At 70.2% G+C, this 115,343-nt stretch carries 95 protein-coding genes and 4 pseudogenes (2 of these 99 cut by a window edge); 35 read left to right on the plus strand and 64 right to left on the minus strand.

Annotated features, from left to right (window positions below):
* The 3 genes from FEF34_RS12845 to FEF34_RS12855 form a co-directional block, all read right to left on the minus strand.
* Positions 1-6, minus strand: the beginning of a protein-coding gene (locus FEF34_RS12845) for a DUF3492 domain-containing protein (protein ID WP_138053313.1). It extends 1,656 nt beyond the left edge of the window; 6 of the gene's 1,662 nt are visible here — the first part of the coding sequence; the start codon lies at positions 4-6; the stop codon falls past the left edge of the window.
* A gap of 547 nt (positions 7-553) precedes the next feature.
* Positions 554-1,894 carry a DUF3152 domain-containing protein gene (locus FEF34_RS12850; protein WP_138053314.1) on the minus strand — a complete coding sequence of 447 codons (1,341 nt, stop codon included), beginning with the start codon at positions 1,892-1,894 and terminating at the stop codon, positions 554-556.
* A gap of 8 nt (positions 1,895-1,902) precedes the next feature.
* Complete coding sequence (locus FEF34_RS12855; RefSeq protein WP_138053315.1) at positions 1,903-2,862, minus strand: alpha/beta fold hydrolase; 960 nt, start codon at positions 2,860-2,862, stop codon at positions 1,903-1,905.
* A gap of 139 nt (positions 2,863-3,001) precedes the next feature.
* Between FEF34_RS12855 and FEF34_RS12860 the strand changes: the two genes are divergently transcribed.
* The 4 genes from FEF34_RS12860 to FEF34_RS12875 all read left to right on the plus strand — a co-directional run bounded on the left by FEF34_RS12860 (position 3,002) and on the right by FEF34_RS12875 (position 4,877).
* Positions 3,002-3,244 carry a hypothetical protein gene (locus FEF34_RS12860; protein WP_138053316.1) on the plus strand — a complete coding sequence of 81 codons (243 nt, stop codon included), beginning with the start codon at positions 3,002-3,004 and terminating at the stop codon, positions 3,242-3,244.
* A gap of 164 nt (positions 3,245-3,408) precedes the next feature.
* On the plus strand, positions 3,409-4,065 hold the full coding sequence (locus tag FEF34_RS12865; RefSeq protein ID WP_138053317.1) for a TetR/AcrR family transcriptional regulator: 657 nt from the start codon (positions 3,409-3,411) through the stop codon (positions 4,063-4,065).
* Between the two features lie 128 nt (positions 4,066-4,193).
* Positions 4,194-4,421, plus strand: a complete 228-nt coding sequence (locus FEF34_RS12870; RefSeq protein ID WP_199800664.1) for a DUF3107 domain-containing protein — start codon at positions 4,194-4,196, stop codon at positions 4,419-4,421.
* Positions 4,422-4,607: 186 nt separating this feature from the next.
* Positions 4,608-4,877 (plus strand): hypothetical protein, encoded by a 270-nt coding sequence (locus FEF34_RS12875; RefSeq protein WP_138057446.1) that lies wholly within the window; start codon positions 4,608-4,610, stop codon positions 4,875-4,877.
* Positions 4,878-4,955: 78 nt separating this feature from the next.
* Here FEF34_RS12875 and FEF34_RS12880 read toward each other — a convergent pair whose 3' ends face one another.
* A complete protein-coding gene (locus FEF34_RS12880) occupies positions 4,956-5,705 on the minus strand; it encodes a ferritin-like fold-containing protein (RefSeq protein ID WP_138053319.1) in 750 nt (249 codons plus the stop codon).
* Positions 5,706-6,163: 458 nt separating this feature from the next.
* Between FEF34_RS12880 and FEF34_RS12890 the strand changes: the two genes are divergently transcribed.
* Both FEF34_RS12890 and FEF34_RS12895 read left to right on the plus strand, forming a co-directional pair.
* Entirely contained in the window at positions 6,164-7,777 is a 1,614-nt protein-coding gene (locus FEF34_RS12890) for a DEAD/DEAH box helicase (protein WP_138053321.1), read from the plus strand.
* A gap of 110 nt (positions 7,778-7,887) precedes the next feature.
* Positions 7,888-8,739, plus strand: a complete 852-nt coding sequence (locus FEF34_RS12895) for an alpha/beta fold hydrolase (protein ID WP_138053322.1) — start codon at positions 7,888-7,890, stop codon at positions 8,737-8,739.
* A gap of 146 nt (positions 8,740-8,885) precedes the next feature.
* Here FEF34_RS12895 and FEF34_RS12900 read toward each other — a convergent pair whose 3' ends face one another.
* Positions 8,886-9,758 carry an NYN domain-containing protein gene (locus FEF34_RS12900; RefSeq protein WP_138057447.1) on the minus strand — a complete coding sequence of 291 codons (873 nt, stop codon included), beginning with the start codon at positions 9,756-9,758 and terminating at the stop codon, positions 8,886-8,888.
* Between the two features lie 159 nt (positions 9,759-9,917).
* Between FEF34_RS12900 and FEF34_RS41215 the strand changes: the two genes are divergently transcribed.
* A complete protein-coding gene (locus FEF34_RS41215) occupies positions 9,918-10,070 on the plus strand; it encodes a hypothetical protein (RefSeq protein ID WP_171052934.1) in 153 nt (50 codons plus the stop codon).
* A gap of 88 nt (positions 10,071-10,158) precedes the next feature.
* Here the strand turns inward: FEF34_RS41215 and FEF34_RS12905 are convergent, their stop codons facing one another.
* The 4 genes from FEF34_RS12905 to FEF34_RS12920 all read right to left on the minus strand — a co-directional run bounded on the left by FEF34_RS12905 (position 10,159) and on the right by FEF34_RS12920 (position 14,187).
* The gene (locus FEF34_RS12905; RefSeq protein ID WP_138057448.1) at positions 10,159-10,764 is read right to left on the minus strand and encodes a MarC family protein; all 606 of its coding nucleotides are present in this window, start codon (positions 10,762-10,764) and stop codon (positions 10,159-10,161) included.
* 183 nt (positions 10,765-10,947) lie between these two features.
* The gene (locus FEF34_RS12910) at positions 10,948-11,799 is read right to left on the minus strand and encodes a PHP domain-containing protein (RefSeq protein WP_138053323.1); all 852 of its coding nucleotides are present in this window, start codon (positions 11,797-11,799) and stop codon (positions 10,948-10,950) included.
* A gap of 383 nt (positions 11,800-12,182) precedes the next feature.
* A complete protein-coding gene (locus FEF34_RS12915) occupies positions 12,183-12,821 on the minus strand; it encodes a DUF6758 family protein (RefSeq protein WP_138053324.1) in 639 nt (212 codons plus the stop codon).
* A 781-nt stretch (positions 12,822-13,602) separates the two neighbouring features.
* Positions 13,603-14,187 carry a suppressor of fused domain protein gene (locus FEF34_RS12920; RefSeq protein WP_138053325.1) on the minus strand — a complete coding sequence of 195 codons (585 nt, stop codon included), beginning with the start codon at positions 14,185-14,187 and terminating at the stop codon, positions 13,603-13,605.
* Between the two features lie 421 nt (positions 14,188-14,608).
* On the opposite strand from FEF34_RS12920, the gene FEF34_RS12925 reads away from it, so the two are divergent.
* Together FEF34_RS12925 and FEF34_RS12930 are read left to right on the plus strand one after the other, a co-directional pair.
* Positions 14,609-15,724, plus strand: a complete 1,116-nt coding sequence (locus FEF34_RS12925; RefSeq protein ID WP_138053326.1) for a magnesium and cobalt transport protein CorA — start codon at positions 14,609-14,611, stop codon at positions 15,722-15,724.
* A 19-nt stretch (positions 15,725-15,743) separates the two neighbouring features.
* Entirely contained in the window at positions 15,744-16,277 is a 534-nt protein-coding gene (locus tag FEF34_RS12930) for a hypothetical protein (protein WP_138053327.1), read from the plus strand.
* 389 nt (positions 16,278-16,666) lie between these two features.
* On the opposite strand, the gene FEF34_RS43645 is transcribed toward FEF34_RS12930, so the two are convergent.
* A complete protein-coding gene (locus FEF34_RS43645; protein ID WP_171052935.1) occupies positions 16,667-17,923 on the minus strand; it encodes a calcium-binding protein in 1,257 nt (418 codons plus the stop codon).
* 654 nt (positions 17,924-18,577) lie between these two features.
* A complete protein-coding gene (locus FEF34_RS12950) occupies positions 18,578-19,357 on the minus strand; it encodes a hypothetical protein (protein WP_138053331.1) in 780 nt (259 codons plus the stop codon).
* Positions 19,358-19,585: 228 nt separating this feature from the next.
* Here FEF34_RS12950 and FEF34_RS12955 point away from each other — a divergent pair, with 228 nt between their 5' ends.
* Together FEF34_RS12955 and FEF34_RS12960 are read left to right on the plus strand one after the other, a co-directional pair.
* Positions 19,586-20,680 carry a CBS domain-containing protein gene (locus FEF34_RS12955; RefSeq protein WP_138053332.1) on the plus strand — a complete coding sequence of 365 codons (1,095 nt, stop codon included), beginning with the start codon at positions 19,586-19,588 and terminating at the stop codon, positions 20,678-20,680.
* A gap of 43 nt (positions 20,681-20,723) precedes the next feature.
* The gene (locus FEF34_RS12960) at positions 20,724-21,857 is read left to right on the plus strand and encodes an Mrp/NBP35 family ATP-binding protein (protein ID WP_138053333.1); all 1,134 of its coding nucleotides are present in this window, start codon (positions 20,724-20,726) and stop codon (positions 21,855-21,857) included.
* Between the two features lie 98 nt (positions 21,858-21,955).
* Here FEF34_RS12960 and FEF34_RS12965 read toward each other — a convergent pair whose 3' ends face one another.
* From FEF34_RS12965 to sigE, 5 genes are all read right to left on the minus strand, one after another.
* Complete coding sequence (locus FEF34_RS12965) at positions 21,956-22,618, minus strand: hypothetical protein (RefSeq protein ID WP_138053334.1); 663 nt, start codon at positions 22,616-22,618, stop codon at positions 21,956-21,958.
* Between the two features lie 127 nt (positions 22,619-22,745).
* Positions 22,746-23,189, minus strand: a complete 444-nt coding sequence (locus tag FEF34_RS12970) for a sec-independent translocase (RefSeq protein WP_138053335.1) — start codon at positions 23,187-23,189, stop codon at positions 22,746-22,748.
* A 108-nt stretch (positions 23,190-23,297) separates the two neighbouring features.
* Positions 23,298-25,283 (minus strand): S1C family serine protease, encoded by a 1,986-nt coding sequence (locus tag FEF34_RS12975; RefSeq protein ID WP_138053336.1) that lies wholly within the window; start codon positions 25,281-25,283, stop codon positions 23,298-23,300.
* Positions 25,284-25,397: 114 nt separating this feature from the next.
* Positions 25,398-26,249 carry an anti-sigma factor family protein gene (locus tag FEF34_RS12980; RefSeq protein WP_138053337.1) on the minus strand — a complete coding sequence of 284 codons (852 nt, stop codon included), beginning with the start codon at positions 26,247-26,249 and terminating at the stop codon, positions 25,398-25,400.
* The gene (sigE, locus tag FEF34_RS12985; RefSeq protein WP_171052936.1) at positions 26,246-27,007 is read right to left on the minus strand and encodes an RNA polymerase sigma factor SigE; all 762 of its coding nucleotides are present in this window, start codon (positions 27,005-27,007) and stop codon (positions 26,246-26,248) included. Before sigE ends, FEF34_RS12980 begins: the two co-directional genes overlap by 4 nt.
* Positions 27,008-27,148: 141 nt before the next feature.
* On the opposite strand from sigE, the gene FEF34_RS12990 reads away from it, so the two are divergent.
* On the plus strand, positions 27,149-27,814 hold the full coding sequence (locus FEF34_RS12990) for an O-methyltransferase (protein ID WP_093652493.1): 666 nt from the start codon (positions 27,149-27,151) through the stop codon (positions 27,812-27,814).
* A gap of 199 nt (positions 27,815-28,013) precedes the next feature.
* Here FEF34_RS12990 and FEF34_RS12995 read toward each other — a convergent pair whose 3' ends face one another.
* The gene (locus FEF34_RS12995; RefSeq protein WP_003966491.1) at positions 28,014-28,181 is read right to left on the minus strand and encodes a DUF3117 domain-containing protein; all 168 of its coding nucleotides are present in this window, start codon (positions 28,179-28,181) and stop codon (positions 28,014-28,016) included.
* Between the two features lie 335 nt (positions 28,182-28,516).
* On the opposite strand from FEF34_RS12995, the gene chcB reads away from it, so the two are divergent.
* A complete protein-coding gene (gene chcB, locus FEF34_RS13000; protein WP_138053339.1) occupies positions 28,517-29,317 on the plus strand; it encodes a 2-cyclohexenylcarbonyl CoA isomerase in 801 nt (266 codons plus the stop codon).
* Positions 29,318-29,387: 70 nt separating this feature from the next.
* Here chcB and FEF34_RS13005 read toward each other — a convergent pair whose 3' ends face one another.
* Together FEF34_RS13005 and FEF34_RS13010 are read right to left on the minus strand one after the other, a co-directional pair.
* Positions 29,388-29,981 (minus strand): DNA-3-methyladenine glycosylase I, encoded by a 594-nt coding sequence (locus tag FEF34_RS13005; protein WP_138053340.1) that lies wholly within the window; start codon positions 29,979-29,981, stop codon positions 29,388-29,390.
* Entirely contained in the window at positions 29,978-30,478 is a 501-nt protein-coding gene (locus tag FEF34_RS13010; RefSeq protein WP_138053341.1) for a hypothetical protein, read from the minus strand. Before FEF34_RS13010 ends, FEF34_RS13005 begins: the two co-directional genes overlap by 4 nt.
* A 111-nt stretch (positions 30,479-30,589) precedes the next feature.
* On the opposite strand from FEF34_RS13010, the gene folP reads away from it, so the two are divergent.
* The gene (gene folP / locus FEF34_RS13015; protein ID WP_138057449.1) at positions 30,590-31,462 is read left to right on the plus strand and encodes a dihydropteroate synthase; all 873 of its coding nucleotides are present in this window, start codon (positions 30,590-30,592) and stop codon (positions 31,460-31,462) included.
* Positions 31,463-31,643: 181 nt separating this feature from the next.
* Here folP and FEF34_RS13020 read toward each other — a convergent pair whose 3' ends face one another.
* Entirely contained in the window at positions 31,644-32,423 is a 780-nt protein-coding gene (locus FEF34_RS13020; protein ID WP_138053342.1) for an LOG family protein, read from the minus strand.
* Between the two features lie 292 nt (positions 32,424-32,715).
* Positions 32,716-33,795 carry a succinyl-diaminopimelate desuccinylase gene (gene dapE, locus FEF34_RS13025; RefSeq protein WP_138053343.1) on the minus strand — a complete coding sequence of 360 codons (1,080 nt, stop codon included), beginning with the start codon at positions 33,793-33,795 and terminating at the stop codon, positions 32,716-32,718.
* A 333-nt stretch (positions 33,796-34,128) separates the two neighbouring features.
* On the opposite strand from dapE, the gene FEF34_RS13030 reads away from it, so the two are divergent.
* Together FEF34_RS13030 and FEF34_RS13035 are read left to right on the plus strand one after the other, a co-directional pair.
* The gene (locus FEF34_RS13030) at positions 34,129-35,070 is read left to right on the plus strand and encodes a hypothetical protein (RefSeq protein WP_234042374.1); all 942 of its coding nucleotides are present in this window, start codon (positions 34,129-34,131) and stop codon (positions 35,068-35,070) included.
* Between the two features lie 541 nt (positions 35,071-35,611).
* Positions 35,612-36,079, plus strand: coding sequence for an ATP-binding protein (locus tag FEF34_RS13035; RefSeq protein ID WP_138053345.1), 468 nt, complete (start codon positions 35,612-35,614; stop codon positions 36,077-36,079).
* 232 nt (positions 36,080-36,311) lie between these two features.
* On the opposite strand, the gene dapC is transcribed toward FEF34_RS13035, so the two are convergent.
* Positions 36,312-37,409, minus strand: a complete 1,098-nt coding sequence (gene dapC, locus FEF34_RS13040) for a succinyldiaminopimelate transaminase (protein ID WP_138053346.1) — start codon at positions 37,407-37,409, stop codon at positions 36,312-36,314.
* Positions 37,410-37,572: 163 nt separating this feature from the next.
* Entirely contained in the window at positions 37,573-37,893 is a 321-nt protein-coding gene (gene fdxA, locus FEF34_RS13045; RefSeq protein WP_010474859.1) for a ferredoxin, read from the minus strand.
* Between the two features lie 139 nt (positions 37,894-38,032).
* On the opposite strand from fdxA, the gene FEF34_RS13050 reads away from it, so the two are divergent.
* Positions 38,033-39,040: a GNAT family N-acetyltransferase gene (locus FEF34_RS13050; RefSeq protein WP_138053347.1), complete on the plus strand. Its 1,008-nt coding sequence runs from the start codon at positions 38,033-38,035 to the stop codon at positions 39,038-39,040.
* Positions 39,041-39,057: 17 nt separating this feature from the next.
* On the plus strand, positions 39,058-39,897 hold the full coding sequence (locus FEF34_RS13055) for a transglutaminase family protein (RefSeq protein WP_138053348.1): 840 nt from the start codon (positions 39,058-39,060) through the stop codon (positions 39,895-39,897).
* Between the two features lie 319 nt (positions 39,898-40,216).
* Here FEF34_RS13055 and FEF34_RS13060 read toward each other — a convergent pair whose 3' ends face one another.
* The 4 genes from FEF34_RS13060 to FEF34_RS13080 form a co-directional block, all read right to left on the minus strand.
* On the minus strand, positions 40,217-42,328 hold the full coding sequence (locus tag FEF34_RS13060; protein WP_171052937.1) for a hypothetical protein: 2,112 nt from the start codon (positions 42,326-42,328) through the stop codon (positions 40,217-40,219).
* A 176-nt stretch (positions 42,329-42,504) separates the two neighbouring features.
* Positions 42,505-42,906: a DUF6113 family protein gene (locus FEF34_RS13070; RefSeq protein ID WP_138053349.1), complete on the minus strand. Its 402-nt coding sequence runs from the start codon at positions 42,904-42,906 to the stop codon at positions 42,505-42,507.
* Positions 42,903-43,841 (minus strand): N-acetyl-1-D-myo-inositol-2-amino-2-deoxy-alpha-D-glucopyranoside deacetylase, encoded by a 939-nt coding sequence (gene mshB / locus FEF34_RS13075; RefSeq protein ID WP_138053350.1) that lies wholly within the window; start codon positions 43,839-43,841, stop codon positions 42,903-42,905. The genes FEF34_RS13070 and mshB overlap by 4 nt, the downstream gene beginning before the upstream one ends.
* A 101-nt stretch (positions 43,842-43,942) precedes the next feature.
* On the minus strand, positions 43,943-44,137 hold the full coding sequence (locus FEF34_RS13080) for a DUF2304 family protein (protein ID WP_093652482.1): 195 nt from the start codon (positions 44,135-44,137) through the stop codon (positions 43,943-43,945).
* Between the two features lie 201 nt (positions 44,138-44,338).
* Between FEF34_RS13080 and FEF34_RS13085 the strand changes: the two genes are divergently transcribed.
* Complete coding sequence (locus FEF34_RS13085) at positions 44,339-46,468, plus strand: S9 family peptidase (protein WP_138053351.1); 2,130 nt, start codon at positions 44,339-44,341, stop codon at positions 46,466-46,468.
* A 448-nt stretch (positions 46,469-46,916) separates the two neighbouring features.
* On the opposite strand, the gene FEF34_RS13090 is transcribed toward FEF34_RS13085, so the two are convergent.
* Positions 46,917-47,660: a siderophore-interacting protein gene (locus FEF34_RS13090; protein WP_138053352.1), complete on the minus strand. Its 744-nt coding sequence runs from the start codon at positions 47,658-47,660 to the stop codon at positions 46,917-46,919.
* 79 nt (positions 47,661-47,739) lie between these two features.
* Between FEF34_RS13090 and FEF34_RS13095 the strand changes: the two genes are divergently transcribed.
* The gene (locus FEF34_RS13095; RefSeq protein WP_138053353.1) at positions 47,740-49,833 is read left to right on the plus strand and encodes a penicillin acylase family protein; all 2,094 of its coding nucleotides are present in this window, start codon (positions 47,740-47,742) and stop codon (positions 49,831-49,833) included.
* Positions 49,823-50,443 (plus strand): GNAT family N-acetyltransferase, encoded by a 621-nt coding sequence (locus FEF34_RS13100; protein ID WP_138053354.1) that lies wholly within the window; start codon positions 49,823-49,825, stop codon positions 50,441-50,443. The genes FEF34_RS13095 and FEF34_RS13100 overlap by 11 nt, the downstream gene beginning before the upstream one ends.
* A gap of 35 nt (positions 50,444-50,478) precedes the next feature.
* Here the strand turns inward: FEF34_RS13100 and FEF34_RS13105 are convergent, their stop codons facing one another.
* From FEF34_RS13105 to FEF34_RS13165, 13 genes are all read right to left on the minus strand, one after another.
* Positions 50,479-51,567 (minus strand): ABC transporter ATP-binding protein, encoded by a 1,089-nt coding sequence (locus FEF34_RS13105; protein ID WP_138053355.1) that lies wholly within the window; start codon positions 51,565-51,567, stop codon positions 50,479-50,481.
* Positions 51,560-52,609: an ABC transporter ATP-binding protein gene (locus FEF34_RS13110; protein ID WP_234042375.1), complete on the minus strand. Its 1,050-nt coding sequence runs from the start codon at positions 52,607-52,609 to the stop codon at positions 51,560-51,562. The genes FEF34_RS13105 and FEF34_RS13110 overlap by 8 nt, the downstream gene beginning before the upstream one ends.
* An 11-nt stretch (positions 52,610-52,620) precedes the next feature.
* Positions 52,621-53,601, minus strand: a complete 981-nt coding sequence (locus FEF34_RS13115; RefSeq protein ID WP_138053356.1) for an ABC transporter permease — start codon at positions 53,599-53,601, stop codon at positions 52,621-52,623.
* Positions 53,594-54,517, minus strand: a complete 924-nt coding sequence (locus FEF34_RS13120) for an ABC transporter permease (RefSeq protein WP_138053357.1) — start codon at positions 54,515-54,517, stop codon at positions 53,594-53,596. The genes FEF34_RS13115 and FEF34_RS13120 overlap by 8 nt, the downstream gene beginning before the upstream one ends.
* 30 nt (positions 54,518-54,547) lie before the next feature.
* Positions 54,548-56,173: a peptide ABC transporter substrate-binding protein gene (locus FEF34_RS13125; RefSeq protein WP_138053358.1), complete on the minus strand. Its 1,626-nt coding sequence runs from the start codon at positions 56,171-56,173 to the stop codon at positions 54,548-54,550.
* A gap of 190 nt (positions 56,174-56,363) precedes the next feature.
* Entirely contained in the window at positions 56,364-56,993 is a 630-nt protein-coding gene (locus FEF34_RS13130; protein ID WP_171052938.1) for a tetratricopeptide repeat protein, read from the minus strand.
* Between the two features lie 271 nt (positions 56,994-57,264).
* The gene (locus FEF34_RS13135; protein WP_138053360.1) at positions 57,265-58,410 is read right to left on the minus strand and encodes an ABC transporter ATP-binding protein; all 1,146 of its coding nucleotides are present in this window, start codon (positions 58,408-58,410) and stop codon (positions 57,265-57,267) included.
* Positions 58,403-59,458 (minus strand): ABC transporter ATP-binding protein, encoded by a 1,056-nt coding sequence (locus tag FEF34_RS13140; protein WP_138053361.1) that lies wholly within the window; start codon positions 59,456-59,458, stop codon positions 58,403-58,405. Before FEF34_RS13140 ends, FEF34_RS13135 begins: the two co-directional genes overlap by 8 nt.
* An 11-nt stretch (positions 59,459-59,469) precedes the next feature.
* Complete coding sequence (locus tag FEF34_RS13145; RefSeq protein WP_138053362.1) at positions 59,470-60,423, minus strand: ABC transporter permease; 954 nt, start codon at positions 60,421-60,423, stop codon at positions 59,470-59,472.
* The gene (locus tag FEF34_RS13150; protein ID WP_171053290.1) at positions 60,416-61,348 is read right to left on the minus strand and encodes an ABC transporter permease; all 933 of its coding nucleotides are present in this window, start codon (positions 61,346-61,348) and stop codon (positions 60,416-60,418) included. The genes FEF34_RS13145 and FEF34_RS13150 overlap by 8 nt, the downstream gene beginning before the upstream one ends.
* Before the next feature lie 171 nt (positions 61,349-61,519).
* Positions 61,520-63,160, minus strand: coding sequence for a peptide ABC transporter substrate-binding protein (locus FEF34_RS13155; RefSeq protein ID WP_138053364.1), 1,641 nt, complete (start codon positions 63,158-63,160; stop codon positions 61,520-61,522).
* Between the two features lie 638 nt (positions 63,161-63,798).
* Entirely contained in the window at positions 63,799-65,706 is a 1,908-nt protein-coding gene (gene typA, locus FEF34_RS13160; RefSeq protein ID WP_138053365.1) for a translational GTPase TypA, read from the minus strand.
* A 439-nt stretch (positions 65,707-66,145) separates the two neighbouring features.
* Complete coding sequence (locus FEF34_RS13165; protein WP_138053366.1) at positions 66,146-68,527, minus strand: ABC transporter family substrate-binding protein; 2,382 nt, start codon at positions 68,525-68,527, stop codon at positions 66,146-66,148.
* Between the two features lie 303 nt (positions 68,528-68,830).
* Here FEF34_RS13165 and FEF34_RS13170 point away from each other — a divergent pair, with 303 nt between their 5' ends.
* Genes FEF34_RS13170 through FEF34_RS13185 form a run of 4 tightly spaced genes read left to right on the plus strand, consistent with a single transcriptional unit; the run spans position 68,831 to position 72,637 of the window.
* A complete protein-coding gene (locus tag FEF34_RS13170) occupies positions 68,831-69,061 on the plus strand; it encodes a hypothetical protein (protein WP_138053367.1) in 231 nt (76 codons plus the stop codon).
* Between the two features lie 8 nt (positions 69,062-69,069).
* Positions 69,070-69,888: a hypothetical protein gene (locus FEF34_RS13175; protein WP_138053368.1), complete on the plus strand. Its 819-nt coding sequence runs from the start codon at positions 69,070-69,072 to the stop codon at positions 69,886-69,888.
* A gap of 17 nt (positions 69,889-69,905) precedes the next feature.
* The gene (locus FEF34_RS13180) at positions 69,906-71,861 is read left to right on the plus strand and encodes a fumarate reductase/succinate dehydrogenase flavoprotein subunit (protein ID WP_138053369.1); all 1,956 of its coding nucleotides are present in this window, start codon (positions 69,906-69,908) and stop codon (positions 71,859-71,861) included.
* On the plus strand, positions 71,858-72,637 hold the full coding sequence (locus FEF34_RS13185; RefSeq protein ID WP_138053370.1) for a succinate dehydrogenase/fumarate reductase iron-sulfur subunit: 780 nt from the start codon (positions 71,858-71,860) through the stop codon (positions 72,635-72,637). Before FEF34_RS13180 ends, FEF34_RS13185 begins: the two co-directional genes overlap by 4 nt.
* 129 nt (positions 72,638-72,766) lie before the next feature.
* On the opposite strand, the gene FEF34_RS13190 is transcribed toward FEF34_RS13185, so the two are convergent.
* The 7 genes and pseudogenes from FEF34_RS13190 to FEF34_RS13220 form a co-directional block, all read right to left on the minus strand.
* Positions 72,767-75,409, minus strand: a complete 2,643-nt coding sequence (locus tag FEF34_RS13190) for a SpoIIE family protein phosphatase (RefSeq protein ID WP_138053371.1) — start codon at positions 75,407-75,409, stop codon at positions 72,767-72,769.
* 147 nt (positions 75,410-75,556) lie between these two features.
* Entirely contained in the window at positions 75,557-75,985 is a 429-nt protein-coding gene (locus tag FEF34_RS13195) for an ATP-binding protein (RefSeq protein WP_138057452.1), read from the minus strand.
* Positions 75,986-76,100: 115 nt separating this feature from the next.
* Positions 76,101-76,529: a (deoxy)nucleoside triphosphate pyrophosphohydrolase gene (locus FEF34_RS13200; protein ID WP_171052939.1), complete on the minus strand. Its 429-nt coding sequence runs from the start codon at positions 76,527-76,529 to the stop codon at positions 76,101-76,103.
* Positions 76,530-76,600: 71 nt separating this feature from the next.
* A pseudogene (locus FEF34_RS42815) lies at positions 76,601-76,785 on the minus strand (SPOR domain-containing protein).
* Between the two features lie 675 nt (positions 76,786-77,460).
* Entirely contained in the window at positions 77,461-78,213 is a 753-nt protein-coding gene (locus tag FEF34_RS13210) for a GntR family transcriptional regulator (protein ID WP_138053372.1), read from the minus strand.
* Positions 78,214-78,652: 439 nt separating this feature from the next.
* Positions 78,653-79,867, minus strand: a complete 1,215-nt coding sequence (locus FEF34_RS13215; RefSeq protein WP_138053373.1) for a DUF4190 domain-containing protein — start codon at positions 79,865-79,867, stop codon at positions 78,653-78,655.
* Positions 79,868-80,039: 172 nt separating this feature from the next.
* A complete protein-coding gene (locus FEF34_RS13220; RefSeq protein WP_138053374.1) occupies positions 80,040-81,614 on the minus strand; it encodes a S8 family peptidase in 1,575 nt (524 codons plus the stop codon).
* Positions 81,615-81,805: 191 nt separating this feature from the next.
* Here FEF34_RS13220 and FEF34_RS13225 point away from each other — a divergent pair, with 191 nt between their 5' ends.
* A complete protein-coding gene (locus FEF34_RS13225; protein ID WP_138053375.1) occupies positions 81,806-82,927 on the plus strand; it encodes a pyridoxal-phosphate dependent enzyme in 1,122 nt (373 codons plus the stop codon).
* Entirely contained in the window at positions 82,924-83,421 is a 498-nt protein-coding gene (locus tag FEF34_RS13230; RefSeq protein ID WP_234042376.1) for a hypothetical protein, read from the plus strand. The genes FEF34_RS13225 and FEF34_RS13230 overlap by 4 nt, the downstream gene beginning before the upstream one ends.
* Before the next feature lie 293 nt (positions 83,422-83,714).
* On the opposite strand, the gene FEF34_RS13235 is transcribed toward FEF34_RS13230, so the two are convergent.
* Entirely contained in the window at positions 83,715-84,887 is a 1,173-nt protein-coding gene (locus FEF34_RS13235) for an IS701 family transposase (protein WP_138057454.1), read from the minus strand.
* A gap of 171 nt (positions 84,888-85,058) precedes the next feature.
* Here FEF34_RS13235 and FEF34_RS13240 point away from each other — a divergent pair.
* Positions 85,059-86,056 (plus strand): annotated as a pseudogene (locus FEF34_RS13240) (IS5 family transposase).
* A gap of 2 nt (positions 86,057-86,058) precedes the next feature.
* Here FEF34_RS13240 and FEF34_RS44205 read toward each other — a convergent pair.
* Complete coding sequence (locus FEF34_RS44205; RefSeq protein WP_407698273.1) at positions 86,059-86,334, minus strand: DUF397 domain-containing protein; 276 nt, start codon at positions 86,332-86,334, stop codon at positions 86,059-86,061.
* 334 nt (positions 86,335-86,668) lie between these two features.
* Positions 86,669-88,093: a hypothetical protein gene (locus FEF34_RS13250; RefSeq protein ID WP_138053376.1), complete on the minus strand. Its 1,425-nt coding sequence runs from the start codon at positions 88,091-88,093 to the stop codon at positions 86,669-86,671.
* A 770-nt stretch (positions 88,094-88,863) separates the two neighbouring features.
* On the opposite strand from FEF34_RS13250, the gene FEF34_RS13255 reads away from it, so the two are divergent.
* From FEF34_RS13255 to FEF34_RS13280, 6 genes are all read left to right on the plus strand, one after another.
* Positions 88,864-89,286: a hypothetical protein gene (locus tag FEF34_RS13255; protein ID WP_234042377.1), complete on the plus strand. Its 423-nt coding sequence runs from the start codon at positions 88,864-88,866 to the stop codon at positions 89,284-89,286.
* Between the two features lie 89 nt (positions 89,287-89,375).
* Positions 89,376-90,572 carry a hypothetical protein gene (locus FEF34_RS13260; RefSeq protein ID WP_234042378.1) on the plus strand — a complete coding sequence of 399 codons (1,197 nt, stop codon included), beginning with the start codon at positions 89,376-89,378 and terminating at the stop codon, positions 90,570-90,572.
* 318 nt (positions 90,573-90,890) lie between these two features.
* Positions 90,891-92,294, plus strand: coding sequence for a type VII secretion-associated serine protease mycosin (gene mycP, locus FEF34_RS13265; RefSeq protein WP_407698274.1), 1,404 nt, complete (start codon positions 90,891-90,893; stop codon positions 92,292-92,294).
* Positions 92,294-92,719 (plus strand): hypothetical protein, encoded by a 426-nt coding sequence (locus FEF34_RS13270; RefSeq protein WP_138053377.1) that lies wholly within the window; start codon positions 92,294-92,296, stop codon positions 92,717-92,719. The genes mycP and FEF34_RS13270 overlap by 1 nt, the downstream gene beginning before the upstream one ends.
* Positions 92,720-92,783: 64 nt before the next feature.
* Complete coding sequence (locus FEF34_RS13275) at positions 92,784-94,952, plus strand: PPE domain-containing protein (RefSeq protein WP_138053378.1); 2,169 nt, start codon at positions 92,784-92,786, stop codon at positions 94,950-94,952.
* Positions 94,953-94,981: 29 nt separating this feature from the next.
* Positions 94,982-95,533 (plus strand): hypothetical protein, encoded by a 552-nt coding sequence (locus FEF34_RS13280; protein ID WP_138053379.1) that lies wholly within the window; start codon positions 94,982-94,984, stop codon positions 95,531-95,533.
* Positions 95,534-96,033: 500 nt separating this feature from the next.
* Here the strand turns inward: FEF34_RS13280 and FEF34_RS41225 are convergent, their stop codons facing one another.
* From FEF34_RS41225 to FEF34_RS13355, 13 genes and pseudogenes are all read right to left on the minus strand, one after another.
* Positions 96,034-96,363 (minus strand): integrase core domain-containing protein, encoded by a 330-nt coding sequence (locus FEF34_RS41225; RefSeq protein WP_407698275.1) that lies wholly within the window; start codon positions 96,361-96,363, stop codon positions 96,034-96,036.
* Positions 96,347-97,741, minus strand: coding sequence for an IS30 family transposase (locus tag FEF34_RS13290; protein ID WP_138053381.1), 1,395 nt, complete (start codon positions 97,739-97,741; stop codon positions 96,347-96,349). The genes FEF34_RS41225 and FEF34_RS13290 overlap by 17 nt, the downstream gene beginning before the upstream one ends.
* Entirely contained in the window at positions 97,638-98,531 is an 894-nt protein-coding gene (locus tag FEF34_RS13295; RefSeq protein ID WP_325063669.1) for an IS3 family transposase, read from the minus strand. The genes FEF34_RS13290 and FEF34_RS13295 overlap by 104 nt, the downstream gene beginning before the upstream one ends.
* Positions 98,414-98,740, minus strand: coding sequence for a transposase (locus FEF34_RS13300; RefSeq protein WP_138053383.1), 327 nt, complete (start codon positions 98,738-98,740; stop codon positions 98,414-98,416). The genes FEF34_RS13295 and FEF34_RS13300 overlap by 118 nt, the downstream gene beginning before the upstream one ends.
* A 560-nt stretch (positions 98,741-99,300) precedes the next feature.
* On the minus strand, positions 99,301-99,582 hold the full coding sequence (locus FEF34_RS13310) for a hypothetical protein (protein ID WP_138053384.1): 282 nt from the start codon (positions 99,580-99,582) through the stop codon (positions 99,301-99,303).
* A 154-nt stretch (positions 99,583-99,736) separates the two neighbouring features.
* Complete coding sequence (locus FEF34_RS13315; RefSeq protein ID WP_199800665.1) at positions 99,737-100,666, minus strand: IS3 family transposase; 930 nt, start codon at positions 100,664-100,666, stop codon at positions 99,737-99,739.
* Positions 100,663-101,013 carry a transposase gene (locus tag FEF34_RS13320; RefSeq protein ID WP_138053386.1) on the minus strand — a complete coding sequence of 117 codons (351 nt, stop codon included), beginning with the start codon at positions 101,011-101,013 and terminating at the stop codon, positions 100,663-100,665. The genes FEF34_RS13315 and FEF34_RS13320 overlap by 4 nt, the downstream gene beginning before the upstream one ends.
* 50 nt (positions 101,014-101,063) lie before the next feature.
* Positions 101,064-101,320: pseudogene (locus FEF34_RS13325) on the minus strand (transposase family protein); the annotation flags it as partial.
* Positions 101,321-102,014: 694 nt separating this feature from the next.
* Positions 102,015-102,398 (minus strand): hypothetical protein, encoded by a 384-nt coding sequence (locus FEF34_RS13335; protein ID WP_138053388.1) that lies wholly within the window; start codon positions 102,396-102,398, stop codon positions 102,015-102,017.
* 24 nt (positions 102,399-102,422) lie between these two features.
* Positions 102,423-108,914 (minus strand): RHS repeat-associated core domain-containing protein, encoded by a 6,492-nt coding sequence (locus FEF34_RS13340; protein ID WP_234042379.1) that lies wholly within the window; start codon positions 108,912-108,914, stop codon positions 102,423-102,425.
* Between the two features lie 102 nt (positions 108,915-109,016).
* A complete protein-coding gene (locus FEF34_RS13345; RefSeq protein WP_234042380.1) occupies positions 109,017-112,601 on the minus strand; it encodes a LamG domain-containing protein in 3,585 nt (1,194 codons plus the stop codon).
* 683 nt (positions 112,602-113,284) lie between these two features.
* Positions 113,285-113,710 carry a hypothetical protein gene (locus tag FEF34_RS13350; protein WP_138053390.1) on the minus strand — a complete coding sequence of 142 codons (426 nt, stop codon included), beginning with the start codon at positions 113,708-113,710 and terminating at the stop codon, positions 113,285-113,287.
* A gap of 41 nt (positions 113,711-113,751) precedes the next feature.
* A complete protein-coding gene (locus FEF34_RS13355) occupies positions 113,752-114,225 on the minus strand; it encodes a hypothetical protein (RefSeq protein WP_138053391.1) in 474 nt (157 codons plus the stop codon).
* A gap of 225 nt (positions 114,226-114,450) precedes the next feature.
* Here FEF34_RS13355 and FEF34_RS13360 point away from each other — a divergent pair.
* Positions 114,451-115,343: pseudogene (locus tag FEF34_RS13360) on the plus strand (IS5 family transposase); it runs 108 nt beyond the window's last position.

The raw sequence follows: 115,343 nt of genomic DNA on the forward strand, positions 1-115,343 counted from the left end.
CCGCACGAGCGCACCCCCGATCTCCTGTGTGGCCGGCCGCCTCCGGTCCGGCGGCCCGCAGCGGGAAAAAGTTATGCGGACAAGCCGGTGGCGCGACGGACGGTTGTCCATCGCGCCACCGGAAGGGGTGAATGCACGTAACTTTCCCGCCCTCGTAGCGTTCGGTCGCGCTACAAGCGGTTTCCGTCACGTTCCGTCAGACCGCGGCGAGCCCCCTCCGCGCCCTCGTCGAGCACGGTGGGGCCGCGAAAGCTCCTTCCTGTACGGACCCCGGGGAGCTCCGTGCACCTCCTCGACGGCGCGCGGCGACCGGCGCGGCGACGCGGCCGTGCCGCACTGCGCAGCCGGCGACCGACAGCCACCGCCGCTCCGCCGCCAGGACCCGAAGGAGACGGGCCCTGGAACCCTGGAACCCTGGAACAGAGTCCCGGCCCCCGGACGGCAGGAGCGGCCGTCCTGACCCGCGGCAGCAGGGGCGCGAGGTAGCGCCCGGGACCGGGCACCCTCCCGGGGAGGCGGTTCGCGAACGGCGGCCCCGGCACGGCCCCCCGGATCAACCTCCCGGATACGCCCAGGGGTTGGGGCGGCACTTGATCCCGTCGATGTCCAGCGACTTCGTCTGCTGCTGCATCACGGGGGCGAGGCCCCCCGGTGTACGGCAGTTCACATGACCGCGGCCGAGGCGGTGGCCGACCTCGTGGTTGATGAGCATCTGACGGTAGGACAACATCGCCTTGGCCCCGTAGGTCTCCGCACCCTGGGCCCAGCGGTACGCGTTGATCATCACGCGCTCGGTGGAGGCGGAGTCGCAGGAGACGTTGTCGACGGTGGTGTCGAGACCGGACTTCGCGCACCAGATCCCGGTGGTGCCCGGGCTCGCCAGCGTGATGACGAACTCGGGCTCTCCCGAGGAGATCCGCTCGAAGCTCATGGCCCCGCCGCGCGCCCAGCTGCGGTCGTCGTTGAGGGTCTTCTGGACGGCGTCCGCGAACAGCTTCCCGTCCAGACCGAGCCCCTGCTCGACGTCCACCCGGTAGCGGACCTTCCGGCCCGCGCCGGGCGCCCGGTCCAGGCCCGGGACCGCCTCGAACTTGCCCGAGCCCTTGAGTTCGGGGTCGAGGGGGAACTGCCGGGACATCAGCTGCGCGTACGTGGGCGGTGCTGCGGGGGCGGCCGGAGCCGCCTGCCGCGGAGGCGCCGCGCGCTGGTCGGAGCGGGACGCGTCGTCCTCCGAGATCCGCTCGGCGCCCTCGGCCGCCTGGGTGGCCGTCGACGCCGGCCCGGCGTCGGTGACCTGTCCGGCGACGACGACCGCCAGGACGGTCGTCACGGCGGCGGCCGCGACACCCGTGACCGTACGGCCGCGGCCGTGTTTGGCGGGGGTCTCGTCGTCGCTGCCGCCGTCGTCGGCGGCCGTCGCCGCCTCCGGAGCACGCTCCTCCCCGGGGGGCGACGGGTCGAAGGCCTCGACGAACTCCCGGCGCGGACCCGGGATCCGGGCGCCGGCGCCGATCGGCGGCCCCTGCCGGACGCCGGGCGGGAAGGCCGGGAACTGCCCGGTCGTGGCGGCGGAAGCGGTGCCGGGGTGCCGGCCCGTGGCGGCGGCGGTGTGGCCTCGCGGAACACCCTGCCAGTCGCCGTACCGGCCGCCGGCCGGGGGCTGGCCGCCCCAGCCGCCGCCCGTCTCGTACTGCTGGGGGTGACCGCCGCGGACCTGCGGTACGCCGTGCGCCGGTGTGCCGTCGGCCGCGGGGCCCGAGTGCTCCGGCGGACCGCCGGCCCGCCTGCGCCGCCCGGTACCGGAAGAACCCGCGGGCGAGCCCGCGCCGCCGCCGGAAGCGCCCCTGGTGTCGGCGGCCTTGGGTGCGGGGCCCTTGCGGCTGTGTCGTCCCACGCCCCGGATCAGCTCCTCGTGCTGTCGTCGAGCAGTTGCCGTGCGGCCTCTGCGACCGTCTCCGGATACTCCATCATGGCGACGTGGCCCGCGTCCGGGAGGGTCAGCAGCCGCGAGTCGCGGAACGCGGCGTTCGCCCGACGGGCCATCCGGTACGAGACCAGTTGGTCCCGGCAGCCGTAGACCAGCAGCGTGGGCGCGAGCACGCGCTCCGCCTGACGCCAGAGACCGTGCTGACCTCCCAGCGTGTACGCATCAACAATGCCGCGCGCGGAACGGGCCATGGCGTCCCAGAAGTAGGGCAGTTCCAGCCGGCGCTCCATCTCCTCCACCGCGTGAAGGAAGGCCTCGTCGGTCACCCGGCCCGGATCGCCGTAGCAGAGGGACAGCACACCGCGGACCCGCATCTCGGGCGTCCAGCCGCGCGTCAGTCGCTGGAACAGCGGGGCGACGCCCGGCAGGCCGAGCGCCGCGGTGGGCCAGGCGCCGCGTTGTGCGCGGAGTTCCGGCAGCGCGGGCGAGACGAGCGTGAGGGTGCTCACCAGATCGGGGCGGACGGCCGCGACCCGGGTGACGACCGCGCCGCCCAGGGAGTTCCCGAAAAGATGGACCGGGCCGCGTCCGCTCGCGTCGAGCAGACGGATCACCGCACGGGCGTGGGCGGTGACCGAGTAGTTGCCGTCGTCGGGGGGCGGCGAGTCCCCAAAACCGGGCAGGTCGACGGCCTCGCCGTCCACGGTGCCCTCCAGCGCCGCCATCAGCAGCGTCCAGTTCTGGGACGAGCCGCCCAGCCCGTGGACGAAGAGCGCCGGGGGCAGCCCGGCCCGGGCGGGCGGACGGGCACGCACCGTGAGCGTCAGCCCCGGGAGGGCCACCGAGCGCAGCTCCTCCCCCTCGGCCACCCGCACGGAACGGATCCGCGGAACCGGGTCGGCGGCGCGGGTTCCCGGCAGCTCGGTCGAAGACATGGGGGCAATGTTACGAGACGATCACGCGACGGAACCTGTGTTCGGCATCACACGCCACATAGCGTCCGGCCGGGCATGCTCATACGCTCGATTACGGGGTACTCGCTCCTGGCTGACGCCGCAGAGGAAAGGGATCCAGATGGCTGCCGACCCGACGGACCCGGAAATCTTCACGGAAGACGACCAGGGGACGCCGAACGAACTCGAGGAGCTGGAGGAGCTCGACGAGGAGACGCCCGAGGCCGATGCCGCCGAGCAGCACACCGAGGTGCGGCAGGTCGGCGACGAGCCGCTGACCCGCATCGACCCGTCGAAGGCGAACGAGGCGGATGCCCTGGAACAGGCCAGGGTGGTGGCCCTCGACGAGGAGGACTATCGCTGATCTGTCCGGTTTCCCCGGGGCCACCACCTACCGCGGGCGTCCGGTACGTGAAATTCTGCGCCCGCACCGCGCACACCACGGTTACCGAAAAGTACGATGGCGGGCGCGAGCGCAGAGCGCACGCACGGAACACTGTGTTTGTGACATCGAACGTGGGAGGCGGCGTGACAGCCATCGAGCAGACAGAGGCGGCGCGCCCGCGAGGCACCCGCCTGCCGCGCCGTGCCCGACGCAACCAGCTTCTCGGCGCGGCCCAGGAAGTCTTCGTCGCCCAGGGGTACCACTCGGCGGCGATGGACGACATCGCGGAGCGTGCCGGCGTCAGCAAGCCGGTGCTGTACCAGCACTTCCCCGGGAAGCTGGAGCTTTACCTGGCACTGCTGGACCAGCACTGCGAGTCGCTGCTGCAGGCGGTGCGCGGCGCCCTGGCGTCGACGACGGACAACAAGCAGCGCGTCGCGGCCACCATGGACGCGTACTTCGCGTACGTCGAGGACGAGGGCGGCGCGTTCCGGCTCGTCTTCGAGTCGGACCTGACGAACGAACCCGCCGTGCGCGAGCGCGTCGAGCGCGTGTCGCTGCAGTGTGCCGAGGCCATCTCCGAGGTGATCGCCGAGGACACCGGTCTCTCGCAGGACGAGTCCATGCTGCTGGCCGTGGGACTCGGCGGTGTCTCGCAGGTGGTCGCCCGCTACTGGCTCTCCAGCAGCTCGGGCATTCCGCGCGATACGGCTGTGCAGCTGCTGACGTCGCTGGCCTGGCGCGGCATCGCCGGCTTCCCGCTGCACTCCGCCGAGGGCGGCCACGGCGACGACCGGTGACGGCCCGGCCGCCGCTGTTCGCTGCGGGCGTGCACGGCTGAGCCGTGTGACGTCGCCTCACCGGGCTAATGTGTGCTGCGTACGGCGCGGCTGACCGCGCATCGCTGACCGTTCGGAGGGACATAGCCGTGGAGGTCAAGATCGGCGTGCAGCACGCGCCCCGGGAGATCGCTCTGGAGAGCGGTCAGACCGCCGAGGAGGTCGAGCAGGCCGTCGCCGACGCTCTGGCCGGCAAGACGCAGCTGCTCAGCCTGACCGATGACAAGGGACGCAAGGTGCTGGTACCGGCCGACCGCATCGCCTATGTCGAGATCGGCGAGCCGACCACGCGCCGCGTGGGCTTCGGCGCGCTCTAGGCACCGACTGCCGGAAGGGCACCGCGGGCGTCGCCCGCGGTGCCCTTCCGCATGTCCGGTCCCTACCCCGCCGCAGAGCCTGTGTCCAGCGGTGAACGGGTGGAACGGATGGTTGTTATCCGGTCGGTCCGGGTAGGACGGGCTACGACCAGACACGCCCTCCCGCCGTCCGTGAGGTGATCCGTGGTGATCCTGGAGGCTCTCGGCTCCGTCCTGCTCGGACTCGCGCTCTCCTGGGCGGCCCAGCGACGGCTTCCGGACCGGCTCCCCACCCAGCGCGTGGTGTACCCGGCGGGCACGCTCGGCGCACTGTTCGGCGCGTATCTGACGCACACGGCCCTCGGATCCGGACATCTGCTCGGCACCCTGCTCGGGGCGGCGTTCGTCGCCGCCGTCACGCTGTCGCTGCTGATCCGGCCGACGACGCGGCGGCTGCGCCGATCAGCCGCCGTCTGACGCGCCGCCCACCGCACCCCCGCCGAGACGCCGGTGCGGTCCTCCGGTCCGGGCCGCTCCGCACTCCCCGGCCGGTCGTTATGCGGCGAGCCCCAGCGCGGCCATCCGCTTCGTGTGCGCCTTGGTGATCCGGGTGAACATCTCGCCGACCGCCGCCAGGTCGAACCCGTCCGCCACCCCACCCACGAGCATCGTGGACAGCGCGTCGCGCTCGGCCACGACCCGCTGGGCCTGGGAGAGCGCCTCGCCCATCAGCCGGCGCGCCCAGAGCGCGAGCCGGCCGCCGACCCGCGGATCCGCCTCGATCGCGGCACGGACCTTCTCCACGGCGAAGTTCCCGTGGCCGGTGTCGTCCAGCACCGAGAGCACCAGGGCGCGGGTGTCGGAGTCCAGCCGCACGGCCACCTCGCGATAGAAGTCGCTGGCGATCGAGTCGCCGACGTACGCCTTGACCAGGCCCTCCAGCCAGTCGGAAGGAGCGGTCTGGCGGTGGAACTCGTCCAAGGCGGCCGCGAAGGGCTCCATGGCCTTCGTCGGCTCGGTGTCGATCGCGGCCAGCCGGTCCCGCAGCTGCTCGAAGTGGTGGAACTCCGCGGAGGCCATCTTGGCCAGCTCGGCCTTGTCGGCCAGCGTCGGCGCCAGCTTCGCGTCCTCGGCGAGACGCTCGAAGGCCGCCAGCTCGCCGTAGGCGAGCGCCCCGAGCAGATCCACGACCGCGGCGCGGTACTGGGGGTCGGCGGAGGCCGCGGCCCAGTCCTGGGCGGCGATCCCGGTCAGTTCTTCGGCCGCGTCGGCGGCGGGCGCGGTGGCGTTGTCAGGCGTCTCCATGAAGCGCACAATAGCTGGCCGTCCACACCCTGGAAGGGCCTGGTCAGCCCCCGTCGCGACAGGGTCGCCGGGAATTCGGCCAACACAGATGCGCGAATCCGGGGTACAGTGGTATTAAGCCTGCCGGATATTCGGCGGGCCCTCTGAATGAGGATGCCCGGTCGGTGGCCCGATCGGCTCCGACCCGACAGCCCTCTGTGCGCATTCCGCCACATGAGGGGACCTCAGCGGCACGAGCGCTCGAGCGACGGCAGTGGTCCCGCGCCTTCCGGCCAATCCACGGCCGGCACCCGTACCAGGTGCGGTAGGACCCCCAGCGTTCGCCTCGCGCCGCGTCTCACAGAAGAGGCAACACCCTGACTACGCAGGCCAAGACTTTCCGAGAACTCGGGATCCTCCCCGAGACCGCCGAGGCCCTGGAGGCCGTCGGCATCACGACCCCCTTCCCCATCCAGGAGATGACCCTCCCGGTCGCGCTCTCCGGCACCGACGTGATCGGCCAGGCCAAGACCGGCACCGGCAAGACGCTGGGCTTCGGCCTTCCGCTGCTGGAGCGCGTCACCGTGCCCGCCGACGTCGAGGCGGGGCGGGCGAAGCCCGAGGAGCTGACCGACACGCCGCAGGCGCTCGTGGTCGTGCCCACCCGCGAGCTGTGCACGCAGGTCACCAACGACCTGCTCACCGCCGGCAAGGTGCGCAACGTCCGCGTGACCGCGATCTACGGCGGACGTGCCTACGAGCCGCAGGTCGAGGCGCTGAAGAAGGGCGTCGACGTCATCGTCGGCACGCCCGGCCGGCTCCTGGACCTCGCGGGCCAGAAGAAGCTCAACCTCTCGCACGTGAAGGCGCTCGTCCTCGACGAGGCCGACGAGATGCTCGACCTGGGCTTCCTGCCCGACGTCGAGAAGATCATCCAGCTGCTGCCGGTGCGCCGCCAGACCATGCTGTTCTCGGCGACCATGCCGGGCGCGGTGATCGGCCTCGCGCGCCGCTACATGTCTCAGCCCACCCACATCCGCGCCACCGCGCCGGACGACGAGGGTGCGACGGTCGCGAACATCACGCAGCGCGTGTATCGGGCGCACTCCCTGGACAAGCCCGAGATGGTCGCCCGCATGTTGCAGGCCGAGGGTCGCGGCCTGGTGATGATCTTCTGCCGTACCAAGCGCACGGCCGCGGACATCGCGGACCAGCTCGCCCGGCGCGGCTTCGCCTCCGGCGCCGTGCACGGCGACCTGGGCCAGGGCGCACGCGAGCAGGCGCTGCGCGCCTTCCGCAACGGAAAGGTCGACGTGCTGGTGTGCACCGACGTCGCCGCACGCGGCATCGACGTCGAGGGCGTCACGCATGTGATCAACTACCAGACGCCGGAGGACGAGAAGACGTACCTCCACCGCATCGGCCGCACGGGCCGCGCGGGCGCGACCGGCACCGCCGTGACGCTGGTGGACTGGGACGACATCCCGCGCTGGCAGCTGATCAACAAGGCGCTGGAGCTGGACTTCAACGACCCGGCCGAGACGTACTCCACGTCTCCGCACCTCTTCGAGGAGCTGGGCATCCCCGCGGGCACCAAGGGTGTCCTGCCGCGGGGAGAGCGCACCCGCGCCGGTCTGGACGCGGAGGAGCTCGAGGACCTCGGCGAGCCCGGCGGCCGCGGGTCGCGCTCCGGATCCCGCACGAAGACGGCCGAGCGCTCCGAGCGTCCCGCCCGTACCCCGCGTCAGCGCCGTCGCACGCGCGGCGGTGCCCCGCTGGAGGCGGAGGCGCCCGTGACCGCCGAGGCTCCGACCGCCGTCGGGGAGACGGCGGACCAGGCGCCGCGCACCCCGCGCCGTCGCCGCCGGACCCGGGTGGGCGCGACCGCCGAGGGATCCGCCGTGGCGACGATCGACGCACCGGCCACCGAGGCCCCCGTGGAGGAGCCGGCCAAACCGCGCCGCCGCACCCGCACCAAGGCCACCACAGCCGAAACCGCCACCGACGCACCGGCCACCGAGGCCCCCGCCGACGAACCGGCCAAACCGCGCCGCCGCCGCACTCGTGCCAAGGCCGCCCAGCCGGAGGCGTAAGCCGTTCGCTGAGGGCCCGTCATCCCAACCCGGGACGGCGGGCCCTCTGCCGTACCCCGGCGGTCCATGCGCGGCACGACAGTGCCGAACGCCCCGGTACTCTCGTCCGCATGAGCCGGCCGCCCACCTTCCGCCCACCTTCCTGCGCCCGTGCCCGCGCGCTCCGCACCAGCCGCGGGGACTTCGCCGCTCTGGACGCCGAGCCGGACGAGAGGGCCGGTGCCCGCCGGGGGACCGTGCTGTTGCTGCCCGGGTACACCGGCAGCAAGGAGGACTTCATCGCGCTGCTGGAGCCGATCGCCGCGGCCGGTTTCCGGGCCGTCGCAGTCGACGGACGCGGCCAGTACGAGACCGACGGTCCCGACGACGAGGCGGCCTACGCGCAGTCCGAGCTGGCGCGGGACGTGCTCGCCCAGGCCGAGGCGACCGGTGACGCGCCCGTGCACCTCGTCGGGCACTCACTGGGCGGTCAGATCGCCCGGGCCGCGGTCCTCCTCGACGTACGCCCGTTCCGGACCCTGACGCTGGTGTCGTCCGGCCCGGCCCGTATCGCCCCCGCCCAGCAGCACAAGGTCAAGCTGCTGAGCGATGCGCTCGCCGTGATGGACATGAGCGAGGTCTGGGAGGCCATGCAGGCGCTCGACCCGCCGGAGGAGGCCGCCACCGACGGTGAGGACCTGCGGCGCCGCTGGTTGCGCCACCGCCCCGCCCAGCTCCTGGCCACCGGCCGCCAGCTGACGGTGGAGCCGGACCGGATCGACGAGCTCGCCGCCGTGGGACGGCTGCCCAAGCACGTGCTGTCGGGCGAGCGGGACGACACCTGGCCGGTGCCGCTGCTGGACGAGATGGCGGTGCGGCTGGGGGCGCTCCGCACGGTGATCGAGGGTGCCGAGCATTCGCCGAACACGGACCGCCCGGCGCCGACCGCGGCGGCGATGGTGGACTTCTGGTCGCGGAACTGAGCAGCGCCCCTGGGATCCGGCCGTGGGGCCGGGACCGCCCGGCCGTCCCCGGGCCGTGCCTCGGACTCCGGAGCGGCCGTCCGGTCCCGGAGCCGATCGTCCGGCGGCGGCGCGGGCCGTGCCGGGCCCGGATCGCCCACCCGGTGTCAGAACTGACCGTGCAGGTGGTCCCAGAAGCCGTCCCGCAGTGCCCGCCGCAGATGGGCGTAGCCCCGCAGGGAGTGCTTCAGGAGCTTCTCCGCCTCGATGAGCAGGTCCTGGTCGACCGGGCCGGGCAGGTAGGGGTGTCCGGGCAGCAGCTCGGCCATCGGTTCCCGCCCGCGTTCGGCCAGCCAGGTGGCGGCTATCTGCGCGCCCACGAAGCGCACGTCGTCACGGGACGGGGGCGGGCTGTCGTCCTCGTAGGTCGTCACCGGTCGGCGCGTGACGTAGGGGCGGCAGAAGTCGAGGTCGAAGGTGCGCTGGCTGTCGACCTCCCAGAGCAGCGGCTCCGCCTGGTTGCGGCCCTCCGCCGCCTCTATGCCCCACAGATGGACCCGGGCGCCGTACCCCTGGGCGGCCTCCACCGCGGAGACCAGGTCCTCGTCCCCGCCGACGAGCGCCGCGTCGCTGATCGCCCGGTGCCGGGCGAGTGACTCCAGGTCGGTGCGTATGAGGGAGTCGACGCCCTTCTGCTGGTTGTTGGCGTTGAGGTTGCCCAGCCGGACCTTCACGTCGGGCAGTTCCGCTATGGCCTGCTGCTCGGCCGTGTGGATGCGGCGCCGGGCGCCGTCGTACCAGTAGACGCGCAGCAGCCGGCTGTCCGCGAAGATCGTGCGGGCCTTGTCGATGAACGCCTCGATGAGCCCTTCGGCGTCGAGGTCGAACGAGCGCCGGTCCTCGGTACCCGCCACAAGCAACCCGGCCGCAGCATAGACGTAACCCGCGTCGACGAAGATGGCATGCGTGGACGGGGTCTTGGCGACCTCGGCGAGCATGCGCTGGAGCAGCTCGTTGGTGCGCTCCAGGCGGGCGCTCATCTGGGACAGCTCAGAGTCGTTCATGACGACCCCATTGTGTGCGGGCCGGGCCCTACCTGCCAGTAGTTAGCCATCCAAAAATTTTCCTTAGCGTAGGGAATGTTTGCAGACGGCATTCCGTTGAGAGGTACATACACAGACGGCCAGAGGGGAGCTCTCATGCGCTTCGAAATCATGCGACTCGACGACGTCGACGGCACCGCCGTGGACAGCACCGTCGTGGACGCCGCCTCCGTGAGCCGGATGGTGCAGCAGGCCGCAGCGATCGGCCAGCGTATCTACATCCGGCCGGCCGAGGCCGCGGCTTCGTAACGCCTCCGGCGCGACGCCCCCGAACGGAAAGGGTCCGTTCGGGGGCGTCGTGCCGTGCGGGGAGAGATCCACCGGCGGTCGCCGCCGGTCAGGAGCCCCGGATCACCTGGGTGATGCCGTTGATGATCTGCTGAACGGCGATCGCCGAGAGCATCATGCCCGCCAGCCGGGTCACCAGCACCACACCGCCGTCCTTGATCACACGGATGATCAGCAGCGAGTAGCGCATGGTCAGCAGCAGGACGACGTGCATCGCGACGATCGCGGCCCACACCGAGATCTGCTTGGCGGTGGTGCCCGCGTTCTGCACCGCGAGGATGACGGAGACGATCGCACCGGGCCCCGCCAGGAGCGGCATGCCCAGCGGCACGAGCGCCACGTTGACGTCCTTGGTCTGCTTGGGTTCGTCGGTCTTCCCGGTGAGCAGATCGAGCGCGATGAGCAGCAGGAGCAGACCGCCGGCGATCATCAGCGCGGGTACGGAGACATGGAGGTAGTCGAGGATCTGCTGACCGAGGATCCCGAAGACGGTGATCACACCGAGGGCGACCGCGACCGCCTGCCAGGCCATCCGGCGCTGGACCTTGACGGGGCGCCCGGAGGTGAGTGCCAGGAAGATCGGGGTGATCCCGGGAGGATCCATGATCACGAACAGGGTGAGGAACAGGGAGCCGAAGACGGCGAGGTCGAACACGGTGAGGCCTTGCATGGGTGTCGGACAACTGGGGTGGTGGACGAGCGGGGGCCGCGAGGTCCGTACGCCGGGAGCGGTCATACGTGCTCCGCGGCGGCTCGGCCGTCGGACGCGACACACGCACGGCGAGCCCCGGGCCGGGCCCGGGACCGAGTAAGGCGGTCAGACCTGGCGGCGGGGTGCTCAGCCCGTGCCCGGGACCGGGAACGCGCCGGTGGCCCGGCGGGTGATCTCGCCGTAGACCTCCGGGTCGGTGGTGAAGTCGCCGAGCAGACAGGTCTTGCGGCTGCCGTGGTAGTCGCTGGAACCGGTGGGCAGCAGACCGAGTTCGGCGGCAAGTCCGCGCAGCCTGGCCCGAGTCGGCCCGTCGTGGTCCATGTGGTCGACCTCGATACCGTCGAGACCGGCCGCGGCCAGCCGGGCGATGACGTCCTCGGACACGACCTCGCCGCGCTTCACGGCGAGCGGGTGGGCGAAGACCGTGACCCCGCCGGCCGCCTTTACCAGGCGGACCGCCTCGAACGGGTCGAGTTCGTGCTTCTCCACGTAGGCACGGCCGCCGTTCGCGAGCCAGTCGGGCGTGAAGGCCGCGGACACGTCGGGGACGACGCCGAGCTCGACGAGCGCGGCGGCGACGTGCGGCCTGCCGACCGAGCCGTCGCCGGCTATCCGGGAGACGTGCTCCCAGGTGACCGGCACCCCCAGCTCCCGGAGCCTCCCGACCATGGCCCTGGCGCGCGGCACCCGGTCGTCCCGCACCAGCTCGCGCTCGCGCGCCAGCTCGGTTTCCTCCGGGTCGAAGAGGTACGCCAGCATGTGCAGGCCCACACCGTCGATCCGGCAGGACAGCTCCGCGCCGGTGACGAGGGTCAGCCCCTCGGGCAGCGCGGCGATCGCCTCGGCGTGGCCGCCCACGGTGTCGTGGTCGGTGAGCGCCACGACGTCGAGCCCGGCGGCGGCCGCTCTGCGGACCAGCTGGGCCGGGGTGTCCGTCCCGTCGGAGGCCGTGGAGTGGGTGTGCAGGTCGATGCGCACGACGCGGGACTCCAGGGCTCGGGACGGACGGACTGACGCTCAATCGTAACGGGGGCCCGAGCACCGCCCCCACCGGCTCGTCACGTGAAGACCGTCACGGGCCGTGCGCACGCCGAGGGCCGGGGCCGCCCTCACGGAGGCTCAGCGGCGGCCCCGGGCACCGCCCCGGCGGCGGGCCCTGCCCGGCACGCACACAGAGGCCCCGGCACCGGGCCCCGTCACCGGGCTCCGCCCGACGGCCCTCGCACATGCAGAACCGCCCTGGGGCCCGCCGACCCTGCATCACCGGGACCGGGTCCTGCCCGACCGCGCCGGCACCGGCCGGGTCCGACCGGATCGGCACCGCCGGTCGCGCCGCCGCCCCGGGCACGGACCGCGCACCATCACATCAGCAGGCGTGGCGACAGCGCCCCGCAGGGCAGCAGTTCGAGTTCCTGGCCGGCGTCCCGCAGATCGGTCAGTATCAGCTCGTCGTACATCAGCAGCCCGGTCGACTCGGGCCATACGACCGCCCACAGCCAGAGCCCCCGCGCCTCGCCCGCGAACACCGCCCGGTCCTCCGGGGCGTCGTTGACGTGCCACAGCGGCGTCGGCCGACCTGCTGCGAGCACCTTGGCCTGGGGCGAGGTATCGACGGTCATGTGCGGACCCGGGTCCGGCCCGTCGATCCCGGCGAAGCGGGCGCCGAGGCCGACACCGAGTTCCTCGGCGACGAGCAGCAACTCCCCCACACCGCCCAGCGGTCCGGGGCCCGAACAGGCCACGGCCGTGGCCCTGCCGCCGCTGCGGTCGTCGCCGGCGTACGCGACGCCGGTGAACAGCCAGCCGACCGGGAGCGGCCACGGCATCCACACGGGCACCTGGGCACGGGCCACCACCACGCTGAGGGCCTCGACGCTCGGCGGGATCACGGGCTGCAGCGGATACACGGAACCGTGCACATCGCACTGCCACGTGTCGGCGAAGAGACCGGGCGCCCTGACCCGACCACCGCACTTCGGGCAACTGGGTTCGCCCCTCATAGCGCTCAACGGTCCTACCCGTCCGGCGCCGCGTCAAGGACGATCACCCGTCCCGCACGGCGGTTTCACTCGCCCTCAGCAGGGAAAAGCACTTGCAGTCAGCATTAGTTAGTCTTTCTCATTTATTGCCTCATATGGCAACGGTTCGAACGGGAGAACGCGGAGGAGTACCCATTTGCGCGCGGAGGATCCGCTCGCCGGAGGAACGGGCGCGGCCGGACGGGCCTCAGCCGACGGCGAGCAGGGATCGCCGTCGGAGCGGGGCCATCCCGCCACCGGCCGTCGGCGAACTCGTCGGCTTCCGCACCGGATGGGGCCTCGGGAACGCCCTCTTCACCCCGTCCCACTCGCCGCCGTCATCGGCGCGGCGTCCGGCGGGAGCACGGAGGCGATCCCGCCGCACGGGACGGCACTCGGACGGGCATGGCCTGGGGTCCGCTCGTCGGCGCGGTGCCGATGACGGCGGCCGGCGCCACCCGCCCTTCGACACCGCGGCCCTGATGACGATCGGGCTCCCGTGCACCGCGGCGACCCGCGAGGAGCAGCTCGTCGACGCCGGCGCCGCGGCGGAGTCAGGAGCGGCGGACGGCGCTCACCCCGGCCGCCCGGGGCCGCACCGGTCCGCGCGCCCCGCGACGGCCCTCGCCGACTGGCCCCCGCCCCCGGCCGCCCGGCCTGCACGACGGCGCCGGTCCGGCTCGGCCCACCCGGCCGGCTCAGCAGGCTCCGCCGACCCGGCCATGAGATAGGTCACTTCACACATCGCCGACGGCAGCTGACATCACGTCAGGGGCACGGGCTTCCTCAGCGGATCACGGAGGTCCGTACCGTGCGTCAGCCACCGCTCCTGGAGCTTTCCCGCACCGTGCACCCGCTTCCACGCCGCCTCGTTCGGCGTCATCGGCAGCAGCGGCAGAAACCGGACCGGGTCCATGGGGCCGCCGAGTTCGAGATCCTCCACCAGGCCGCCGGACTCGGCGACCAGCACCGAGGTGAACGGGGCGCCCGGCCACAGCGGCTCGCCCACGTCCAACGAGTTCCCGGGGGCCACGATCACCCCTTCCACCTGCGGGGAAGAGGCCAGAACGGCGAGCGGCCGCAGCACCTTGTCGGTGTCGGCCAGCCCGGCGCGCACCGACAGGACGAGTTCCGCGCGCGGCCCCTTCACCGGGTCGGCGAGGGTGTCCTGGGGGTCGGTCATCGGCTGGGCCGACATGCCCAGCGTGGCATAGCGGACGATGTCCCCGTCGACGAACCTGAGCACCTCGATCCGTTCCGTACCGAGAAAGGTCACCGCGGCGCGCGCGTCCGGTTCACCCAGCGCGCTGCGCAGCCGTGCCTCGACCAGAGCAAGAACTTCTCCCATCCCGCGAGCATAGATCGCATCAGGAACGGGCAAAGGAAGGGATTGGCCCTCAGTCGGCTGATACGCTTGGCCGCCTGCTCGGGACAACATGCAGAAGCATGGTTCTCGGATCCCGACGACACGTCTTCCCCCACGGGGGACCGGCCGGAGGAGGTGGGGCTGCGATGGATCGAAGTCGACCGTGCAGTACCAACCGCTCTTCCGCGCGACTCCTCCCCTCGTTCTGCTGAGGGCTTCTCGCACCGTCAGTTCCATGGCACCGCGCATGACGGAAGAGCACGACTCCCCTGCCTGACTGTCTGTAGCGAACGCCGTCACCGCGTCCCGCGGTGCCGCCCGCTTTGCGGACGTATGGAGACACGTCCTCATTCCGGGCTGTGCCACGCCTCGCACCGGCGGCCCCTCCGTGAAGGAGCCTGCCATGTCGATGATCCGTGACCTGCGTCAAGCGGTCCGCCCCGCCCTGCGCAAGAGCAGCGGCCCGTACAGCGCGTACGACGCCACCCGTGACCCCTCGGCGTCCACCGCCGTCGTGGACTGCGCCGTCTACCGCGACGGTAAGCGCCTTGAGAACACCGGCTGCCTCACCCCGCGCGAGGCGATGCTGCGGGTGCGTGAGGGCGGCGGCTTCGCCTGGATCGGCCTGCACGAGCCGACGGAGGAGGAGTTCTCCGGCATCGCCGCCGAGTTCGGCCTCCACCCGCTGGCCGTCGAGGACGCCGTGCACGCGCACCAGCGGCCCAAGCTGGAGCGGTACGACGACACCTTGTTCACGGTCTTCAAGACCGTCCACTACGTGGAGCACACCGAGCTGACGCCGACCAGCGACGTCGTCGAGACCGGCGAGGTGATGTGCTTCACCGGGCCCGACTTCGTGATCACCGTCCGGCACGGTGGCCAGGGCTCCCTGCGCAACCTCCGCCACCGGTTGCAGGAAGACCCCGAGTTGCTCGCCAAGGGCCCCTCCGCGGTGCTCCACGCCATCGCCGACCATGTCGTGGACGGCTACATCGCGGTCGCGGACGCGGTGCAGGTCGACATCGACGAGATCGAGATCGACGTGTTCTCGGCGCCCTCGAAGGGCAGCACCCGGGGCACCGACACCGGGCGGATCTACCAGCTCAAGCGTGAGGTGCTGGAGTTCAAGCGGGCCGTGACCCCGTTGCTGCGGCCCATGCAGTTGCTGAGCGAGCGCCCGATGCGGCTGGTCGACCCGGACATCCAGAAGTACTTCCGCGACGTCGCCGACCACCTGGCCCGGGTGCAGGAGCAGGTCATCGGCTTCGACGAGCTGCTGAACTCGATCCTGCAGGCCAATCTGGCGCAGGCGACCGTCGCCCAGAACGAGGACATGCGCAAGATCACGTCCTGGGCCGCGATCATCGCCGTCCCCACGGCGGTCTGCGGGATCTACGGCATGAACTTCGACCACATGCCCGAACTCCACTGGCGGTACGGCTACCCCCTGGTGCTCATCGGCATCGTCGGGATCTGTCTCACCATCCACCGCACACTGAAGCGCAACGGCTGGCTCTAGGGCTAATAAGCTGCGGGGCATGAACGACGCTACTGCCCGCCCCGCCGAGGACCCCCTGCTCGGGCGGGCCCTCGTGGAGGAGGCCGCCAAGAAGTCCGGTCTGATCTGGGTTCGCGGCAGCGGCCCGGACCGGGCGCTGTGGCATGCGTGGCACGACGGCGCGGCCCATGTCGTCGGCGACGGGCCGGGCGAGCAGCCGTTGCCCGGACTGGCCGACGGCTCCACCGCCGAGGTCACCGTGCGCAGCAAGGACAAGGGCGGTCGGCTGGTCTCGTGGACCGCCGAGGTGACAGAGCTGACGCCGGGCTCCGAGGCCTGGGAGGCGGCCGTCGGCGAGCTGAAGGGCAAGCGGCTCAACGCCCCGGACGGCGAGCGGATGACCGAGCGCTGGGGTCGCGAGTGCCGGGTGCTGCGGTTGGAGCCGCGCGGGTCCAGCACCGACCATCCGGCGGACTCCCTGGCCGCCGTGCCGCTGCCCACACCGGCCACGACCCGTCGGCCCGTCCCGGCCGCCCTGCCCCGGCTCCTCCGCCGCGGCCGCAAGCGCCACTGAGGTCGTACCGGCCACGGACCGGTGTCCGCGGTCCCCCGCTCGGCGGGTCCCGGTCGTCGGCAACCGCTGCCGCCGGCCACGGGTGACGCGCTGCGCGGCATCGGCACCGCCGCGAACCCGGGACCGTGCTCGCCGTCGTGTGCCGGGTTCGCAGGGACCACCGCGTACCTGGGTTCGGCGACGGACGCTCCCGGCACCGGAGCTGGGCCGGCGCCCTTGGCCAGGGCGTGACTCTGACGGAGATCCCGGGGGATCCCGGCAGAGTCAGGCCAGTGCCGCATCAGGAAGGGTTCGCCCGTCAAGGAGCGGCTTCCGGTGCACGGGGTCTCCCCAGGCCCTGTTGTACGCGACGCGATGCCGGTTCTCAGGTCGAAGGTGCGTGGGGTGGGTCAGAAGCAGCCCGGTCCGCTGGTGGGGTTGACGCAGCTGTTGTAGCCGGATCCGCCGTCGTTGGTGTCGGTACCGGGACCACCGTTGAGAGCGTCGTTGCCGGAACCGCCGAAGAGGGCGTCGTTGTCGCCGCCGCCGAACAGAGCGTCGTTGCCGTTGCCGCCCTCGACGCGATCGTCGCCGTTGCCCCCGATAAGGACGTCATTGCCGTCATCGCCGCAGATCAGGTCGTTGCCACCGCGACCGTCGACCACGTCGTTCCCGGCGAGAGCGAAGATCACATCGTCGCCCGGGGTACCGGTCAGGATGTCGTCGCGGTGGGTACCGGTGATGGTGGGCGTGGCGGTCGCGCAGGTGGGGGGCGGCGGGTCGTAGGTGATGGTCACCTTGGCCTGCCCCGCGGCGGTGTCTGAGGTACCACCTGTGGGGACGCGATTCGATCCGCCGCCGCCACCACCAGGGCCGTAGGAGGGAGGGATGCTCCTGATGAAGTTGCAGCCTCCCCCGCCACCTCCACCGAACCAGCCGCCTCCACCTCCGCCCGCCCCGTAGGCGCCCCCGCCGGTGCCGCCGGCACCGGCCGCGCCCGGAGTGCCTGATGTACCGCTGCTGGCAGGACATGCGGCTCCGGCCGCGCCGTAGGTTGTCTGGGTTCCGCCGCCGCCGCCCTGGCCGCTGTCCGTTCTGCTGCCGCCGGCCTCCCCGGTGTCTCCGGCGTCTCCGCCGGTGGCCTCCGGGTTGAGGATATTGGAGATGCTGCCGCTTCCGCCGCCGCCTCCGCCGCCCGCGACGATGAGGCGGGGGTCGGTGGCGGGGACGCCGGTCAGGGTGCAGCCGGGGCTTGCCGAGCTGCAGGTGCGGACATCGCTGGAACCGCCGCCGGCACCACCTGGCAACGACCCGCCGCCAGGGCCCTCACCCGTGCCGACGTTGACAAAAAGGGTGGTCGTGCCCGGCGGCACGATGACGGTGCCCATGACGGTGGCGCCGTTGCCGCCTGCACCACCGTTGGGCCCGTTTTGGCCCGCGGCGCCCGTCGCGGTGACGGACAGTCGGGTGACGCCGGACGGGACAGTGAAGGGCTGGTCGGCGCCCGCGTCGAAGGTGACCGTCACGGCCGCCGCAGTAGCGGGCGTTGCCGTGGGCACCACCAGTGCCGCCGGCAGTGCCACTGTGGCGAACAGGACGGCAGCGCGCCTGGCCGCGGCTGGGCGCCGCAGCTCACCCGCAGCTCCCGCGCCACGTCGATGGAACATGGCATGTTGCAGGGTCGGTCTCACGAGACTCCTCGACAGAGAGCGCGGCATCCAGAACGTGCCACGGGCATCGGCCGGTGTTGAGGCCCCTGCCGGCACCGTCCGACGATCAAGCCACACGCACCCTCTGCGGCCATACAGGCACACCGTCATACCGCCCGCGATCCACCGATCAGACGCTACCGACCTCGTCCCCCTCGGCGGCCACGAATCCCGACGAGACCGCGACCACCTGTTGTGGCGGTCCACCTGGCGTCGTCGCCATCAACACCATGCCCGCCTCTACCACCGCCGATGGCACACATACGCCGACACCACACTATGATCAGAAGGCCCGGCAGCAGGCCCTCCCGGGCCGAGGGGAAGATCGCAAGGCGCCGGATCGACCTCGCAGTGGGCCTACTCGGTTGATCCGGCAACGCCGCGAGTCGCCGTGCCGGGCCCCGCGACGGGGCGAACCTTGCCTGAGACTGCTAGGGCGTGTTGCGAAAGTAGCTCCGTCCGCCCGTAGGGCGGGGCCTGCGGCGTCTGGTGCGTGCGATCGCAAGGCGGAGGATCATCCTCGTACTGGACGTACTTGGATGACTCCGACAACGCAGCGAGCGTGCGTGCCAGGCGTCGCGGGCCAGGAGGGACTTTCGCAACACGCCCTAGCTAGTCGTTCGCGCGCGGCAGCTGGCGGCCGTAGTCGACCGTCTCGTCCTTGTCGGGGGCCTCCAGTGGGAAGTCCTGGCCCCATTCTCCCAGCGTGAGGATGCCCGCGTCGCCCGCCCGGTCCAGCTGGACGGGGTACGGCTTGCCCTCGAGTGAGACAGCGAGCGTCCCTCCGTTGCCCTCGCCGCCCATGATCTCGATCGTGCGGACCCCGCCGATGGTGGCGCGGTCGCCCTTGCTGAGCTTGCCGTGGAGGCCCAGCAGCCCGTCGAGGAGGACGTTCATGTCGGTGAAGCCGCGCAGTTGCTTGTAGGCCGGGTCGTCCTCGGGCACCTTGACGTACTTGTCGTCCAGCTTCTCGGCAGCGGCCACGTCCTCCTCGCCGGGCTCCGCGTCGTCGCCCTTGCCGTCGGAGTCGGCGTGCACCCAGAAGCCCGCGTCGGCCTTCAGAAAGAGGGCGTCCTCGATCCGCAGCAGCTCGAAGGTGGAGTTCTTCGAGGTCACCGAGCCCACCCCGCCGGACTTCTTCAGCCGCATGTTCAGCTTGTACGTGCCGCCCTTGGACACCAGCGTGCCCGCCACCCGCACCGCGTCCGCCGCGTCGGCCGCCGCCTTGGCCTTCTTCTCGATGGCGGTCGCCTCCAGCTTCCCGACGCCGTTCGTCCCCGCGTCCGGGTCCTCGCCGCACCCGGTGAGGGCCGTGGCCAGCGCCGCGCACAGCGCGAGGGGAAGCGCGGCCCGGCGCACAGGGGCTGCCGGACCCGGGGGGAGAGCGGTCACGAGCGCACTGCCTCTCATACGCGTGGGGGTGGCAGACCGCAGCGTACCCGGGGTCGGAGGGCTTACCGGAGGGCAGTCGTCCGGACCTCCGGCGACAGCACCACGGATCGGTACGGGCTAGCCTGAAGCCGTTGAACGATGCCATTTCGGAGCAATCCGTTTCGCTCCTCGTACGAACCCGGCGGTCTGCCCCAGTGCCCCGCCGCGGCAGTGGAGGAGGCACTGAGCATGACGGCAGACGGCCCTCGGATCTTCCTCTCGCATCTCGCCGGGGTCCCGGTCTTCGGTCCCGACGGCGACCCGGTCGGGCGCGTGCGGGACCTCGTGGCCACCTTCCGGGCCGACCGTCCGCCACGGCTGGTGGGTCTGGTCGTCGAGGTCCTCGGGCACGGCCCCGTCTTCGTGCCCGTCTCCCGGGCGACCGGCCTCGAGTCCGGCCAGGTCACGCTGTCCGGCCCCGTGAGCATGCGCCGATTCGGCCTTCGGCCGGACGAGCGGCTCGTCCTCGGCCAGCTGCTGGACCGGCGGGTGCGGCTCGCGGACTCTGGCGAGCAGGTCACGATCCTGGACGTCGAGGTGCACCGGCATCCTGCCCGCGGGCAGTGGGAGGCCGACCGGATCTGCGCGCACCGCGACCGGGGAGGGACCGCCCGGAACCGCGGCGCGGCTCTGGCGGTCGACTGGTCGGCGCTGAGCGGCCTGCCGCCTGAGGAGACCGCGGCGGCGTCCCCGGTGGGGAATCGCCCGAGCTCCGGGGAGGACACGGAGGGGGAGGCCGAGCAGGAGCGCACGGCACGGGCCCTGATGAGGACCGAGCCGGTCGTGGTGCCGCCGGAGGCCACCGTCGCGAACGCCCTGGCCCGGCTCGGGGAGCGGGACCTGATGCAGGCGCTGGCGGCCCAGGTGTACGTCTGCCGGCCGCCCGGCGAGCCTCCCACGGGCCGGTACCTGGGCACGGTGCCCGTCCAGCGGCTGCTGCGGAGCCCACCGGAAGCGCCCGTCGCGCCCCTCGTGGACACCGAGCTGCCCCCGCTGGAACCGGACACCCCGCTGCCGGCGGTCAGCTGCTGCCTGACCGCCTACGACCTGGTCGCGGCCCCTGTGGTGGGCGACGACGGGGCACTGCTGGGCGCGGTCACCGTCGACGCCGTACTGGCCCATCTGCTGCCCGACCACTGGCGGGAGGCCGATTACGGGATGCCGGACTCAGCGGAGCCGGGAGCGGCCGGGACCGACGCGGACGGGGATCCGGCGCAACCGCCCGCGGCGGCCGCGCCATTCCCGTCCGGGCACCCTGGCGGACGTGACGAAGGCGACCGCTGACGGGGGCCCCCGGGGCGGGATCCCGCGCCGTACCATCGTGCGTATGGTTACGGAAGACGCGGTGCGCGACGCACTGGCGACGGTGAACGACCCCGAGATCAACAAGCCGATCACGGACCTCGGCATGGTCAAGTCGGTGGAGATCGGATCCGACGGCGCGGTCGCTGTCACGGTCTACCTCACCGTCTCCGGGTGCCCGATGCGCGAGACGATCACCCAACGCGTTACGGACGCCGTCTCGGGCGTCGAGGGCGTCACCGGCGTCGAGGTCTCCCTGGACGTGATGAGCGACGAGCAGCGCCGCGAGCTCGCGGCCTCGCTGCGCGGCACGACCGCCGAGCGCGAGGTGCCGTTCGCCAAGCCGGGCTCGCTGACGCGCGTCTACGCGGTCGCCTCCGGCAAGGGCGGTGTGGGCAAGTCCTCCGTGACCGTGAACCTGGCGGCGGCCATGGCCGCCGACGGGCTGAAGGTCGGAGTCGTCGACGCCGACATCTACGGCCACAGCGTGCCACGCATGCTCGGCGCGGACGGCCGTCCCACCCAGGTCGAGAACATGATCATGCCGCCGTCCGCGAACGGTGTGAAGGTCATCTCGATCGGTATGTTCACCCCGGGCAACACACCGGTCGTCTGGCGCGGCCCGATGCTGCACCGCGCGCTGCAGCAGTTCCTCGCGGACGTCTACTGGGGCGACCTGGACGTGCTGCTGCTCGACCTGCCGCCGGGCACCGGCGACATCGCGATCTCCGTGGCCCAGCTGGTGCCCAACGCCGAGATCCTGGTCGTCACCACGCCGCAGCAGGCCGCGGCGGAGGTCGCGGAGCGGGCCGGCTCCATCGCAGTCCAGACCCACCAGAAGATCGTCGGTGTCGTCGAGAACATGTCGGGGCTGCCGTGCCCGCACTGCGACGAGATGGTCGACGTCTTCGGCACGGGCGGCGGCCAGGTGGTCGCCGAGGGACTGACGAAGACCACGGGCGCCCAGGTGCCGGTGCTCGGCCAGATCCCCATCGACGTAAGGCTCCGGGAGGGCGGCGACGAGGGCAAGCCCGTGGTCCTCACCGACCCCGACTCCCCCGCCGGTTCCGCCCTGCGGGCCATCGCGGGCAAGCTCGGCGGCCGTCAGCGCGGTCTGTCGGGCATGTCGCTCGGCATCACCCCGCGCAACAAGTTCTGAGGCCGCCCTCCCGACGGCGGCTCGACGACTGCCCACAGCCCCGGGGGGTTGTGGGCAGTCGTCGAGCCGGGGCAGCGGCCCGGCGCGGTCCACGCGGTCTACGCGTACGCCTCGAGGTCCTGCACCACGGAGAAGCCGAGCCCGTACGCGCTCATCCCCCGCCCGTAGGCCCCGATGTGCACCCCGTTTCCGGTCGAACCGGCGAGCACCCAGCCGAACTCGGACTCGCGGTAGTGGAACGGCACGGGCACCCCGTCCACCGGCAGGGACAGCTCCGACCAGGCGGGCCCGGTGAGGTCGTCCGCGAGCTCGAAGGCGGTCTCCGTCTGCTGGTCCAGCCAGTCGTCCCGCAGGGTGTGGTCGAGCTGTGCCGGCCAGGTGCAGGCCAGCAGGCCCGAGCCGGCCAGCCAGGCGGCCGAGGAGACGGTCGTGGCGTCCAGGACGCCCGTACCGTCACCGGTGTGCCGCATCGGGCTCGACGCGACGGTGACGACCACGGCAAAGCGTTCCTTCTCCGCCGCGGTGGCGTCGGACTTTATCGACGGCTCCTCGCCGTGCCCCATGGAGCCGTGCTGCACCGAGCCGTCGGCGGCCGTACCGACCTGCATCAGCCAGCGCGGCCCGGTGAAGGCCTCGTCCAGGCCGTACCAGGGGAAGGGCGCCCGCAGATAGCCGTCGACGGTACGCCGGGCTGCGGGCACCCCCTCAGCGGTGGAACTGCTGGGCGAATCCTGCGCCTCTACCCGACTGGTCGTCTCCATCTACCCGGCCGCCTCCTTGGTCAGCGAGGTCCGGAACGGCCCGCCCCCCGCGGGCGTCCTCGATCCCGGACAGATGGAGGATAGCCACCCGTCACCGACTCGTTGGGATTGACGGCGGTAGGGGGCCTCAGGTGGCGTCTGCGTCGAAGGGCGGCCGCTCGCCCTGATCGGGCTTTTCGCGCTTCTTGAGGAGATCCGGGGTGCCCGCGTCCGGCGTGCCGCCGACAGCGGCCCGCACCGGACTGTCGGGCTCCTTGCCGTTCACGGCGTCCGCGACCTCGTTGATCTCCTTCTTGAGGTCGAGGCTGCTGCGGATCTCCTTGAGGTCCTCGTTGTCGGAGAGCTGCTTCCGGATGAAGGCCTTGGGATTCAGGTCCTCGAACTCGAAGTCCTTGAACTCCGGGCCCAGTTCGCTGCGGATGTCGTGCTTCGCGTTGTCGGAGAATTCGCGGACCTTGCGGATGAAGCGCGAGACGTCCTGGATGACCTTGGGCAGCTTGTCCGGGCCGAAGACCAGCACGGCGAGGACCACGAGCGTCACGAGCTCGAGTGCGCCTATGTCGTTGAACACCTTGCTGCTCCTCGTGTTCTCGTTCTCCGTGCCCGCAGCGCTGGGACGAGCGGGACCTGCTCCACGGTACCCGGCAAATCCGTCCCGACGGTACCTTCGGGATGTCCGTCACGTGCCGGTCGACGAACCGAGCGTCACCGCCCTCGTCTGCTCCTTGCCGGCGCGGAGCACCGTCAGTTCCAGCCGGTCGCCGGGCCGGTGCGCACGGATCTTGACGATGAGCTCCTCGCCGTTGTGCACCCGCTGGCCGTCGACCTTGGTGATGACGTCGCCCGGGCGGATGCCGGCCTTGGCCGCGGGGCCTCCCGAGGTGACGGACGGGGCGCCGTCCTTGCCCTTCTCGCCGACGCGCGCGCCGTCTCCCGAGTACCGCATGTCGAGGCTGACGCCGATCACCGGATGAGTGGCCTTTCCGGTGTTGATCAGTTCCTCGGCGACCCGCTTGCCCTGGTTGATGGGGATGGCGAAGCCGAGACCGATCGAGCCGGCCTGCCCGGATCCGGTGTCGGGGCCGGACCCGCTGCCCGCGGCGCGGATGGCGCTGTTGATACCGATGACCCGGGCCCTGGAGTCCACGAGCGGCCCGCCGGAGTTCCCGGGGTTTATCGGTGCGTCGGTCTGCAGGGCGTCGACGTAGCTGATGTCGCTGCCGTCGCCCTTGTCCCCGCCGGCGGTGATCGGGCGCTCCTTGGCGCTGATGATTCCGGCGGTCACGGTGTTCTGGAGATCGAAGGGGGCACCGATGGCCACGACCGGGTCACCGACCCGGACGTTGTCGGAGTTGCCCAGCGGCAGCGGCTTGAGGCCGGAGACCCCCCTGACCTTGACCACGGCGAGGTCGTAGCCGCTGTCCTTGCCGACGAGGGTGGCCCGGGCGGTCTCGCCGCCGCTGAACGTGACGGAGATGTCGCCGGAGCTGCCCGCCGGGGAGACCACGTGGTTGTTCGTGAGGATGTGTCCCTGCGCGTCCAGCACGAAGCCGGTACCGGTGCCCTGCTCACCGCCCCCGCTGACGTGCAGCGTCACCACACCGGGCAGGGCGCTGGCGGCGATTCCGGCGATGCTGTCGGGCGCGCGGTCGGTGCGCTCCGGCCCCGACTGCGGCAGTTCGACGCTGGTGATCCCTCCGTTGCGCTCCAGGTACGCGCCCACGCCGCCACCGAGGACTCCGGCGAGCAGCGCGAAGACCAGCGCCCCGGCGAAGGCCGTGCCCCGCCGGGACTTCCGCCTCGGCGGCTCTCCGGTCCGGATCAGGGTCCCGCCGGGTGCGCCCCAGGGGTCGTACTGGCGCCACTGCTCCGGCGCGGGGGCGGGGTGCGGTGCGGGCTCGGCGGGAGCCGTGGCGGAACCCGGGTAGCCGCTGCCGGCCGGGTACCGCGGCGGCGTTCCGCCGGCCCCGCCGGGGTGCTGCACCGGCGGTGCGGGAGCCCACGGCCCGGGGCCGCCGTACGGCGGTGTGCGGTACTCGTCCGGCTCGTGCAGGGGTCGCGCGCCCCCGTCCGGATGCCCGTCCGCGGGGACGCCGGCCGGATACGGGGCCTCGTCGGTGGGGCCGGGGGCGGCGTTCTGGACCGGCTGGGAGTGCGGGGCACCCGCGCCGCCGTCCCAGCGGGTGTCCGCGTCGTGCGCGGCGGCGGGAGTGCTCGCCCAGGTGTTGTCGGCGCCCTTGTCGGCGGCAGGCGCGTCGGCGGGGGTGTCCGCGCCCGTGTCGTGCGGGGCGGCCGGCCCGCTCGCGCGGATGTCGTCCGGCGCGGGCTCCCGGGGCAGGTCGCCCACATGCGTCCGACCGGGCGGCTGCGCGACGGCCGGATCCTCGTCGGCGCCGGGCTCGGCCGGCGCGCTGCCGGGGCGGCCGAGTACCGGCGCCTGCTGCGCCGCGGGCGCGAGGGGGGCGGGCGCGGGAAGCGGGTACTCCGGTTGGTCGTCCACGAGAACTCCGGGCGCGACGGACACCCGGTCGTCACTGCCCGGGGCACCGGCCTCGACCGCGGGCTCCTCCGCCGAGCGGGCCGCGTCGGCGGGCGGCGACGGCTCGCGGTGGGCCGGACGGCTCCACCACTTCGGCCTGGGACCCGTCGGCTTCCCGTTCTCCATGCTCTCCCCGCAACTGCCGCTCCGTGTGCCCGCCGGGCACCGTCCCCTGGATTCAACCAGGTTTGCGGATGGCGTCCTACAGTGCGCCCGGCCTCCCCGGGGCGACCCTCCGGATCAGCGCCGGTGCGGGGCGGCGAAACGGCTGGGCTGCGGGGACGCGGAGGCGCTGGGTCCGGGAGCCGTGGCCAGTTGGAACGCCGAGGCGGTCGGCCGCGCCGACGGCGGTACGGCACCGCCGTCGGCGAGGTGTGACGACGCCGCGAAGGGCGGGGACGGCGGCCGCGTCCGGACCAGGGCCTGCGGGGCGACCGCCACCACGGGGGTGCTGCTGATCCCGGTCACGCCGGTCCCGCCGCCCCGTCTGCGGTTGGCCTCCGTGCCCGCAGCGGTCGTGGCCGTGCGCAGGGGGGTCACGTTGTTGCCCCGGTTGTCCCCACGGGCGGAGGCGTCGCCCGTGGGGGCGAGCGGCAGCGACCCGCCCAGCGCGATCGCGGCGAACGACACCGCGCTGGCCGCGGCGAAGGCGAACCTCCGGCCGCGCCACGGGGAGCGCTCGGCCTCCTGACGCGCCACGTCGTGGATGCGGAACCCCGAGCCCGGCCCGCCGTCGGGCAGGCCGTGGCCGCCCGGGACGTATCCGAGGCCTTGCGAGGTCACGCCGAAGACGCCGTCACCGGGCCGTCCCCGGCGATAAGGGCCTCCGCGCCCGTCGTCATCACCTCCGGGCGGACCCGCGGGCAACCCCTGGAGCCGTGCGAGAAGGCCCTCGGACGGCGGCGGGGGTGCGGCCGTGGCGAAGACGCTCTTCAGCCGACGCTGTGCGTCGGCCTCGGCCTTGCACTTGGGACAGGTCGCGAGATGGGCCAGGACGCGCTCGCGTGCGTCGTGCTCGAGCTCGCCGTCGACCAGGGCAGCGAGCCGGTCCCCCAGATGCTGCTCCGCCGGGGTCGGACTGGTGCTGCTCACGCCGTCCCGCCCTCCCCGGCCACTCCCGCGAGGGAGCGCTGCTCGGCACGCGCCTCGGGGGAGCGGTGCCGCAGCGCCTTGCGCAGATGGGAACGGCCGCGGTGGATCCGGCTGCGGACGGTGCCGAGCTTGACGCCGAGCGTGGCGGCGATCTCCTCGTACGACAGGCCCTCGATGTCGCAGAGCACCACGGCGGCGCGGAACTCGGGGGCCAGGGTGTCCAGCGCCTGCTGGACGTCGGCGTCGAAGTGGGTGTCGTTGAAGACCTGCTGCGGGGACGGCTCCCGGCTGGGCAGCCGCTCGGCCGCGTCGTCGCCCAGCGCGTCGAAGCGGATGCGCTGCTTGCGGCGGACCATGTCCAGGAACAGGTTCGTCGTGATGCGGTGCAGCCAGCCCTCGAAGGTGCCCGGCGTGTAGGTCGACAGGGAGCGGAACACGCGGACGAAGACCTCCTGGGTGAGGTCCTCGGCGTCGTGCTGGTTTCCGGTCAGACGGTAGGCGAGGCGGTAGACCCGGCCGCTGTGCGTGCTGACGATGTCCTCCCACGAGGGAGGTGTCCACGGCTGCGATTCCGCATCCGGTGCGAACGTCGCGGTGGGTACGGAGCCGGCCTGGCCGGAACGGGCGTCAGCGGTGTCGGTCACGGATTTCGGCTCACCCGCCGACCCGAGAAGGCGCCTCAGCACCCCTCTCCGGTCCACAGGCGCAGCCGCACCTCCCCTGTCGGCTCTGGTGGTGTCCAGTGGAGCCCCTACCATAGCCACCTCGCCCGTTAGCTCCGGATAAGAATGTTTACGCGAATTTGGGAACGGCTGCGATTCGCCCCGCGCCTTTCCCCGCTCTCTCCATAACGCCCGGTCCCATCTGCGGGTTCCCGTGCGCAGCGGATACAGTCACGGTTGCGCCAACTACGGGGACAGGAGAGGGTCATCACCGCCAACCGGCAGACGAGCTGGGCGTTCGCCGACGCCTTTGTCGCCGAGGACGAAGCACTGCGCTGGGCCCGTGACCGGGCCCGGGAGGCGGGGCTGCCCTCGGTGTCGCCCGGCACGGGCTCGGCCCTGCGTCTGTTGGCGGCGACGGCGGACGCCAAGGCGGTGGCGGAGATCGGCACCGGCACCGGCGTCTCCGGTATCTACCTGCTCCAGGGCATGCGGCCGGACGGTGTGCTGACCACGGTCGACCCCGAGCCGGAGCGCCAGCAGTTCGCGCGCGAGGCCTTCCGCGCCGCCGGCTTCGCCGGGAACCGGGCCCGCTTCATCCCCGGGCGCGCCCTCGACGTACTGCCCAGGCTCGCGGACGGCGGGTACGACCTCGTCTTCTGCGACGGCGACCGGCTGGAGTCGCTCGACTATCTAGCTGAATCGTTGCGCCTGCTGCGGCCCGGGGGGCTCGTGTGTTTCGAGGGTGTCTTCGCGGACGGCCGAACGGTCGATTCGGCGGCCCAGCCGGGCGAGGTGCTGCGCGTACGCGAGCTGCTGCGCACGGTGCGGGAGAGCCAGGAACTGCTGCCGTCGCTGCTCCCGGTGGGCGACGGGCTGCTCTGCGCGGTGCGCCGCGGCTGACGGCCGTGCCGCCCGGCGGTCGCGGTGCGCGGGACGCTCCGGGCTCCGCGGGCACGGGACGCCGGGCGACCGCCGTCGCGAACGGGCACTCACCCATGAAGCGCGCGGGGCGGGGTAGGCGGAATCGCGGGAACGGCACTGCCCCGGCGCAGCGAGGTGCCGTGCCGGGGCAGTACAGAAAGGTGTGGGCGCTTCCGCGTCAGCCGACGACCTTCTTGAGGGCGTCGCCAAGGGCGTCTGCCTCGTCCGGAGTCAGCTCGACGACAAGCCGACCGCCGCCTTCGAGCGGAACGCGCATGACGATGCCCCGCCCCTCCTTGGTCACCTCGAGCGGGCCGTCGCCCGTCCGCGGCTTCATGGCCGCCATGCTCGTTCCCCTTCCTGAAACCAGCTCATCGTCAGCCGACGGCCCCTGGGTGGGCACACGTCACCGGCATCGAACACATTGCTTCCCGGCCATTATCCCGCATCGCAGGACCCGATGACCAACATCGGTCGGCATCGCTTGCGCAACGCGCTTTCGCAAAACCACATAATTCGGGGATCCGCCTGCGATACTTCGCCCCCGGCCGAGACCGGCGCACCGAACGGGGCCGGGGATTTCTTTGACGCAGGTCACATACCGGGGCGTAGGTCGGCCCCGGCGATCTCCGCCATGCTGGGCTCGACATCACTGCCCGAGGTGCGAAGGGGACCCCCGACATGGCCGACACCGTGCTGTACGAAGTGACCGACGGACTCGCGACGATCACGATCAACCGGCCCGAGGCCATGAACGCGATGAACGTCGAGGCCAAGGCCGCCCTCCGGGACGCCCTTCAGGGGGCCGGGGCGGACGCCGGCGTACGGGCGGTCCTGCTGACGGCGACGGGTCGCGCGTTCTGTGTCGGCCAGGACCTCAAGGAGCATATCTCGCTGCTGGTCTCCGACCGGGAGTCGGGCACCGCCCACACGATGAACACCGTGCGCGACCACTACAACCCGATCGTGCGGGCGATCACCGAGATGCCGAAGCCGGTGGTGGCGGGCGTGAACGGCGTCGCCGCGGGTGCCGGCATGGGCTTCGCCCTGGCAGCGGACTACCGGGTCGTCGCGGACACCGCCAAGTTCACGACGTCCTTCGCCGGGGTCGCGCTGACGGCGGACTCCGGGGTCTCCTGGACGCTCCCTCGGTTGATCGGCCCCAGCAGGGCGGCCGACCTGCTGCTCTTCCCCCGGTCGATCTCCGCGCAGGAGGCCTTCGACCTGGGCCTCGTGAACAAGCTCGTACCGGCCGACGACCTGGCGGCGGAGGCCGCGGCGGTCGCCCGCGCCCTGGCCGACGGCCCCACGCTCGCCTACGCCGCGATCAAGGAGTCGCTCGCGTACGGGGTGGGCCACACGCTGGGCGAGACGCTGGAGAAGGAGGACGAACTCCAGACCAGGGCCGGCGCCTCGGAGGACCACGCCATCGCGGTCCAGGCCTTCATCGCCAAGGAGAAGCCGAAGTACGTGGGCCACTGAGCCCTCACGCCGCTGGCCGGTGCCGCCTCGGCACCGGCCGGTGGGCCGCCGGTCCCGGCTCGGGGCGCGGTCAGCCGGCGCCCCGGCCCCCGCGCGCCACGCAGTCCGCGAGATGGTCGTCGACCAGACCGCAGGCCTGCATGAGCGCGTAGGCCGTCGTGGGGCCGATGAAACGAAGACCACGCCTTTTCAGGTCCTTGGAGAGGGCGGTGGACTCGTCCGTGACCGCCGCGACGTCCGCGAGAGTGCGCGGCGCCGGGCGGACGGCCGGGTCCGGCGCGTACGACCAGATCAGGGCGTCGAGCTCACCCTCACCCCAGTCGGCCAGCACCCGGGCGTTGGCGATGGTCGCCTCGATCTTGGAACGGTTGCGGATGATGCCCGCGTCGGCGAGCAGTCGCTCGGCGTCGGCGTCGGTGAACGCCGCGACCGAGGCGATCCGGAAGCCGGCGAACGCCTCCCGGAAGCCCTCGCGGCGGCGCAGGACGGTGATCCAGGAGAGCCCCGACTGGAACGCCTCCAGCGCGAGCCGCTCGAACAGCGCGTCGTCCCCGCGGACGGGACGGCCCCACTCCTCGTCGTGGTACCTGACGTAGTCCTCGGTGGACAGCCCCCAGGGGCAGCGCAGCCGCCCGTCCGGGCCGGCCACGGCACCGCCGCTCATCGCGGCTGCTCCCCGTCGCCCCGGCCGGCGTCCCCACCGGGGGGACCGGGGCGCCCGGGCGGGGCCTCCCGGATGTCCGGCGCTCCCGCGCCGTTCTCCGCGGCCGGGCGGTCCTCGGTGGCCTTCCCGGAGAACCCGGGCCGCTCCCCCGGTTCGTCCCCGGGCCGCTCGTCGAAGAGTCCGGCCGGGCTGACCGCCGTCGCCTGTCGGCCCGCCAGTGCGGACTCCAGCTCGGCGATCCGCGCGTCCCGCTCGGCGAGCTCGGCGCCGAGCCGCCCGAGGACCTCGTCGACGTCGAGCATCCGGTAGCCCCGCGCCGTCACGGGCAGGCGCAGCGCCTCGAGGTCGGCACGGCTCACCGGACGTGTCAGCGGCAGCGGGTCCACCAGCCGCTCGGGCGCCACCTCGGGAAGCGCCGCCTTGTCACCGCCGCCGACCACCGCCAGAGTGACCGCGGCGACGACCACGACCATCGCGATCAGCAAGAACCAGAACACAGCGCGCCTCTCCCCGGAGCAGGAAACCGTCCGCTGCCGATCGTGCCATGCGCCACTGACGGTTAAGGTCGCAGGCGACCGATCGCGAGGAGGAAACAGCGGATGCAGGGGATGCACGACGGGACTCTGCGACTGGGGCGGCGCGAGTTCGGCGCGCACGAGCCAGTGATCATGGCGATCGTGAACCGGACTCCGGACTCCTTCTACGACCGGGGCGCCACGTACCGCGACGAGCCGGCTCTGACCCGTGTCGAACAGGCGGTGTCCGAGGGTGCCGCCATCATCGACATCGGCGGCGTGAAGGCCGGTCCCGGTGAGGAGGTGACCGCCGAGGAGGAGGCGCGCCGCACGGTCGGCTTCGTCGCCGAGGTGCGCAGGCGCTTCCCGGACGTGGTGATCAGCGTCGACACCTGGCGGCACGACGTGGGCGCCGCCGTCTGCGAGGCGGGCGCCGACCTGCTCAACGACGCCTGGGGCGGGGTCGATCCCGCACTGGCGGAGGTGGCGGCCCGGTACGGGGCGGGCCTGGTCTGCACGCACGCGGGCGGGGCCGAGCCCCGGACGCGGCCGCACCGGATCGTGTACGACGACGTGATGGCGGACATCCTGCGGGTGACGAACGGTCTGGCGGATCGGGCGCTCGCGCTCGGCGTGCGCCGGGACGGGATCCTCATCGACCCGGGCCACGACTTCGGGAAGAACACCCGTCACTCGCTGGAGGCCACCCGCAGGCTCGGCGAGATGGTGGAGACGGGCTGGCCGGTGCTGGTCTCCCTGTCGAACAAGGACTTCGTCGGCGAGACCCTCGACCGCCCGGTCAAGGAGCGGGTGATCGGCACGCTTGCGACGACCGCGGTGTCTGCCTGGCTCGGTGCCCGGGTGTACCGGGTGCACGAGGTGGCGGAGACCCGTCAGGTGCTGGACATGGTGGCGTCGATCGCCGGGCACCGGCCCCCGGCGGTCGCCCGCCGGGGACTCGCGTAGGACCGAGGGCGGCAGGGACCGGCGTCCGGCCGGAACGGCCGGAACCCCGGCCGACCGGGGCCCGGCGGCGGGCCCGGCACGGCGGTCCGCCGCCCCGGACCGGACCCGGACGGCCGTCCGCCGGGATCCGGTGGCACCCGCACCTCCCGGGCTCCGCCGGCGGACCGGGCCCCGCGCCCACTCAGGCCTCGTAGCCCTCGTACGGGATCGGCGGCGGCGGGCCGGTCTCCTTGGTCACCAGGGCGACCGCCTCGTCCACGTCGTCCGTGACGTGGAAGAGCAGCAGGTCGCGCGCGGACGCCTTGCCCTCGGCGACGACCGTGCCGCGCAGCCAGTCGACCAGACCGGACCAGTACCGCGACCCGAAGAGCACGACGGGAAAGCGGGTCACCTTCCCGGTCTGGACGAGGGTGAGCGCCTCGAACAGTTCGTCGAGCGTCCCGAAACCGCCCGGCATCACCACGAAGCCCTGCGCGTACTTGACGAACATCGTCTTGCGGACGAAGAAGTAGCGGAAGTTCACGCCGATGTCGACGTGCGGGTTGAGGCCCTGCTCGAAGGGCAGCTCGATGCCCAGCCCGACCGAGATACCGCCCGACTCCCGCGCACCGCGGTTGGCGGCCTCCATCGCCCCCGGCCCGCCCCCGGTGATCACCGCGAAGCCGGCGTCGACCAGGGCCCTGCCGATCCGTACGGCGGCGTCGTACTCGGGGGTGCCGGGAGCGGTCCGGGCGGAACCGAAGACACTGATGGCGCTGGGCAGTTCGGCGAGGGCGCCGAAGCCCTCGACGAACTCCGACTGGATGCGCATGACCCGCCACGGATCGGTGTGCACCCACTGCGAATCGCCCTCGGTGTCCAGCAGGCGCTGGTCCGTGGTGCCGGGCTGGATCTGATCCCTGCGCCGCACCACCGGACCCAGCCGCTGCTCCTCCGGCCGTGCTTCCTCGGGATTGCCCATGACCTGCTCCCTCCGCTGTGGTGCACGTTCCTGGTCAGGGTAGGTCGCCGGAGATGGACAAGAGCGAAATTCCGGAGGTCGGATACGAGGAAGTCAGGCTGTGCCTGTTCACCCGTTGATCGTCACGGAGCGGCCGCCACTCGATCCGCACGGTGACGTCACGGGGTGTGGGTCCGCCCTCGGGTCCGCACGGTGACGTCACGGGGAGTCGGCCCGCCCTCGGGTCCGCACGGTGACGTCACGGGGAGTCGGCCCGCCCTCGGGTCCGCACGGTGACGTCACGCGACGGCCGTCACGCGGTGAGCCACTGCCGCAGCCGCTCCTCACAGTGTGTGATCTTGTCGACGGCCACGTGCTCGTCCCGCTTGTGGGCGAAGAGCGCGTCGCCCGGACCGTAGTTGACCGCGGGGACGCCCAGTGAGCTGAAGCGCGACACGTCGGTCCAGCCGAACTTGGGCTGTGCCGTACCGCCGACGGCCGCCATGAAAGCGGCGGCAGCCGGGTGCGAGAGGCCGGGCAGCGCCCCGCCGGTGTGGTCGTCGACGACGAACTCGGCGACGTCGCAGTCCGCGAACACCTCACGGACATGGGCCTCGGCCTCCGCCATGGTCCGGTCCGGGGCGTAGCGGTAGTTGATCACGACGGTGCACGAGTCGGGGATGACGTTCGTCGCGACACCGCCCTCGATCCCGACGGCGTTGAGCCCCTCGTGGTACCTCAGGCCGTCGATCACCGGGCGGCGCGGCTCGTAGGCGGCGAGCCGGGCCAGGATCGGGCCGGCGGCGTGGATGGCGTTGAACCCCATCCAGCTGCGGGCGGAGTGCGCGCGTTCGCCGGCCGTACGGAGGTGGACACGGAGAGTTCCCTGGCAGCCGCCCTCCACCTGAGCGTCGGAGGGCTCGAGCAGGACGGCGAAATCGCCCTCCAACCAGTCGGGGTGGGTGTCCGCAACATGTCCGAGACCGTTCAGATGTGCGGCGACCTCCTCGTTGTCGTAGAAGACGAACGTCAGGTCGCGGTTGGGGTCGGGCACGGTCGCGGCGATCCGCAGTTGGACGGCGACGCCCGACTTCATGTCCGAGGTGCCGCAGCCCCACAGGACACCGTTCTCGTCGAGCCGGGAGGGGACGTTGTCCGCGATCGGCACGGTGTCGATGTGCCCGGCCAGGACCACGCGCTCGGAGCGGCCGAGGTTCGTCCGGGCGACCACGTTGTTGCCGTGCCGGTCGACGGTGAGGTGGGGCAGGGCACGCAGCGCCTGCTCGATCGCGTCGGCGAGGGGCTTCTCGTCGCCGCTGACCGACGGGAAGTCGACGAGCCGTGCGGTGAGTGCCGGGCCGTCCAGGGTGAGATCGAGCGCGCTTTCGGGCATGGCCCGACCCTAGCGCGCCGCCTCGAGCGCCTGCCGACCCGCGGGTGGGCCTCCGGCGTGGCCGGGCGGCACCGGTCTCCGGGCCGACGGAACGTCGCCGGGCTCGCGGGCGCCGGGAGGCGGGCCCGGGTGTGAGGAGGGGCGACCGGGTCCGGCGCCGGATGGGGGCGCGGCCCGGGCGGAGTCGACGGCCCGGGCCGGGATCCCGTGCCGGGCACCCGATCCCGCGCGCGGGGCCGGGGTCCGCGTGGGGACCGGGGTCGGCCGTGAGGCGCCGGAGTCCCGTGCGAGGTGCCGGCCGGGCGTTCACGGGGCTCCAGTACGGTGGGCGCCGTGACCGAGACCGCCTCCCCCACCCGGCGCGGCCGCCCCCTTCGCCTCACGGCCGCGTTCGCCGTACTGCTGGCCCTGGTCGCGTACGTCGTCGTGCAGTACGTGAGCGGCGACGGCGCGCCGCGTTGCGTCGTCCGCTCCGGCGACGGAGAGGACCCGGACCGTCCCGGTCCCGGCGACGGGAAGGGCGGCGGGGGATCCTACGAGCTCAGCCCGGAGATGGCGGCCAACGCGGCCACGATCTCCGCCGTCGGCACGACCCGGGGGATGCCGGAGCGAGCGGTCACCATCGCGCTGGCGACGGCCCTCCAGGAATCCGCGCTGCGCAACATCCGCCACGGCGACCGCGACTCCCTCGGGCTGTTCCAGCAGCGCCCGTCGCAGGGGTGGGGTACCCCGAGGCAGATCCTCGACCCGGTGTTCTCCGCCGGGGCGTTCTACGACCACCTCGCCGAGGTGCCGGGCTACTCGCGGCTACCCCTGACCGTCGCCGCCCAGCGCGTCCAGCGCAGCGGCTTCCCGCAGGCGTACGCCAAGCACGAGCCGGACGCCTCGCTTCTCTCGGCGGCGCTCACCGGCCGCGCCTCGGCGTCCCTGACCTGCACGGCGGCACCCTCCACCAAGCCCGGCGACCCGGCGAAGGTCCGTTCGGAGCTGGCGCGCTCCTTCGGGGCGGGCGTCCTGCCCGCGGCCGGCGGCAAGGGCAGGGCGGGCGCCCCGCAGTCCTCAGAACTGACGGTTCCGGTCGTCCCCACCGCCCGGGCCGACGACGCCGAACGCCGCGGCTGGGAACTGGCCCACTGGGCGGTGGCGAAGGCGGCGGAACTGCGGATCGCCGAGGTCTCGTTCGCCGGGCGGGTCTGGAGCGCGGAGAAGGCCGACGAAGGCTGGCGCACCGCCGGGCCGGACGGCTCCGCGGTGCGGATCCGGGTCGCCCGCTGAGCCCTGCCCCGGCGCGCCGGCCGCACCTCGGGGACTGCGCCGGGGCGAACCCGCGGCGGGATACGGGCGCGTACGCCTTCGGGCGGCGGACCGGACGGGGCGCCCGGCCGCACGGGACCGGCTGTCCGGGGACCGCGTTTCCCGCCGCGGCGGGAAACGGCCTTCGGCCGTGAAGGCGGGCCCGGCGGAATTCCGGTACCCCGGGCGACAGCGGATGCGGCCTTTCCGATCGCGCATCCGTCCGACCGGACACTCTCCCGAGTTATTCGGCGCACATGGCCGTGGAGTTTCCGCGCCGCGTCCCGGCGTATCCGCGTCGGGTCCTCAATCCCCTTGCACAACAAGAGAAGTGACGGTTCAGCAGGCTGTCCGCACGCACATTGTTCGCCCGTTTTTGTCCACAGCCGATAATGCGATGCATTGCAAACTCTTTACCTTGTGCCACCGCAACCTTCACCGCCCTTCGAGGGGTTGTCAGTGCGTCCGATCGCCGGACACGGACCACAGTCACCACCCAACGTTCTCTCGTCGAAGGAGCATCATGTCCCTCCCCCTGACCCGTCGGATCGCCCGTGCCGCGCTGCTCGTCGCAGCCGGGGCAGCTCCCGTGGTCGGTGCGGCCGGCTCCGCGAACGCCGTGGACCTCCCCACCCAGGACCTGGGCAACGGCGGCCTGACCCAGCTCGACGGCGCCGCGGCCGGCTCCACGGTCGACGGCGCCGCGCGCGAGGCCGCCGACACGGCGAACCAGGCCGGCGGCAGGGTGGTCGGCACGACGCTCCCGGCCGCCGCGGGCACCCTGGGCGGCGCGGCCGAGACCGGCCTCCCGGCGGCGCAGGAGACCGCCGGACAGGCCGGGGGCAGCACCGCCGGCGTCCTGGGCGAGACCGCAGGCTCCGCGGCCACGCAGGGCCTGCCCGCCGCTCAGGGACTGGCCGGCGGCGGCCTCCCCGACGCGGGCGCCGCGCTGCCGGCCGGCGAGCTGCCGGTGGAGGGCCTGCCCCTCTGACCCCGCCGGAGCGTACGGAAGGGCCCTCGGGAGTCGGCGGTTTCCCGGGGGCCCTTCCGTACGCCGTCGACCGTGTCGGCGCGTCGCGCCACGGAAGCACGTCCGTCACGGAGTCCGGCAGTTCCGCCAGTTCCGCCAGTTCCGGCAGTTCCGGCAGCGAGATCCGCCGTGGAGCCCTTCCCGCACCGCCTGATGCGGGCCGGGCCCGGAGCCGCGGAGGCGGCCGCCGCGCTCACCCGAGGCGCTTGACCGCCGCCTGGACCCGCTCGTCGGTCGCCGTGAAGGCGACCCGCACGAACCGCTCCCCCGCCTCGCCGTAGAAGTCGCCGGGCGCGACGAGCACACCCAGCTCGGCCAGGTGCGCCACCGTGTCCCAGCACGGCTCGTCCCGTGTCGCCCACAGATAGAGGCTCGCCTCGCTGTGCTCGATGCGGAAGCCGTGCTTCAGCAGGGCGTCACGCAGGGCGAGACGCCGGGCCGCGTACCGGGCCCGCTGCTCGGCGACGTGCGTGTCGTCGCCGAGTGCCGCGACCGTGGCCGCCTGCACCGGGGCGGGCGTCATCAGCCCGCCGTGCTTGCGGATCTTCAGCAGCTCGCCGAGGACGGCCGCGTCGCCCGCGACGAAGGCCGCACGGTAGCCGGCGAGGTTGGAGCGCTTCGACAGCGAGTGGACCGAGACGAGGCCCTCGTACGTGCCGCCGCAGACGTCCGGGTGCAGCACCGAGACGGGCTCCGCCTCCCAGCCCAGCTCCAGGTAGCACTCGTCGCTGAAGACGAGCACCCCGTGCTCGCGCGCCCAGGCCACGATCCGGGTCAGCTCGTCCTTGGCGAGGACCCGGCCGGTCGGGTTGGACGGCGAGTTCAGCCACAGGAGCTTCAGACCGGCCGGGTCGAGGTCGGCGACCGGGTCGTCGTAGACGACCGGGGTGGCCCCGCAGAGCCGCGCGCCGACCTCGTAGGTCGGGTAGGCCAGGCGGGGGTGGGCCACCTTGTCGCCGGCCCCCAGGCCGAGCTGGGTCGGCAGCCAGGCCACGAGTTCCTTGGACCCCACAACCGGCAGCACGTTGGTGTGGGCGAAGGACACCGCACCGAGACGCCGCGCGCACCACGACACCAGCGCGTCCCGTAGCTCGGGTGTTCCCCACACGGTCGGATAGCCGGGCGAGTCCGCGGCCTCGACGAGGGCCCGCCGGACCAGGTCCGGTACCGGATCGACGGGTGTGCCGACGGAGAGGTCGACGATGCCGTCCGGGTGGGCCGCGGCGGTCGCCTTGTACGGCTCCAGCTTGTCCCACGGGAAGACGGGGAGTCGGGACGATACGGCGGACACGGTGCTCACTTTCTCGTTCGTGCGGCGGACCGCCGACCGGGCGGCGACCGGCCGGGGCCGCCGGCTCAGGGCTGTGCGCTGTCCCGCGCCGGGCCCTCGGGTACCGGTGCAAACGCCGCGGTCCCGTACGGCGGACGCACCGTACGGGACCGGGGACGCACGATCAGCCGTTCTGCGGCGGCAGCGCGGCGATGAAGGGGTGGTCGCGCTCGATCAGGCCCAGCTTGGAGGCGCCACCGGGCGAACCGAGCTCGTCGAAGAACTCGACGTTCGCCTTGTAGTAGTCCTTCCACTCCTCGGGAGTGTCGTCCTCGTAGAAGATCGCCTCGACCGGGCAGACCGGCTCACAGGCACCACAGTCGACGCATTCGTCCGGGTGGATGTACAAGGACCGCTGGCCCTCGTAGATGCAGTCGACGGGGCACTCCTCGATGCACGCCTTGTCCTTGACGTCGACACAAGGCTGCGCGATGACGTAGGTCACGCTGTCGTTCCTCCTCGGTAGGGCGCGGCGTCCGGTCTGCGGCTCGCCGCGGGGCTGCGCGGGAGCGCGGCGTCGTCGATGCCCGCACCTAGTATCTCCGTTCCTGGGGATGATCCGAACAGGAGGGGAGGACTGAGCTGTGGAATTCACCGCAGGCGGACGACTTGAGGTTCGCATCACCCCCTCTGACGTGGGAAAACGCGTGTCGGTGCGGCGGCGCGCCGAGCCGGCGGACGGATCGGCGAAGTTCACCGACGCCGTCGGGGTTCTCACATCGTGGACCGGGGGTGTGCTGCTGATCACACGAAGGACCGGGGAGACCGTCCGCATCCCGGAATCCTCACTGGTCGCGGGCAAGGTCGTCCCCGCGGCGCCGGCCCGTCGGCGGGGCGTGCCGACAGCGTCGTTCGAGGAGCTTGCACGTGTCTCGGCCCGCGCCTGGCAGCCGGTGGAGAGCGAACCGCTGGGCGAGTGGGTGCTGCGCGCGGCGTCCGGCTTCACCCGCCGGGCGAACTCGGTGCTGCCGCTCGGCGACCCGGGCATACCCCTGGACGCCGCCCTGGCGCGCGTACGGGGCTGGTACGCCGATCGCGGCCTTCCGGCCTACGTCCAGACCGCGACCGGCGCCGAGGGGACCCAGGAGGGGCTGTGCGCCGGACTGGCGGAGCGGGGCTGGGAACAGGAGGTGAGCGCCGAACTGCGCGTCGGAGGGCTCGCACCGATCGGTGACCTGGACGCGGACGTGGAGCGGGTGCGGCTGGGCCGGTCCGTGGACGAGCCCTGGCTACGGCGTTACCAGCGGTTCGGTGTGCCGGGGCCGGATGTACTGAAAGTACTGGGTGGCGGCCCGTCGGTGTGGTTCGCCACCGTCCCCGGCGCATCCGACGTCCCGGCGGCGATCGGCCGCTGTGTGGTCGACGGACGTTGGGCCGGATTCATGACGGTGGAGGTCGACCCCGCGTACCGAAGGCAGGGGCTCGCGACGGCCGTGATGGCGGCCCTGGCGCGGCGGTCGCTGGACGAGGGGGCCTCGGCGGCCTGGCTGCAGGTCGAGTCGGGCAACGACGGGGCGCGGACCCTGTACGAGGGGATGGGATTCACCGTCCACCACCTCTACCACCACTTCCGATACTCCCGATCTTCCTGAACGGGTACGAGACGCATATGCAACCGCCATTCCCCGAGGCCGCGGGCCGGCGTCGCCGCTTCGCCGAGGAGGCCCGCTCCGAGCGGCCCGACCTCGCGACGCTGTGCCTGCTCGTGGGTGCGGAAGCGGATCCGCGGCTGGACGAGGCGGGCCTCGACGCCGCCGAGATCGAGCTGGACCGGCTCGCGGGCCTGCTGCCGTACGGGATCACCGGCCCGCACAACTGGGTGGCCGCGCTGTCGTCGCTGCTCGGTGAGCGCTGCGGCTTCCACGGCACCCCGGACTGCTACCAGCGGCTGGAGTCGTCCCTGCTGCACAAGGTGCTGCGCCGCCGCCGAGGCCTGCCGATCCTGCTGTCGGTCGTCTGGATGGAGGTGGCCCGCCGCGCCGGCGCGCCCGTGTACGGGCTCGCCCTCCCGGGCCGCTTCGTCGTCGGCTTCGGCGACCCCGAGCACCCGGTGATGGCGGACCCCTTCGCGGGCGGACGTCTGCTGACGGGACCGGACGCGGAACTCCTCGTGGCCGGCACGACGGGCGCCCCGCTCGACCCGTCGATGCTGACCCCCGCGGGCCCACTGGACATCGTCCTCCGCATCCTCAACAACATCCGCGCCTGGGCCGCGGCCCGCCCCGAGCACACGGAGGTCGCGCTCTGGGCCGTCGACCTCTCCCTCCTCCTGCCCTCCCACCCGGCCCGCCTCCGCTACGACCGCGCGCAACTCCTCGTCCAGCGCGGCGACTTCCTGGCCGGGGCGGCGGAGATGGACGCGTACGCGGATGTCGTCTCGGCCGCCGAACCCGCGACGGCGGAAGCGATCCGGCGGAAGGCGCACTCGGCCAGGTCGATGCTGAACTGAAGCGCCCCGTGCGGGGGCCGTGCGGGGGTCGTGCGGCTCTCCGCGGCCCGTGCTCGGCTGCGCGGGCTCGCAGGTGCGCAGGTGCGCAGGCTCGCAGGTGCGCAGGCTCGCAGGTGCGCAGGTGGGCGGGTGCGCAGGTGGGCGGGTGCGCAGGTAGGCGGGTGCGCGCGGCTCGTCGGCGGACGAGTACGCCCGAACCCCCGGACGGCGGCACCGCCGGGTACGTCCGCCGCCCGCCGGACCGCGCGGGGGCACGCGCGAGCCCCCGGACCCCGGAGGACCGGGCGGGGGCTCGTGACGGCGCGTCGGTGGGTGGGGCTCAGCCCTGTCCGTCGAGCTCGATCGTCTGCGTGCGCTCCTCGGGCGTCCCGCCGAGCAGCGCCTTCTGCATCGCCGAGGCGACGTCGTCCGCGGACAGCGGGTACTGCTTCCCGTCCCCCTTGGTGACCGTGATCCCGTCGAAGACCCCGTCCAGAAGTTCCGTGATGGCCTGCTTGTTGTAGACCTCGACGAGCCGTCCGTCGACCGCCTTCATCGACAGGATCCTCGGCAGCGACTTCGCCGGCCCGAACTGGATCTCCTTGTCGCCCGCCCTGATCGTGACCAGGCCGGACATGGCCGGCTCGGCGAACTCCTTCATGGCCCGGTTCAGCTCGGCCTGGGTGATCGACGGCTCGCGGGTGGCGACGGGCAGCTCGACGTTGTTCACGCGCCCCGTCTCGACCTGGGCGCGGTACGCGTCCCGCACCGAGATCATCGACTGCTGGACGTTCAGCGTCTTCCCCGCCTTGCCCGGGACCGGGACGGCCTTGCCGGGCTCGAACCTGATCGTGCCCTCGGAGGCCGAGCCGGACGTGCCCGCGAGGTCGGTCAGGGCGACGACGAGCTTCTCCTCGTCGACCGGGATGACCGGCTGCGCGACCCGCTCGCCGCCGAACAGCGAGCCGATGACCGAGACGGGGTTGTAGTCGCTGCCCGCGGCCGCGCGGACGGTGGCCTGGCTGTCCAGGGTGAGGCCGGCCTTGTCCGGCGCGAGCTGGATCTTCTGGCCGCCGACGCTGAGCTGCAGCGGGGAGGTGGCGCGCTTGCCGAGCGCGGCCTCCAGCCTCGTCTGGGCCTCCTCCTTGGTCCCGCCGCCGATGTCGACGCCGAGCACGGTGGTGCCCTTGGGGACCTCGGAGTGGTTCAGCAGCAGCCCGGCGCCGTAGGCGACGACGAGAGCGCCGAACGCGCCGGCGCCGACGAGCACCAGCTTGGACCGGCCCTTCTTCGCCGGACCGGACGACGCCGGCGCGGACGGCGAGGAGGACCTCGGCGCCGGCGAGGGGCCGGTCGTCGTCCGCGGCGCGCTGGCGGGCCCCGGGAAGTCGGGCCCCGGGCCACCGGGCCCGGAGGGCCACGGGGATCCGGCGCCGTCAGGGCCCCCGGGCTGGAACGGCGAACGGTGCTCCGGCGGCACCACGGGGATCCCGCTGGTCAGCGTGTCGCCCGATACGTTGCCGCCCGGGCCGCCGGGCAGGCCCGGACCTCCGGGGCCTGCTTCGGGCGCGGGATTCTGCGGGGTGAGTACGGCCGTGTCGTCGCTCATCCGCGGCGGTCCGGCGGGACCGCCCCCGGGCGCGCCGGCGCCCGGGACGCCGTCGGCCGGGGCGCCCGGAGCGAACGGCGAGACACCGGCGGCGGGACCGGTCGTGGGGCCCGCCGGACCGGCGCCCGGGGGCCGCTGCCCCGGTGCGGCACGGCCGGCTGCGTCCAGGTCGGAGGACAGGGAGTCCAGACCGCTGCGGGGCCGGTTGCCGGTGCCGCCCGGTGCGTCGGGGAACCGGGGGGCGCCGGGTACCTGCCCGTTCCGGGGAGCGGGTGCACCGGGCATCCGGTGGGCGCCGGTGTCCTCGGGACGCGGTCCCGGCGCGTTCGGCGACCGGCCGGGGCCGGTCGCCTGGGCCGGCACGGAGGACGGCGGGGGCGTGGAGCTCGGCGCCTTGCGCGGGGCGAACCAGTCGCTGGTCTTCTCCTCGGCCGGCTTCTCGGGCGCCTCGGGCCTCCCGGCGTCCCGTGCGGCGCCGGGAGGCGCCGGTGCCGACGGGGCGGGCGCGGCCGGGCGGGGCGTGCTGCCCGTGCGCTCCGCCGCCCCCTCGCGGGGCGCGGCGGCGCCCTTCCTGTCCAGGTCGCTCATAGGCGTGCGCATGACCACGGGCGGGATCGGACGGGACCCGGGGATGTTGATCCGGATGCGGGTCGTCAGCGTCGTCTCGGTCCGGGGCTCGTCCGGCTGCCGCGCGGACGCGGGTTCGGCTCTTTCCTCCGGAGCGTCCTGCGTCGGGTGCAGCGACGGATACTGGCGGGATCCGTACGGCGGTGTCCCCGAGGGGTACGCGGCCCCGCCACGCCCCTGGGGGCCGGAGGGCGAACTGTCAGTTTCACGGCTCAAAGCAGGTTCTCCCGGTTGGCTCCGCCGCCCGTTCTTACTGGTTCTCGCTGCTGCGGGCGGCTCGGCGGCGCGCACCACCATACTGGCCGCCGCCGATCCGTATCCGGCGACCGCGGGAAGCGGCGTTCCCCGGCCGTCCCAGCGAGTATGGGCAATTCGGCCTCAGATGGGACACGTCACTTGCCAAGTCGGCCGGAGGGCCGGCCCGGTTGCGGCAACCGCGTCATGGTGGCACACATCACAGCCAGCACGGCCCCCCCGAACAGGAAGACAATCTCGCCGAGACCGCCTGCGAAGACACCGTCGCCCTCCGGACGTCCCGCGCTCAGCAGCAGTACGGCGGCGACCCAGCCCGCGGCGGGCGTGACGACACCGAGTTGGGTGCCGGTGGCACGCAGTCCGCCGTAGAAGAGTGCCGCGGCGCCGAGCAGCGCCAGGAGCAACCCCATCGGGAACCAGGCCGCTTGGACCAGCGAACCGGCGGTGCCGACGGCGACGCCGAGCACGGCCAGGCCGATGTAAGCGGCGATGCGCGCCGCCTTGGAGGGCCTGGCCGGCCAGGTTCCGGACCCGCTCATCGCTCTGTCTCCTGTGTCGTCGTGACGGCCGGGCCGCCCGTCTCGGGGGCGGTGTCCGTGCCGGCGAAGAGGTCGCGTTCGCGTTCCCCGGGGGGCGCCCCCGGGGCTCCCCGCACCAACTGGTAGTACTCGGTGGTGAACAGCGGCTGGCCCAGGTCGTTGGAGAGCGCGAAGAAGGGCCCGTCGACGGCGATCTGCGTGGCGTGGGCACGCATCGCGGCGGCCTTCCGCCCGGCGTGGCCGGTGCCGTCGATCTCCGCGGTCACGTCCGCGTCGTCGACCACGCCCGGGATGTCGTCGATGCCGGCGACGCCCGGGAACTCGACGTCCGCCGCGCGGAGCCGGGCGAAGCCCTCCTCGGCCGCCGAGCGCGGCACCCGGTTCCAGTAGATCTTGGCGATGCGGTGCGGCGCTCCGAGGTCACTCCGGAAGGCCGGGTCGGCGGCGAGCTCCGCCGCACGCATGGCGACGCGGTGGGCCTGGATGTGGTCGGGGTGTCCGTAACCGCCCTGCGGGTCGTACGTGATCAGCACCTGCGGCCGCACCTCTCGGATCACCTCGACCAGGTACGGCGCGGCCTCCTCCACGGGGGTGTTCCAGAACGCACCGGGGCGGCGGTTCTGCGGAACTCCCATCATCCCGGAGTCGCGGAAGCGTCCGGTGCCGCCGAGGATGCGGTGGTCGTGGACGCCCAGCTCCTTCATCGCGGCGGTCAGTTCGCCGCTCCGGTGCACGCCGAGGGTGTCGTCCCGGTCCGCCGCGAGATGGGCGAGCCCGGCCGGGATCACCTCGCCCTCCTCGCCGAGGGTGCAGGTGACCAGGGTGACCAGGGCGCCCTCCGCGGCGTACCGGGCCATCGTGGCGCCGTTGTTGATCGACTCGTCGTCGGGGTGCGCGTGCACCAGGAGCAGACGACGGGCTGGGAGATCCGTCATGGCTCCCAGCCTACGAGGCCATCGGCCGGCGCCGCGTCGGGGCGAACATCGCCTGATGCGGCACTGGGCCGTGCTGCGAAGGTCCCTCCTGGCCCTACGCCCTAGAACTTGAGCCCGCCGATCATGCCCGCCACGTTCGTCGTCAGTTCGGTGATGGTGGGCGCGATCGAGGAACTGGCCAGGTAGAACCCGAGGAGCATGCAAACCGCCGCATGTCCGGCCTTCAGCCCGGATTTCCGGACCAGCAGGAAGACGACGATCGCCAGCAGCACCACCGCCGAAATCGAGAGTGCCACGGCGGTTCACCTCCACAGATATTCGGTCGGGAACGGGCAGCATGCGTGTGCCGGAAGGTTCCTACCCACCTAGCGCTACGGATCATAACTATCCGTTCGGCCGCATCGATCGGTGCACGGCAGCACACGGGGGCGCACGGCCGCGACCGCCGTGAGCGCACCACGGGAAATCGGCGGACCGGCTCGGCTAGGTTCGGTCGCATGACGTCGAAGCGGCAGCTCTCCTTCCCCCGCCAGTACGCCAGGACGCAGCGCTTCACCCTCGGCGCACCCCGCGCGTTCACGGTCGCCCCGGACGGTTCGCGGGTGGTGTTCCTGAGGTCCCTTTCGGGGACGGACCGATCCCACCGGCTCTGGGTGCTGGACCTCGAGGGGGAGGTGCGCGAGCGGGTGGCCGCCGATCCCGGGGTGCTGCTGGGCGGCGCGGACGAGGAGTTGCCGGCCGAGGAGCGCGCACGGCGGGAGCGCAGCCGCGAGGGTTCCGGGGGCATCGTCGCCTACGCGGTGGACCGCGAGGCGGAGTTGGCGTCCTTCGCCCTGTCCGGGCGACTGTTCACGGCGGAGCTGCGGGCGGGCACGGCGCGTGAACTGCCCGTCGCCGGGCCGGTGGTCGACCCGAGGCCGTCGCCGGACGGGCGTCTGGTCGCCTACGCGGCGGGCGGCGCGCTGCGCGTCGTCGGTGCGGAGGGCGACGGGGACCGGGCGCTCGCCGAACCGGACGGCGAGCACATCTCCTACGGGGTGGCGGAGTTCATCGCCGCGGAGGAGATGGGCCGTTCGCGCGGTTTCTGGTGGTCGCCCGCGTCGGACCGGCTGCTGGTGGCGCGGGTGGACGGCTCGCCCGTGCGGCGCTGGTGGATCGCCGACCCCGCGCATCCGGACCGGGAACCGGCGGGGACCGCGTACCCCTCGGCGGGGACGCCGAACGCCGAGGTGCGGCTGCTGCTCATGGACCTCGGCGGAGCCCGCACCGAGGTGCTCTGGGACCGGGAGCGGTACCCGTATCTGGCGCGGGTGCACTGGTCACCCGCCGGCGCCCCACTGCTGCTCGTCCAGACCCGTGACCAGCGCACGGCGCTGTATCTCGCCGTGGACACGGAGAGCGGGGCCACCCGCACGGTGCACGCCGAGGAGGACCCCGCGTGGGTCGAGCTGTCGGCCGGGGTGCCCGCGTGGGCGCCGGACGGCAGGCTGGTGCGGATCGCGGACGAGGGCGGGGCCCGGGTGCTGGCGGTGGGCGACCGGCTCCTGACCGGGCCGCAGTTGCACGTCAGGGCGGTACTGGACGTGGGCGGGCCGGACCTGCTGGTCTCGGCGTCGGCGGGTGCGGAGGCGGCGGATCCGGAGATCGGCGAGATCCATGTGTACCGCGTCGACGAGCGGGGGGCCGCGCGGGTCTCGGAGGGCGCAGGGGTGCACGGGGCGGTGCGCTCGGGGGCCGTGACGGTGCTCGCGTCGGCGCGGCCCGGAGTGCCGACCGGCGGGACGGTCCAGGTGCTGAGGGAGGGCGAACCGGTCGCCACCATCCCCTCATACGCAGAGAAACCGGTCATTTCCTCCCGCGCACAGTTCCTTGAAGGGGGCGCACGGCGAATTCCGTGCGCCGTGCTGCTTCCGCAGGGCCACCTGGAGGCGGACGGCCCGCTCCCGGTGCTGCTGGATCCCTATGCGGGGCCGCACGGACAGCGAGTCTTGGCCGCGCACCATCCGCACCTCACCTCCCAGTGGTTCGCGGACCAGGGCTTCGCCGTGGTCGTCGCGGACGGACGCGGCTCCCCCGGCCGCTCCCCGGGCTGGGAGAAGGCGATCAAGGGCGATCTGCTGGTCACACTGGAGGACCAGATCGACGCGCTGCACGCGCTGGCCGACCGGTTCCCGCTGGACCTCGACCGGGTGGCCGTCCGGGGCTGGTCCTACGGCGGCTACCTCGCCGCGCTCGCCGTGCTGCGCCGGCCGGACGTCTTCCACGCGGCGGTCGCGGGCGCGCCGGTCACCGACTGGCGGCTGTACGACACCCACTACACCGAGCGCTACCTCGGCCTCCCGGACGAGCAGTCCGCGGCGTACGCGGCCAACTCCCTCGTCACGGACGACGGCCTGACCGATCCGGCCGAGCCCGCCCGGCCGTTGATGATCATCCACGGGATGGTGGACGACAATGTGGTTGTGGCACACAGCTTGCGGCTGTCATCGGCACTGCTCGCCGCCGGACGCCCCCATGAACTGCTGCCGCTGACCGGTGTCACACACATGACACCCCAGGAGCAGGTCGCGGAGAACCTGCTGCTGCTCCAGGTGGACTTCCTGAAGCGCGCCTTGGGGGTCGCCTGACGCGCAGTCCGACGGCCGGTCCCCTCACCGCCGCCGGGCGAGGCCCGCGAGGGCGGGGCGGAGAAACGCGCGCCGTGACACGGCCGAGGAGCGGCAGAGGGCCGTGGAGGACGGTCCCGAGCCGCCGGGCGGAGAGCAGAGTGCGTCCGTCACAGGCCCGGAACCACCGGAGTGCCCGGGACGCTTCCGGGCCCGACCGGGGCCCGGGTTCCGGGCCGGGACGCACGACCGGCCGGTGACCGGAACCACCACGGAACCGGCGCGGCACACGACCGGCCGGGGCCGGCACCCCGGACCGACCCGGTGGAACGCACGACCGGCCGGGGCGGCATGTGCGCCCCGGCCGGTCTACGGCACCCGCACGGCCGTACGCAGTTCAGGGTGGCACGTCCGTATATCGGTGCGGCTTCGATCAAGTTGCCCGACTGTTAACGAACTTGATGGTCACTTATCGCGTTCGGGGACTCTCCGGCCGCCAGTATCCGAGCGCGCTCACCCGGTCCTTGGGCAGACCGAGCTCCTTGCGGGCGTATGCCGTGAGGGTCCGGGTCGTCGCGGTGTCGCAGGCGATCCAGACGAAGGCGTCCGCCCGGTCGTCGCCGAGCAGTACGGGCAGTGCGGCCTTCACCTCCGCCACGAGGGCCGCTCCGCCGTCCTGCCGGGGGACCCGCCGCAGCTCGTGATGGGCGGCTCCGGCCCGGAGCGGAAGACCGACGTCCGACTCGTGCCGGGTCTCGAACCATATGGTGGCGGGCACCCCCGGCATGGCGTCGAGCAGGGAGTTGACGGCCGGCAGCGAGGCCGGGTCGCCGATCACGAAGAGCCGCGTGGGCAGCGGGTCGGGCACGGTGAACCCGGTGCCCTGGAGGGTGGCCTCGATCGTGTCGCCCGGCTCGGCGTTGCGCGCCCACTCGCTGGCGCGGCCCTCGTGCAGCGCGAACTCCATGCTGAACGTGCCCTTGGCCGGATCGGGGTCGACGAGGGTGTAGGCCCGCTGGTGCGGCTTGCCCGCGTCGTCGAACCAGAGCCGCACCCACATGGTGGGGTGCACTCCGGTCGCGGCGAGCATGCCGCCGTCGGTCAGGTGCACCCGGCGGTAGTCGTCGGTGACCTGCTCCGCCCCCGTCACCGTGAACTCGAAGTCCTTGCCCCGGAACAGCTTGAGGACCACGCCCTCCCAGCCATGCCCCACCGCTGTCTCCTCCCCGCGGAACCAGTAAGGTTAGGCCAGCCTAACCTAAGGGTTTGTCCAGTAGGAGAGTGGGGACGGTGTGACGACCGAGGTCTACCGGGATGCCTGGGGCATCCCGCATCTGCGCGCCTCGAGCGCCCTGGAACTGGCCCGGGCCCAGGGGCGGAACGCCGCCGCCGACCGGGCCTGGCAGATCGAGGTCGAACGGCACCGGGTGCGGGGCACGACGGCGGCCTTCCTGGGCGCGGAGGCCGTGGTCTGGGACCGGTTCGCCCGGCAGTCCCGGCTCGAGGACACCGCCCGGCGCTGCTTCGCGGCCCTGGACGCGGACACGGCGGCCTGGGTGGGCGCCTATGTCGAGGGAGTCAACGACGGGCTGGCGGAAGGCGCGGGGAACGCGCCCGAGTTCGCCGCCACCGGACTGGAACCGGGCCGCTGGGAGCCCTGGGTGCCGCTCGGCGTCTGGATCGCCGCCCACATCCTGTTCGCCGGGTTCCCGACCAAGCTGTGGCGGGAGGAGGTCGCGCGACGGCTCGGCGACGAACTGACCACCCTGTTCGCCACCGACGGTCCCGGCACCTCGGGCAGCAACGGCTGGCTGGTCACCGGTGGCCGGACGGGGACGGGAGCACCGCTGATCGCCGGCGACCCGCACCGCTTCATCGAGGACCCCGGCGTCTACCAGCAGATCCACCTGGTGTGCCCGGACGTCGACGTCGTCGGCCTCGCGGTGCCGGGTGTCCCCGGACTCGCCCACTTCGGCCACACCGGCTCCGTGGCCTGGGCCATCACCAACGCCATGGCCGACTACCAGGACCTCTACCGCGAACGCCTCCGGCGCACCGGTGACGGGATCGAGGCCGAGGGCCCCGACGGCTGGCACCCGGCCACCCACCACCGGGAGACGATCGAGGTGGCCGGGGGCGAGCCGGTCACCGTCGAGGTGATCGAGACCGCGCGCGGCCCGGTGATCGCGTGGGAGGCCCCGGCAGGGGACGGCGGGGGCGCGGTGTCGGAGGCCATCAGCCTCCGCTACCCGCCCCGGGTCACCGCGGCCCTCGGCTTCGAGGCGATCCCGGCGCTCCTGCGGGCCCGTACCGTCGGCGACGTGGACCGGGCCTTCGACGACTGGGCCGAGCCGGTCAACGTCGTGCACGCCGCGGACACCGAGGGCGGGCTGCTGCACCGGGTCGCCGGGCGCGTACCGGTGCGGCACGAGGACAACCGGCTGCGGGTCGTGCCCGCGTGGGAGCCCGGCCACGACTGGCAGGGGTGGCACGAGACACCCCGTGCCGAGGTGGAGGACTTCGCCGTGATGGCGAACGCCCGCGGCATCGCCACGCCTCTGGGGGTGGAGTTCGCGCCCCCGCACCGGGCCGACCGGATCGCCGCACTGCTGCGCGAGTCGAAGAACTGGACGGCACCCGGGATGGCGGCCGTCCACACCGACACCTGGCTGGCGTCCGCCGCACCCCTGCTGGAGCTGGTGGCCGCGCTGGACGAGGACCGGCTCTCCCCCGGCGCCCGGGCGCTGCGGGCCCGGCTGCTGGAGTGGGACCGGCGGATGGAGGCCGGCAGCGCCGACGCCGCGCTGTTCGCCGCCGTCCGCTCGGCCGTCGTACGGCGGCTCGCGGCCCACCCCGAACTGGAGCCGCTGAGCGGTCCGTTCGGGTACCCCGAGGTGTTCCTGCCCTGGCTCCACCTGCCGGGCAGGATCGGGTACGCGCTGGAGACCCTGCTCACGACCGACCGGCTGCCGGGAATCGACCGCGCGGCACTCGTCCGGGACGCCGTCGACGAGGTCGCCGCGGCCGGCGGCTCCGGGACCACCTGGGGCGAGCGTCACCGGCTGGCGCCTTGGCAGGCAATGGCCGCTCCCGAGGGCGAGGAGTGGCCCGGGCTTTCCGGCGACCACGACTGTGTGCTGGCCACCTCCAGCGTCCCCGGCGTCACCGATCTGAGCGCGCGCGGACCCTCCGCCCGCTACGTGTGGGACCTCGCCCGGCGTGACGACAGCCTGTGGGTGGTCCCGCTGGGCGCCCGGGGCATCCCGGGCGACGCCCACCACCGCGACCAGCTGCCGCAGTGGCTGCGCGGCGGGTTCGTCCCGGTCGTCACCGACTTCGACCTGCTCACCCCCGAGCACCGCACCGAGGAGAGACATGACCACTGAGGCATCCGCAGGAACGGACGGCGCCGAACCGCTGCACCGGGAGACCGTCGAGGGGCTGGGCACCGTGCACGTGCGACGGCTCGACCCGGCACGGGACGCGGACGTCGTCCACTCCTGGGTCGGCGAGGAGCGGGCCCGCTTCTGGGGCATGCGCGGGACGAGCCGCGACGAGGTCCGGGAGATCTACGAGCACCTGGACTCGCTCACCACGCACCACGCCTTCCTGATCGTCCTCGGCGACGAGCCCGTGATGCTGTTCCAGACCTACGAGCCGGAGGCCGACCGGGTCAGCGAGTGCTACGAGGTCGAGCCCGGCGACATCGGCGTCCATCTGATGATGGGACCCGCCAAGGGAAGTCCGCGGCCGGGCTTCACCGGCGCCATGCTCAGGGTGCTCGTCGGCCACGTCCTGGCCGACGGGAGGGTGCGGCGGATCGTCGCCGAGCCGGACGTCCGCAACGCCAAGGCGATCGACCGGCTCGGCCGCACCGGCTTCGAGCTGGGCCCGGAGATCGTCCTCCCCGAGATCGACCTGCCCGAGGTGTTCCTGCCGGAGAAGAAGGCCCGGCTGGTCATCCTGCGGCGGGAGACGGCCGAGACCCTGAGGTAGGACCGGCACGCCGCCCCGGCTCCTCCGGGCGGACCTCAGTCCTCCGCGGGCGGCCCGTCGCCGGCCGGCACCACGCGCCTCTCCTCGGCGAAGTGGCACGCCGAGTCGTGCCGCGCGGGACCCCGCACGTCCCTGAACCGCTCGGGCACCGCCAGTTCCGGCTCCTCCCGCGCGCACCGCTCCCGCGCCTTCCAGCAGCGCGTGCGGAACCGGCAGCCCGACGGGACGTCCGTCGGCGAGGGCACGTCGCCGGAGAGGATGATCCGCCCGCCGTTACCGCCCGCGGCCGCGCGCCGCTCACGGAGCGACGGGTCGGGGACCGGCACCGCGGACAGCAGGGCCTGGGTGTACGGATGCGTGGGGTGGTCGTAGATGCCGGCGTCCCCGCCGGTCTCCACGATCCGCCCCAGGTACATCACCGCGACCCGGTCCGAGATGTGCCGGACGATCGACAGGTCGTGGGCGATGAACACGTAGCTGAGGCTGAACTCGCCCTGCAGCCGCTCCAGCAGATTGACGACCTGCGCCTGGACGGACACGTCGAGGGCGGACACGGGCTCGTCCGCGACGATGACCTCCGGCCGGAGCGCCAGGCCCCGCGCGATGCCGATGCGCTGGCGCTGGCCGCCGGAGAACTGGTGCGGGTAGCGGTTGACGAACCCGGGGTCGAGCCCGACGACGTCCAGCAGTTCCCGGACCCGGCGTCGCCGGTCGCCCTTCGGCGCCACCTCGGGATGGATCTCGTACGGCTCCCCGACGATGTCCCCGACGGTCATCCGCGGGTTGAGCGAGGTGTACGGGTCCTGGAACACCATCTGGATGTTGCGGCGCACGGCCTTCAGCGCCCGCCCGGACAGGCGGGTGATGTCCTCGCCCTTGTAGCGGATGGTGCCGCGGGTCGGCCGCTCCAGGTTGACCAGCAGTCTCGCGAGGGTGGACTTTCCGCAGCCGGACTCCCCCACGACGCCGAGCGTCTCACCGGCGAACAGGTCGAGGTCGACACCGTCGACCGCGCGGACCTCCCCCACCCGCTTTCCGACGACGACGCCCCGGGTGAGCGGATAGTGCTTGTGCAGACCGCGCACCTCGATGATCGGCTCGTTCGGCCGGGCCGGCTCAGCCACGGAGGCACTCCCTCCAGAAGAAGCAGGCGCTCCCGCGGTCGCGGCTCACCTCGGACAGCTCCGGCTCGTCGGTCCGGCACACGTCCCGGGCCATCGGACAGCGCGGGTGGAAGGCGCAGCCGGGCGGGACGTCCATCGGGTTCGGCGGCAGACCCTTGATGGCGTAGAGCTCCTCGCCCTTGCGGTCCAGGCGGGGGATCGAGTCGAGCAGCCCGCGGGTGTACGGATGGGCCGGCGCCTTGTAGAGGTCGTGGACGGGGGCGGTCTCGACGATCCGGCCCGCGTACATCACGGCGATCCGGTCGGCGACGTCCGCGACGACTCCGAGGTCGTGGGTGATGAGGACGAGCCCCATGCCGAGTTCGCGGCGCAGCTCGGCGAGGAGGTCCATCACCTGCGCCTGGACCGTCACGTCCAGGGCTGTCGTGGGTTCGTCGGCGATGATCAGATCCGGTTCCAGGGCCAGTGCCATCGCGATCATGATGCGCTGGCGCATTCCGCCGCTGAACTGGTGCGGGTACTGCCCGACCCGCTGCCCCGCGGCCGGGATGCGGACCCGGTCCATCAGCTCGACGGCCTTCGCCCGGGCGTCCTTCCGCGACATGCCGCGGTGCACGGTGAACATCTCGCCGAGCTGGTCGCCGACGGTCAGCACCGGGTTCAGCGCGGACAGCGCGTCCTGGAAGACCATGGCCATTCCCGCGCCGCGGATCCTCCGTCGTTGGTCCTCCTTCAGCTTCAGCAGGTCCCTTCCCCGGAAGAGGATCTCCCCGCCGGTGATCCTGCCGGGCGGGGTGTCGAGGATGCCCATGACGGCCTGGGCGGTGACGGACTTCCCGGACCCGGACTCGCCGAGCACCGCGAGGGTCTCGCCCGCGGCGACGGACCAGGAGACGCCGTCGACCGGCCTGGCGATCCCGTCGCGCGTGCGGAACTCCACACGCAGGTCCCGCACTTCGAGCAGCGTGCCGGGCCGGGCGGGCGGAACAGCCGGTCCCCGCGCTCGCGTGGCGGGACCGTCGGGCGGGGAGTCGGGCCTCATGGCGGTGCTCCTCAGCGCAGCTTGGGGTCGAGGGCGTCGCGCACCGCGTCGCCGAGCATGATGAACGCGAGCACGGTCACGGCGAGCGCGCCGGCCGGCCACAGCAGCATGTGCGGCGCGTTGCGGATGTACGGCGACGCGGCGGAGATGTCGATGCCCCAGGACACCGTGGGCGGCCGCAGCCCGACCCCGAGATACGACAGGGTCGCCTCCAGCGAGATGTACGTCCCGAGCGCGATGGTGGCGACGACGATCACCGGTGCCACGGCGTTCGGCAGGACGTGCTTCAGCAACAGCCGCGCCGACGAGGCCCCGAGAGCCCGGGCCGCCTGCACGTAGTCGTTCTGCTTGACGGTGATCACCGAGCCGCGGGCGATGCGGGAGATCTGCGGCCAGCCCAGCAGCACCATGAAACCGATCACCGGCCAGACGGTGTTGCCGGTGACGACGGACAGCAGCACCAGTCCGCCGAGGACGACCGGGATGGCGAAGAAGACGTCGGTCAGCCGGGACAGCAGCGCGTCCGGAGCACGGCCGAAGAAGCCGGCCAGCCCGCCGAGGACGGACCCGAGGAGCGCCACACCGAGCGTGGCGCAGACACCGACGGTCACCGAGGTGCGGGCGCCGTAGACGGTCCGGGTGTAGACGTCGCAGCCCTGGCCGTCGAAACCGAACGGATGGCCGGGCTGGGAACCCTGCTGGGCCTTGGCCAGGTCGCAGTCGAGGGGACTGCCCGAGGCAATGAGCTGCGGCCAGATCGAGATGACGACCAGGAGGAGGATGACGAGTGCCGCGATGACGAAGACGGGGTTGCGGCGCAGATCGTGCCAGGCGTCGGACCACAGGCTGCGCGGTCTGCCGCCGGGGCCGGGCCCGGGCGGGCCGGCGGGCGCCCTCTCCAGGGTCTCGCCCTCGGCGGTGGCCAGGTCCATGGCTCCGCCGCCACCGGTCGGCGCGATGGCCCGTCCTCCGTCGTACTGGGCCTCAGGCATAGCGGATCCTCGGGTCGAGTACGGCGTAGAGCAGGTCGACGAACAGGTTCACCAGCAGGAACACCAGCACCAGCACCGTCACGAAACCGACGACGGTCTGGGTGTTCTGGCGGAGGATGCCCTGGTAGAGCTGGTAGCCGACGCCGTGGATGTTGAAGATCCGCTCGGTGACGATGGCCCCTCCCATCAGCGCGCCGATGTCGGCGCCGATGAAGGTGACCACCGGGATCAGCGAGTTGCGCAGCAGATGGTGGGTCAGTACGCGGCGGCGGGGCAGGCCCTTGGCGACGGCCGTGCGGACATAGTCGGCGCGGCGGTTCTCGGCGATAGAGGTCCTGGTCAGCCGGGTGACGTAGGCGAGTGAGACGGCGGCGAGGACGAGTCCGGGCACGATCAGCTCGTCGAGCGGGGCCTCGGAGGACACGGAAGGCCGGATCCAGCCCCACTTCACACCGAGCAGAAGTTGCAGCAGCAGTCCGGTGACGAAGGTGGGAACGGCGATCACGACCAGGGTCACCAGCAGGGCGCCGGTGTCGACGGGACGGCCGCGGCGCAGTCCGGTGAGCACGCCGAGGCCGATGCCGATGCCGATCTCGAAGACGATCGCCACCAGGGTGAGCCGGATGGTGACCGGGAAGGCGTCGGCCATCAGCTCGGTGACCGGCTGACCGTTGAAGGCGGTGCCGAAGTCCCCGGTGAAGATGTTGCCCATGTAGGTCAGGTATTGCTGCCAGACGGGCTTGTCGAGACCGAACTCCTTGCGCAGCTGGGCCGCGGTGGCCGGGTCGCACTCCCGCTCGCCGCAGAGCCCGGCGATCGGGTCGCCCATCACGTTGACCATCAGGAAGATCAGCAGCGTGGCTCCGACGAAGACCGGGATCATCTGGAGCAGACGCCGGATCACATAACGTCCCATGAGGCGCTCCTCGGGTCCGGGGCGAATGCGTCAGCCGACGGTGATCTCTTCGTAGACGGGGACGCTGAACTGGTTCAGGGAGACGTTGGAGATCCGCTCGGAGTAGCCGGCACTGCCGTTCTGGTACCAGAGCGGGATGGCCGCCATCTGGTCCCGCACCACGCCCTCCGCCTGCTTGAAGGTCTCGATCGCCCTGGCGGGGTCGGTCTCCGCGTTGGCCTGGTCGACCAGCCGGTCGAACTCCTCGTTGCTCCATTTGCCGTCGTTGGACGAGGCGTTGGTGTAGTAGAGCGGCTGGAGGAAGTTCTGGATGAGTGGGTAGTCCATCTGCCAGCCCGCCCGGAAGGGGCCGCTCATCCTCGACCGCGTGATCTGGTTGCGGTAGTCGGCGAAGGTGCCGACGGGGTTGCCGACGCAGGCCCGGTTGTTGCCCAGCGCGTTGTTGATGGAGTTGCACACGGCGTCGACCCACTCCTTGTGGGAGCCGGTGTCGGCGTTGTACGTGATCTTCACCTGGCCGCCGGGGATGCCGCCGCCCTCGGCGATCAGCTTCCTCGCCCGGGCGGGGTCGTAGGTGCACGAGCCGCCGCACAACGACGCGTCGTAGCCGCCGTCGGGGCCGAGGACCGGGGAGGTCCAGTCCTTGGCGGGGGTGCGGGTCCGCTGGAAGATCGTGTCGGTGATCTGCTGCCGGTTGATCGCCATCGACAGGCCCCTGCGGACCTTCTCCTGCCCCGGCTTGTTCCAGTCCGGGTCGTAGTACGGGAAGGCGATGGTCTGGATGATGCCCGCCGGGGTGTTGATGTAGCGGTCGCCGAGGTCGGCTTCGACGTTCCTGAGCTGGGACGCCGGCACGTCGTCGACCAGGTCGAGATGCCCCGCCGTCAGGTCGGTGTAGGCGGTGTTGCTGTCGGTGTAGACCTTCAGGTCCACGCCGCCGTTGCGCGCCTTGTCGTCACCCGGATAGCCGTCCCAGCGTCGCAGGGACATCCGGGAGCCCCTGGTGTAGCTGTCGACGGCGTACGGGCCGTTGCCGACGGGGCGGGCCAGCCAGGCGTCGTGGTCGGAGAAGAAGCTGCTCGGCAGCGGAGCGAAGGCGGCGTAGCCGAGGGTCTCGGGCCAGGTGGAGAACTTCTGGGTGAGCTTGACGGTGAACGTCCGCTCGCCCGTGACCTTCAGCCCGGACATGGTCTGCGCGGTGGGCTGCCCTGAGGCTGGATGGACCTGGTCGTAGCCCTCGATGTAACCGAAGAAGTAGGCGTTGCGCTGGTTGTTCCTCAGATGTGCGCCGTAGTTCCAGGCGTCGACGAAGGACTTCGCGGTCACGGGCTCGCCGTTGGAGAAGGTCCAGCCGCTCTTGACCGTGACGGTGAAGTCGACGGAGTCGGTCGTGTCGATCCGCTCGGCGAGCATGTCCTCCGCCTCGCCCGTCCTCGGGTCGTAGCGCTTCAGTCCCCGGAAGATCATGTCGAGGACCTTGCCGCCCTGGACCTCGTTGGTGTTCGCCGGTTCCAGGGGGTTCTGGGGGTCTCCCCAGGACGACGTCACGATCCCGTCCGGCCCGCCTGCGGGGGCTGCGCCGCCCCCGCAGGCACCGGCCGCGAGGGCGACGGCGACCGCGCAGGCGGCCCGGGTGACGTGAGTGGCTCCGCGCATGGAGTGCCTCCAGATGATCGCAGCTCCGGCCTGGGCACTTCATGTGTTGACGGCGGGGGAGAAAGCACACATCTGTTGGGCCCAACGGGTGTGTGACCGCTGGGCCGCACGCGTGCCTGTCCGGTGCGCCGGGCGAGCACCGCGGGCACGGCGGCCACGACACCACGGGCAGGCGCCGGGGCGGCTGCCGTCAGCCCAGCAGCGCGGCCGTCTCGTGCCGTTCCGGCGCTCCGAGCGCGGCCGGGGCGGAGTGCGCCCTCCCCCAGGTGGCGCGGGCGGAATACTCCCCGCCGAGCTCCCGGCGGGCGTGCCCCAATGTGATCAGGACGCGGGCGTGCTCGCGTGCCTGGCCCGACCTCCTTGCGAGGCGAAGTGCCAGGCGGCGGTACCGCGCTGCGCCTGCCGCGTCCTCCGTGTCCAGGCAGACCGTTGCCCCGAGGTGGTACAGCCGGGGGAGGTCGAGCGGGCTGCCCGCAGCCGCCAGGCCCAGAGCGCGCTCCGTATCCTCCCGGGCCCGTGCGTGTCTGCCGAGGCGCCGCTCGGCCTCGGCCGCGGCCAGGGTCGCGCCGATGAGGCTGACGTCCGTCCCCTGGGCGACCTCGCGCGCGGCTTCGAGTCGCGCCGCGGCGCGGTCGTGACGGTCCTCCCGCGGGTGGACGTTGGCCAGGCCGACGAGCGAGTCCACCTGGCACGTCCGGTTCTCCACCTGCCGGGCGAGGCGCAGCGCCTCCTCGAACGACGCGACGGCCCGACCCGTACGACCGGTGTCGCCGAGCACCGAGCCCAGGGCCTCGTGCGCGACCGCCTCGGCGTACGGCAACCGGCCGCCGACCGCCTCCAGCGCCCCGTGCAGCGCCCCCAGCGCCTCCAGCGCGCCCCGTGCAGCGCCTCCAGCGCCTCGGCGAACCGTCCCCGCTGCGCCGCGACGAGGCCGCAGCAGTCGCGCCGCTGACGTCCGGCCGCCTCAACGGCCAATCGGGCAGGGGCCCCCTCATGCGATCGATCATGCCGGGCACACCACGCGCCAGGGCGCCCTCCCTGCCGGAAGGGCGCCCTGGGATCATCGCGCGAAACGTTCGGCCCGCGAGCGCCTATCCCGCGTGGACGACGTCCTTCTCCTCGGCGAAATGGCACGCCGACTCGTGTGCGGCCGGGGTGTTCCGGCCGACGAAGCGCTCCGGGACCGCCAGCAGCGGAACCTCGGTGGCGCACTTCTCCTGGGCCTTCCAGCACCGGGTCCGGAAGCGGCAGCCGGACGGCGGGTTCGCCGGGGACGGGACGTCACCGGTGAGGATGATCCGCTCGCGGCCCTCACGGACCTCGGGGTCCGGGACCGGCACCGCCGACAGCAGAGCCTGGGTGTAGGGGTGCGTCGGGTGGTCGTAGATCTGGACGTCCGTACCGATCTCGGCCATCCTGCCCAGGTACATCACGCCGACCCGGTCGGAGATGTGCCGGACGATCGACAGGTCGTGCGCGATGAAGACGTAGGAGAGGTTGAACTCGTCCTGCAGCTTCTCCATCAGGTTGATCACCTGTGCCTGCACGGAGACGTCGAGCGCCGACACCGGCTCGTCGCAGATGATGATCTCCGGGTTCAGCGCGAGGCCGCGGGCGATGCCGATGCGCTGGCGCTGACCGCCGGAGAACTGGTGCGGGTACCGGTTGATGTACTCGGGGTTCAGACCGACGACGTCCAGCAGTTCCTGCACCTTGCGGCGCCGGTCGCCCTTGGGCGCGACCTCGGGGTGGATGTCGAAGGGCTCGCCGATGATGTCACCGACCGTCATGCGCGGATTGAGTGAGGTGTACGGGTCCTGGAACACCATCTGGATGTTCCGGCGCACGGCCTTCAACGCCCGACCGGACAGGCGGGTGATGTCCTGGCCCTTGTAGAAGACCTCACCGGCCGTCGCCGACTCCAGCGACATCAGCAGCTTGGCGATCGTGGACTTGCCGCAGCCGGACTCGCCCACGATGCCCAGGGTCTCGCCCTGGTAGAGGTCGAAGGAGACCCCGTCCACGGCCTTGACCGCGCCGACCTGCTTCTTGAAGAGGATGCCCTGGGTCAGCGGGAAGTGCTTGACCAGGTTGCGCACCTGAAGGATCGGCTCACCGCGGTGGACCGGCGCCTCGACGGCGGCCACGGCCTCCGCCTCGGTGGCGGCGACCGTCTCGACGTCGGTCACGTTCGGCGTCGCGTCCACGGCCCCGTCGTTCTTGCTGAGCTCAGCCATGGATCGTCTCCTTCCAGAAGTGGCACGCGCTGCCGCGGCCGGGCAGCTCGGTGCCGTCCTGCTCGGTCACCGGGTGCAGCGCCGGGATGTCCGTGCGGCAGATGTCGTCGGCCTTCGGACAGCGCGGGTTGAAGGCGCAACCGGCCGGCACCCGCAGCAGGTTGGGCGGCAGGCCCTTGATCGCGTACAGTTCCTGGCCCTTCTGGTCCAGGCGCGGGATCGAGTCGAGCAGACCCCGGGTGTACGGGTGGGCCGGGCGCTTGTAGAGCTCGTGCACCGGCGCGGTCTCGACGATCCGGCCCGCGTACATCACGGCGATCTTGTCCGCCACGTCGGCGACGACACCGAGGTCGTGGGTGATCAGGATCAGACCCATGTTGTACTCGCGCTGCAGCTCCGCGAGCAGGTCCATCACCTGGGCCTGGACCGTCACGTCGAGCGCGGTGGTCGGCTCGTCCGCGATGATCAGGTCCGGCTCCAGCGCCAGCGCCATGGCGATCATGATGCGCTGGCGCATACCGCCCGAGAACTGGTGCGGGTAGTCGTCGACCCGGGCCGCGGCGGCCGGGATCTTGACCTTGTCCATCAGCTCGATGGCCTTGACCTTGGCCTCCTTCTTGGAGAGGCCGTGGTGCACGCGGAACATCTCGCCGAGCTGGTAGCCGACGGTCAGCACCGGGTTCAGCGAGGAGAGGGCGTCCTGGAAGATCATCGCGATCTTCCGGCCGCGGATCTTCCGCCGCTCCTCGTAGGACATCTTGAGCATGTCCTCGCCGCGGAAGAGGATCTCGCCGTGCGGGATCTTCCCGGGCGGCATGTCGAGGATGCCCATGATGGCCTGCGCGGTGACGGACTTGCCGGAGCCGGACTCACCCAGCACGGCCAGCGTCTCACCGGCGTTCACCGAGTAGTTGACGCCGTTGACGGCCTTCGCCACGCCGTCCCGGGTGTGGAACTCCACGTGCAGGTCGCGGACTTCGAGCAGCGGCCCGTTGTTGTCGCCGTCGCGCGGCGCGGGGACCGTCGTGGTGTTGTCGATGATGGTCACGTACGCCCTCCTCAGCGCAGCTTCGGGTCGAGGGCGTTGCGGACTGCTTCGCCGAGCATGATGAACGCCAGAACGGTGAGGCTCAGCATGATCGAGGGGAACAGCAGGATGTGCTGCGCCGTACGGATCTGCTGGACACCGGCGGAAACGTCGACACCCCAGGAGACGATGGGCGACGAGAGCCCGAGACCCAGGTACGACAGGGTCGCCTCGGCGGAGATGTAACCGCCGAGCGCGATGGTCGCGACCACGATCACCGGGGCCATGGCGTTCGGCAGGATGTGCCGGAACAGGATCCGGGTCGTGCCGGCGCCGAGCGCCTTCGCCGCGTGGACGTAGTCGGCCTGCTTGATGGTGATCACGGCACCGCGCATGACGCGGGCGATCTGGGTCCAGCCGAGGAACGCCAGGGCGAAGACGACCACCCAGATGGTGCGTTCCGTGAAGGACTGCAGGACCACCATGGCGCCGAGCAGGAACGGAATGCCGAAGAAGATGTCGGTGAGCCGCGACAGGAGCGCGTCGACGATGCCGCCGAAGTATCCGGCGATCATGCCCAGGATGCCGCCGACGGTGGTGACGATCAGGGTGACGCAGATACCGACGATGACCGAGGCACGGGTGCCGTGGATCAGTCGGGCGTACACGGACCGGCCCTGGCCGTCCCAGCCCAGCCAGCCGTCCGATCCGATCTTGCCGAGCTCCGGCTTGCCGAGGTAATGGTGCACCAGGTCGCCCGCCGTCGGGGAGGCGCCCGTGAACCAGGTCGGGAAGGCGGTGATGACCAGCAGGATGAAGATCAGGACAGACGACACCAAGAAGTACGGGTTGCGGCGCAGATCCGCCCAGGCGTCGCCCCAGAGGCTGCGCGCCTTCTCCTTGTTCGGCGCGGGCGCGTCGCCCGCGCCGACGGGGGCGCCGGTCTCGATCTCGGCCGAGACTGCGGTCTTGGTCACGTCAGGCATAACGGATCCTCGGGTCCAGGACCGCGTACAGCAGGTCGATGAGCAGGCTGGTGACGAGGTAGACGAGCACCAGGATGGTGACGAGGCCGACCAGGGTGGTGCCCTCACGTCGGGTGATCGACTCGTAGATCAGACCGCCGACGCCCTTGACGTTGAAAATGCCCTCGGTGACGACGGCGCCGCCCATCAGGGCGCCGATGTCGGTGCCCAGGAAGGTGATGACGGGGATCATCGAGTTGCGCATCAGGTGCACGCCGATGACCCGTCGCTTGGGCAGGCCCTTCGCGATGGCCGTGCGCATGTAGTCGGCGCGCAGGTTCTCCGCCATGGAGGTACGGGTGAGCCGGGCAACGTAGGCAAGTGAGAGGCCACCGAGCACCATGGCCGGTGCGATCAGCTCGGACCAGTTCTGCTCGTTGCTGACGTTCGGCGCGATCCAGCCCAGTTCGAAGGCGAAGACCAGCTTGATGATGAAGCCGAGGACGAACACCGGGACCGAGATGATCAGCAGGGTGAAGATCAGGACCGCGTTGTCGGCCACACGTCCGGCACGCAGGCCCGCGATGACACCCAGGGCGATGCCGAAGATCAGCTCGAAGGCGAAAGCCAGCGCGGCGAGCTGCAGGGTGATGGGGAACGCGTCGCCCAGCACTTCGGTGACCGGGCGACCGTTGCGGATCTGGTTGCCGAAGTCGAAGTGCAGAATGATGTCGGTCATGTAGTTCCAGTACTGCTGCCAGATCGGAAGATCCAGACCCAGCTCTTTTCTCTTCGCGGCCAGGGTCGCCGGGTCGACGCCCTTCTCGCCGAACAGACCCGCCACAGGGTCGCCGGGCAGGCTGTAGACCATGAAGAAGATCAGAAAGGTTGTCCCGAGGAATACCGGGATCATCTGGAGCAGTCGTCGTGCGACATAGCGCCCCATCATGCCTCCGTTGATATGTGCCGCCGCAGCCGACAAGCCCTCCCCCGGTATCCGCGTCCCCAGTGGGCACGCGGATGTCGTGGAAGGGCCCCCCAGCCGCTGCTCAAGTCGCCGGGGCGGGACCGGCGGACGGCCGGCCCCGCACACGGCGTGCGGACTACGCTTGGGTGATTACTTCTTGACCTCGATACCCGTCAGGATCGGGTCACCGGCCTGGTCGTACTTGACGCCCGAGACCTTCTCCGAGTAGCCCGCGTTGACCTTGTAGTACCAGAGCGGGATCGACGGCATGTAGTTGACCAGGGACTTCTCGGCCTCCTGGAACAGCTTCACGGACTCGTCGAGCGTCGCGGCGCTCTCGGCTGCCGCGAGCTTGGCGTCCAGCTCCTTGTTCGAGAAGCCACCCTGGTTGCCCGCCGCACCCGTGCGGTACAGGTCGCTCAGGAAGTTGCCGTTGATCGGGTAGTCCAGAGACCAGGCCGAGCGGTACATGGACTTGACCTGCTGGTTCTTACGAGCGGCCAGGTCGGCCTGGAAGTCCGGCTTGCTGTCACCGGTGCACTTGACGCCGGTGGCCTGGGTGATGCTGTTGCAGACCGCGTCGACCCACTCCTTGTGGCCGCCGTCCGCGTTGAACTGGATGGTGATCGCGTTCTTCGGAACGCCACCGCCGGCCTTGATGAGCTCCTTGGCCTTGGCCGGGTCGTACTTGGTGATGTCGCCCGCGGCGTTCTCCTGGAAGCCCAGGACGCCCTTGGCGACCCAGCCGGTCGCCGGCTCACGCGTACCCTGCAGCACCGTCTTGGTGATGGTGGCACGGTCGATGGCCATGGACAGGCCCTGGATGACCTTGACGTCGACCGGCTTCGGCTTCGCCCACTGGTCCGCGTAGAACGCGACCGCGATGGACTGGATGGCGGAGTGGTCCGCGTCCACGGCGCGGTCACCGAGGTCCTGGTGGTAGACCGGGAGGTCCTTCGGACCGACCTGACGCAGGACGTCGACGTTGTCGGACTTCAGGTCCTCGTAGGCGGCCTCGATGGTGGTGTAGTTCTTGAAGAGCACACCGCCGTTCTTCGCCTTGTTCGGACCCTTGTAGGCGTCGTAGCGGACGATCTTGATCTGCTTCTTGTGGTCCCACGACTCGAACTTGTAGGGACCGTTGCCGACCGGCTTCTCACCAGCGGCCTTGGGGTCCTTGTAGAAGGACTCCGGGAGCGGCGCGAAGGGGATGTAGGCGAGCTTGTGGCCGAAGGCCGGAACCGGGCTCTTCAGCTCGACGGTGAAGGTGTTCTCGTCGACGATCTTCAGACCCTCGAGCTTGTCCCCGGTCGGCTTGGCGCCTTCCTTCTCGGGGTGCAGAGCCTCGAAGCCCTTGATGTCGGAGAACCACGAGGCAAGGCCCATGGCGTTGTTGACGTTGGCGTTCCAGTTCCACGCGTCCACGAAGGACTTCGAGGTCACCGGGGTGCCGTCGTGGAAGGTCCAGCCCTGCTTGAGCTTCACCGTCCAGGTCTTCGAGTCGGTAGTGGTGAGCGACTCCGCGTTGATCATCTCCAGCGAGCCGTCAGCCTTGTAGTCGACCAGGGTCGAGAACAGGCCGGACATGACGAGGGAGCCGTTGGACTCCATCGTGTCACCGGTGTGCAGGAGCTTCTCCGGCTCACCGAGCTCGACGGAGAAGATGCCGTTGGGGTCGACCGCACCCTTGTCGGCCTTGGAGCCGCTGTCACTGCCCCCGCCACAGGCGGTCGCTGCCAGGGCGACGACGATCGCGCCCACTACCCACTTGGCACTCTTGGCACCGCGCATGGGTTCCTCCTCATGAGTCCACTAGTCACTACAAGATGGGCACCGGATCTACGCGCGCTGACACCCCTGACAGCGTGCTTGTCAAGCGCCCCGAGTGTGCTCGCGAGTCGGCGCTCCCCACAGCGCGTGACCCATTGACCCGAGCTCAACGGAGCCAACTATCAAGGAGACGAGGGCTATAAACCACACTCATAGGGTCTCGTTTTGACAACATCAACGCATGCGCCCAGCCCGAAATCCGGACAAAACGATCACAGACAGACACCCGCGAACCGGACTGATAGCACATGTTCCGGTGATCACCGTTCGCTAAGCGGACGCAAAGGTCAGGGCCAAGAACCGAAATGGAGTTGACGAACGCGCCGGGTCCACAGGCCTGGGCCGACGGCCGACTCGGCTCCCGACACCCCTTCGCCGCCGGGGCACACCGCCGGCGGGCACGGGACCGCTCTTCACGGCGTGGGTGCACCCGGCGGTCGACGGGCAGCACTTCGGCCCGTACCGCTCCGTGGAGCGGTACGGGCCGAAGGGACGTGTCCGGGCCGGCGGCGGCCGTATGCGGCGCGCGTCCGGCCGTGCTCGACTCGCGTCAGCCGGGCCAAGCGCGCATCAGGCCGTGCTCGGCGAGCGTCCGCGCGTCAGCCGTGCTTGGCGCGGGAGGCGGCGCGGGCGCGCTCGCGGGCGTCCAGGTTCACCTTGCGGATGCGCACGGCCTCCGGGGTCACCTCGACGCACTCGTCGTCACGGCAGAACTCCAGCGACTGCTCCAGCGAGAGCTTGCGCGGCGGGACGATGGACTCCGCCACATCGGCCGTGGAGGAGCGCATGTTCGTGAGCTTCTTCTCCTTGGTGATGTTCACGTCCATGTCGTCCGAGCGGGAGTTCTCGCCGACGATCATGCCCTCGTAGACCTCGGTGCCCGGCTCGATGAACAGCACGCCGCGCTCCTGGAGGTTCGTCATCGCGAACGCGGTGACGGCACCGGAACGGTCGGCGACCAGCGAGCCGTTGTTGCGGGTCTGCAGGTTGCCGAACCACGGCTCGTGGCCCTCGTGGATCGAGTGGGCGATGCCCGTACCGCGGGTGTTCGTCAGGAACTCGGTACGGAAGCCGATCAGACCGCGGGACGGCACCACGAACTCCATGCGGACCCAGCCGGAGCCGTGGTTCGACATGTTGTCCATGCGGCCCTTGCGCACGCCCATGAGCTGGGTGACGGCGCCCATGTGCTCCTCGGGCACGTCGATGGTCATACGCTCGACCGGCTCGTGCAGCTTGCCGTCGACCTCCTTGGTGACCACCTGGGGCTTGCCGATCGTCAGCTCGAAACCCTCCCGGCGCATGGTCTCGACGAGGATCGCCAGGGCCAGCTCGCCGCGGCCCTGGACCTCCCAGGCGTCGGGGCGCTCGGTGTCGAGGACGCGGAGCGAGACGTTGCCGATGAGCTCGCGGTCGAGGCGGTCCTTCACCTGGCGGGCGGTGACCTTGCGGTCCTTGACGCCGCCCTTGTTGTCCGCGCCCTTGCCGGTGGCGCCGCGGCCCACGAGGGGTGAGGTGTTCGTGCCGATGGTCATGGAGATCGCCGGCTCGTCGACCGTGATCAGCGGCAGCGCCACCGGGTTCTCCGGGTCGGCCAGGGTCTCACCGATCATGATGTCGGGGATGCCCGCGACGGCGCAGATGTCGCCGGGGCCCGCGACCTCGGCGGGCTTGCGGGTGAGCGCCTCGGTCATCATCAGCTCGGAGATGCGGACGTTGGAGATCGAGCCGTCGCGCTTGATCCACGCCACGGTCTGGCCCTTGCGGAGTTCGCCCTGCTCGACGCGCAGCAGCGCGATACGGCCGAGGAAGTTGTCGGCGTCGAGGTTGGTGACGTGGGCCTGGAGGGGGGCGTCCTCGTCGTAGGTGGGGGCGGGGATGTGCTCCAGGACGGTGGAGAAGAACGGCTCCAGGTTCTCGCTGTCGGCCGGGACGGTGCCGTCCTCCGGCTTGGTCAGCGACGCGATGCCGTCACGGCCGCAGGCGTAGACGATCGGGAACTCGATCTGGTCCTCGTCGGCGTCCAGGTCGAGGAAGAGGTCGTAGGTCTCGTTGACCACCTCGTCGATCCGGGAGTCCGGACGGTCGGTCTTGTTGATGCACAGGATGACGGGCATCCGGCGCTGGAGCGCCTTGCGGAGCACGAAGCGCGTCTGCGGGAGCGGGCCCTCCGAAGCGTCCACCAGCAGCACCACGCCGTCGACCATCGACAGACCGCGCTCGACCTCGCCGCCGAAGTCGGCGTGGCCGGGGGTGTCGATGATGTTGATGGTGATCGGGGCCCCGCCGTCCTTGGGGTGGTACTTCACCGCTGTGTTCTTGGCGAGGATCGTGATGCCCTTCTCACGCTCCAGGTCGTTCGAGTCCATGACCCGGTCGTCGACGGAGTCGAGCTGGTGCGCGGCGAAGGCTCCGGCCTGCTTCAGCATGGCGTCGACGATGGTCGTCTTGCCGTGGTCGACGTGGGCGACGATGGCGACGTTGCGGATGTCGTGGCGCGTGGGCATGGGTGGCTTGCGCTTCTCTCGGATCGTGGGATGCGGCGTCTGTTTCCTGTTACGCCCGCCGGGCGGACGCGCCACGGCTGTGTCCATGGTACGGGGCCGCCGCGCGGAGGGCTTCCCGGCCCGATCCGACCCGGTACGACCTTGCCCGCCGGGAGCTCCGGCGGGCAAGGGAATTGAACTGCTCCTGAGGTCCGGATCACCGGAGGGGACCGTTCCGCCGTAGCGGCCACCGTGATCGGCGAACACGGGGCCCAGGGCGGCGGAGCCGGTCCGGCACGGGCCTGCCGCCGGCGCTTCCTTCACCGGACGGGTGGGCCGGCACCGGGCGGCCGCCGCCACACGCCGCACCGGGACCGGCGGGCCCCGCCGGGGTGGACGCTCCGCACGGCGGCGCGGCCGGGCCGCCGTGCGGAGCAGTCCGGCCGCACCGCCGGAGCCGTCACCTCCTGGAATCCGCCCCCGCCCCGTGCGCCGGCTTCGCCTTCACGAAGCCGATGTCCTGGTAGCGCGGTGCCGAGAAGCCGAAGGCGCCTGCGTTGGCGAGGTCGTACTTGGCGGCCACCAGCTCCGGGCGCTGGTAGAGGGGGATGGACGCCGCCGCGGCCCAGATGCGGGCGTCGACCTGCTTCATCAGGTCGCGGGACTTCCTCTCGTCCAACTCGGAGACGGCCTCGGCGAAGAGCTGGTCGATACGGTCCGTCCCGACCCGGGTGTAGTTCTGCTCCACCAGTAGCGACCCGTCCGTCGCGGGCTCGGGCTTGGCGTAGATCGGACGGGCGTCCGTCGCCGGGTAGGCCGTGGCCGGCCAGGACCAGAGGGCGAGGTCGTAGTGCCCGGAGGCGATGTGGTCCTTGAAGAAGCTGTCCTCGGCGACCTTCTTCACCTCGGTCCGGATCCCCACCCCGTCGAGCATCCTGCGGATGCGGTCCCCGACCGCGCGCAGCGGCTCGGAGCCCGGGCCGGAGGGCAGCACGAAGCGGAGGCTGAGCGGCTCGCCGTCCTTCCCGAGCGGTCCCGCGACCGGGCTCCGGCCCGGGGCCCTGGTGCCGACCGGCGCGTAGGCGCCCGCGACCCCGCCATCCCGCTTGTGCGCCTCGGGCATCGCCTTGTCCCCGTCACTGCCGGCGGGGGCCGCCACGGGACGGCCGGCGCCGGGCTTGTCGTCCCCGCCCGCGGCGGGGGCGACCGCGCCGACGGCCCCGGAGCGGGCACCGCCTCCGGCCACCGGGCTCGGCGAGGCGCTGGGCGACGCCGGGCCACCGGCGGAGGGCGAGCCGCCCGCGGCGGGGCCGCCCGGAGACGCGCTCTGCGCCGCCGGACCCTGCGCGGAGGGACTCTGCGCCGTCGGGCCGCTCCCGGCCGCCGGGCTCTTCTCGGGTCCCGCCTTCGTATCGGACTCGGCCGCCCGGGCGCCCTCCCGGGTCCAGCCCGCGTCGGCGAGCAGCGCCTGGGCCTCCGCGGTGTCCTGGCCGCCGAGGGCGCCACTGCTGTCGGCGTACCCCGGCTGCCCCGCGAGCGCGAGGTGGCTGCCTACGGGCTTCACGGGCAGGCCGAGGGGCTTCAGCACCGTCTCGGCGAGCTCCCGGCGGTCCAGGGCCCGGGCCACGGCGCGCCGCACCCGCTCGTCCGCCAGCGGCCCCGACTCGCCGTTGAGCGCGAGCTGGGTGTACGCGGGCTCCAGGGACTTGCGGACCACGAATCCGCGCAGCGCAGTCTGCTCGCTGGTGTACCTTGCCGGTCCGGCGTCTCCGCGCTCGCGTGCGAGCAGCGCGCTCCCGTCCGCGCCGACGCTCTTGGCGGAACGTTTCTGCTCGGAGTCGGCGGGCTCCCCCGCCTCCGCTGCCGCGCCCGGCCCGCTGTCGCCGCTGCCGCCCCCCTGGCCCTTGCGTGCCACGGCGATACGGTCCGCGACGCCCCGGTCGATCTCGGCCAGATCGACGGCGCCGGTGGCGAGCGCCGCGGCACGCCGGTCGCGCGGCACCGCCCGCAGTACGAGCGAGTCGAGCTTGGCCGGGTCGCCCCACCAGCGCGGGTTGCGGACGAGAGTGACGGTGCCGTCCTCGCCGTCGACCTTCTGCAGGGCGAAGGGCCCCGCGGTCACCGGCAGCTCCGTGCGGGCCCCGTCGTTGAAGGACGCGGGGGCGCCCATGGTCTCCTTCGGGTAGAGCGGGGAGAACAGTGATCGCCAGTCGGCGTACGGCCTGGCGAAGGTGACCCTGACCTCCAGGTCGCTCTTGCCGCGCTCGATCTTCTCGATGCGCTCGTAACCGGCGTTGCGCGCCGTCCAGTACGCCGAGTCCTTGCCGTTCAGCGCCCGCCACTGGGCGACGAAGTCCGGCGCGCCGATCTCCCGCCCGTCGGTCCAGACGGCTTCCTGGTTGAGCTTGTAGAGCACGACCTGCTTGGGCTCGCGGTCCACGAGTTCGGCCGACTCCAGGTAGTCGGGGTTGAGCTGCGGACGGCCCCGCTGGTCCAGCGTGAAGAGGGAGGGGAGCACGGCACCGGCGACGCGGGCGGTGGCGCCGTCCGCGTCGGCCTGGAACGCGTTGAGCGTGGTGGGTACGGAGTCGACGGCCCACCGCAGTGTGCCGCCCTGCTCGACCTGGTTGCGCCCGGCGTGGCCGATGTCCGCGGGCACCACCACGGCCTCCGCCCCGCCCTCCCCGGAGGTGCAGCCGGCCAGCACCGGCAGGACGAGCACGCCGCTCGTGAGCAGTGACACCGAGCGCGGCGTGCGGGAGCGGCCGGACCGGGTCCGGGAGGTGCGGAAGCAGGGCGTACGGGAGCATGTCCTCCCGCGTGGGGCGTCGACCTCGGACATGACATGTACCCCTTCGTCCGGTTTGCTTGCCTATGGTGAATTTTGGTGATGATCACACCTATTGCGCCTACACTGAAGGGGACGGAGGGCGGAGCGTGACGCCGACACGACGGAGCGACTCGAAAATCCCACCCATGCGGCCGCACGGGGAGCCCCTAACGGGTGGCGCGTGGCGCGAATCAGTGCACACGCCTTCACAAGGAGGGATGTGACGCGCAACACTCGCAGGCGCACACACAGCCCTCTGGGGGACAGCCCCAGACACCCGCATGCCACCCGCGACCGCGGAAGTGAGGGCAGTTCATGTCCCTGCAGGACGAGTTGACGGATGTCAAACGCCGTCTCGACGACCTGACCCGAACGGTCGAACGGCTGGAGCGGAGCCTCACGCACACGCGGGAGGACTCACCCCGGACCCAGCCGGCCGGCCGCCCCGAAGACCTGGTCACCATTCCCGACACCCCGTACGACAGTTCGCTGTGGACGGACTCGGACGACGAAGGCCTGGGTGCGCGCGACCGGCACGCGCCCTAGGAGCTTCGTTGGCCACTGGCACCGAACCTCATACCGACACGGGTGTACGCGGCGCCACGCGCGCCGCCATCGCCACCCGCCACCTCAGGACCGACCGCTGGTGGCTCGCGCCCGCCGCGACCGCCGGCGGTCTGCTCGCCTTCATCGTCTACTCGACCTGGCGGGCCTTCGCGAACAGCGACTACTACGCCGCGCCGTACGTCTCGCCGTTCTACTCGCCCTGTCTCGCCGAGAACTGCGTGCCCATGAAGGGCGGCCCCAACTGGGAGATCTTCGGCAGCTGGTGGGGCCTGTCCCCCGCCCTGCTGATCCTGATCTTCCCGCTGGGCTTCCGGCTGACCTGCTACTACTACCGCAAGGCCTACTACCGGGGCTTCTGGGCCTCGCCCCCGGCCTGTGCGGTCGCCGAGCCGCACGCGAAGTACACCGGTGAGACCCGCTTCCCGCTGATCCTGCAGAACATGCACCGCTACTTCTTCTACGCGGCGCTACCGGTGGCGGGCATCCTCACCTACGACACGGTGCTCGCCTTCCGCGACGAGTCCTACGCCTGGGGCCACATGGGCCTCGGCACCCTGGTGTTCCTCGTCAACATCGTGCTGATCTGGGCGTACACCCTGTCCTGTCACTCCTGCCGGCACATCATCGGCGGCCGGCTGCGGCACTTCTCCAAGCACCCGGTGCGCTACCGGATGTGGGGGTTCGTGGGCAGGCTGAACGAGCGTCACATGCTGCTCGCCTGGGCGTCGTTGATCAGTGTGGCCCTCGCCGACTTCTACGTGTACCTGCTCGCCTCCGGCGCCTTCGCCGATCCGCGCTTCTTCTAGGGGAAAGGTGCTCACCGATGACTGAGCTCGAACGGCAGCAGTGGGATGTTGTCGTCGTGGGCGCGGGTGGTGCGGGACTGCGGGCCGCCATCGAGGCGCGTGCGGCGGGCGCTCGTACGGCCGTCATCTGCAAGTCCCTGTTCGGCAAGGCCCACACCGTGATGGCGGAGGGCGGGATCGCCGCCTCCATGGGCAATGTGAACTCCCACGACAACTGGCAGGTCCACTTCCGCGACACCATGCGCGGGGGCAAGTTCCTCAACCAGTGGCGGATGGCGGAGCTGCACGCCCAGGAGGCTCCCGACCGGGTCTGGGAGCTGGAGACCTGGGGCGCGCTCTTCGACCGCACCAAGGACGGGAAGATCTCCCAGCGCAACTTCGGCGGCCACGAGTACCCGCGGCTGGCGCACGTCGGCGACCGGACCGGGCTGGAGCTGATCCGGACCCTCCAGCAGAAGGTCGTCGCGCTCCAGCAGGAGGACGAGAAGGAGTTCGGCGACTACGAGGCCCGCCTCAAGGTCTTCCAGGAGTGCACCGTGACCCGGGTACTCAAGGACGGCGACAGGGTGTCGGGCGCGTTCTGCTACGAGCGCGAGTCCGGGCGCTTCTTCGTGCTGGAGGCCCCGGCGGTCGTGCTGGCCACCGGCGGCATCGGCAAGTCCTTCAAGGTGACCTCCAACTCCTGGGAGTACACCGGCGACGGGCACGCGCTGGCCCTGCTCGCGGGCGCGCCGCTGCTGAACATGGAGTTCGTGCAGTTCCATCCGACCGGAATGGTGTGGCCGCCCTCGGTGAAGGGCATCCTCGTCACCGAGTCGGTGCGGGGCGACGGAGGGGTGCTGCGCAACTCCGAGGGCAAGCGGTTCATGTTCGACTACGTCCCGGACGTCTTCAAGGAGAAGTACGCGGAGACGGAGGAGGAGGGAGACCGCTGGTACGAGGACCCGGACAACAACCGGCGCCCTCCCGAGCTACTCCCCCGCGACGAGGTCGCCCGGGCCATCAACGCCGAGGTGAAGGCGGGCCGCGGCTCACCGCACGGCGGCGTGTTCCTGGACGTCTCCACCCGGATGCCGGCCGACGTGATCAAACGCCGGCTGCCGTCCATGTACCACCAGTTCAAGGAGCTGGCGGACGTGGACATCACCGCGGAGGCCATGGAGGTCGGGCCGACCTGCCACTACGTGATGGGCGGTATCGCGGTCGACTCGGACACCGCGTCGGCGGTCGGCGTGCCCGGCCTGTACGCGGCGGGCGAGGTCGCCGGCGGCATGCACGGCTCCAACCGGCTCGGCGGCAACTCCCTCTCGGACCTGCTGGTCTTCGGCCGACGCGCCGGACTGCACGCCGCGGAGTACGCGGCCGGCCTCGCCGGGCAGCGGCCCCCGGTCGACGAGGGGCAGATCGACGCGGCCGCGGCGGAGGCGCTGCGGCCCTTCAGCGCCGGGGGCCCCGAGCCGGACGCCCCGCAGGAGAACCCGTACACGCTCCACCAGGAGCTCCAGCAGACGATGAACGACCTGGTCGGCATCATCCGGCGGGAGTCCGAGATGGGGCAGGCGCTGAAGCGGCTCGCCGACCTGCGGGGCCGTGCCCGGCGGGCGGGCGTGGAGGGCCACCGCCAGTTCAATCCGGGCTGGCACCTCGCCCTGGACCTGCGGAACATGCTGCTGGTCAGCGAGTGCATCGCCCGGTCCGCCCTGGAGCGCACCGAGAGCCGCGGCGGCCACACCCGCGAGGACTACCCCGCGATGGAGCGGGAGTGGCGCCGGATCAACCTGCTGTGCCGGCTCGCCGACCGCTCGGGGTCCTTCGGACCGGTGGAGCCCGGTGCTCCGGCCGCCGATCCCGTCGTCCGCGGCCAGATCGACCTCGTGCGGAAGACCACCGAGCCCATCCGCCACGACCTGCTCGCCCTCTTCGAGAAGGAAGAGCTGGTCAAGTACCTCGCCGAAGAGGAGCTGTACGAATGAGCACGTACGACGCTCGGTTCAGGGTCTGGCGGGGCGACCAGGACGGCGGGGGCCTCGAGGACTTCACGGTCGAGGTCAACGACGGCGAGGTCGTCCTCGACATCGTCCATCGGCTGCAGGCCACCCAGGCACCGGATCTCGCGGTGCGCTGGAACTGCAAGGCGGGCAAATGCGGTTCGTGCAGTGCGGAGATCAACGGGCGTCCCCGGCTGATGTGCATGACCCGCATGTCGGTCTTCGACCGTGCCGAGACCATCACGGTGACCCCGCTGCGCGCCTTCCCGGTGGTGCGCGACCTGGTCACGGACGTGTCGTTCAACTACTCCAAGGCCCGTGAGGTGCCGTCCTTCGTGCCGCCGCAGGGCGTCGCGGCGGGTGAGTACCGGATGCAGCAGATCGACGTGGACCGCTCCCAGGAGTTCCGCAAGTGCATCGAGTGCTTCCTGTGCCAGGACACCTGTCATGTGGTGCGTGACCACGAGGAGAACAAGGCGGCCTTCGCCGGGCCGCGTTTCCTGATGCGCGTGGCCGAACTCGACATGCACCCGCTGGACGCGGCCGCCGAGTCGGGCCTCGACCGCAAGCGCACCGCCCAGGAGGACCACGGTCTGGGCTACTGCAACATCACCAAGTGCTGCACGGAGGTGTGCCCCGAAGGCATCCACATCACGGACAACGCCCTGATCCCACTCAAGGAGCGCGCGGTCGACCGGAAGTACGACCCGCTGGTGTGGCTGGGCAGCAGGATCCGCCGCCGGGGCGAGCACACCACGTAGCACCCGCTCACCCCTCCGTGCCCGGACGTCCGCGTCCGGGCACGGACGTGTCCGGCGGAAGCGTGTCCGGGCACGGACGTGTCCGGCGGAGGCGTCCGGTCCGTAACGCCGGACCGTCCGCCCCCGGCGTCAGAACATGCTCAGCAGTTGCTCCACGCTCGGCTCGGCCGTCGAGTCGCCGTCGGGCAGGGCGAGTTCGAACCACACCGTCTTGCCCCGGGGCGTGCGGCGGGAGCCCCAGGCGGCGCTCAGCAGGCCGACCAGCTGCAGCCCCCGGCCGCCCTCGTCGGTGTCCCGGGCCCGCCGGCGCCGCGGCTGTACGAGGCCGGCGTCCCACACCTCGCAGACGAGGGTGCGGTCACGCAGCAGCCGCAGCCGGATCTCGCCCTCGCCGTAGCGCAGGGCGTTGGTGACGAGCTCGCTGACGAGCAGCTCGACCGTGTCGACGAGCGGATCGAGGTCCCAGGCACTGAGCTGGGCCCGGGCCAGCTCGCGGGCGCGGCCCACCGACCGCGGTTCGCGCGGCAGCCGCCAGTCCCCCACGGCCTCGGTCGCCAGGCCCTGGATACGGGCCATCAGCAGCGCGATGTCGTCCTCGCCGTGCCTCGTGTCGAGCGTGGCGAGCACGTGGTCGCAGACGTCCTCGAGCGAACGGGAGCGGGACCCGCGGTCGAGGACGGCGGGCGTTCCGCCGTCCGTCCCACCGGCCGTACCGTCGGGGGAACGGGGCTCCGGTACGGAGCGGGCCGGCTCGGTCAGGGCGCGGCGGAAGGCGCTGAGCCCCTCGTCCAGCGGATGGTCACGCGACTCGACGAGCCCGTCCGTGTACAGCGCGAGCAGTGCGCCCTCCGGAAGCTCGACCTGGACCTCCTCGAAGGGCTCGCCGCCCACCCCGAGCGGCATCCCGGGCGGTACGTCGAGCATCAGCGCCTCCTCGCCCGGTTCGACGAGGACGGGCGGCAGATGGCCCGCGTTGGCGAAGGTGCAGCGCCGCGTCACGGGGTCGTACACGGCGTAGACGCACGTCGCCAGGTACACCTCGGAGAGTTCGGGCCCGCGGGACTTGTGGGCGACCCGGGAGGCCTGCTGGGCGCCGCTCGGCGTGCCGAGTCCGCGGGCGATCTCGTCGAGCGCGGAGAGCACCTCCGCGGGCTCCAGGTCCAGCAGGGCCAGCGTCCTCACGGCGGTGCGGAGTTCTCCCATGGCGACTGCGGCGCGCAGGCCCCGTCCCATGACGTCGCCGACGACGAGGGCGGTGCGGTGGCCGGGGAGCTCGATGACGTCGAACCAGTCCCCGCCGACCTCGGTGGCGGTGTTGCCGGGGAGGTAGCGGCAGGCGATGTCGAGGCCTGCGGCCTCCGGGTCACCGGGCGGCAGGAGGCTGCGCTGGAGGATCAGGGCGCGCTCGTGCTCGCGCCGGTACAGGCGGGCGTTGTCGATGCAGACCGCGGCTCGGGCAGCGAGCTCGACGGCGAGCGCCCGGTCGCGTTCGCCGAACGGCTCGCTGCCCTTGGCCCGGGAGAACTGGACGAGTCCGACGACCGTGTCGTGGGCGACCATCGGCACGGCCAGCGTGGACTGGACCAGGCTGCCGTCCTCGCCGGGGATGGCGCGGACCCTGGCCGTACGCAGGGCGTCGGCGCAGGAGGAGCTGAAGGGGTAGTGGTGGACGGCGCCGACCTGGGGGCTGGCCGGCGTGCCCGCCCCCGAGGCGCCCCCGAGCAGGGTCTCGGAGACGGTGCTGGCGAAGGCGACGCGGCGCAGCTCGGCGCTGCCGCCGTAGCTCTCGGGCCGGGCGGGGCCCCAGCGTCCGGGCGGGGCCTCGTCGCCCGTGAGCAGTCCCTGGTAGAGGTCCACGGAGGCGAGGTCGCAGAAGCCGGGGACGGCGACGTCGAGCAGCTCGCGTGCGGTGGTCTCCAGGTCGAGGGAATTGCCGATCCGTGCGCTGGCCTCGTTGAGCAGGGCGAGGTTGCGGCGGGCGCTGGCGGCCTCGCGGGCCGCGATGTGACGGCGTGTCACGTCGATGCCGAGCCCCGCGACGCCGACGGGCCGGCCGGAACCGCTGTGCACGCGGTACAGGTTGACGGCCCAGTGCCGCCGGTCGGAGCTGCCGGGGGCGCTGCCGATGATCTGGAGGTCGGTGACGGACTCCCCGGTTTCCAGCACCCGCTGGAGGGCTGCGGTCATCCGCTCCGCCTCGGGGCGGGAGAGGTAGTCGTGCACGGTCCTGCCGCGGTGGTCCTCGGCGACGCCGCCGAAGACCGTGGCGAAGCGCTCATTGGTCCGCAGCACGGTGAGGTCCGTACCGAACAGGAGGAAGCCAAAAGGAGATTGACCGAAAATCGCCTGCGAAGCCGCGAGGTCCGTCTCGATCCGCCGGAGGGCGCGTACGTCGACGACGATACAGAGCGCGGCACGCTCGCCGCTCTCCGTCTCGCTCGGCATGACGTAGACCTCGGCCAGTCCGTGCGCACCGCCCTCGCCCGGCAGGCGGAACGGGACGAGTCCCGTCCACTCCTTTCCGTCCAGGACCTCGGCGACCTTGCGGTGGCCTCGCGGGCGGAGCTCGGAGGGGATGAAGACGTCGATGGGATCCTTGCCCCTGACGTCCTCGGCGGAGATGCCGAACTGCTCGGCCGCACGCCGGCTCCACTGGTCGACCAGCCCGTCCGGCCCGATCGAGAACGACGCGACCTTGATGTAGTCGTAGATGGAGCCGGGCGGACTGCTCTGCCACACCACGCCGCTCGCCGTCTCAGGTATCTCGCTCACGCGACCGTCCCCTCCAGCTCACCGCACCGGACCGGCCATGCCCGCAGTATTCAGCACTACGGCACCTGGCGGCACGGCGTTCACGATCACAGCACGGTCTCGTTCGTTTTGAGCCGAGCGGGCAGTGATCGTCGTCCCCCCACACTCCTAACCAGGCAAGGGCAGCTCGAACCACACGGTCTTGCCCGTTCTGCCTCGCCGCGTCCCCCAGCGGCAGGCCGCGCAGGCCACCAGCTGCAGCCCGCGTCCGCCCTCGTCATCGGGCCCGGCGGGACGCTCCATGGGCGGATCCGGAAGCGGGTCGGAGACTTCCACGAGCAGCGCGGGAGGTCGCGGCGGCGGCGTTCCGTCAACGACCGGCCGGATCAGACGAACCCCTATGGGCCCGGAGGTGTACCGAAGGGAATTGGTCACCAGCTCACTGACCAGGAGCACCGTCACATCGACCACGGCGGGCTCGAGACCCCACTTCCGCAGGGCGTCACGGACTGCGTGACGGGCGGAACGGACGGCGTCCGGGGCGGCAGGGAAGGTCCACTCGGCGGATGCGCCTTCGGTGTCGACCACGCCGACCACTTCCCGGACCTGCCACGGAATCCCGTCCACTTTGGGGCGGCATTCAGGACATACCCGATATTCGGTGCGAGATATCCCCGAGAGGGACGTGCGGTGACGCGAACGGCGCAGGAAATCAGCTGCGTGTTCTCCCCCGGTGGTCGCGGGACAGCCGGCGCACGGCCTCCTCGACGGCGGGGCGATCCTGGGGCAGCCAGTCCACGGCGTCCAGTTCGTCGACGGCGAGCCAGCGCAGCTCGTCGTGGTCCTCCAGCGGACGCGGCTGACCCGAGATCAGCCGTGCCGTCCAGACCTGGAGCACATAGCCGGGACCCAGCGGCCACTCGCCGGGCACCCGCTCGACCGGCTCGGCCTCCACCCCCAGCTCCTCGCGCAGCTCGCGCACGAGGGCCTCCTCGGGAGACTCACCGGGCTCGAGCTTGCCGCCGGGCAGCTCCCACCGTCCGGCGAACTCGGGCGGTGCGCTGCGGCGTGCGGCGAGCAGACGCCCCTGGTCGTAGAGGGCGCCGGCCACCACGACGCGGGCGTTCACGGGATCCTTCATGCGCGGGAGCGTAGCCCGCACGGCGCGCTCCTCCGGACCTCGGCCGCCCGCACGGCGGCCGAGGGGCGCGTTCAGGAGGGTGCCGTCTGCCCCATGTGCTCCACCCAGTAGAGCTGCTTGTGGGGCCGCGACCACCGAGGCTGTCCGCGATCTTCTGCGCCTCGTCCTGTGTGGCGTACCTTCCCACGCGATAGCGATTGCCGTTGTCGTCCTGGCGGATCACCAGCCAGGGCAGCATCGCGCCGCCGTCGGTCATCGCGCCTCTCCCGCCGCCGGCCTGCACTTCTCTAACGATCCCCAGGAAACCGCAGTCTGCATATGCCCGACCCTACGCCTGACCTTCACTCAGCGGATATGCGTTCTCACGAAGAGAGACGGATCCGGCCAGCATCCACTCCAGCCCGAGGGGCGCACATGGCCGAGTGCGCCCCTGCCTCACGTCTTTGCCGAGTGGCGGTCACGCCGGGGGAGGGTGGGACGCCCCGCTCGCCGGCGCCGAGACGGCCCGGCGGGTTCACGACCCGGAACCGGGACCGGGTGATGCGGCCTTTCGCCCTACGGCGCCGGTGCGCTCAACAGGCTGCGCGTCGGCGCGAGTCCGGCCACGGGAGACGCCGGGGACAACTCCCTTGCGCCGCACCGGTTCCTCTCGGCCCCAGCTCTGCGCGAGCCACGCGAAGGGGCCACGGGAAGAAGGCGGCACTGCGAGATCTGCGCACGGCCTGACGCCGGTCCGGGAGAGCTCCGGTCCGACTCTCGCGGCACCCCGGAGCCCGTGAACGCGCCCTGTGCGCCGCCCGCTTCGAAGGGGACCACCACCCCGAACCGGCGGTGCGTCACCGACCCCGAGGGCGACGAAGGGCGCCGACCTCCCCGGGCCGCGAAGACCGGCACACCGATGACGCACGCGCCGCGGGCCGGGGCACGCGGGTCAGCGCACCGGCAGGTGGTACGCGATCCGGAAGCGGTCGGCCGGGACCACCACGTCCGCCGTCTCGACGGCTCGTCCCGACGCGTAATAGGTGCGCTGGATGACCATGACCACATGGCCGGGCACCCCGCCGAGGGTCAGCAGTTCCTCCGCCAGCCCCGGCCGGGCGCCGACCTCCTCCACCACGTTGTCCACCACGAGGTCGATGGCGCCCATCCGCTCGACGACGCCGCAGCCGCCGAGCGGCCCCTCCTCGGGCAGCATCACCGGCGTGCGGCCCGTGATCGAGAGCGGCTCCCAGGAGGTGGACAGCATCGTCGGCTCGCCCGCGTCCCGGAAGACGTACCGCGTGCGCATCACGCGGTCACCGAGCGCGACGCCGAGCCTGCCCGCGACCGCGGCACTCGCCGGCTCCTGCTCGCTGCTCGACTCCCAGGTGCCGCGGGCGCCCTCCGCGGCCTGCTCCTGGCGGAAGGGGCTGGCGCCCGACGGCGGCCGGTAGCCCGACCGGGCGATGCGGCGCGGCACCGGACGCTCCCGCACGTACGTCCCCGAGCCGGATCTCCCCTCGACGAGCCCCTCGGCCATCAGCACCTTCCGCGCCTCCAGCGCGACGGTGTCCGAGACTCCGTACTCCTCCCGGATCCGGGCCTGCGAGGGGAGGCGGGTGTGCGGCGGCAGCGAGCCACTGACGATTTTCTGGCGGAGATCGCTCGCAACGCGCAGATAGGCGGGCTGCTCACCGAATGTCACTGGCCACTCCCAACAGGTTGACAGACAGCAACAGCGTGGCAACCGACGGTTGATCCCCGCAAGTATGGGCCCAAGCGCTACGCGCAGTCACAGCCGCCCGGGAGACGGTCGCTCACCCCGGCGGGCGAGCGACTTCGCCCGTACGCACACCGCACCCTCGACCACAATGGTCCAGACCAATAACTTCGGGTGCGTACCGCGCACGGCAGCACGACCGCCCGTGGAAGCCCTCCGGCACACGCACAGGTCGCAGCTCCACCCCAGGGACTCGACTCCCCCACCGGGTGAAGCCGGTGGCCCCCTCGGAAGAAGGTCTGGTCGGGCGTCTACGGGCGGAACTTCCAGGTGGAGGACCTGGACACCAGCGGCACGGCCGCGAAGCCCACCCACATCACGGCGCGGGGGCCCGCGGCTCACGCGTGTCTGCGAGCCGCGGAGCTCAGACCGTCGTGCCGTCGCTCGGCAGCGGTTTCCCCTCCTCCGCGTCGTCCGCCTCCTCCGGCGGGTCCGTGGCGAGGCCGAGAGCGGAGCGGACAGCGATCTCGGTCTCCTGGCGGAAGGCGTCGCCCGCCTCCAGCGTGGCGTCCCAGAAGCTCTCCTCGTCCTGGGCCGCCGCCGCCCGGCGGAAGTGGCCGCGGGCCGCGTCGTACTCCTTCGCGCGGGCCAGCGCGTGTGTGCGGGCCGCCGCGGGCCAGGGGCCGGCGCGCAGTTCACGGGCCTCGGTTCCGAGCGTCCGCGCCATCCGCTCCGCCCAGGCGCGGTTGGCCTCCGGGTCGTCCTCGAAGAGGTCCTCCGGCTCCTCCCACCAGACGGTGTCCACGGCCAGCTCGCCCTCCAGGTAGGCGAGTTGCGCCGGGTCGAGCGTCGTCCGGTCGCTGCGGACGGAGGACGCGAGCTTCGGCTCGCCGCTCGCCAGCGCACAGGTGACGCTCCGGTCACCGAAGCGCCAGCTGTCCCTGGTCGGCATGTAGTAGTAGGGCTCCGCCGTCCCGGGAACGGCCCACCAGTCCAGTGCGTAGGCGGTGTTGATGTCCTCACACCGGCGCTCCGCCTCGGTCTCGACGGTCTTCTCCCCGGGCCACTCGTCGAACCTGTCGAGCGGGAAGGTACCGGTCACCTCGCCCTCATGCGGTCCCTCGCAGTCCACGATCCGGACGGACGCCGCCTCCTCGTCCTCCAGGCCGCGGCCCGGGGTGTCGAAGCACTGCCCGGTCCGCAGGTCGAACGTGGAGTCCGCAGCGGCGCTGTCGCGGGCCGCCTTGCGGAAGCCGTCCCACGCCTCACCGGCGGCGCCGGTGGCGAACGCGACGGTCACGAGGATCGTGCTGACGATGGAGAGCGCGGTGCCCGCGATCGCCAGGCCGCGGCCCTCGTCGCCCCTCTTCCTGATCTGCGCCAGCGCGACCAGTCCGAGGACGAGGCCGAGCGGGGGCAGACAGCACACGATGCCCGTCACGAGGGAGCCGACGGCGAAGCCGTTGGTGCCCGGCCGCCGCGGCACCGCCCCGTAGGGCGGGTAGGGCATTCCCGGCTGCACGCCCGCCGGCACCGGGTACGGGTACGGCGCCGGGGCGGGCTGCGGCGAGGACGGGGCGGGCGGCTGCGCCGGGCCGGACCCGCCCGGAGGCGTCCATCCCTGCGACGACGGTTCCACGGGTACGGCGCTCCTTGTGAAGATCATGCGAACATCTGCGCGGCTCAGCGGATCATACGGCGGGAGCCGGGCGACGGGCAGCCGTGATACGCGGAAGGGGCGGCCGCTCGGCGCGGCCGCCCCTCACTGCTCGATCAGGCGCCGGACCCGGCACGGTCCGGCGGTCCGGGCGTCAGAACTGAAGACCCCAGGAGTCGATCTTGCCGGTGTCCCACCAGGCGTTGTCGCTCACCCGCAGCTTCCAGGTGCCGTTCGCGACCTCCGAGGACGCGTTCACGGTGTACGTGGTGTTGATGTTGTCGCTGCTGCCGCCGGTGCCGTACGACTTCAGCGTGTACGCGGTGCCGTCCGGGGCGATGAGCTGGACCCGGAGGTCACCGATGTAGGTGTGGACGATGTTGACCGGCACCTGGAGTGCGGCGGGCGCGTTGCCCGAGACGCCGCTGACGGTGACGGGCGACTCCACGGTGGCGTTGTCGTTGATCGCGTAGTCGGTGGTGTTCTCGAACTTCGACCCGGGCGGCGGGGTCGTGCCGCCGCCGACGTACAGCAGCCGGTTCGGCGAGCCGGAGCCCGGGTTGCCGACCACGTTCGGGGTCGCCGCGGTGGTCAGTGCCGAGGACACCTGTGCCGGGGTGGCGGTCCGGTTGTCCGCCAGGTAGAGCGCGGCGGCACCGGCGACGTGCGGGGTGGCCATCGAGGTGCCGGAGATGGTGTTGGTCGCGGTGTCGCTGCTGTTCCACGCCGAGGTGATGGAAGAGCCCGGGGCGAAGACGTCCAGCGCGCTGCCGTAGTTGGAGAAGCTGGAACGGGCGTCGCTGCTGGTGGTGGATCCGACGGTGATGGCCTCGGCCACCCGGGCCGGGGAGTAGTTGGAGGCGTTGGCGCCGCTGTTGCCCGCCGCCACGGCGTACGTGACGCCGGACGCGATGGAGTTGCGGACGGCGGTGTCCAGCGCCGTGTCGACGCCGCCGCCGAGGCTCATGTTGGCGACGGCCGGCTTGACGGCGTTCTGCGTCACCCAGTCGATGCCCGCGACGACCTGGGCGGTCGTGCCGGAACCGGAGTTGTTGAGCACCCGGACGCCGACGACCTTCGCCTTCTTCGCGACACCGTAGGAGCCGCCGGCGACCGTGGCGGCGACGTGCGTGCCGTGGCCGTTGCCGTCCTGCGCCGTGTTGTCGTTGTCGATGGCGTCGTAGCCGTACGAGGCACGCCCACCGAAGTCGTTGTGGGTGATCCGCACACCGGTGTCGATGATGTACGCGGTGACGCCCTCGCCCGCGGAGTCGGGGTAGGTGTAGCTCTGGTCGAGCGGCAGCGCGCGCTGGTCGATGCGGTCCAGGCCCCAGGAAGGCGGGTTCGGCTGGGTACCGGAGATGCTGAACACCCGGTTCTGCACGACGGATTCGACGGCGGGGTCGGCGGCGAACTTCCTGGCCTGCGCCTCGGAGAGTTCGACGGCGTATCCGTTGAGGGCGGCGCTGTACGTCTTCTTGATCTTGGCGCCGTACTCCGCGGCGAGTTGCTTGCCCGCCTTGGATCCGGCGTCGGCGGCCGACTCGTCGAGGGTGACGATGTAGCTGCCTGCGATGGCACCGGGGGCGCCCGCGTTCTCGATCACGCCCACCGGGGCGGGCTCTGCCGCGGTGGCCGGGAGGGCGGAGGCGGCACCGAGTGCCAGGGCGGCGACGGCTGTCACGCTGGCCGCGGACAGTCTTCGCTGCGAGTTACGCATCACGGACATGTGAGGGGTCCTCCTCATAAGTGGTGCGCTGTCGTGGGGGTATATGACAGGGGCATGACAACTACACGCGGTGGGTGCCCGCGAACTCGCCGCGCCACTGCCGTCCCGAAAGGTTGGCTGATCCATAGGAATCCCACAAGAGTTCGGACCGCCCGTAACACGTGTGCCACACAACTGGCACGCTGGATCACATGACGGACTATCAGTGCCCGAAGTGCGGCGTACGTTCCCCGGTCGAGTCGCTCGCCTGGCGCTGCCCCCGGTGCCACGGCCCCTGGGACCTCGACTTCACCGCGGCGCCCGTCTCCCTCGACTCCCTCACGGGCAGGGTGGGTTCACTGTGGCGGTACGAGGAGGCGCTGCCGCTCGCCGCGACGGAGGCCACGGGCGGCGGCCCCGGAGCCGTCTCGCTCGGGGAGGGACGGACCCCGCTGGTCCCCCTCACCTCCACCGTCACCGCGAAGCTCGACTTCCTGATGCCGACCCTTTCCTTCAAGGACCGCGGCGCCGTCATGCTCGCCGAGCTCGCCCGCCGGCTGAAGCCGCGCCGCGTGATCGCCGACAGCAGCGGCAACGCGGGCACCTCGATCGCCGCCTACTGCGCCCGCGCGGGCCTGGACTGCACCGTGTACGTCCCGGCCGCGACCTCCCCGAAGAAGGTCGAGCAGATCGCCGCCCACGGGGCCCGGCTGGAGCTCGTCCCCGGCGACCGGGAGGCGACCGCACGCGCCGCGCGCTCGGCCGCCGACGAGGGCGGCGTCTTCTACGCCTCGCACGTCCACAACCCGTACTTCCTGCACGGCACGAAGACCTATGTGTACGAGATCTGGGAGGACCTCGGCGGCAGACTGCCCGAGGTTCTGGTCCTGCCCGTCGGCAACGGCACCCTGCTGCTCGGCGCCCACCTGGCCGTCGAGGAACTGCGCGCCCACGGGCTCATCGCGGAACGTCCGGCGCTCGTCGCGGTCCAGACGGCCGCGGTCGCCCCCCTGGCCTCGGCGTTCCACGCGGGGGCGGACGACATCACCCCGGCGGAGGCGGCACCCACCCTCGCCGAGGGCATCGCCATCCCCGCCCCGCCCCGGGCCCGCCAGATCCTCTCCGCCGTCCGCGCCGGCGGCGGCACCTTCCACACGGTGACGGACGACCGGATCCGCGCCGCCCAGCTCGACCTCGCCGCCCGCGGCCTGTTCGTCGAGCCCACGGGCGCGGCCTGCTGGGCGGCGATCCAGGCGCACGGCCTGGAGGGCCGCACGGCGGCGGTGCCGCTGTGCGGGGCGGGGGCGAAGACGGGGGTCGCAGCCGGGGGGTGACGGTTCGGACCCGGCGCCGGGCCGGGCCCCTGCTGTGGCCGGCCGACGAGCCGTGGCCGGTCTGCACCACGGTCCACTCCAAGGGCACGGGCCACCTCCTGCCCGACGTGCGCCTGCGGCGGCGCATCCAGAACGAGGCGCGAGGACGGGACTACACCGACGAGGAGCAACTGCTCCTGGAGGGTATGACGTGCGGACTCCACGTCCCGGATCTGGACGACGCAGACCCGTTGCCGCTTCTGGCCGTGGCCCAGCTCTACGCACGGGACGTGCCGGACCTCGTCGGGCCCGACGGATGCGACCTGCTCCAGGTGTTCTGGTGCCCCTTCGAGGTACACGGCCCGGACCGCACGATCGACGTGGTCCTCAAGTGGCGGCGTGCAGAGGATGTCGGCACCGCACTGACGCCGCAACCCGAACCGCCGGTCGCCGGCCGCGAGGTACGACGGCGGCTCACGAAGCTGGATGCCCGTCGAGGAGGACGCCGACGATGACCCGGGAGTCATCGATCCCGTCAGTGTCTATCTCGGCCGCGGCCAGATGCACGTCCACACCTGCCCGACCGACCCGACCCACCCTGCGAGCCTCAGGACAGGGTCACGGCCCGCATGAACACTAGTACTACAGGGCTAGATCTTGATCATCTGAAGCTGTAGCCGCCTTCTGAAATGGTGCCGTCGCGCCTCCGCTTGATGCGCGCGCCGCCAGATCGACCAGCGAAGTCCCTGGTCAATGGCGATGCGAGTCAGGCCGATCAGGTTGAACAGGCGCCGGACCTCGGCGACGGTCAGGGCCGCGAGCCGCCGCGTTCGCGGCCCGCGCCCGCCGCCCAGGTTCGAAGAGCCCCCTTTTGCGGGGTTCGGGCCATCGCGGCCAGGAACGCCAACGCCAGCATGGACAGGGTGATATGGCGATACCAGGCGTCGTATTTGCGTACCTGGTAGTTGTCCAGCCCGGCCTGCTGCTTGGCCGCCTCGAAACACTCCTCGACCGGCCAGCGCAGTCCTATGACCGCCACCAGTTCCGACAGTGATTCCCCGCGCGGGTTGTAGCAGTGGAAGTAGGCGAGCTCCCCATCCGCGATGGAGCGGCGTACTACGTACTGGCGCCCGTCCCGCCCGGCGATTACCGCCCAGTCGTAGGTGCGGAACCCTTTGGCTCCGATCCCGCAGGCACGCCGGGAGAAGTCCCCCGGCCGCAGGTGTGATGCCAGGTTGTCCAACCGGGTCGGAGTGTCGGGGTTGGTGGAGATGCCCGCGGTGTTCACGTCGGTAGATTTCGGAACGGCCATGCAGTAGGCAATGTCCTCTGCTTCCAGATACCTGCGCAGAATCCTGTTCTGGCCGAACTCCTCGTCCGCAACGAACCACGAAAACGGCACCCCGGCCGCCACGGCGCGCTCGATCATGGCCTGGACCTGCTGCGGACGGGTGCGGAAGACCACCTCGTCCGGGATCCCCGCCTCCCGGCGGCGTTCGAAGTCGACGGCCCAGGAATCCTTGGGCAGGTAGAGCTCCCGGTCGATCAGTACACGGTCGCCACGACGGTTGGCGTAGGCCAGGAACGACCCGATCTGGCAATTGTCGACACGTCCGAGGGTGCCGGAATACTGCCGCTGGACCCCGGCGGATTTGGTGCCCTTCTTCGCGAAGCCGGTGGGGTCGGCGATCAGCACGCCCCGGGGATCCGCGAAGCGTTCCATGGCGTAGTCGCAGACCAGGTCCCGCATCAGAGCCGCGCTCCACGGGGTGAGGTTCAAGAACCGCTGGAGTGCTTTGGGCTCCTTCTCGCCGGCGAACTCAGCCATGGTCCAGCCGTTCTTGCGCTGCAACGGGGAGAGGAGCCCACGTAAGTACTGAAGGGCGTGCCCTTGGGATTCCGGGCGGTAGAACAGGGGGGTTATCCGCTCACCCAGCGCGGCGAACTCGCGGTCCCAGACGGCTAAATCGGCAGGGCTCACTGCGTCCGACGAAGAATCTTGATCATGGGGCTGTGTCGTGGCCACAGGCAGAGCCTCCCATCACCCCATGATCAAGATCTAGCCCTGTAGTACTAGGGCGTGTTCTGGGTTGAGATCACGAGCTCGGTCATTCCCGCTCCAGGAGGGTGCCGGTTGCGATAGACCGGTCGCGTGACTCGTGGCGATCTGACCGATGCCGAGTGGGGGTTGGTCGAGCCGCACCTGCCGCTGGGTGCGTTCGGACCGATCCCTGACCTGCGCAGCTACTTCAACGCGGTGATGTGGCGGTTCCGCACCGGCTGCCCCTGGCGAGATGTGCCGGAGAGCTACGGCTCCTGGTCGACGATCTACGACAGGTTCCGGATGTGGGTGCGTGAGGGGGTCTTTCAGGCCCTCATGGACGCGATGATCGCCGAGGCGGCGGCCCGCGACGATGTAGATCTCAGCCTGGTCAGCGTGGACTCGACTGTTGCCCGCGCGCATCACCACGCGGCGGGCATGGTCGTCGCCCCGGAACTCCTCGAGGACCTGGAGAAGGCCGTGGCGGAGGAAAAGGGGCTGCAGCAAAGGGACAAAACAACCCCGTAGGCGAGCAACCCGCGGACATGGAGGACTCCGGGCGGGAACAGCGCCGCGCCGTGCGCCGACGCCGCAGGGCCCGGCTGCGGGCCGCCGAACTGGGCCGCTCCCGGGGCGGGCTGACCAGCAAGGTCCACCTCGCCGTCGAGCGGCGGTGCCGCCCGCTGTCCATCATCCTCACCCCCGGCCAGGCCGCGGACAGTCCGCGCTTCATCCCGGTCCTCAAGAAGATCAAGGTGCGTGTCCCGGTCGGCCGCCCCAGGACCCGGCCGGACGCGGTCGCTGGCGACAAGGCGTACTCCTCCCGCGCCAACCGCGCCCACCTGCGCAGACGCAACATTAAGGCGGTGATCCCGGAGAAGGCCGACCAGGCCGCCAACCGCAAGAAGAAGGGACGCTCCGGCGGACGCCCGGTCAGCCACGACGCCGCGCTCTACAAAGATCGCAACACCGTCGAGCGCGCCATCAACAAGTTCAAGGAATGGCGGGGGCTGGCCACTCGCTACGACAAGACGCCCGAGAGCTATGCCGCCGGGCTCCACTTGCGCGGATCCATCCTCTGGTTACGCAGCCTGCCAGCCCTCCCGTGATCTCAACTCAGAACACGCCCTAAGGCAGGCGTGCGCGTCAGCACGACGGGCGGCCGCCGTCGGTCCTGCGAATCACGGATCGCGGTGTAAGGCCCAAGTCCTGCGACCTCGACACAGTCGCTCGTACCGCCGCACGATGACGGGTCGTCAGATGGATCCAGCACCGATCCAGCACCGGTGCGGATAACCAGGGGTGACGACAGGTGGCGAGGCGTCAGGTGATCCAGCACGGGGTACGCCAAAGGGGTCAGCCCTCGATCGGAGCGACCCCTTTTCACCTGCGCCTTTGCCAGATCGCCGCGTCGATGCCAAAGCGGTCACTGAACGTTGAAGCGGAGCATCAACGCCATCGCTGTCACTTGCGGCGATCGCCCATCGCGGGGCGCGATCCAGCGTGGTTCCAGCATAGGGGCGGAAACTATGCCGGCCCATTCGGAAGCGGCCCGGATCGGCTACCGATCTTCGTTGGGCCCGGCGTCGAGGGCCGCGTAACCAGCGCTGACCATGCTCACGCCGCAGGGACGCTGGGTTTTCCCACCCGAGGAGATTGTCGTGGATGGGCCCGCCGGGCCCCCGATCGCCGGACTCGATATCCGTCGAAATGAGGTCGCGTCAGCGCTCACGGCGCAGTGAGATCCGTACGTTCTTGTCCTCGTCGCGGGTGGCGAAGAGGCCCGAGCCGTTCACACTGGTGTATTGAGGGATGTCGATGCCCGCGCCGAGGACTTTCGGCTCGCCGGTACCGGTGGTGAGGTCGAGCTGGGCGACAACCGGTTCGATGTCGCTGGTGGCCGAGTCTTCTTGGACCGCCCCGTATGCCGTGCCGTCGTCGCGGATCGAGCCGAGCACGATGGTCTTGCGGTTGCCGTCACTGTCCAGGCAGATCCCCTTCTTCCGTTCCAGGTCGAAGGCGACGGGACCGGCGGCCAGATAGCGGCCCGAGGGCGAGGTGACCACTGGATAGTCACGGGCCGCATCGAACTGCTGTGCTCCGTCATATCCGCATTCCAGTCGGGCCTGGATCCTGCCCGTACGCAGGTCGTGCACCGACCAGACTGGGTCGACGTCCGCCCCGTACTTTCCGCCCCTGCTCCACCGGGCGAGAAGACGGCCGTCCCCTACGCCGTACACGTCGCCGTTCCAGGTACCAAGCAGGCCGGACCGTGCGTCGACGCCGTCGGGGCGGACGTCGTCACTGAACCAGCGGCCCGGCACGCCGAAGCCTCCCCTGCCCATAGCCACCAGTGGACCAACCTCACTGGCCGCCATGACGCGGCTGTTGGGGCAGGCCACCACCTCGTCGCACTGGGGCAGCAGATTCTCGGAGTCCTTGTACGGGGTGACCGCGCCGGTCGCCACGTCCACCGCATGCGACCAGCGCGGGTACATGCCGTCCTCACCCCATGCGACCAGCAGCCGCCCGCCCTCTGCCCGCACCCGTACCTCGCCCGGGTCAGCCGACACCGGCACGTCAATCTCCCGAAGCGGCTTCACCGACGAGCCCGAAGCATCCGCGGGATACACCGCCAGCCGTACCACCTCTGTGCCCTCGTGCAGGTCGTCCTTGCCGCGCATGCCATGTGCGTACGCGACCACATAAGCACGGCCGTCCTGCTCCACACCCGTCACATCGGGGATCTCCGCGGACTCGCCACTCTCGGGATTGCCCTCCGCACCCTCCACCGGCGTCGGAGGGTTCCACGGAGCAGAAGCCCAGCGGACCTGACCGCCGTCCGCCGTCCTGACCTTCACCGTGTAGCCGCCAGGAGCCGCGTACATCATGGCGACCGTCTCCGAGCGCGGTACCACCGCGACGGGCAGCGTCCCCACGGATTCGGGCACCCAGACGAGGGACTCATCCCATCCTTTGGCCCCGTCGTAGGCCGACGGCACACTCAACTTGACCAGGGGCTTCGCCGCGGACGTCGCATCAGGTCCGCCGCCCTCACCCTTCGTGCCCGCGCTGTCCGAACCGCTGCAGCCAGTCACCACGGCTGCCGCCAGCACGGCCCCGGCCATCGTTCTCGCCGCCCGCATGTCTCGCTGCCCCTCCCCGACGATCAAGCATCGGCCGACGGTACCAACCACCCGAGGCCCGGTCGGCAGCCCTGGCCGGATTCGCTCTGCGTCGGCCCACCGCCCCAGTAGCAAACAGGCAGCAGCAGGTGGGAGTTACCCCCGCGTCCTCACTGGATATGAATGGCCGAAACAGCGTCGTAGCCGAGTAGAGGGAGAAGTTCAACAGTACGCCGACCGAGGCGGACACCATGACAGGCCCCGAGTTGAGCCCGCTCGTGTCGAAGCCCATTTACTCCTGTGCGAACTGGAGCGGGCACTCACGACAGGCACAGCAGAACCCGAGGACCACACCAGCCGCCCAGCCAGACGATCTACACCGAGGACACCGGTCGCCGACCAGCGCAAGCACGGCAACCCCCCGCACACCAGACCCGTGACCTGCAACTTCACGAGCACACCGCTCAGGAGTTTACTCATGGATGGCCAACCTGGCATAGTTCACGGGTTGATCTCTGCCAGGAGAACTTGGCCGCCATCTGCAGCGACCAGTCCACCAGGAGGGAGGACGTTCCCGTCGCAGCGGTGACCCGCGCTTGTGGCACAGTCGCGCCGTAGAACTTGGGGCAAAGGACCTGCGCTTTGGCACAGTTGTCGCTGCGAAGGAGGGCTTGTTCCCGGTTTGGAATGATTGTTGGTGCGTGGGTGAACGGGGAGGGGCCACTGTGGCGCACCGGGGAGACGGAGTGCCGTCACCGGACACAGGGACGTCGTTCGATACGTTTTATGCGGTGAACCCGCAGGCAGCGTTGGCGATCGAGGCCGACAGGATGAAGACCTTCAAGAAGAGGGTTGAAGATCTGCTGGTCGCGCTCGACGGCTCCGAGGCAGCCCCGGGGAAGATGGGGGTTGGCCGCTTGTCCCGAGGGCAGTTGGGGTCCGGCGACTTCGGCGAGGCTCAGTTCCTCTTCGACTCGTACAGCTTCGTCCATGACGAATTGGAGAAGCTGTCCAAGGCGCTGGGGGCTCAGATCGAGGGTATGGGCCTGGCTGTTCACTCGTCCCAGGTGGGCTATGAGAACGTCGACGAGGAGATCCGCGCCCGTATGAGGGTGGTCAACGCCGAGGTGGAGTCGTACTACGACCGGGAGCGGGACCCGTTCGTCGAGATCGCACCTACGAAGAAGGAACAGGACAAGGAAACAGGCTTCTGATGCCCGCGGCGGCATGGACAGGGGGCGGGACATTGGCTGAGCGGACGGGGGGCAAGGCGCCGCGGCTTCAGCGCACGGACTTCGAGGCGATGACGCACCAGCAGCTCGCGGCGCTGCTCGCGTCGGCGAGCCCGACCGGTGCGTCGAACCTGGCGACGAAGCTGGCCCTGGCCTCCTCGGCGATCACGGAGATCGGCCAGGACCTGAAGGAGTACGTGACGAACCTACCCTGGCACGGCGAGGGCGGCGACGCATTCCGCAACTGGGGCGGCCAGACGGCCAGTGCGACGCTGCGCCTGGGAGAGTACAGCAAGGGCGCGGCGCGCTGGATGGAGGAGATCTCGCAGGCCATCGCCGAGGCGAAGGCGGCGATGCCTCCGATCACGGAGACGACCAATGCGCAGGCCGATCTTCGCAAGGCGCAAGAGGCGAAGGCGTTCGCCGAGGACCCGTCCCATCACATGGACACGGACGCGGGCGGCACGGCAAAGCGAGCCGCGTCGGACGCGGCTGCGGCGCAGGGCCGGATCGACGCGGCGCGGTGGGAGGCGGCTCAGCGGCTGCGGAAGCTGGCGCAGACGTACGAGTTCACGGCGCAGCAGGTGAACGCGGTGACGCCGCCGACGTTTCCGCCGCCGGCGATGTACTTGGAAGCGAACACCTGGCGTGACCCAGGGGGACAGGAAGATCTTGCGGGCCAGGATGGCGCCAGAACAGGAGGCGCCGGAGCGCCTCCAGAGCATCCGGCTGCCTCGTACGTGAATTCGGGAAGCACCGCGTTGCAGCAGTCCGGACAGCCCGGAACTGTGGCCAACGCGGCAGCACCCGAGCGCCCAGTAAGCATGGAGATCGACGGTCTCGCGACCTTGCCAGCGGCTCCGCCGTCGTCTCCAGCCACGCCCACGGGCACCATGCCGCCGGGGGGTCATCCTGACGCAGGCGGCATGCCGCCGGGAGTGGTTCCTCCCGCCTTCGGCGGTGGCACGGTCAAGCCTTCCGCGCCTCCCGTGCCACCGGTGAACGGGCGCCCGACTGCTGGTGGCGTCCGGCCTCCGGTTCTGCCTGGGCTGGGACAGCCGGGTTCCGGTGGCGCAGGGCGTTTACCTCGCGACAGTGGCATCATCGGCGGGCGGTCTGCCCCCCCCGAGCCCGGGAATCCCGGTGCAAGGGATTCCGCGCGGCACGGTCATCGGTGGCGAGGGAACATCTACCCGAGGGCCGATGGCGTACAACCCCACGGCCGGTGCCGGAGCTGGAGGCGCAAGGCCGGGCCCTGCTCCCGGTGAGCGCCGCTACGCCAGTGAGACGGGCGGCATCGTCGGGGGCAGCCCCCAGCAGGCCGACCGACAGGGCTCCCGCCCCTTCACCCCAGGCGGCACCGGACTCGTGTCCGGCACTCCTACGGGTGCGGGCTCGCACGGTGCCGCAGGTGCTGGACGTGGCGGAACGGCTGTTCCACCGCCAGGTCAGAGCCGTTCCTCACATCGTCGTGACGAGCGAGGCGGCAGCCGGCCCGACTACCTTGCCGAAGACGAGAAGACCTGGAAGCAGAAGGGCCGCCGAATTGTCCCCCCGGTAATCGACTGATCATGCCGGGAATCCGCATGAGGTACGAGATGCACACCAGCGCCAGGCAACCAGCCAGGCTCCGCCACACCCTGTCGGCCGCCGTGGGCCTGATGCTGGCCGGCATCGCCACGGTCCCGGCGCACGCTGAGACCATCCGGGACAGGCAGTGGCACCTTGACGCGATGCACGCCGAGGAGATGTGGGAAGCCACCACCGGACGTGGTATCACGGTTGCCGTCATCGATTCCGGTGTCGACAAGAACGTGGCGGACCTCCGCGGCCAGGTCCAGGACGGCATGGACCTCTCAGGGCTGAAGGGCAATGAACATACGGACCAGGCCGGTCACGGCACCGGCATGGCCGCACTGATCGCCGCGACGGGAGCACGGGGCCAGACCAACGGATCGCACGGGCTGGCTCCCGGCACCAAGATTCTCCCCATCAAGATGCCCTATGCCACCGGCGGCTTCGGCACGGAGAGTTCGGGGCGCCGGTACTCGGAGAGTCTGGCCAAAGCCATCCGGTTTGCGGCGGACTCCGAAGCCAAGGTCATCAACATCTCCATGGGGAGCGCGAACACCCCGGGGAAGAAGAACGTCGGCACCTCGGAACTGACCGCTGCTGTGAAGTACGCGATCGGCAAAGGCAAGCTCATCTTCGCCGCGGTCGGCAACAGCGGCAACCTCACGAACGCCATCGAGTACCCAGCAGCGACACCGGGGGTCGTAGGGGTGGCTGGCGTCGACCAGAAGGCGAAACCACTGGAGAACTCCCAGTTCGGTCCGCAAGTCGACCTCGCCGCACCTGGCAAGGAGATCGTGCGCGCATGCCCGGAGGGCACCCAGATCTGCGGAGGAACAGGCAGCAGCCCAGCGACCGCCCTCGCCTCCGCCTCCGCCGCCCTCATCTGGTCCCAACACCCGAACTGGACCAACAACCAGGTCCTCCGTGTGCTCATGCAGACCGCCAGCGGCAACGACAAGGGTCTCAGCCGCGACGATGTCGTCGGATACGGCGTCATCCGCCCCCGCATCGCCCTGACGACCCCCGGCGACCCCGGACCCGCCGACAAGTACCCCATACCCGACTTCGCCTACGAGAACGCCAAGTCCCCTTCTTCGAAGGCCTCCGAGGCGTCGGGCCCCATGGGAGGCGCCGGCCAGTCTACGGCCGCACCCGCGGCATCCAACGACGAGAGCAGCGCGACCGGCCTGTGGATCGCGGCCGCCATCGGTGCGGCCGTCGTACTCGGCGCTGCCATCGCTATCGCGGCTCTCCGCAACCGCCACCGCACCCGTGCAGCATCCGCGATAGCCGCTGTCCCGCCCCAGTACGGAGGACATCAGCCCTATTACGCACAGGGGCCAATAGCGCCCCGAAGTCATGATTTGGCGCAACCGACGCACATCACAGACCGCAACGAGTACGGGGGAACCTGATGGCTTGGGACGAGTGGGAACAGATCAAGGCCGAAGTGGCGAACCGTCATGACAGCCGCATGGCGCTGAACAGCATGGGTGGTGCCGCTGCCACGGCAGACCTGAAGACCAATGCGCAGGGCAAGCGGGGGGCGATCAAGGCCCTGGAGGACGTCCTGCTCCGCGCCCTGGACAGGGCTGGTATCCATGCCGACGAGACCACCGACGCGGCGGAGCGGGAGTTCACGGGCTGGGCGGCAGGAACCGGCCTGAAGGACGCGCACGATGAATGGGCCCTGCAGGTGAAGAGTCTCAAGGCACGCCTCGCGCGGGATCAGGCAGATCTGAGCAAGGCGAAGAGGGATTTCCAGTACGTCGACCACGACGTGAAGAGCTCTCTCGCACGGATCGACCCGCTATCACCGGATCCGCGCCGGAACGTCTGACCTCGACCTTTCACGCGCTCGCGAACGCAGCGTGGGCCCAGCGCCAGACCTCAAGGAAGTAGGCATGCTCACCTATCAGGACGTCATCACCATTCGATTGACCCCGCTGACCACTGCAGCCGTCTCATGGGACCAGATGGCCGACGGCTTCGAGGACCTGGGCGAAGCATATGGAAGCAGTGTTCAAGCCGTTGCTTCGGACGGTGAATGGGTCGGCCTGAGCGCAGAAGCCGCCAAAGCTCGCTTCACCGCGACGCGAAAGCAGTTCGACGCCGCTGCGGTGGAGGCCCGAGCCATCGCAGATATTCTGCGGGACATCCATGCACAGTTCACCGAACGAATACAGGCCGTAAGAAATCTGGTGGAATCGGCAAAGGAAGCCGACATACACATAGACACCAAAGGGCAGGCGCATCTCGACACAAGCAAGACCAAAGGCACAGAAGGCGGCAACTTCGGTGACGCTGCTGCGCGCGCCATCCACGAAGCCAGCTGGACCGCTGCAGTAGCTTCAGCCGTCCAGGCGGTCGATGACGCAGACCAAGGAGCCAAGCTGGCGCTTCGGGACGCGGCCGGTATCAAGACCTTCTTCGAGGAAATGTTTGACAACGCCCGTGGCACCGGACACGACTTCAACGCCGGCGCAGTCGGCGACATCGAACTGGTAGAGGCGCGCGAGGCCAAGAAGTACGCGGACCAGATCCTGGCGGGAGAGAAGCCTGCCGACCCGGAGGAGTGGGCGCGACTGATGCGCGACAACTCCGGCGACAAGCAGTTCAGTCAGACGGTGCTCAACCACCTGGGTCCAGAGGGAACCATCAAGATAACCAACCAGCTCAACACCTTCGCCTACGAGTCGGACACGGGGAACAAGCAGCACCACCTGGGAGCTGAGCGAGGGCTCGCCAACGCGCTGGCCACGGCTACGCAGGATCCGAAGTCCCAGTTCTACAAGGACTTCCAGTCCGGCATGAAGGAAGCCGGCATGAAACGGTACGAGTGGCAGGGTGAGAAGGTCCGTGGGTACCAATCCCTCGTCACCTTGATGCAACACGGGGAAGGATACTCTGACCGATTCATGCACGACCTCGGTGACGATCTGATCGCCGCCGAGAAGGCTGACGAGGGCAACGACAACTGGGACCTCCCCAAGAAGTTCGTCACGTCGCGGGACGAATGGTTCGCCAACGACCCCCTCGACGGCCTTCTCGGGATCATGAGCAAGGACCCCGAGGCATCTGCAGCCTTCCTCGACCCCAAGGCCGACCCCAACCCGGACGATGACAAGAAGGAGGGCAACGACCGACTGGAGTACCTGACGCGGAAGCGGGACTGGGATGTTGTCGACGGGCATCCCTACATGCGCAACCCGCACGACCCCGACAGCAACTGGGGCGACCCTCTTCGCAGTTCGGACATCGAGGACGCACAGGGCAGGGCCGGCCTCGGCGCGGCACTGGTGGCCGGTACGACGGGCATCGACCCGAACAACTCGGGCGGCGGCTACGTCCAGCACACCGACGCGAACAACCGCGTGTTCGAGAACGCCCTGAAGCATCTCTCCGCTGAGGGAAACGACTTCCCGCCGAGCCTGCGCACGCCTATGGCGATGGCCATGGGCAACTACGGCGACGACGTACACGCCGCAACAAGTGCGCACAACGCCGGAGAGAGCCCTCTGGACCGGGCTCAATTGCTTGAGGTGGCGAAACAGATCTCCCGTGACCAGTTTGCCTACGGCACACTCCAGGACAGCATTAACCGCGAGATCGTCCACGACATAAATTCGGGCAAGGGAGGAGATGAACAGCCTTTGCAGAGAGCAGGGCGCACAATCGGGTTCCTCGAAGAGGCCCGATATCAGGGGCTTAAGGTCGACGTGGACGACGCCAAGAGTAAGGCCACATGGGAAGCTAAGTGGGATTACCACACATGGGGTGGCGTTGTGAACTTTATCCCGCACGCAGGCGACGCGGCCCAGCGTGGCGTCGACGTCATTACTGCCAAGTGGCTCGAAGAAGAGATCGCGAGAATTGACAGCGGGCAGGCGCGGGAGAACATGGCCACTGGCACAGACCGCGAGGGGCGACTCGAAGAACTGGTCAAGCACTGGCGGAACGAAAATCCCCAGGCAGCAGAGCGTGAGGATCTATGGGACTCCAATGAGACAATCGACGATGCGGCCAACAACGGAAACGCGGCCGCTCGCCGCCTGGCAGGCAAGGGATCATAATGCGACACCGCAAGGTCACGACACTTAGCATGGCTGCACTGTTCCTCGCTGGCTGCGCGGACGAGAATCCCGAATATGACTACGCGATTCCGGGGAAAATCTGCGGCGTTAGCGTTGCGCCGTCGAACGTGAAGCCGCTACTTCCTCCCGGAAAATCGGTCAGAGAGGACTCCAGTGAAAGCCTGTCGAGGCCAGGTGAAAGTCGAAGCTGCGGCGTAATAGTTGACCGAAGGCCCGATCTGGCAGTTTCGATTTCTCGCCAGCGCGGAGAGCTCGACATCGCGGAAAGGGCAGGCGACAAATACACTAACTTGAAACGAATTCCTTCCCTGGGTGAGGGTGTCACGAGCGCGGCGGTTGGCAATGACGGCGCCGCCGCCTGGATGGAATGTACCCCTAAACCTCGGCAGCGCCAGTACGAGTTCCCAGAAACCAAAGAAGGGAAGTATGGCTACCTGGCCCTAGAAATTCACGCTGGAAACGGGATCAAAGAACCGGGGAACATGGAAGAGTGGCGTGCGCATATCGAAAGATTCTTGCGCGGGTACGTGCCAGAGTTGACCAAAATCTGGTGCATGTGAATCGTCGACAGCTGTTTCCGGCGCAGTGACGGCGCGGCGCGAGAACGGAAATGGCTCAATTGTTCACAATCAGCCGATCGAGTCGGTGTTATCGCGTTGACCGCAGGGCTTCCCACTCGTAGTGGGCGTTGCCCTGTTCACCTGGTAGAACGCAAAGTGCGATCTCCAAAATAGACGGAACCGTGAATGGTGGAAATAGCACCGCACGCGGCCTGGCAGGTAAGGGATCATGAAACGTAGCTACCTGGCCCTCGGTACTGGTGTGATCGCGTATTCAACTGTCGCCAGTTCCCCGGGGAACCCAGCCAGCTGGTGACCGACTGTGGTCGCCAGCGGCGTATCGCGCCACCGGGTGGTGGCCTTGTCGTGGTAGCCGAGCGAGTCCGCTACGACGGCGCGGGATTCGGCACGGGCCGGAGAACAGCTGAGAATGGGGGGTGTTAGCTTCCTTCTCGTGGCGGAGCACCAGGACGTGAACCGCCCCGGCTTCGGTAGAGATCTCAGGTTGTGGTTGTGACCTGGGGTTTCGTGAGTTCGGTGTAGTAGTTGGCTTCGTATTCGACGGGTGGGACGTGGCCTATCTCACCGTCGAGTCGTCGGTGGTTGTACCAGTCGACGTACTCGGCGGTGGCGAGCTCGACGTCGGACAGCATCGTCCATGGCCGTCGGGGTTTGATCAGCTCGGTCTTGAAGAGGCCGATCGTGCTCTCCATGAGGGCGTTGTCGTAGGCGTCGCCGACCGATCCGATCGAGGCGGCGATGCCGGCGGCGTCCAGGTGCTCGGCGAGCCGGAAGCTCGTGTATTGACCGGATTCAACCGGTCGTTGCAACACCAGCTTGTTGAAGCAACTGTAGCTGCTCGTTGAACGCCTCGGCGGGTGTCTTCCAACCGAGCGTCTTGCGGGGTCTGCTGTTGAGAGTGTGAGCGACGGCCTCGATTTCCTCGGCGGACCATCTCGAGAGATCGGTGCCTTTCGGGAAGTACTGGCGCAAGAGCCCGTTGGTGTTCTCGTTCGTGCCACGCTGCCACGGACTATGCGGATCGGCGAAGAACACGGGAATGCCCGTCTCGACTCTGAATTGCGCATGGGCCGACATCTCCTTGCCGCGGTCCCAGGTCAGAGACCGTGCGAGCTGTTCGGGCAGCGTCGACATCGTATTGGCGAGGGCGGTCTTCATCGTGATCGCCCCATAACCGGCCAGCGCAGGACCATTCTTGACCGATTGCTTGTGCCGGTAGCCTTCCTCGCGCGGCAGGTGAACCAGCATCGTGAATCGAGTTGACCGCTCGACGACAGTGCCGATCGCGGACCGCTCCAGCCCGATGATCAGGTCGCCTTCCCAGTGGCCAGGAACGGCACGGTCCTCGACTTCGGCAGGTCGTTCACTGATCAGCGCTTCGGGTGTCACGTGCGCCCAGGTCTTGCGGCGCGAACGAGCGCGCGGGGCACGCAGTGCGCGGCCCGTGCGTAGGCACAAGATCAGCTCTCGCTTCAGCGCCCCGCGGCCCTGAATGTAGAGCGCCTGGTAGATCGCCTCGTGGCTGATGCGCATGGACTCATCATGCGGGAAATCAAACTTGATCCGGTTCGCGATCTGCTCCGGACTCCACGCCTGCACCCACGCGCGGTCCTTGCGGTGCGGCTTGTTCCGCCCCGTCCACGTGGCTGTCGCAGGTCCTGCGATTGCCCTGCCGTCAGGCGTGCTGATCTCTCCGGACAGCCGCTTCTGGACGTATGCGTGCAACCGCGGATTGGCGACCAGCTTCGATGTCTTCGGCCGGCGGGCGGCCATGTCCGATTTCCATTGCGCGACCGAGGCCCGGTAATCGAGCTTCCCGCCCCTCGTGGCCGCGTTGCGCCGCAACTCGCGGGAAATCGTCCCCGGATCACGGCCGACTTGCCGAGCGATTTCACGAACGCCCATGCCTTGGGCGTTGAGGAGCGCGATCTCCTCCCGCTCAGAGAACGACAGGTACCTGCCCGAATTCGGCTTCGGATCGAACGGTCGCATGCCTCTATGCTGCCGAAACCAGCGCGTGGCCACCGCCGGCGCCACGCGGATAACCCCGGCCGCTTCCTCCGCGAGCAGACCTTTGGCGATTTCATCCCAGAACGCTGCTTCGATATGACGCTGAAATTTCGGATGCCCCGGAGACCTCAACTTTGGCCGTATCGCCCGATCGGCTCCCTGCTGACGACGAACCATCCCACACCTCGCTGATCATGAGGTGTTGCGACGACCGATTGAATCCGCCTTGCGACCCGGCATCCGAATGATGGATCAACTCACCTGACTGGACGGGCTGTTGGTCGCGGTCGCGTTGCCAGATCGCCATCTCCAGGGCGTCGAGCACGAAGACCGTCTCCTTCACGGTGGCCGCGGACCAGCCGACGATCCGGCGGGAGAAGGTGTCCACGACGAAAGCGACGTAGACGACAGCGGCCCAGGTCTTCACGTGGGTGAAGTCCGCGACCCAGCAGCGGTTCGGGGCGACGGCGACGAAGTCGCGGTCGACCAGGCCGGGGGCTCGCTCGGCCTGTCCGCCGGGGCGCGTGGTGATGACGCGCTTGCCGCGCACCGCGCCCTGGATGCCGAGCTCGCGCATCAGGCGCTCGACGGTGCAGCGGGCCACCGCATGTCCCTGCCGGTTCAGTTCGCGCCAGATCTTCCTCGCACCGTAGACACGGTAGTTGGACGTGTAGACGTCCCTGATCCGGTCCTTGAGTTCCTCGTCGCGCACGGAACGGGCGGAGGGAGTTTCGAGGCGTTTCTTGCAGGCATAGTACGTGGAAGGGGCGATCTTGCAGTCGTGCTCGGTGAGCGTCCTGCAGATCGGCTCGACCCCGCCGAAGCGGTCCCGGTGCCCGTCGATGAACGCTACGAGCGTGTGTGTGGCCGGTCGAGCTCGGCCGCGAAGAAACTCGCCGCCGCCTTCAGGATCTCGTTGGCCCGCTTCAGCTCGGCGTTCTCCTTCTTCAACGCCTTGAGCTGCCAGGACTCCTCCGTCGTCGTCCCCGGACGCTGCCCCGCGTCGATCTCGTGCTGCTTCACCCAGTTCCGCAGCGTCTCGCGGGACCCGATGCCGAGCCTGTCCGCGACCGCCTGCAGAGCGGCTGTCTCGTTCGGATGATCGCCGCGGACCTCGGCGACCATGCGCACCGCACGACGGCGGAGCTCAAGCGGGTAACGGGAAGGTCGTGCCATGACTCAATCCTTACACGGAATCGAGTCTCCACCTCTCCCGGGGCGGTTCAATCGGCAATGCGGACTCGATAGTCGCCATCGGCTTGCACGTCTCGACTGCCACTTGCCTCTGCGAGAGATGGTCCGCCGGTTTCACCGACGGATCGTCACGAAAGTTCGAGACCAGCCCCGGGACGGGCTATGGGGCCTACGTCGGGATGGAGTCCAAGAACGGGCGCCCGTGCGCTTGCATCCGTTGGATCACTTGCGCGCATACCGCATTGTCCTCGATAAGAAGCGCTCTCTTCGTCATGGTGTTGAAGATCACGCCGAGAGCCACCGTCGTTCGAAGGAAGACCACCCATCCTCGGAACCATCCCAGACGCTGTAATACTTGGCCATCTCGTCCATACTTGGCCCGTGATGTCTATTAGACACCACAGGCCACCTTCCTCCGCGGGCACTCAGACTCTTATCCCCGGCCGACCTCAGGCGCCACGTGAACTGATGCGCGCTTCGCGCCTTCCCGAAATGTCCTGCCGCTGGGTTGCTGACGAGCGACCGCGCTGGATGAATTTTGCTCAGAGCAGTTCGCGTTCCATAAAATCCTCCGCCTCCTCCCAGTCGATGAAACGGCAGGATCCGTCTGTGAGGTCGACCGCGATCGGCAGGTTCCCGCCGAGTTGCATGTCCTCTTGTCCGTGGTCGAGGTAGTCGACGTGGTCGTATGGAGCGATGAAGCGTCCTCCGTCGATAAAGCAGTACTCGGGGATGAGCCGGACAGCGGAGGATGGGCCCCAGGATTTGCTTTGGTAATCGAGGAACTCTGCAGCCCTGCGCTCGGCCTGTTCCCTGTCGAGCATGTCAGTTGGTCCTCCTGAGGTAGTAGTTGCGGTATCTGGGTGCGGCGGGCTTGGCCTTTCCGGACTGGAAGTCGAGGAAGACTACCTTGCCGTCACTCTTGCAGCCCTTGGGGTTGGCGCCGCTGTCAATCCCCTGGTTTCGTAGAGACCTCTCCTATGCGGCCTGGCACCTCTGGTCGCTCTTCTTGCGTGCTTCGGTGATGCTCCGTTCGAACTCCTCCGGCGGCAGGCCGCCGGCCGCGCTGTGCCTGCGTCGCGGGTTGTAGAACCCGGTGATCCAGGTGGCGATCTTCAGGCGGGCCTCGGTGCGGGTGGCGAACCGGTGCCGGTGGATGTACTCGACCTTGATCAGCGAGTTGAACGACTCCGCGGCGGCGTTGTCCAGCGCCGACCCCACCCGCCCCATGGACTGCACCACGCCCAGGAGGTCACACAGGGTGTTGTACGCCTCTGACGTGTACTCACTTCCCCTGTCGCTGTGGAAGATCGTCCCGTCCCTTCGGCCACCGCGCGTCGCGGTGGCCATCTTCAACGACGCCCCGACCAAGGCCGCGTCATGGTGCTCGCCCATGGCGTAGCCGAGGCAACGGCGCGAGAACGCGTCGATGACCGTGGCTAGATAGATCTTGCCTTCGCCGGTCTCGATCTCCGTCATATCGCCGTACCAGAGAACGTCCGGGGCCACCGCGTCGAAACGGCGATTCACCAGGTCAGGGGCAGCCTTCCGCTTGCCCTGCCGGGTCAGCGACCGCCGCCTGGGCGGCTTGCGGCCCTGCAGACCGAGCCCGGCCATGATCTCCGCGACCGTGTTCACCGACACCTGCCAGCCCTCCGCCCACAGATCCAAAGTGATCCTCGGCGAGCCGTAGGTGCCGCCGGACTCCGTGAAGAAGTGGATGATCCGCTCCTCCAGCCTCGCCCTCCTGACCACGCGTTCCGTCGGCTCGTCGGGGCGCCGGCGCCACTTGTAGAACCAAGCCTCGCTCACCCCGACCACCCGGCAGGACACCCGGTGCGGGACGCCATGCCCGACCCTCTGGCTACCGATGAAGGCGACCACCGCCTCCGGAGCGTTCTCGGTCACTTCACCCAGAGGGCCATGCATCGCTTGAAGACATCACGCTCCATCTCCAGCTCCCGGATCCGCTTGCTCTTCTCCCCGATCTCCCGGCGCAGCCGCTCCAGCTCGGCCCGCTCGGCCTCCCGCACCCGACCGCCACCCCCACCGCCACTGGCGGCTGCCGGTTGTACGGGCCGGTCCGAGGACGTCGTCCCGTTGCGCCGCCACCGCGACACCCAGCTGTGCAGCGTGCCCGGGTTGATGCCGAGCTCCTCGGCGACCTCGCCGACCGGCCTCCCGGTCTCAACCACGATGCGCACCGCACCCTCACGGAACTCAGCGTCGTACGGCGGCTTCTTCTTGGACCCCATGAACCCCAACTTCCCCTGCAATCACGGGCTCCACGCTACGAGGGGATGGTCACCTGCTCACGGAAGGTGTGGCGGCAGCCGCGCGTGGGACACACCAGGCGCCGCACCCGCACACGGACCACCACGCGTCCTCATCGACCGGCACGTCGGCCACCGTCAGCCAGTGATAGCCGTGCACGCGTTCCGACGAGGCCCCGCACACCGGGCAGACCGCAGTGTCCCGCGGAGTCCGTGCCCGCACCATGATCCCCTCGCCTTCGTCGACCACATCCTCGATGACCAGCGGGAACAGACCCGAGAACACCATCTGCACGAGCTCGTTGACATCCTTCACACGAGGGTCAACGACGCTCCGTCACCACCGAAAGTGAGACAGGGCCGTTAAATTGACACACTCGCCGTGGAACTCTCATGCAAGATCGAGGTTTGACGGTCATCCAGCCGCTCGCGCCCCGGTTGGCGCGCACGATGTTCAGCCTTCGGCGGCAGCGACTCGAACTGCCATAACGGTCAGTCACCGAGCGAGTCAGGGCATGTCGGTAATGACATGGCAAGCAAAACCCACTTCAGTAAGCGCCCCGAGGAGCCGTTGCAAATACCACTCGAAGTCGACCAGACTCGGCGGCGAGATTGTGACCTACGCCGCCGAGGACCATCACAAAACCGCAGGTCAGGCTCCTTCACCGGTTCCAGAATCGCCACGCACTCCACGTGATGCGCCATCGGGAACATGTCGACTTGCGCAGTCCTCGGAAAACACCAGGTCAGAGCCACTTCCTTGGCTCATCGCCCTGCGTGCGCGCACCCAGAGCGTCAAGGCGGACAGCCCATGCTGCCTGCTCAAGCGCTTCCGGACATGCCACAGCCCTCCTGCCCTTAAGGGCAGGAGGGCTGTGGCATGTCCGGAGCTGAACAGACGTTGCGCCTCATCAGAGATCTCGACCTGTCACAACGAGGCCAGGCTCTGTCTCAACTGACCATGCCGAAGTTGTGCACGGCTCCTAAACGTCAGTTACTCGATGCCACGAGAATCCCTCGGAGTCTGCGCGGGAAGAACAGACCCCGAAGCCTTCGATGGTCACTTCAAGAGCGATGAGATCTCCCATCTCATCCAATCGCTCCTGAACGGCAGTGACGCTCGCACCGTCCTTGCTCTCGAATACGACTCGCAAAGAGTGCTCTTCAGGCGGCCAGAAGTAGTCGGGCAGCGCATCGTCAGCGCGACTGTCGATCCGGAGGGTCCAGTCAGTCCAGTCTGTGACGATGAAGCGCTCTCCGGAGGCGGTCGCAACCTGTAGACCTACGACTTCCATACCTTCGAAGACAACCTCAGCTACGCGGGTCACCTGCTTTTCGGCGAGGACATCACTGACGCCCATCGTCACACTTCCACCTTTCGACCCGTGAGGTCAGTACTTCTTCGTGGCATCTTCATACCACTTTTTGGTGCCGTCCACCGGGAACATGGAGACGAACTCCCCATCGCCCTTGGTGATCAGAATATCGTTGCCCTGCTTGTAGAACCAGTAGTCGTCAGCCCCGCCCTGGCCGACCCGGTATGCTCCTTGCTTCACCTCGTCAGGGGCCGCACGCACTTCAGTTATGCGTTCTCCATACCACTGACGACCTGCAGCATCTCCGGGGTGTTTGCCGTAGTCAGTCGCATGCTTTCCCCATTTCTTCCCTAGTTGCTTGCCCTCAGCTCCATAAAGGGCCGGACCCGGAACAGGCACCGCCGCCTTCGGCGCGTCCGGTTTGGAGCCACCCTTGATGGCCTTCTTGATGATGTTCTTCAGAAGGCCGAATGCACCCGCGAACCAGGATGCCGTCTCTGCGGCGTTCGCAGTGTCCTTGTACTGCTCTGATCCTACTTCTACGCCGGCGTCCTTGACCTCCTCGCGGTATTTCTCTTGAACGCCGCAGTCTGCGCCGAACCAGCACCATGGCTCGGTTGCGTATTCGATCGCATCCAAGGTTCCGGTGAGAAAGTCCCCGAACCCTCCGGCGGTGTCCTTGGCTGTCTGCCCAAGTGACTCGGGGTTTGCCGGTTCGGTGTTGCAGCCAGGCTTGTAGGCGGGGTATGGGGAGCTGCAGTTCGACCCACTACCGCTGCTGCTGACGCTTCCGGTACCGCGGGCCTGGATTCCGGAGCGTGATGAAGTCCTGGAAGCTCGGGTGCTGGACTGCTGCCGGTGGTAGGTGTGGACGACGGCCGCTACGTAGCGGACGACTGCGACGACCAGGCTGGCGAGACCGAAGAAGAACTTGCCGTCCGGGTCGGCGAAGGTGACCGGGTTGTTGTTGCTGTAGGCGTAGCCGTTGATCTGTTGCGGATCTTTCAGGTCCGCGATCGGGTCGGCGCTGATGAAGCGACCGGTCGTCGGGTCGTACTCGCGTGCGCCGAGGTGGGTGAGGCCTGTGGGGTCCTGCGTTCCGCCCACGAAGCCTTTGTCGCCGGTCCACTGCGCGGGCTGAGTACCGCGTGTCTCGCCGAACGGCTGCATGTGTCGGCGGCTGACCGCCTGGGTCGCCGCGTCGATCTGTACGGTCGCCGTGCCGTTGTGGTCGGCGCTCATCCAGATCAGTGACTGTGGGGTGCGCAGCGCGACGACCTGGCCGCTGTGGGCGTAGTACCGGGTCGCTTCGACCTTGCCTGTCGCCTTGTCGTGCCGGAGTTCGGTCTCTCCGAGGTACAGCGTGGTGCCTGTGGCGTCACGCCGGATGAGCCGGTTGCCGCTGGCGTCGTTAAGGAACGACGTCTCGGACTTGTCGGCTTCCGTCACCTTGGCGAGGTTGTTCTCCGGGCCCCAGTCGAGCTGCTGGGTCTTGCCCCCGATGGTGCGTGTCCTGGTGTTGCCGGACGCGTCGTAGGTGTAGCTCGTGTTCGGCCGCGCCGAGTCCGCCGGGCTGGTGGTGGTCGAAGCCAGCAGGTGGGGACGGAGCTTGCCGTCAGAGGTTTGGTCGTACCTGTACGTCGTGGTCGCCGCGCTACCCGTGGCGAGGTGGTCGATAACCGTCTCGCGGTTGCCGGCGCTGTCGTACGTGTACGACTTCCAATACGGCGCGATGCCTCCTACGCCAGCCGCGCTCGGCGTGGTGGCGCAGTCCGTCTTCGCACTCCACGCGCTCTTCAGGCGCCGGTGGCCGTCGTAGGTGAAGCACTGTTTGTCCCCGGCAACGGTGGAGCGGTCGTCGATCTCGACCGGGTTACCAGCGGTGTCATAGCGGTAGTACGTGTCCGCGTCCGTGCCGCTGTTGGTCTCCGACACGACCGTCTGCCGCGCCAGCCGCCTGGTGCCGTCCTCGTACGAGCTGTTGATCTCCGTCCACTTGGCGGTGGAGGAGACACCCAGCGTGAGGCGGATACGCTCACCGGCTGGCAGGTAGTCCGTACTCCGGACGATGCCGGTCAGTCCCTGCAGCGTGGTGGGCAGACGCTGGGAGTTGTACCCGTAGGTGAGCACCTCCTGGGCGAGCCCACCCATAGCCGGAATAGTTCGCTTCTGTGGAGTACCGTCCAGATTGTAGGCGTTGGTGATGGTGTACGTGCCCGTACCGGCCACCGCACCCTCACTGGTGCTGATGGTGTACTGCTCCTTCAGCACGCGGTAAAGCGGGTCGTACGCGGCGTTGGTGGTCGCGTAGACCTTGCCGCTCTTGCCGCCCTCGTACCGGATGGCGGAGGTGGGCTGACCGAGTGCGATGGTGTCGTAGGACCAGCGCGCCAGGTACTTGGAGTCGTCGATCGTCGGTACGCCGTTGACGACCGGGATTCGACCTGAGAGTCGGCCGGTCGGGCGTCCGAGCACGTCGTAGGTGTGGCTGAGGATGCTGCCTCTGGCGTCTTCGGTGACGCTGATCTGGTCGAGGTGGTTGTACTCCTTCCTGGAGGCCCCGGCGTCAGGGTCGGTGGCACTCGTCTGGCGGCCCAGGAAGTCGTAGTCGTATCCCCAGACGTTGCCGTCGGTGTCCTGCACCTTGGTCAACTGGTCGGCGCGGCCGTAGGAGTAGGTGAGGCGGGTGTAGGCACCCGTGGCCTTGCGGCCGTCGTACTCCCTCTTCTCTGCCAGTCGGCCCCGGCTGTCGACCTCCTCGCGCACGGCGCTCGCACCGGCCGGGGGTTCGACCGTCGTCGCGTTGCCCTCGTACGTCGTGGTGGTGCGGGAGTGCTCCTTCTCCTGGGCCAGGGTGATCTCCACCGTGGGACGGCCGGCACCGTCGTAGATCTTGCGGGTCCCGGCGGGAGAGGCGGTCAGCAGTGTGGCGAGTTGACCGGAAGGAGCGGTGGTGTCGATGTAGTCCACAGAGGACTCGACCTCGAGGCCGCGGGTGTCGTACCTGGTCTCCGCGACGACGCGGCCACCGCCGACCGCCGCAGGTGCCTGGGTCTGACGTGGCCTGAGCAGTGCGTCGTAGATGGCGTACGAGGTCTGGTATGTGGTGCCGTCGTTGTTGAGCGACTTGGTGGCCACCCAGGACGCGGCGCCCTTCTGGATCCTGTACTCGAGCTTTCGGTTCGGCGTCTGCTGGCCGGCACGGCTGCGGTCCGGCAGCCAGACGTCGGTCAGACGGCCGAGTGCGTCGTAGGCACTCTCGGTGCGCTTGCCGTTGGGGTCGATGCTGACCGTGTTCGAACCCCAGTCGGGCGCTATCTGCGTCGTCACCGTGTGACCGAGGGCATTGACCTCCTTCTTCCCGGTCAGCGGGCCACCGGCAGCCGGCGTGTACTCAATGTGGTTGGTGCGCGTCCCGTCGGTGTCCCACTGGTCGACGAGGCGGCCGAGGGCGTCGTACTGCGCCGTCGCAACGGTCTGCAACTGGGCGATGCCACTGTCGTAGCCCGTGACGCGCTGCTGGGCGGTGACGTTGCCCTTGCTGGGGGCCACGCCCCAGGCCTGGCCGTCGTACGACGTGCGGACGTCGGAGATGACGTGGGTTGTCTTGGGGTCACCGGTGCGGTTAGGCGTCACACCGCAGCCGACCGAGACCTTCTCGACGCGCTTCACCGCCGTGAGCAGCCAGGCTGCGGTGTTCTTGGCGTACTCGGTGCGGGTGCAGTCCTTCTCCCCGCCACCTTCGGTCTCCACGGTCAGCGGCTGACCGCTGTCCGTGTCATAGGTGGTCGTAGCGGTCGAGGTGATCTCCCCGCCGCCGGTGACAGGGGTGCGCTTGACCTCCTTGGCCGTACGCGTCATGTAGGCGCGCACGGTGCCATGGGAGTGGGTGGCCGTGGCGGTGTTCCTCGACCACGGCGTGATGATCGTGCCGGAGATCTCGGCGCCGGCGGTGCCGTTGTACGTGATCTGCTCGCGTACCTGGCCGGCGTACTGCTCCTCGTCGTTGACGGCCGTGCCCTTGGAGTCGGTAAGCGTCTCCGTGCGGGTGGTGCCGTCAAGTTGCTTGTCGCCGTGCATGCCCCGATAGAACAGGGAGGTCGACTTGGAGCGAACGCCCGCCGCCTCACCGGTGGTGGTGGTGACGTTCTCGTAGCCGCGCCAGATGCCCCACGTACGGTACTTGGCCGGGGTGATGGGCGACTGGTCGTCGTACGCCCAGGCGCCACCGCCGCTGTAGGTGTAGTCGGTCTGCTTCAGCGGTGCGCCGCCGGTCGGGTCCGACTCGGTGACCTGGGTGACGACGTACTTGTGGAACCAGTCCGTGCGGGGTTGCGGGTTGGTGCCGGGAGTGGGGTTGGAGGGCGGGATCCACTTGACGGGGTAGCAGCGCTTTGTGTTCTTGTCGAGCGCGGCCGGGATGTTGGTGTCGGCGACGCATTCAGGGTCGGAGTAGTTGATCGTGAGGACGGACCCGGTCTCCGAGGTGACGGTGCGGACCCGCCACTTGATGAACGGTGCGACATCGTCACCGATCTTGTCGACGCGGTTGTGCATCTGGACGCCGGAGAACGTCACGGCGGGCAGGCTGATCGGGGTACCGGACCTACCGGTGTGCTGAATCGACTTCAGCCAGAGGCCCGCGTTCGAACCGTCACCGGGGTCCGGGAAGGACTGGTCCAGTGTCCAGTGGTTGACATCCCGGTAGTCCGTGTCCGCGCCGGTGCCGGAGCCCTTGTACACCTGAGTGGTCACGCCGGTGAGGCGCTTACGGGAGAAGAACGACGGGGCCGACTGGTCGGTGCAGACGGTGTCCTTCTTGCAGATCTGGTCGTACGGCACGTCCGGCCAGGCGTTGCGGTTCGTCTCGCCCAGCGTGGTGCAGGTCTCCCCGCCGCTGACCGGAACACAGCGCTCGGCGACGGTGAACTTCACCCGGGCTGCCGCAGGCTGGGTGGTGGAGAAGATCATGTCGGAGCGCTGGCCGTAGTCGACGCGCTTGAGGTGACCGCCGCGGACGTACTCGACACCGTTGCCTGTGGTGCCGTTCTTGGCGTAGTAGTTCAGCTCCTTGTCATACCAGTACGTCATGACGTTGCCGTGTGGATCGACGACGTAGTCGAGATTCCAACGCCAAGCCTGCGTCTTCGCTCGGGCCGAGAAGCTGCTTCCGGCGTCGTAGCCGGGCTCGCCGGAATCATCGCCGAAGACCGGTACCGTCCACACCGAATTCGTCTCGGCCTTGCCGGTGGCCCAGCCGGGCAGCCGGTTTCTACCGAAGACGTACTGGGTGCCATCGGTAGTGGTGACGGTCCAGTGCTCACCGTCGTCGTCCCCGTTGACCGCGCCGGTACTCCGGACGACACGCTCGCCGTCGTCACCCTGGAGACGCCAGGTGTTCTTGGCCTTGTCGAGCAGGACCAGAGTGCTCGACTTGCCGTTCAGGACGATGGAGGCGTTGTCCTCCTTCCAGCAACGGTCGTGCTTGCCGTCCTGGCCGTCGTCGTCGCACGAGCCGTAGGCGCGCTCGATGTAGGAGGTCGGCAGGTCAAAGCCCTCACCGACCCAGGACGGCTGGGCGCTCGTGGACGAGGTGCGGCCGTCGACGCTCTGCGCCGAGTAGCCGATCGCCACCGAGGGCGTAGGCCCGGCGGGGGCGGGCACGACGTCCATCGGGTAAGACCACGTGAAGTCGCCATTGGAGCCGCCACCGCTCCAGGTCGCCGACGGCGCCAGCGGGGTGGCCTCGTACGTGCCCTGGTCCGAGGAGGAGCCGGCCGAAGCCGCGAGCACCGTGAACGCGCCCGCGCTGCGCATCTGAGAGGTCGGCTTCGGCGTGGTCACCTGGGCGGTGACGGTTTGGTCCGCCGTGTCGTTCGAGGACGGGATGGGCGTGGTGGTGCGGCAGGCTGCCTTCTCCGGGGTGGTGAGGGCACATGCCGGAAGCTGGACCAGGCGCAGCCGGGAGGCCCAGTTGCCGCTGTAGGCGTGGGCGAAACCGCTGTAGTCCAGCGCGACAGACAGCGCGGACGGGTCGGTCTCGCCGTCCACGCGGCGCACGGTGAGGACAACGCCCTCAAATCCGAGTTCGGCGGTCCTGGCACGGTCGAGAACCCGGACTTCGGCCTTGGCAGGTGCCGACTTCGGTACGCGATTCGCCACGGCTGCTCGTGACGCTGGGTTCTTGCCCGCCTTGGCGGGCAGCGGCTGTCCCAGGCTGACAGGCAGACCGCCAGCCCTGGCCTCGGCATTCGGCTTTGCCGGGACAGCAGCGCTCGCGGCACCGGGCGTGGGCCACTGGACCTTGCGGGCGGCCTCTTCCCGGGTCTTCTCCGCCGCCTGCCTCGTCGGATCGGAGAGCTGCTTCAGCTTGGCCTTGAACCGTTCCGCCCTGCCGAATTCGGCCTTTTCCAGGGTGCTGGAGTCCCGCTCGAAGCTCTGTGCGGGTGCCGCCCCGAGTAGTGTGGTGAGGATGGCCGTGGTCACCGGAAGGGCGACGGCCGCTGTGCGGCGGCGGCTCGCCCTGTTCCATGACCAAGAGGGCAGCACTGGTCTGGTGCTGGACAAAGGGATTCTCCGCATCCTTGACCGGGTGGTGTGCCGGGCCGGAGGGTCCGGCACACCACCGCGTGAGATGTGATTGGTGTGTGAGATGTCTCGGCGGGCGGATCAGCCGATGTCGATCGGCGGTTCGTCCACGGTCGCGAGCTGGGTGATCTCCGCCTCGGATAGCACGCCTGCGTAGACGCGCATGTCGTCGAGCTGCCCGTACAGGCGGTTGCCCCAGTCGCCGGTGTCGTGACGGCGTGCCTGGGCCATCATCAGTGGCTGGTCGGACTGGAAGATGCTGTCGACGAAGACGCCTTCTTCGGCCCCCTCTCGCTGGCCGGCGAGGTAGAGCTTGGCCGATTGGTTGGCGGAGTCGTATACGCCGACCACATGGATCCAGTTGCCGGGCGGGTTGACCTGCTCGGAGGTGATCGTCGCGGCCGGACCTTGCAGAACGTCCGTCTCGTAGGCACCGAAGTTCCAGTCGCCGACCGCTTCGCCCACCTCTTGGCGGTACCAGAGGCGGAAGGCGTTGCGCTGCGCACCGGGATGGGCGAAGACCGTGGGTGAGTGGGCACCCGCGGTGTTCTCCAGGACAGTGGGGTCAAGGTTGACCCAGCCGGCCACGGTGAAGCTGCCGGAGTCGTCGAGGGGGACCGGGGCGGTGGCGTATCCGCGCTGGGTACTTGGCAGATCGAGCACGTTGCCGTGGGCCGGGTCCTCCGCCGCGGTGAAGGCCGCGCCGGAGAGCGACTGCAGGGTGTGGCCGCGGCCGGATTCGTCGGCGGCCGTGGTGCCGGAGGTGTTGTCCATGGTCCAGTGAGCCAGCAACGCAGCCTGCGGGTGCCCCGTATCCGGGTTCTCCATGTTGGTCTGCGCCCAGAGTTCGTCGGGGAACACCACACGGTTCCACGTCTGGACGTGGTCCAGGTCGCCCTTGAAGTAGCTGCCCATGTTCCCGCTGCTGGGGCTCTTCATCCGGCCGATCTCGAATGCGCCCGTTGCCGCCCATGGTGTGGTGTACGCGGTGGTGGCCTCGAGACGGCCGTTGACGTACAGGCGGATCTGCTGGTCATTCCTGTCGTACACGGCCAGGAGGTGCGTCCACGCCCCGACGACTCCGGGACGCGTGGAGATCGCCCGAACGAGGCTGGCGCCGTCGGAGCTGTAGCGGTTGAACACCCACCGGTCGTAGGAGCTGGAGTAATACAGCTGGAACGCCCCGACCTGGGCGCCGCTCTGGCTGGCCACGGTGCTGATCTGGGTTCGGCTGCCCAGCCTGGTCCACGCGGACACAGCGAAGCTGCCTGTGGTGTCCACCACAGGACCCGATGTGGCCGCATAGGCATCGGTTCCGTTGAACCGCAGACCGCCGTCCAACCGGGCCGGAGTCGTCCACGCCGCACCGCCACCCAGAGTGAGAGCGTGGTTCGAGCCGGCGGCGTTGAGCCCGGTGGCGTCCAGCTTCCACTGGGCAACAGGGTTCGAGGCCTTGGCTACCTTGAACAGGTAGTCCGCGCCCTCGCTGACGTTGCCCGCCAGGTCGAACGTCTGAACCCGCAGGACGTTGGAGAGGCGCTTGGTCGGGGTGACCTTGATCTCGTATGTGGGGGTGTTGGCCGTGAACGTCTTGCTCTGCAGCAGCACACCGTTCAGCCAGATGTCGTAGCGCCGTACATCGCTGGCGCCTGCGGTGATCTTGAACGTGCCGGTCTGCCCGACACTGCCGGTCTCCGGCGAGGCGTCACACGTGATGCCCGCGCACTGCGGGTACTCCACGGATGTCACGGTGGGCTTGGGCGGAGCGGTGGTGTCGACTTTGAAGTAGCAGTAGCCGGACCACGGTCCGTACAGGTAGCTCGTCGTGCCGTTATAGGTGTATCGGTACTGACTCTTGGCGCGGAACTTGTACGTGGTCCCGCTCACGAGCGTCGGGGTCGGATCCGAACCCGGCTGACCGCTGACCGTCCATGCGTCCGGACTCAGGCTGGTCGGTGTCGTGCTCGACCCCGCGTACAGCTCGAAGTTGGGACGCAGACTCGCATTGGAGCCGTCCGCCGAGGTCGGAGTGGCCGTAACCCGGGGCGTGTTGTCCCGGATGAGCGCCGGGCTCGTCGAAGCGGAACAGGCCACGTTCGGCTCCGACAGTTTCACCGCCGAAGGTGCCGCGGTCAAAGGCGACACATACGTGATGGAAAGCCGCGGCTTGCGGTCCTTCGTCGCACGGTCGTCAGCCGGTGACATGAACTGCTTCCACGCGATCGGATCCGTGCTACTCGCCGTCAGACCGAGCGTCGTGGTGGTCGACTTCGCCTTCGCCGTGTAGGCGACGGCGGCTGTCGCATTGAACTCCACATCCCCATCGGGGCAGCTCGACGAATACCCCTTGGCCGCCGACACCTTCGTGACGTACGACCAGCCGCTTGGCGGCTTGCTCCACGTGGTGGAGCTGGAGATGGGGTTGGTGCGGTAGAGGTTGACGTCCCTCTTGCTGCAGTTCGCCGACCAGATCTCATACGCCGTGAACGTCGCACCGAGGATCTTCTTGCCCGCGACACTTCGGGTGTCGAACTGGAACAGTGACTTGGCCTGCTTGTTGTCGACGTACGCGTCGTAGCCGACCCCGAGAGCGTGCGAAGTCTTCCAGAACGACGTTCCCGACAGGTTTGACCAGATCGTCGTCCAGCCGGTCAGTGTCGAGTTCACTGCCGGCGGGTCGATGACCACCGGATACGACGTATCAGCGGCATCCAGGAAGGCCCGGTCAGGCGTTATCGACAGGGCATCGCTGGTCACATCGACGTCTGCAATGGCGGTCTTCGAGCCTGGCTCAGGCAGCACTGGGCTGTCCGCGACAGCCTCGGCTTCGGCAGCAGCAATGAACGACGCAGACCTTGCCCCGGTCGGCCCTGACGGTGCTGGGGCCGTGTCCGCGGTGTCCCACATCAGCGCGGCGCTGCTGGAGAACACCGCATGGCCACCGCCGTCGACGAGCGAAACGGTTCCGTTGTCCGCCGTCTTCACCGACAGACCGGTGGTCTTGACGGGGAACTGAATCGAGTTCAGCGCCGGATCAGACGCGGCCTCACGGTTGTGGACCACCAGGTTCTGTGTGAATCCATCCGGACGAATCTGGACCACCAGGTCAACGTCGGGACGCACAGATTCGTAGATCGCGATGGAACCTGAGATTTTCGGCTCCGGCAGAGCCCAGGGAGTACCCAGCTCGTAGGACTTACCGTTGCGTGTGATCTTCGCCAGCGGCGCCGTCGAACCGCCGCCTGACAGCACCACATCCTGCGCCGCCTTCGGCGCAAGCAGCCCGTCTTCACGCTCAACGAGCGACGTGTCGACAGGCACCCAAGAGCCGTCCTTGCGCACTCGCTCCGGACCTGCTGACGACTCGACGGTGAATGTCCCGTCGGGATTGGCGAAGACCTGGTTCGACTCGGTCGTGAGGCTGCCCACCACGACACGGTGGCCCTCGGCCACCGCCTTCTCCGAAGCTTTCTGCTCCTCAGACTTGGCAGGCAGAGAGTCGTCCTCCCAGAATGCCTTACCGCGCGCAGCCTCATCCGCCGGCACACTCGAACTTGACTCAGCAGCCTCAGCACCCTCGTCCACACCCACCGCCAGCGCACTGCCGGACAACGATTCGCTCGCCACCCCGACAAGAGCCAGCAATGCTACGGCGGTTGACGCCACCCCTCGCGCCGCTCCCCAACGGCGCCCACGTCTTATCACTACGCAGCACTCACAATCTAAGAATCTCATGAAGATCAACGAAGTGAGTGACCCTACTCACCAGTTGGGTTAGGGTCCAGACCAAGGCATCGTCACATACCGGGCAGTTCACCTAGCATGAACGCAAACACGATCGTGATCCACCTCATACTGAAGTCTCGTGTAGAGCACCTACCTGCCCACCCTCGGACCAAGGGGTCTCCGCTCATCCGCGCATCAGTCTGATCACAGTCAGAGGCGCCGCGCGCCACCGCCAGCAGGGCGCATCTCATCGACAGCGGCCACCGGCCCCTCGTCGAGTGGGTGGCGGACGACACGGGCACCACGTTGCCGACGACGACAGCCAGCTGCCACCCCCTGTCGGTCACGTCGTCTCCCCCTACGGCCCACGGTCCGCCATGCGCGCCGTAGGCGGACGGGACTGCTGCACGGATAGGTGACAGTCGGTTTTCGTGGCCGCCAGGCTGCGGTGCGCTTCATGGCGGTCTCGTACTTGAGCGGGTGGTGCTGCGGCTTGCCAATGACGGGGATGGAGGGCGGTCCTTCCGGGAAGGGCCGGCCGACGCGTGTCCCAGCCCACAGCGCGCACGATTGCTGGGGCGGGGCCCGGGCAAGCCGGGCCCCGTATGGTCAACTGCGCCCAGTTACGACCCTGGTGTGCCGAGGGTTGCCTGGTAGATCTTGAGGACCAGTGTGAGCTGGCTCATCTGCTGGACCAGGCGCGCGGCGTACTGATCCGCTACGTGGCCGAGTGGCGGCAGGATGCCCTTGGCTGGCGGGTGTGTGGTGAGGGCGTCCAGCCAGTCCCGCAGGTGGTCGGCATGGCGGTAGAGATGGGCGTGGAGGTAGTCGGCCTCGCACGCGGTGCTCCACACCAGGTCGGCGAGGGCTCCGGCTGCGCCGGGGGTGCGGCGCTGGCGGCCGAGGCGGCGTACGCCGTCGTCGCCGAGCGCGGCGATCAGCGCTGTGACGCCGGGTGGAGTCACGGTCGGCTTGCCGGCACCCGCTTGGGGGTTGGGGGTGTTGCTCTGCGGAGCAGCCTTGCGGGGGCGGGGGATGCGGTCGGTCATGGCAGCTGGTGTCCTTCCTGCAGGTTGGGTGTGCGCGGGTTTCAGAGGGCTTCGCCGTAGGTGCAGGTGCAGGTGTGGCCTTCGTCCCGGGTGAAGGTGTCTGGCAGCGTGTCGATGCGGATCTCCTCGGCCGTCAGCGGCGGTCGGGCCAGGTGGGTGCCGAGGTCTGCGAGGTGTCGGATCTCGGCGAGCGGCACCGTTCCGCGGCATTCGGGGCAGGGCCCGAGGAGTTCGAACGGTTCGTCGTCGTGGATCGGGGAGCGGGCGAGGAAGGTGTAGTTCTCGCCGGTGTCGGGGCAGATGGCGGTGGCCATGACGGGCTCGCCGGGCGTGGTACGGCGGCGGAGCCAGTCCGGGGTGGTGGTGATCTGGTCCAGGTCGAGGCCGAGGGCGGCGGCCAGGCGGACGGTGGTGCGGGCGTGTTCTTCGCCCCGGTAGGGGCCGTGCAGGCTGATGACGTTGTTGTGGCGGATGAACGCGGCGGCGGCGTGGGCGCGTTCGGCGAGCGACGTCATGGGATGCGGTTTCCTTCGTCGGTGGACGTGGATGTTCGGGGGTGCCGCCCCGGGTGGGGCCGGGGCGGCACCGAAGGTCAGGGCTGAACGGCAGCGAGGGCAGCGGCGGCGGCATTGCCGATCGCGGTGGCGGCCTGGGCTGGGTCCGCTAGGGGGCGTATTGCGTCGTGATCAATCTGCGAGATCTGCCTGCGCGGCAGGGTTTGGACCGGTAGACCTCTTTGGGTGACGCGAGCGCAACTGACGGATGTGGAGTGGGAGTTGATCGAGCCGTACCTGCCGATCGGCGAGTACGGCCCGTACCCCGAGCGGCTGCGGCAGCAGTTCGAGGGCGTGATCTGGAGGTTCAAGACAGGCGGGCAGTGGCGGGAGATGCCGACGGAGTTCGGCGCCTGGTCGACCGTCCACAACCGCTTCCGGCAGTGGCGTGACTCCGGCGTCTTCGAAGCCATCATGGAGGGCCTGGTCACGGAAGCCGCGAAGCGCGGCGAGGTGGACCTGTCCCTGGTCAGCATCGATTCCACCACCGCCCGGGCCCACCACGACGCTGCCGGGATGCACATGGACGAAGACGTCCTCACCGCTTTGGAGAAGGCTGCCGCCGAGACCGAGAAGGCCAGGTCAAAAGGGGCGACTGCGACGAACAAACCGGACAGGAGGCCGAAGGCGATCCCGTGCGGGAAGAGCGGCGGCGCATCCGGCGCCGACGAAAACTCCGGCTGAAGGCCGCCCTGCTCGGGCGTTCCAGGGGAGGGCAGACCAGCAAGATCCATGTCGTCGGCGACCGGAAGTGCCGCCCGCTGGCGTTCATACTGACCGCGGGCCAGGCCGCCGACAGCCCGCAGTTCATCCCCGTATTGGGGAAGGTGCGGGTGCGCATGCCCGTCGGCCGTCCGCGCACCCGGCCCGGCGCAGTCGCCGGGGACAAGGCGTACTCGTCCCGCGGCAACCGCGCCCACCTGCGCAAACGCCGTATCAAGGCGGTCATCCCGGAGAAGAAGGACCAGGCCGCCAACCGGAAGAAGAAGGGCTCCAGAGGCGGCCGGCCCGTCAGCCACGATGCCGACCTTTACAAGGAGCGGAACACCGTCGAGCGGCTGATCAACAAGCTGAAGGCC

This window comes from Streptomyces marianii (assembly GCF_005795905.1).
GTDB classification, from domain to species: Bacteria; Actinomycetota; Actinomycetes; order Streptomycetales; family Streptomycetaceae; genus Streptomyces; species Streptomyces marianii.

Coding starts and splice junctions, on each gene's coding strand:
- FEF34_RS13350 (WP_138053390.1), bottom strand. CDS start 113,710: ATGACCGACCGCATCCCCCGCCCCCGCAAGGCTGCTCCGCAGAGCAAC.
- FEF34_RS13165 (WP_138053366.1), bottom strand. CDS start 68,527: ATGTCCGAGGTCGACGCCCCACGCGGGAGGACATGCTCCCGTACGCCC.
- FEF34_RS13250 (WP_138053376.1), bottom strand. CDS start 88,093: ATGCGGGCGGCGAGAACGATGGCCGGGGCCGTGCTGGCGGCAGCCGTG.
- FEF34_RS13220 (WP_138053374.1), bottom strand. CDS start 81,614: ATGTCCGTGATGCGTAACTCGCAGCGAAGACTGTCCGCGGCCAGCGTG.
- FEF34_RS13020 (WP_138053342.1), bottom strand. CDS start 32,423: ATGGGCAATCCCGAGGAAGCACGGCCGGAGGAGCAGCGGCTGGGTCCG.
- FEF34_RS13225 (WP_138053375.1), top strand. CDS start 81,806: ATGACGGACTATCAGTGCCCGAAGTGCGGCGTACGTTCCCCGGTCGAG.
- FEF34_RS13145 (WP_138053362.1), bottom strand. CDS start 60,423: ATGCCTGACGTGACCAAGACCGCAGTCTCGGCCGAGATCGAGACCGGC.
- FEF34_RS12880 (WP_138053319.1), bottom strand. CDS start 5,705: ATGGAGACGCCTGACAACGCCACCGCGCCCGCCGCCGACGCGGCCGAA.
- FEF34_RS13125 (WP_138053358.1), bottom strand. CDS start 56,173: ATGCGCGGAGCCACTCACGTCACCCGGGCCGCCTGCGCGGTCGCCGTC.
- FEF34_RS13275 (WP_138053378.1), top strand. CDS start 92,784: ATGCTCACCTATCAGGACGTCATCACCATTCGATTGACCCCGCTGACC.
- FEF34_RS13320 (WP_138053386.1), bottom strand. CDS start 101,013: ATGGGGTCCAAGAAGAAGCCGCCGTACGACGCTGAGTTCCGTGAGGGT.
- FEF34_RS13070 (WP_138053349.1), bottom strand. CDS start 42,906: ATGAGCGGGTCCGGAACCTGGCCGGCCAGGCCCTCCAAGGCGGCGCGC.
- FEF34_RS41215 (WP_171052934.1), top strand. CDS start 9,918: ATGCGCTTCGAAATCATGCGACTCGACGACGTCGACGGCACCGCCGTG.
- chcB (WP_138053339.1), top strand. CDS start 28,517: ATGGCCGACACCGTGCTGTACGAAGTGACCGACGGACTCGCGACGATC.
- FEF34_RS13280 (WP_138053379.1), top strand. CDS start 94,982: ATGGCTGCACTGTTCCTCGCTGGCTGCGCGGACGAGAATCCCGAATAT.
- FEF34_RS13270 (WP_138053377.1), top strand. CDS start 92,294: ATGGCTTGGGACGAGTGGGAACAGATCAAGGCCGAAGTGGCGAACCGT.
- FEF34_RS12965 (WP_138053334.1), bottom strand. CDS start 22,618: ATGGAGACGACCAGTCGGGTAGAGGCGCAGGATTCGCCCAGCAGTTCC.
- FEF34_RS13120 (WP_138053357.1), bottom strand. CDS start 54,517: ATGGGACGTTATGTGATCCGGCGTCTGCTCCAGATGATCCCGGTCTTC.
- FEF34_RS12960 (WP_138053333.1), top strand. CDS start 20,724: ATGGTTACGGAAGACGCGGTGCGCGACGCACTGGCGACGGTGAACGAC.
- FEF34_RS13310 (WP_138053384.1), bottom strand. CDS start 99,582: ATGCTCGACAGGGAACAGGCCGAGCGCAGGGCTGCAGAGTTCCTCGAT.
- dapE (WP_138053343.1), bottom strand. CDS start 33,795: ATGCCCGAAAGCGCGCTCGATCTCACCCTGGACGGCCCGGCACTCACC.
- FEF34_RS13005 (WP_138053340.1), bottom strand. CDS start 29,981: ATGAGCGGCGGTGCCGTGGCCGGCCCGGACGGGCGGCTGCGCTGCCCC.
- FEF34_RS12915 (WP_138053324.1), bottom strand. CDS start 12,821: ATGAGGGGCGAACCCAGTTGCCCGAAGTGCGGTGGTCGGGTCAGGGCG.
- FEF34_RS13185 (WP_138053370.1), top strand. CDS start 71,858: ATGAGCACGTACGACGCTCGGTTCAGGGTCTGGCGGGGCGACCAGGAC.
- FEF34_RS12925 (WP_138053326.1), top strand. CDS start 14,609: ATGTCGATGATCCGTGACCTGCGTCAAGCGGTCCGCCCCGCCCTGCGC.
- FEF34_RS43645 (WP_171052935.1), bottom strand. CDS start 17,923: ATGTTCCATCGACGTGGCGCGGGAGCTGCGGGTGAGCTGCGGCGCCCA.
- FEF34_RS13300 (WP_138053383.1), bottom strand. CDS start 98,740: ATGGCACGACCTTCCCGTTACCCGCTTGAGCTCCGCCGTCGTGCGGTG.
- FEF34_RS13260 (WP_234042378.1), top strand. CDS start 89,376: ATGACGCACCAGCAGCTCGCGGCGCTGCTCGCGTCGGCGAGCCCGACC.
- mshB (WP_138053350.1), bottom strand. CDS start 43,841: ATGACGGATCTCCCAGCCCGTCGTCTGCTCCTGGTGCACGCGCACCCC.
- FEF34_RS13100 (WP_138053354.1), top strand. CDS start 49,823: ATGACCACTGAGGCATCCGCAGGAACGGACGGCGCCGAACCGCTGCAC.
- FEF34_RS12890 (WP_138053321.1), top strand. CDS start 6,164: ATGACCCTCCCGGTCGCGCTCTCCGGCACCGACGTGATCGGCCAGGCC.
- FEF34_RS12930 (WP_138053327.1), top strand. CDS start 15,744: ATGAACGACGCTACTGCCCGCCCCGCCGAGGACCCCCTGCTCGGGCGG.
- FEF34_RS13150 (WP_171053290.1), bottom strand. CDS start 61,348: ATGGGGCGCTATGTCGCACGACGACTGCTCCAGATGATCCCGGTATTC.
- FEF34_RS13115 (WP_138053356.1), bottom strand. CDS start 53,601: ATGCCTGAGGCCCAGTACGACGGAGGACGGGCCATCGCGCCGACCGGT.
- FEF34_RS12995 (WP_003966491.1), bottom strand. CDS start 28,181: ATGGCGGCCATGAAGCCGCGGACGGGCGACGGCCCGCTCGAGGTGACC.
- FEF34_RS13135 (WP_138053360.1), bottom strand. CDS start 58,410: ATGGCTGAGCTCAGCAAGAACGACGGGGCCGTGGACGCGACGCCGAAC.
- FEF34_RS12920 (WP_138053325.1), bottom strand. CDS start 14,187: ATGGGAGAAGTTCTTGCTCTGGTCGAGGCACGGCTGCGCAGCGCGCTG.
- FEF34_RS12860 (WP_138053316.1), top strand. CDS start 3,002: ATGGCTGCCGACCCGACGGACCCGGAAATCTTCACGGAAGACGACCAG.
- FEF34_RS13290 (WP_138053381.1), bottom strand. CDS start 97,741: ATGGTTCGTCGTCAGCAGGGAGCCGATCGGGCGATACGGCCAAAGTTG.
- FEF34_RS13155 (WP_138053364.1), bottom strand. CDS start 63,160: ATGCGCGGTGCCAAGAGTGCCAAGTGGGTAGTGGGCGCGATCGTCGTC.
- folP (WP_138057449.1), top strand. CDS start 30,590: ATGCACGACGGGACTCTGCGACTGGGGCGGCGCGAGTTCGGCGCGCAC.
- FEF34_RS13110 (WP_234042375.1), bottom strand. CDS start 52,609: ATGAGGCCCGACTCCCCGCCCGACGGTCCCGCCACGCGAGCGCGGGGA.
- FEF34_RS13170 (WP_138053367.1), top strand. CDS start 68,831: ATGTCCCTGCAGGACGAGTTGACGGATGTCAAACGCCGTCTCGACGAC.
- FEF34_RS13200 (WP_171052939.1), bottom strand. CDS start 76,529: ATGAAGGATCCCGTGAACGCCCGCGTCGTGGTGGCCGGCGCCCTCTAC.
- sigE (WP_171052936.1), bottom strand. CDS start 27,007: ATGGTAGGGGCTCCACTGGACACCACCAGAGCCGACAGGGGAGGTGCG.
- mycP (WP_407698274.1), top strand. CDS start 90,891: ATGAGGTACGAGATGCACACCAGCGCCAGGCAACCAGCCAGGCTCCGC.
- FEF34_RS13085 (WP_138053351.1), top strand. CDS start 44,339: ATGACGTCGAAGCGGCAGCTCTCCTTCCCCCGCCAGTACGCCAGGACG.
- FEF34_RS13055 (WP_138053348.1), top strand. CDS start 39,058: ATGCAACCGCCATTCCCCGAGGCCGCGGGCCGGCGTCGCCGCTTCGCC.
- FEF34_RS13035 (WP_138053345.1), top strand. CDS start 35,612: ATGTCCCTCCCCCTGACCCGTCGGATCGCCCGTGCCGCGCTGCTCGTC.
- FEF34_RS12955 (WP_138053332.1), top strand. CDS start 19,586: ATGACGGCAGACGGCCCTCGGATCTTCCTCTCGCATCTCGCCGGGGTC.
- FEF34_RS12895 (WP_138053322.1), top strand. CDS start 7,888: ATGAGCCGGCCGCCCACCTTCCGCCCACCTTCCTGCGCCCGTGCCCGC.
- typA (WP_138053365.1), bottom strand. CDS start 65,706: ATGCCCACGCGCCACGACATCCGCAACGTCGCCATCGTCGCCCACGTC.
- FEF34_RS12900 (WP_138057447.1), bottom strand. CDS start 9,758: ATGAGCGCCCGCCTGGAGCGCACCAACGAGCTGCTCCAGCGCATGCTC.
- FEF34_RS12975 (WP_138053336.1), bottom strand. CDS start 25,283: ATGGAGAACGGGAAGCCGACGGGTCCCAGGCCGAAGTGGTGGAGCCGT.
- FEF34_RS12855 (WP_138053315.1), bottom strand. CDS start 2,862: ATGTCTTCGACCGAGCTGCCGGGAACCCGCGCCGCCGACCCGGTTCCG.
- FEF34_RS13180 (WP_138053369.1), top strand. CDS start 69,906: ATGACTGAGCTCGAACGGCAGCAGTGGGATGTTGTCGTCGTGGGCGCG.
- FEF34_RS13355 (WP_138053391.1), bottom strand. CDS start 114,225: ATGACGTCGCTCGCCGAACGCGCCCACGCCGCCGCCGCGTTCATCCGC.